The following is a 115343-nucleotide window of genomic DNA, read 5'->3' on the forward strand; positions in this document are numbered from 1 at the left end:
GCATCCCGGCGTATGGGAACAGATAAAGCTGTACTCGAGCTTGGGAATAGCAGGGTTCTAGACATCATAGCGGGGGAGCTGTCCAGCATGACATCAAAAGTCTATATTGCAACAGGGTCCGTAAGCAGAGAAGAAATGGGTTCTGAGTATATAGAGGTAAAAGATATCTATCCGGGGAGCGGCCCGCTAGCAGGGATTCAAGCAGGAATGCTTCGGGGAGAAGCCGATCTGTATGTGGTTGCTTCCTGTGATATTCCTTTGATTCGTGCAGAATTATTATCTGCGATGGTGGAGGTAATGGAGGTCGATCTTGATTCTGGAATTCAGGCTCTTGTACCGCAGATTAAGGGCCAGATTCATCCCCTGGCGGCAGTGTATCATCATAGCATGATAGATACGCTTGAGACCCAGCTTCGGGAAGATAATCGCAGGGTAAGGGATACACTCTCTAAGCTTTCCGTTCGTTATGTAACCGAATCTGAGCTGGAACTGGTCACGGGCATTCCTGCTTTGCAGATCGAAGAAATGTTTATCAATATGAATGAGAAAGAAGACTATGAGCGGGTGAAACAGATATATGAATCTAGAGATCAGAATCAGTAAGCAGATAAAAAACATGCCCTTAAAGACATGAAATTATTTCCTGGGTGAAAGAATAAATTCATCTTTAAGGGCATGCTCTGTAAACGATTTTATGCGTTGTGGCTGTATATTTAGAAGTTAAAGTTATCTGGGTCTGGGCCAGTACGCTCATCCTTGTTCAGACTGTTGATTGTATTCATGTCTTCTGCAGTCAATTCGAAGTCAAAAATCGCTACATTTTCTTCGATACGGCTTGGTGTAACAGATTTAGGAATAGTAATCGCATCATTCTGCAAATGCCAGCGAAGGATAACTTGAGCTGCTGTTTTGTTATATTTTTTTGCAATCTCCTGAATCAAAGCATTGTCTAATAGTTTCCCATTACCAAGTGGTGACCAGCCTTCGAAATGAATTCCTTTGGATTTGCAGAATTCACGAAGCGGTTCTTGTGTAAGATACGGGTGGAATTCAGACTGATTGACCGCAGGAACCGTTTTGGCTTCGCCCAGCAGATCTTCCAGATGATGAATATTAAAATTACATACCCCAATCGCCCGGACTTTACCGTCGCTGTATAGGCGTTCGAGTGCTTTCCATGTATCTTTATATTTATCTTTTACCGGCCAGTGGATCAAATATAGATCGAGATATTCAAGACCGAGCTTTTCTAAACTGGTTTCAAAAGCACGAATGGTAGCATCATAACCATGATCTGCGTTCCATACTTTGGTTGTAATGAAAAGCTCCTCGCGAGGTACACCGGAATCTTTTATCGCTTTTCCGACACTTTCTTCATTCTTGTACGCAGCAGCTGTATCAATTGCACGATATCCGTGTTGAATGGCATGTTTAACGGCAGTGTAAGTTTCTTCTCCGTCTTTCGCTTTCCATACCCCAAGACCGAGCTGAGGCATTTTCACACCGTTGTTAAGGGTTACTGTATCTTGCAAGTGAGTAATGGTCATAAATTATCCCTCCGTTAATAGATTCTTACTATTATTACACCTATATGGATTAAGCAACGCAGCGGTTTTTTAATCCTTTACTTTCATGCGCATACATATAGTTTCTTGTTTATTTTAGACTTCAGGTCAGGTGAAAGCAAGCTAGTCCACACTTCATACACAAACAAAAGGCCCCTGGAGGCCTTTTGTTTGTGTTAAAAAGTATAGGAATTTGAATACCATATTTTGAAGAACTACGGGTAGATCAAGGTTCTTAATCTAATCCCTCAGCGTTTTGTAAAGGCGGAATAGGGGATAACAAACTTTGGCATGCCATCTCCGAAGGAGGTGTACTCGTATTGCGTGAAGTAGATAACAATTCCATCACTGCTTAGGAAAAAATCACGATCTGGTTCAATTGTCTTAAACGGTGCAATTAGAGGCAGTTTGCGATCCGCGATTTGTTTCTTTATTTGCTGATTGATGATCGTAACATAATCCGACTCGCCGCCTGCGGCCTCTTTCAATGTGAGCAGGTCGCCTGTCGAGAGGTCGAAGGTATAGGCTTCGCGAGCAGTATCACTGTGTGCCCCTCCTAAGTAGACGGAGTAATCAGCGTAGAGACTTAGCAGTCCCTTTTCGTTATAAGTGACGGTAAATCGTCCATCGAAGCTCGGGCGCCGGATTGAAGCATTTGGATCTTTAGCCAACTGAGCGTTGTTTTCTTTAACGACAGGGTCCATTTGTTTTGATCCAGCTGAAACGAAACGGTCAGCTTCTTTTTTCAGAAACTTGTTGATCTTTTGCTGTACCTCGGCATCTTTATACCCAGACAAGACAGGGTAGAACACAAGCAGAGATTTGTCCTCACCGTCTGCTCCGATTGTTTCCGCAGTAATGGAGAGCGCATTTTCCGATATGGCTTTAAGTCCGATGGTCTTTGATTTATTCTCGTACGTTACCTCGTAACCGAAGCTCTCTGACAAGAAACGGAGCGGAAGATACGTCGTGCCGCCTTGCAGGATAACCTCGGGGCCTAAAACGGGCTGGCCGTTCAGAACGTAAGAACTATTTTGGAGACTAATTTCCATTGTACGTTCTCTCCCCGTCACTTGAACGAGCTGGGTAGAAGGAACGTACTTCGTCTTTAATCCTAACGAGGTGTTTAGACTCCGTAATGCAATGTACGTTGAACCATTCTTGTTGATCGTGCCAATGCGAGAACTTTCCCCTTTGATCTTAAAGGGTTGAGAGATAACCGGATATTTTTTAACGGCTGCTGAAGCGTCGTCTGTGGATATATTGGCTGCGATGGGAAACACCATAATGGCGGCAAGTGATAAAGTCAGCGCCTGAGAACGCCACCCCTTTTTTCGATTCATCAATGAAATCACTACCCTTTCGTGTATTGACGTCGTTACATTTTAATAAACGAGACCAAAGATAGAAAGGTTACGGAAACAGGAATATCCGTTCATTCCTGATGAACAGATATTTGCTGCTCCAGTTTGGTTACATCTTCTGTTGATAGGAAACCGGCCATAGGGTGAAGCGCTGCTGAAGTTCCGCATGCGGCACCTTGCCTTAGAATCTCCTCAATGTCACTCGGGTGTTTCAGAGCAGCTGCTACCATACCTGCTACCATCGCATCTCCGCTGCCGAGTGGGCTTACGACGGAGACGGCAGGAACCTTTACGCGGTATAAGCTATCTGCTGATGCAGCTATAGCACCATCCTCACCGAGAGAGATAACGGCAAGCTTTGCACCGGCTTTTACTAGCTGTGCAGCAGCCACCTTAGCAATATCCGGGGTGAGCTCGGTAACCCCGGCATAGCGGGCTGCCTCTTCTGCGTTAGGCTTCACGAGGTCCGGCCCACCTTGCAGCCCTAGTGCGAGCGCCTCGCCGCTTGCATCAAGCGCGGTGCGCGCACCTTGCGCCTTCGCCAGAGCAATCAGCTCGGCGTACAGTCCAGCAGGGCAGCCTTGCGGCAGGCTGCCCGAGAACAAGACCCAGGCGGAGCTTCGCGCCAGGGTCATTACTTTGCGGCGCAGCGCCGCAAGCTCATCGCGGGTGACTTCTGGCCCCGCCTCGATGAGCTCGGTCTGGGTGCTGGGCGATGACCCCAGCACCGTAATAGCCAGCCGCGTTTCACCATGCGCGGCTTCCACAAAGTCGGCTGCGATGCCTTCGCTGCGCAGCCCATCCAGCACTTGCCGGCCCGTATGTCCGGCAACAATGCCCGTGGCGCCTACAGGTGCTCCTAGTAGGCGCAGTACCCGGGCGGCGTTAATGCCTTTGCCGCCTGGGACCGTAATCGCATGTTCAGGGCGGTGCACCTGATCCAGCTTAAAATTTGGCAGGGTGTACACTTTGTCTAGTGCAGCATTTAAGGTAACAGTGGTAATCATCAGTGTAGGTAGCTCCTTAATGGATATGGATTCTTTCATCATACAGGAAGGCTTGAAGATTCCGCTATGCTTCTTCTTAAACATAAAAAAGAGCAATGAATACGCAAGGTATTCATTGCTCTTACACTTTACAAACGATTCACTTAACAAGGCTCCTTAAGGAAGAACGATTAATCTAATCTTCAATCCGTTTTTTCTTAAATTTCATTAAGAATTCATATACGATCGGTACAATAACAAGCGTGAGCAACGTAGAACTGATGAGCCCGCCAATTACCGTAACGCCAAGCCCTTTGGAAATAATACCAGCACTGTTCTCCCATCCAAATACAAGCGGGAGAAGAGCTCCAATGGTAGCTAGAGCCGTCATGAGAATCGGACGAAGACGAGTTGAACCTGCTTCAAGCAAGGCGTCTCGTGTAGACAGACCTTCGTTTTCCTTGTGAATAACGCGGTCAATGAGCACGATCGCATTCGTGACCACGATACCGATCAGCATCAGCGCACCCATCAAAGAGGAGACGTTTAGTGTTTCCCCTGTAACAAGCAAACCGAGTAATGCTCCAATCACCGTAAACGGCAAGGAGAACAGAATGGCAAATGGAGCAAGTCCGCCGCCAAACGTTACGACAAGTACGAAGTACACGATCGCGATCGCAGCCAGCATAGCAAGACCGAGCTGTGTAAAGGTCTCGTTAATTTGTTCGGTTACCCCGCCAAATTCAACATGAACCCCTTCAGGTAAATCCATAGCATCAACCGCTTTTTCAATGGAAGATGAAGCAGAACCAACATCGGAAGCGAGGATGCTCGCCGTTACTTGCACGACCATATCACCGTCAATACGCATGATGGAGTCAGGAGTTGTTCCTTTTTCCACGGTTGCTACTTCTCCAATAGGAACCTTAATACCAAGCGGCGAAGCGACGGTTTCTTTTTCAATCGCTTCAATGCTTCCATATTCTTTACTATCCGTTTTAATGTAGACTTTGTAGGACTTACCGTCCACTTCGACTTCGGTTAGTACCGGACGTTCTCTTTCTGGACTAAGAGTCATCGCGAGCTGCCCGGCAGTAAGTCCGAGAGAGCTGAGTTTTTCTTGATCAGCTACGAGGGTATATTGTTCATACCCTTCTGCTAGAGAAGATTCCGCATCCTCGAAGTTTACGGTATCGTCTTGTACCACTTTTAAAATATCATCAGCAACAGGTTTAATTTGATCAAGACTGTCACCGAAGACGCTGACCGTAAGTGTGCTGCCGCCCATAGCTCCAGCAGCCATATCAAGTGTAGCCCATTCTCCTTCAGGTACACGTTCTTGGAGTCCAGTCAGCAGCTTTTCGCTTTCCTCACTTACCTTGACACCATCTTTAAAGATGACATAGAACAGACCCGAGTTGGAAGAACCCATACTCATCGGATTACCGCCGCCAACAGAGTACTGCATACTTTCAACACCGCTTGCATCGAGAATGAACTTCTCAACGCTTTGAGTGCGTTCTTCTACAGTTTCTTGTGTTGCCCCTGGTTCAGGGCTGTAAGTTACCAGAGTATAATTGGTTCCTTGTTCTGGCAAGAAGCTGGTGCCGATAAAGCGAGTAAGGAACAAGCTGCCCACGAGCAGAACGACTGCTGCTCCTACCGTGATGAGCTTATGATTCAGTGTCCAATTCAAAATTCGAGTATAACCGCCTGCCAGTCGGCTTGGTTTATGCTCATGGTTCTTTTTGTTTTTCAGCCCGCCTCTAAAGAGGGAGTGAGCCATGGCAGGTACGATCGTGATCGCTACAACAAGGGAAGCGAGAAGTGCAAAGACCATCGTAAGTGCGAACGGCATAAAGAGTTCACCGACCATACCGCTAACTAATGCCAGCGGAAGGAATACCGCAATGGTAACAATGGTGGAGGACATAATCGGTACAAACATTTCGCGCGTAGCAGCACCGATCAATTCTCTGCCTTTCAGTTTCTCTCCTGGCAGAGAGAGACGCCGATAAATATTTTCAATAACAACAATAGAGTCATCGACTACCCGGCCAATCGCAACCGTCATTGCTCCGAGTGTCATTACGTTAAGCGTAATATCCATTAGATAGAGTACGGTTAAGGCAATCAGTAGAGAAAGGGGAATCGAAATCACGGAAATAATCGTCGATCTCCAGTCTCGCAGGAAGAGTAGAATGATAAGTACGGCAAAGATGGCCCCAAATAGGGCTTTGGATAACATCGTATGGACGGAGTCTTCAATAGGTTGACCCTGATCAAGAAGAATATCGAGATTAATATGATTGTATAGTTCTTCCAGTTCAGCGGAAGCCTCTTTTACTCCGTTTACAACGTCAACGGTGTTGGCATCATTTGCTTTTACGATAGAGAATCCGATCGATTCTGCACCGTTTGTACGAGAGATTGACTCTGCTTTACCGATGACTTCAATAGAAGCAATATCAGAAAGCTTAACGGTAGGTATCCCTGTCATTTGTGCTGCAGCACCCGTACTCGGAATGGCTTCAGCGCCTTCTTGCCCAGCTCCAGCCCCGGCTTCTGCTCCGCTGTTCGCATCGGCACTGCCCGCAGCACTGCCTTGACCTGAATTAGAAGGAACGACAGGAATCTTCAGATTCTTCAGGTCATCTACGTCGATTACATTACCGTCTACAACAACCGCATTCTCTGTGTTTTCCATGGTGAACAGACCTAAAGGAACACGTAAAGCAGAGGCTTGAACGATTTGTTGTACCGTATCTTCGGTTAATCCGAGATCATTCATTTTGTTTTGGTCGAAGGCAAGAGTAACTTCTCTCGTATATTGACCGGATACCTGAACAGATGCCACGCCATCTACATCTTCAAAGGCAGGTGCGATCTCATTCTCGGCAAGGCGAGTCAAATCTTCGAGGGACTCCCCATCTTTACCAGATAAACTTATGGAAGCTACCGGGAAAGAGTTTATACTGAACTTGGAGATGGTAGGCTTCTGAGCATCATCGGGAAGTGGAACATCGTTTAGCACTTCGCGTACTGCAGCCGTCGCATTGTCCAAATTTGTGCCATAATCAAATTCAATCATGACGGAAGAAACATTCTCCATTGATGTAGATGTAATACTCTTAATCCCATCTACATTACGAAGCGTTTCTTCGAGGGGCTTGGTTACATCCTCAACGACACCTTCCGGGGCTGCCCCTGGATATACCGCAGTGATGTTTAGGAACGGAATGTTGATATTTGGAATCGTTTCTTGCTTCATGGTCAAACCGCTGTACAGTCCGCCAAAGGTCAAGATAATGGTTAGAATCCAGATCGCCAGCTTGTTTCTCAGTGAGAAATTAATTATCCCTTTCATCCGTAGGTTTCTTCTCCTCTCTCATTCACAAAAAAATATTGATCTATTTATAATAGCGCTTATTTATTTGCGCCAAGATAAATACGTGTCAAGCAAATGCTCTAATTGTATGACTTGTTCTTCCAACCCAGTCACTGCACTTAAATTACTAAGCATACCCGTGAGGATCACGCGGCGGGGCTTCATTTCAGTAAGTTCATGTTCCAGTACAAGAATGGACTCGAGCGCTTCGGAGCGAACGAGCTCAGACAACTCTACATTTTTTTCAATGCACTGACGCATTTCCTTCAGTAATAGCAAAGGGTGTTTTTTAGCAGGGCTTTGTGGGATTCCCTCTTCAATCCAGGGGAGCAATAGTTCATGAGGAATAAACGGTTCTCCCCCATGACGCAGTTTCGCTTCTGCCAGATCATCAAGCGTTTCCACGAGATATTCCGCCATTCGCTTAATGGATATAGGCAGTATTTTTGAGAACATAATTTTTATGTAGGAACCCATCAAACTTTGTACTTGAAGCGCCATATCAAGAGTATAAGGATGAATCTGTGGCCCATACACATCAATCATTTTCTGATTGAATTTTTTTAAGACGAGTTTGAACATATCTTCAGGACAATTCTTCTGCGTTAGGCCGCTGTTACCTTGACTGATGGCATCTTGAAATTGAGCAAGAAAAAATTCTTTGAGTTCCAAAAAATTTTCAAGCAAAATTTCAATCTGCCTGCAGAATATTTCTTTCGGTGATAAGTACTGTTCACTCTCCACAAGCACTACTTTGTCATAAATAGACTGAATACAGTAGTGAATCACACTCTGCTGCAGTTCTTCTTTCGATTTGAAGTGAAGATACAGACTTCCTTTAGAGATCCCGCAGGTTTCTGCGATTTCTTGCATGGAGGTTGCCGCAGTTCCTTTGGTAGAAAATAATCCAAGTGCCGTGACTACAATATGTTTCTTTTTATCCGTGGTTGAGTTCATCGTCCAAGATCACCCCTCTCTAGAACTCCACGGTTCTCATTTTGACTAAGAAGTCATGGAAATTATATCTTAATTAAGAGGGCGATACAACTTTACGCTGTAGGTAAGGGTGGGGAGATAACGAGGATAACAGGAGGGAATATAAAGAAAAGCCAAGAATGAAAAGTCAGCAGAAGGCTTCCTTTTCACTTTGGCTTTTGTGCCTTACTATGATACGAAAGTTCAGCCAATAAGTTTCAGTCCAACAGCGGAACAGAGAATCATGGTAATGAATAGTAAACGTTTGGCTTCCTTGGGTTCACCAAATATGAACATACCGACAAGTGTACTTCCTACGGTACCAATCCCTGTCCATACGGCGTAAGCTGTACCCATGGAGAGGGTCTGCATCGCATAAGAAAGAAGAGAGAAACTGAGGAGGAAACTAAGCCCCATGAGCAGCAGATATTTTTTGCCTTTCCCTGTCGTAAGTCCCTTAATCCCAATGACTCCAATAATTTCACTCATTCCTGCGAGAACGACTGCTAACCATGCCATCTAGACAGCACCTCCTTGTGGAGACGAAGACTCTGCCTTGGAAGACTCGTCCGTAACCAGCTTGAGTCCGATCACTCCCACAAGCAAAAGCGCGATCAATAGAACTTTTGTGATACGGAAGGGTTCCCCAAATAGGAGCATTTCAGTTATAACGGTCCCTGCTGTACCGAGACCTGTAAATACGGCATATACGGTGCCGACTGGAAGTTTTCTGGACGCTTCAATGATAAGCCAGAAGCTAGCCGCAATGGATAATAAGGTTCCAATCCATTCCAGCGGGGTCGAGGCGTGCTTAAGACCAGATACCCATAGGACCTCAATAACCCCTCCAAGCACAACAAATAACCAGTAGCGATTCATGATGTAGACTCCTTTTTCTCGAATTGATGTATAATTCCTTTCCAAAATATAGGCCAAGCTGCCTGAAGCCTCTTTTGATAACGAGCCGAGTCCCCATAGAGTAGCTCTACGGATATCCCATCAATCAGTGTCATATAGGCAATGGCAAATTGCATGGCTTCTTCCTGAGAAAGCTCGCCGTCCCAAGCTTCTGATGCAATAAACTTGGCGAGTGTTCTCTCTAGCCCGTCTAAGAAGGGATATACAATATCCATGACTTCCCTATATAAAGCTTGAGGAGGGAAATAAGACATCCGGAGTAGGAATCTGCCTGCATCTTGAGATTCAAATTCTTCTTGAATCCAGTCAAGTAATCCTCGCAGCCTAAGCTCCAGTGGTGTTCCAAGATTTTTTTGCTCCTGAAAAAAGGTAAGGATTCTCCTGCGTTCCAGCCCGAATACATAGCGTACGACATGAAGGAATAAATCCTCCTTGTTTTTATAATGCGCATAGATAGAAGGCTTCTTAATCCCGACTTCCTCGGCGATTTTTCGTAGCGAAGCTCCTTCGTACCCTTCACGAGCGAACTGGGTTAGAGCCACTTGTTTAATAGAGGTTGAACTCATTTTCTATCACCTACCTAACGATCGTTAGTTTAATGTATTTTTTCACAACAGTATGTCGTTGTCAACCTTCTCTTAGCTCATATTGACCGGCATAGCATCTGGACAAACATAACAAAAACCCGCTTTCACAGCGGGTTCTAGACTGTAGACATATGAACAAGTGACATACATAGCGGGTTATCGCCTTATTTTAGTGAAAGATGAGTTAGAACGTAGTGAAACCAAGAGAGTACTGCAGTTTATATAACATATCTTTGAAAAATGGGATATCATCCTTATATTCGGCTAGATCAAGAGTGAATTCGGCATCCTCATTCGTCCACAGACGCTCAAAGTATTGATTCATTTGGGTAACGAGTTTACTGTCTCCGGGAGCTTCCATATAAAGATCATTCTCCAGATTATAATTATTTAGATTGCGCGGCGTAAAATTAGTTGATCCTCCCAAAATCAGCTGGGGTCCGCTGCTTCGCGATAGATACAGAAGTTTGGTATGGTACTGTTCTTTGGTGGTATTGTACCACCTGATTTCAATGTTCCCCTCTGAGTTATCTGTGAGTTCCTGGGCAACGGGGCGATTGGGAATTCCTATTTTTTTCTGACCGAACGCATTTTCATTTGGGTCTAGAATCAGTTTTACCGCTGCTCCCCGTGAAGCAGCCTCAAGCAGTGCTGATTTGATATCACGGTCCGCCAGATAGAACATGCCCATCCAGAGGGTGTCTCCTTTTTTCGCTTCATTGATGAGGTTAACTGCGTATTCAGCAACCTTCCCTTCGGTCAGGTAACGAACTCTGATGGGACCTTGCACGTCTTCATGAGAAGGAGTAAAGGCCGGGAGTTGTCCTCCGCCTGAAATATTGAGGACCGCCTGTTCGGATTTGAGCATATCTCCTATGATATTCCCGCTGACTTCAAAGGCAATATTAGAGTGATAGATACTAGGGTCATGTACATTAGCCGAGGCCACAATCGCGTTTTTCTCACTGGCTACCAGTTTTCGGTGATTGGCTTTTACATTCAAGAGTTTCAGATAAGACCGTAATGTAACATCAGGACCATCGCTTGCCATGAGATTGGGGAGCCATCCGTTACCGGACTGTCCAAACCACTGAAAATAGGTGCGCCATACCGCTGAATACAGCGGTGTAGAGTCGCGAAGTGAATCCACATCCGTAATAACAACCCGTATTCCATGTTGCTTCATTCGCTCGAGCAGTGCGTTTGGATGAGAATTGTAATTGGTATTTACTTCATCTGTAATGAAGACAATTTCCATTTCCGGGTTCTCTTTCTTTTTGTTTACAAGCAGGTTCGTGAATCGTTCACTCGCTTCGGGAAATTTCTGATCGGTATGCTGGTAATTGTTAAATAAAAATAGATCAATGACTAGGAACTGCTGCGCTTCGTCCACAATCTTCTCCATGCGTTTAATAATCTGCTGCTCATGTTCCATCTTTCCATTTGAGGAAGGGTAGGTAAGGTCTGTTATGAAGTCAACATCCTCTACTTGATGGACCTGACCTTCAAAAGCGACACCCTCAGGCAGAGGTTTATTCATTTGATAGACCACAACGGCAGCAAGCCAAACGATATTAACAAGTAAAAACCAAAAGATGAATTTCTTTACCGGCCTATTTTTTTTGGTCGCTGATTTTATAGGGTAAGAGGACGGGGAATAATTTTTAGAATGCTTGTTCATACGAAACATCCCTTCAAGTCGATTAGTTGATATGTACACAGGCATACATAAGTAGGTAAGTAGGTAGCCTGAACTCTATTAACACCAACATACACCTGTTGAAGCAGTGTCCTTTTCCTGTATACAAGAATAGAAAAGTGAGGGTTATCGACAGTAAATTTTGGTTTGTGTATAATGAATGTACTATTTTTGTAGAATGTTTAAGGAGACTTCTCCTTAAGGTACGGACCGGATGATAGAAGAGAGTGAGTGAATGCCTTTTGTATTCAATTAAACAGGTTACTGAAATGTTGGGTATTCCTGCCGTAACCCTGCGGGCGTGGGAGAACAGGTATCACGCGGTGGAACCCCTGCGAACAGATTCCGGATACCGAATCTATACGGAAGAAAATGTAGAAGATTTGCGCTGGCTCAAAGAACAGATCGATTCTAACCATATGAGTATTTCCCATGCAGTACGTTTGTTAAAGACACATAAGGAAGAACAAAGCAAAGCAGATGCAATACTTGCAGAGCCTATGCCACAGAGTGGAAATGAAGATGCGTTTCGGAAAATGGAAGATCAAATTTACCAGTCTTTGTTTCAATTTCAGGGGGAACGAGCAAACGCATTGATTGATTTTGGATTTACGATGTACGGATACGATGCGATGTTTTATCAAGTGCTGGTGCCTATACTGATTCGGGTAGGGGATGCGTGGGAGAAAGGACGAGCTTCGGTTGCTCAAGAACACTATATGACACAGCTGATCTCTCAGCGGTTTTATCAGTTCTTTCATTTATTCCCGATTTATCCTCACTTACCAAAGGTGCTGGCCATGTGTCCAGAAGGAGAACATCATCAGGTCGGTCTAATGCTCTTCAGTTTATTCTTAAGAAAGAATGGAGCAGAGGTACTTTATCTAGGTGCAAATACACCTATCGAGGGAGTGCTTCCCATTCTCAAGGATCAGAAGATTGATCTTGTATGTATATCGGTGACGAATGAAGAGATGGCCAAAACAGCGGACGATGTGATAACAACGATCCTGAAGCATGCTCCAGATATACAGTTTGCACTCGGTGGACAAGGATATAATAAAATAAAAAAACCGAAGTATCCGCAGTGGATCATGACAGGAAGTGCTCATGATTGGCAAGACTGGTTTACAGAAACGTATATGGCGAAATCTCATCCAGGAGATCTATTTTTGAAAAGATAGGAATAGCATACTTTTGAAACAGCAACGATAAATCATATATTAGCACGCTCTTTGTTTTGAAAAGAGGGTGCTTTTTTGCTTTTTAAAAGGTGTTTTTATGATCGAACGAAGAAGTTAGTGTAATAGGTTTGTATAATGTTTGTCTTACCTTTACTTTACTCGCGATGATTTGTATTATATTTGTATAACGTTATAGATGAATATATTGGGAAGATTGTGAATATTGTCTATCATATCCGCTAATCCTAACCGTAATTATAGAAAGGTGAGTCTGCAATGAACCATGATCAGAACAAGAGACAAGCTGTTGTCATTGGAGCTGGGCCTGGGGGGTTGGCGGCAGGGATGCTGCTTGCCGGCCAGGGATATAAAGTTGATATATATGAAAAACAAGCGGTGATTGGAGGACGATCTGCGAGACTAGAGCTTGGAGACTATCGTTTCGACCGCGGAGCTACCTTTTTGATGATGCCTCATCTGCTTGAAGAAATGTTCCAGAAGGTGGGCAGGTCATTATATGATTATGTGGACATGCAGCAACTCGACCCGCTGTATTCTCTCCATTTTGGGGATACCGTATTCAGACCCTCCAGTGATGAAGAGAAGACAGCGGCAGAGATTGCACGCGTGTTTCCCGGAGATGAACAGAACTACAGAAACTTTATGCGGGATGAATCTGTTAAATACCAAAAGGTAGAGCCGCTTCTACGCAGACCTTTTGGCAAGTTATCTGATTACATAAAACAAGATGCGATCAAGGCACTTCCTTATCTTCATCTACAAGATACGGTTTACGGCAGACTTTCTCGGTATTTCCAAGATGAACGGCTCCGGTGGGGATTCACTTTCCAGGCTAAATATTTAGGGATGTCAGCTTGGGATTGCCCAGGAACGTTTACGATTCTTTCCTACATAGAACATCATTTTGGATTACATCATCCAAAAGGCGGAGTCAATCGGATCTTCCAAGCGATGGCCGATGTCATTCGGGAGTATGGAGGAACCATCCACACAAGTACGGCTGTACAGAAGATTCAAGTGGAGCAAGGTAGAGCACAAGGTCTTTTACTTGAGAACGGGGAAGAAGTGAAGGCTGATCATGTTGTGCTAAATGGAGACTTTGCTGCATCGATGAACAAACTGTTTGAGCCTGGGGTACTGAAGAAATACACGCCTGAGAAAATCAAGGATATGAAGTATTCCTGCTCCGGTGCCATGCTTTATCTAGGCGTGAACAAGAAAATCGACCTTGCTCATCATTCCGTTCATTTTGCGGCTGATTATCGTAAAAATGTGGATGAGATGACGCTGCATAAAGTTTTATCAGAAGACCCTTCCATATATGTTCATAATCCGTCTGTGCTTGACCCGACTCTGGCGCCGGAAGGCAAGTCATCCCTGTATGTGCTGATGCCAACGCCGAATACGACAGCGGATATCGATTGGGATGGACAGCGAGCTGAAATACGGCAAAGAATGATGGATCGTCTGGAACAAATTCCGGAACTTGCGGGTTTATCCGAATACATCGAAGAAGAGATGTTTTTCACCCCGCTCCAGTGGGAAAAAGAGCTGGATATTTATAATGGAGCGCTCTTTAATCTCTCACATAAGCTTGGGCAGATGATGTATTTAAGACCGCATAACCGATTTGAGGAAGTGGAAGGTGTCTATCTCGTCGGCGGAGGAACCCATCCAGGCAGCGGCTTGCCTACCATTTTTGAATCCGCCAAAATCTCTGTAGGATTAATCCAAGAGGATGACGCAAAAAAACAAACCGCACGTCCCCTCTTTAAAAAAGGGAAGGAAGCAGGGCAATGGACATGAACAAGAAACAGATTGCCATTGTAGGCTCCGGAATTGGCGGGCTGACAGCCGCTCTGCTATTAACGAACCAAGGATATCAAGTGACGATCTATGAAAAATCCCATCGTACAGGCGGCCGGCTTGCCTACGAAGAAGAAGGGATCTACCGAATTGATCAGGGGCCGACAATTGTTTTATTGCCGGATATGCTCCTGCGTATTCTGGAAGAAGCCGGCGTGGACCGTTCCAAAGTGGAACTGATTCGCTGCGATCCGATGCATCGTTTTTATTTTGAAGATGGAAGAGTACTGAATAAGTGGTCAAGCCGGGAAGAACAGGTAGACGAAATTAACCGTGTATTCCCAGGGGAAGGCAAAGGGTTTGAGCAGTTTATGGCGGATATGGACCCGCTGTTTCCAAGAGGGGTAAGCGCTATTCTTGAGCGGCCTTTTCCGAAGCAAAGAGATTTCTATACTCGCGAGATGACAGGCCTTCTAAAACAGATGAGAGCTTATACGAGTCTGCGTTCTGCAATGGGCCGTTATTTCCATAGTGATCAACTGAAAGATGCTTATTCCTTGCAAAGTTTATACATCGGCGGGTCACCGCTGTCGACACCCGGTATCTATACTTTGTTGCCTTATGCAGAACATGAATATGGCGTATGGATTCTCAAAGGCGGATATGCTTCCCTAGCTTCCATACTGGAAGAGGAGTTAAAGAATCGCGGGGTAGTCTTCCACTTCGGTGAAGAGGTTACATCGCTGATAATAGAAGAAGGAAGCTGTAAAGGAATTGTGACTTCACAAGGAACAGCTCATTATGATGCTACCCTGTTTAATGGTGATTTCCCGCAGATTACAGATCTGATGGATCGGAAGCACATACGAAAAAGACGTGCCTACAAAGCATCTTCTGGGTGTTTGCTAGTATATCTGGGCGTAGAAAAAAGGTTTGAGGAAGCAACGACCCATCAGTTTTTCCTTCCAAGCGCTTTTGTCTCTAACATGAAAGAAGTATTTCAGAAGCATAGACTTCCTGATCATCCTTCCTTCTATGTATTTAATCCCGTTCATGCGGATGCATCTGCGGCACCAGAAGGTCATAGCGTTCTCTATTTTTTAATACCTGTACCGAACGCCGAAAGATTCTCTCATGGGGAGGAAACGGGTAAGCTGGTAGAGAAAGTGCTTGAAGAGGCAGAGAAAAAAGCTTTCCCTGCCCTCAGAGAAAATATTCGCTGGCAAAAAGTACGTACACCAAATGATGCCAAGCGGGATGGATTATATGGAGGAGGAAGCTTTGGCATTGCGCCGGTATTGTCCCAATCCGGAGTTTATCGACCTCAGCCGAAGCCTTATCCGAAGATCCAAGGTTTATATGCGGTAGGCGCTTCCATTCATCCAGGCGGGGGAGTTCCCATCGTGATGCAGGGCGCGAAGCTGGCAGTTAATCAATTAATAAAGGAGTTGAAATCATGAACGAAATGATATTCGAACGTTGTGAGGAAATGATCAAGAAAGGTTCGACTTCTTTTTATCATGCTTTTTATGGTTTACCGAGTCCCAGGCGTGAAGCCGTATTTGTGATATACGCATTCTGCCGGATCATCGATGACAGCGTAGATGAACCAGAGAAGGCTCCTTATTCAATTCATGAGCTGAGGGAACATTTACACGCGCTTGAAAAAGCCGAGGGTCACTTTATATGGCCGGCACTTCGCTGGTTGTTTGATACGTTTCCCATGTTGTCAAAAGCCCCATTTTTCAGACAAATGGATGGACAATTATCAGACTTAACCCTGACTCAGTATTCTACGGTAGATGAGCTTGAGCATTACTGTTATTTGGTTGCAGGGACGGTTGGTGAGATGCTGCTCCCCGTGCTTCGCGATGACAGCGGAATAAAGGTTATGGAATCAGGGATTGCACTAGGCAAAGCAATGCAGATTGTGAACATCATTCGGGATGTGGGGGAAGATCAAAGGAGAGGCCGCCGCTATCTTCCACTAGAGATGATGAAAGCTCATGGCTATACAGAAGAAGATTTTCATAACCAAATTATAAATGAACGGTTTATATCTTTGCTTACCGAATTAAGAAAGAGGGCACTAAACTTATTCGAAATCGGATTATCCGATATAGGAACGTATCCTCAAGTAAGCGGCTTTGCCATTGAACTCGCATCATCCTATTATGCCTCGATCTTACAAGCAGTGGAGAGTAATGAGTATGATGTGTTCACAAAGCGGGCCTACGTAGATGATGAAACGAAGATGCAACTGTTTTTAGAAGTAGCTTCTAGATATCCTGCTCTAATAGGAGAAGGACTGAAAGCAGCGGTATCCTAATGGTTCAGCTTATTTACTGGATTTGGTACAGTATTGGAGCGGTTTTGTTATTAACGATCGGCGTCCCCGATGCGCTCTCGTTCTCAAATGGGATATTTCTTATTTTATATGCACTATGTGCTGTTGATCTTATTTTTAGTAACGACGTGAAAAATCAACTGTCCGACCAGTCAGTCAGTTGGTGGAAGAAACCAAGATTCTGGATGATGGCAGTCGTTATCTGGACTGGGGGAATGGGGGTTGAATGGGTCGGGGTCCATACGGGTTGGCCGTTTGGATCCTATCATTATTCCTATTTATTTGGACCTCATTTGTTTGCCGTTCCTTTTACGCTCGGATTTGCTTGGATCGCTGTGGTTGGAAATTCAGCCCTTCTCAGCGGGGGAGGAGCCGGCTGGAAGAGCAAAGGAATAAGAGCCGTAAAGACAGGAGCATGGGCACTTATGATGGACTTGGTACTTGATCCAGTAGCTCATCACCGAGAATTTTGGAGCTGGGAAGCTGCTGGTGGATTTTACGGGGTTCCGTGGACCAATTTTGTAAGCTGGTTTGTCATGGGAGGCCTGTTGTCACTCTTTATTCCGCCCATCCCGAATGATCCTGTTGTTCAGCGAAAAGCAAAGGTTCTATACCAAACGTTTATATTGCTGTTTGGATTACTTGCCGTTCAAGCCGGACTCTATGGCAGTGCCATGATCGCTGCACTCGGTATATTGCTTGCTGAAGGGAGACATCAGTATGCTGCCCGCAAACAAGTCTCGGCTTTTTGATCAAATGTTTTTTCATTATCATCAAAAATACCTGCTCGAGCGGCGGTTTAGATATGTCGGTTTCACCGGTGATCTAGACCCTTCGCTCGTAGAGGGCAGACCTGTGCTATATATCATGAATCACAGTTCGTGGTGGGATGGTCTGCTGGCTTATCACGCTTTTCGTAAACTTACGACCTATGATCACTACGTCATGATGGAAGAGAAACAGCTCAAAAAGTTTACCTTTTTTCGCAAATTAGGAGCCTTTTCGATCAACAAAGAGTCTGCTTCTGATGTGAAGGCTTCCTTTGAATATACAATGCAGTTATTACGTGCTGGAAAACGGGTATGGATGTATCCACAGGGAAAAATCATGCATCAAGATCTGCGTCCACTTACATTTCAGCGTGGGATCGGAGTTTTGCTGAGACGGGTGCCGGATGCTGCTGTCATACCGGTAACTCTAGTACACGGGATGTATGGACAGGACAAGCCGGAAGCGCTGATGATGGCAGGTCCTCCGCTGCTGGACAATTGGGGAATGATGGACAGCAGATTAATTACGAACAGGCTTGAGACCGTAATGGTAGAACAACTAGACAGTCAAAAAGTAGAGGTAATGAAGGCTGAAGATAATCGTCCCATGCGATATCAACCTCTAACGAAATCAGGACGTTCCACAAGTGAACATTTTGATCATGTTTTTGTACGGAAGCGGGGATGAATCATGAATATTGTTCACACGCTGCTGCTGATCCTCTGCGGTATTCTTGCCGTTCAGCTGGTCTTTTCCCTCTGGAACCGGACCAAGCTTCCACTCCTTGGCGTACCGGATGATAACAAAGATTGTACTGCAGATCACATCGTAGAGCGCTCGAAAGACACTCGCCTATCTCACATCAATAGGGACGCAAAGACGACAAAGACGAAAATCTCTGTTCTAATTCCTGCGCGGAATGAACAGATTCATATTAAAGATTGTGTGGAAAGTGTGCTGGCTGCGGATACAGAGGGCATACAGCTGGAGGTCATTGTTCTCAATGACCGATCGGAAGATCAAACCGGTGAGATTCTAGAACAACTGGCGACAAAAGATCACCGTCTTCGTATTCTGGAAGGCAAGGAACTTCCCTCAGGATGGATGGGCAAATCCTATGCATGCCATGAGCTTGCTCAGCAGGCAACCGGAGAGTGGTGGCTGTATATGGATGCCGACGTCAGATTAGAAAAAACGGCACTAACCGCGGTGCTCACCACCGCGCAAGCTCAGCAAAAAGGACTTGTTACGGGCTTCCCCCGCCAAATAACAGTCACATGGCTGGAGAAACTGGTCGTACCTATGATGAAATTTACGATTATCAGTCATCTGCCTATTGTGCTAGTGAGAGGTTCGCAGAATCCTCGTTTTGTTGCGGCTACCGGTGCGTTTATGTTTATTCACCGAGATACCTATAAAGCAGCAGGAGGGCATGAAGCAATCAAGGCAGATTTGCTGGATGATATGCAGCTTGCCCGTGCGGTGAAAAAAGCAGGTCATCCGGTTACTCTGGCTGATGTTCATCGCCATACTCGCACAAGGATGTACCAGAATGCAGCTGAGGTATGGAACGGATATAAGAAAAATATGTACGAGGGCCTTGGGCGCAGTGGTTTTCTTTTAGCGGGGGTTCTTGTGATGTATGCTGCTCTCTATCTTCTCCCGCCAATCAGTTTTCTGATTGGAATGTTTACTGGTGACTTTAAAGCAATGGCTTTGGGAGCGGTGGGGACATTACTAGGAATGCTAGTGAAAAGAGTGGCTGATCTTACAGGAAGCCATCCGTTCTGGTTAAGTTTACTTCACCCAGTCAGCATTCTTTTTGTCATTGCCATTGGTATCTCATCCTGGCTTGGAGCCGTTACCGGTAAAGGTTATGTGTGGAAAGGGAGGCACTATCATTGAACAATCAAAAGGTAGTTATTATTGGAGCTGGATTCGGCGGGTTGTCTTCGGCTATACGTCTTGCCACCTTAGGTAGGGATGTGACGATCATTGAGCGGCAGCAACATGCGGGCGGAAAACTGCAGCGAATTCAGCTTGGCGATTATTATTTTGACCGAGGACCGAGCACCATTACGATGCCCCATGTTTTTCGGGAAGTGTTTGAACTGGCTGGTGTACAGATGGAAGACTATGTGAAAATGTATGATCTCGAGCCAAGGACAAGAAATGTATTTGCTGACGGGACAACGGTAGACCTGTCTAGCGATCGTGCCTTTATGAAAGAGCAGATTGCCGCATACAGCGCAAAAGACGCACAAAACTACGATGCCTTTATGGATGAGTCCAAAGCGCTTTATAGGGAAGCAAATCAGAAATTCCTTGGGCAGCTGATGATTCGTCCCCAGGATAAATATAATGTATCGATGTTAAAAAGCTTACTGCGTGTCAGACCCGTGACGAAGCTGAATACACTGCTTCAGCGTTATTTCACGCATCCAAATACACTCCAAATGTTCGGCAGATACGCAACTTACGTTGGATCTTCGCCTTATGAAGCACCTTCCATCTTCGCCATGCTCGCTCATGTGGAAGCAGAACTTGGGGTATATGGCGTAGAAGGAGGTACGTACTCCCTGGTGTCTGGAATGGAGAAGCTCGCGCGGGAGAAAGGGGTTATCTTTCGGACCGGAGAAGAAGTGAAGAGAATTAAGACACAACGCAACAAAATTACTGGAGTAGAGACGGACAGGGACGAATATACAGCAGACGTTGTTATCGCTAACGGGGATGTACTTAGTATTCATCAGCTGCTGATTCCTGAATCACAGCGCCCATCAATGAACAATCGAAAGATTGAGCAGTATGAGCCCTCCCTATCAGGGTTTGTCACACTTGCAGGCATACAGCAGCAGTATGACAAGCTTCTTCATCATACCGTCTTTTTTCCAGACCATTATCAAGCGGAATTCACGGATATTTTTAGTAAAAAGAGAGCTCCTAAAGATCCGACGCTATATCTTTGTTACTCTGGGTATTCAGAGCAGGGAATGGCACCAGAAGGGGGCAGCAACCTGTTTATTCTTGCCAATGCACCTTATGTATCAAAGGAATGGAATTGGGAGCTTGAGTCGTTTGCTTATCAGGGTAAACTGATCCGGCGGCTTGCAGAGCTTGGTGTGACAGGTTTGGAACGAGCTGACGTAATGAGTCATTACACTCCAGAAGATATTCAGCGTGATACCCTTGCTTACCGGGGCAGTATCTATGGAATCTCTTCCAACAATCCGAAACAAACATTCACAAGACCGTCCAATCGTTCCAAAGATATAGAAGGATTATGGTTTGTAGGAGGGACAACGCATCCAGGAGGAGGAACTCCTATTGTCACCCGCTCGGGAAGGCTCGTAGCGGAGGAGATTGCTCGTTAGAGCATATCTAGGTAAACACAAGGTAAACGTAAGGACAGGCGGAGCAAGCTGTGCTGTCAAACAAGGCGAGAACCTTATTTATAAGGTATAATGACTCTATCTAGCTTGAAATGGAATGGGTAAAGGAGACGGGATATGCGGGAAGTGGGACGAGATAATCAATTACATAAGGATCAAGATTTTCAGGGGGTTGGCGAGCATTTGCTGCCTGAAGTGCCGACCGGCGAACGGAAAATAGAACATGTCCGGCTCTGTCTTAACGAAGACGTGAATGCACAGGGAATAACCGCTGGATTTGAATCTTACCGGTTTCGGCATGCAGCACTGCCTGAGCTTGATTTTGCTGATGTTCAGCTGAATACGATGTTTCTTGGACAAGAGCTCCGCACACCGTTTCTTATCAGTTCTATGACAGGCGGAAGCGGGGCGACAGGTAAGATTAATGAACGCCTGGCAGCGGTTGCTGAAGCAAGAGGCTGGGCTTTTGGTGTGGGTTCCGTAAGGGCAGCGGTTGAAAAAGAAGAACTGGCCGCTTCGTTCTCTATGAGAAAGTTTGCGCCCACGATTCCCATTATTGCGAACCTCGGAGCCGTTCAGCTGAACTATGGGTTTGGCAAAGAAGCATGTCAGCGGGCGGTTGATATCGCGGGTGCATCCATGCTTGTACTTCATTTAAACGGTCTGCAGGAAATTTTTCAGCCGGAAGGAAACACGAATTTCAGCGGGCTTTTGAAGAAGATAGAAAAGCTCTGCGGGGAACTCTCTGTACCTGTTGGGGTCAAAGAAGTAGGCTGGGGAATTGATGGAGAGACAGCAGCCAGACTTTATGATGCGGGAGTTTCTTTCGTTGACGTTGCAGGGGCCGGCGGGACAAGCTGGGTTCAAGTAGAGAAGTTTAGAAATGAAGATATGATGAAAAAAGCAGCGGCAGAAGCCTTTGTAGATTGGGGAATCTCTACAGCTGAATGTATAAACGAAGTACGGCAGATGAACCCCGGGAAAGCAGTGATTGGAAGCGGCGGGCTCACCTCCGGTGTCGATGCAGCCAAAGCGATTGCACTCGGTGCTGATCTTGTTGGTTTTGGAAGATCACTCCTTGGAGCCGCTGTCGAATCAGAAGAAGCACTTCATCAGCGGCTTCACCAAGTAGAATTTGAACTGCGAACAGCGATGTTCGGGGTAGGCGCTCCACGTCCAACGGATTTGCAAGGTACGAAACGGTTGATCAGAACGATCAAGTAAGGGCGGTGTTCCGATGCAGCTTGAATTGATAGCAATGGATAAAGAACAATATGAAGACTTTATGGCGTTTACACTTGTGACCTATATGAAAGAGAAGATACAGGCAGGTACCTGGATTCCAGAACATGCAGAAAGTCGAGCGCTGGAGGATATGAGCAGGATTCTGCCGAAAGGGTACTCCACGGAAAATGCTTATTTCTACCGGGTTATTGATATGGCGCTCGCGACTCCTGCTGTCATCGGATTTATCTGGTTTAATCTCTATCGAAGAAATCATAAAAATGAATTATTCTTATACGACATTACCATCCTGGATGAATACCAGGACCAGGGATATGGTACTAAGACGATGTTCCTTCTAGAAGAAGAGGCTAGAAAACTCGAGGCAGATCTCATAGGACTGCATGTTTTTGGACACAATGAGCGGGCTTTGCATGTGTATCAGAAGATGGGATATGATGCTAGAAGTATTACGCTATATAAAGAGTTGTCATGATTCCTTATTAAGCAATAAGGAAAAAGATACATAACCAATTCACTACAGTGGGAATGGTGACTTAAGAAAAGTAGGAAGAGGGGAAAGCTGCCATAGGCAATATCCTTGAAGCCCTTCTAGTTCTCATATATAATTAGAAAGATTGTTTGATGGAAATCGTAATATACACCAAATACATTTGAGGAGTGTTTATATAAATGGCTTTGAAAGCAGGGATTGTAGGGTTACCGAACGTAGGGAAATCAACCCTTTTTAATGCAATTACACAAGCGGGCGCAGAAAGTGCCAACTACCCATTCTGTACCATTGATCCGAACGTGGGAATCGTTGAAGTTCCGGATGAGCGTCTTGATAAATTGACAGAACTTGTAGTACCGAAAAAAACAGTACCAACGGCTTTTGAATTTGTGGATATCGCAGGACTCGTGCGCGGTGCAAGTAAAGGGGAAGGGCTAGGCAACAAGTTCCTTGCTCATATTCGTGAAGTGGATGCCATTGTACATGTGGTTCGCTGCTTTGAAGATGAGAATGTTACCCATGTGGATGGCAAAGTAGATCCGATCTCCGACATTCAGACAATTAACCTGGAACTCATTCTTGCAGACATTGAAAGTGTTGAGAAACGAATTGAACGTGCGCGTAAGAATATGAAGGGCGGCAATAAACAGCATGCTCAAGAAGTAGAAGTTCTAGAAAAAGTAAAAGCGGTACTTTACGATGATAAACCAGCTCGCAGTATTGAGCTGACAGATGATGAGCAGTTGATTATTCGCGATCTACACTTGCTGACGATGAAGCCGGTTCTTTATGCAGCGAACGTTAGCGAAGATGAAGTTTCTTCTGCAGACACTAACCCTTATGTACTGAAAGTAAAAGAATTTGCAGCCGATGAGAATGCAGAGGTTGTTCCAATTAGTGCGAAGGTAGAGTCTGAGATTGCTGAGCTTGAAGGCGATGACAAAGCAATGTTCCTTGAAGAGCTCGGACTTGCAGAGTCAGGACTTAACCGTCTGATTAAAGCAGCTTACCGTTTACTTGGTCTGTACACTTATTTCACAGCAGGTGTACAAGAAGTTCGTGCATGGACTATTCGTAAAGGAACCAAAGCACCGGGTGCTGCGGGTGTGATTCATACGGACTTTGAACGTGGATTTATCCGTGCAGAAGTTGTGTCATACGATGACCTAGTGGCTGCAGGTTCAATGAACGGTGCCAAAGAACGCGGTCAGCTTCGTCTTGAAGGGAAAGAATATGTAGTACAAGACGGCGACGTAATGCACTTCCGTTTTAATGTATAGAAATAAGTATAGAAATAGCTTCTGATCATGAAGCCTCAGACTCCTCCTTGCGGGATGAGCCTGAGGCTTTCTTCATGAATTCAGCATGGAGTGATCTGTATGATTCTGGGCGCCAGTCCGTATCTTCTCAAGGGCTTTGCCGTATGATATAATAAAGAGTCGCCAGAGTAAACTGCGACGAGTGTTTATTCTATACTAAAAGGATGGATGACATTGTAGCGATACAAATCATCAATAATACGGCACAATACATTTGAATATCAACAGTTGGAAGCTTTCATCATATATAGACAAACATTGAATATGGAGAGGTGATTTTACTTATGCTGGATCGTTTACAAGCATTGGTTGACCGATATGAGAAACTGAGCGAACTTTTGTGTGACCCGGATGTAGTCAGTGATAATAAGAAGCTGAGAGACTACTCTAAAGAGCAGTCCGATCTGCAGCCCTCTTATGAAGCTTACATGGAATACAAGACTGTAATGGAAGAACTGGAAGCAGCTAAGCAGATGCAAGCAGAAAAACTGGACGATGAGATGCGTGAAATGGTCAAAATGGAAATTGATGAACTGAGCACGCGCCAGAAAGAGCTGGAAGATAAGATTCATATTCTTCTGCTGCCAAAAGACCCGAATGATGATAAGAACGTAATTGTCGAGATTCGCGGTGCTGCTGGCGGAGATGAAGCGGCTCTATTTGCAGCTGATTTGTACCGGATGTATACACGTTATGCGGAATCTCAGGGCTGGAAAGTGGAACTGATGGACGTAAATGAGAATGACCTCGGCGGGTTCAAAGAGGTAATCTTCATGATCAACGGACGCGGTGCCTACAGCAAAATGAAATATGAGAGTGGTGCCCACCGTGTTCAGCGGATTCCTGCAACAGAATCCGGCGGCCGGATTCATACCTCTACTTCTACAGTAGCGGTGATGCCGGAAGCAGAAGACCTTGACATCGTTATTCATGATAAAGATATTCGTGTAGATACGTTCTGCTCCAGCGGCGCTGGCGGACAGTCGGTTAATACGACCAAATCAGCGGTTCGTGTAACTCACGTTCCTACGGGAATCGTAGCAACTTGTCAGGACGGAAAATCCCAGAACTCGAATAAGGAAAAGGCATTGCAAGTTCTTCGTACACGTATTTTTGATATGATGCGTCAAGAGGAAGAAGCGAAAATTTCCGGCGAACGGAAGAGTAAAGTGGGAACAGGAGACCGCAGTGAGCGGATTCGTACGTATAATTTCCCGCAAAGCCGTGTAACAGATCACCGTATCGGTTTAACCGTGCATAGACTCGATCAGGTGATGAACGGTGATATTGAAGACATTCTGTCTGCTCTCACGGTTGCACAACAAGCAGAGCTAATGGAAAAAGGGGAATAATGCTTGATGCGGCAAGAATTTAACTTACCGCAGGGAAGCAGCAATCGGGAAGCCTTTGTGAAGGCTTCCTCTTTTTTAGAGGATTGCGGCGTGATGGAGCCGCAAAACAATGCACGGCTTTTGCTGATGCATGTGCTTGGCCTCGAAGGAGCTGCTTATTATATGGCACAGCCGGAACCCTTTCCGGCGGAGAAGATCACAGCTTTCACGGTTGCTGTGAATCGGAAAGGCCAAGGAGAACCTGTCCAATATATTATTGGAGAGCAGGAGTTTTACGGACTGCAGTTTGAAGTAACCCCAGCGGTGCTCATTCCAAGACCCGAGACCGAGCTATTGGTCGAAGCAATTATGAAGCACGGCGATGTGCTGTGGCCAAGCGGAACACCGCGGGCCATTGATATTGGTACGGGCAGCGGCGCTATTGCGGTGACGCTAAAGGCAATGCGCCCACATTGGGACGTTGCAGCCAGTGACATTAGCGCTGCTGCGCTGGAAGTTGCCGCGAAGAACGCAGCGGCAAACGGCGCAGCCGTATCCTTTCGCGAGGGCGACTTGCTTGCGCCCTTCGCGGGAGAGAGGTTCGACATCCTGGTGTCGAACCCGCCTTACATCCCGGCGGGAGATATCGCCGGATTACAGCGCGAAGTGCGCGAGCATGAGCCGCGCACCGCTCTTGACGGTGGGCCGGACGGGCTGGCTCCGTACCGGATCATGATGACGCAGCTGGATTTGCTTGCTGCGCCGCCTGTTTTGGTCGGATTTGAGCTTGGAGAGGGACAGGCGCAAGATGTGGCAGAGCTGTTAAGGCAGGCTGGTCACTGGGACCAAATTGAGATCGTGTCCGATCTAGCTGGAATTGAAAGACATGTCATTGGCATTCATACAAAGGTGACGAAATTGTAAGCTGTAGAACATTTTCTTTTTACGATTTCATCCATTACAATAGAGGATAGTGTCGTTTCATGTCGGTATAGATCATAGGAAACATAGGGGTTATAAACCTCCCTTATCGTGTTACAAGCTCATTATTATGTAAGGCTGGTTAGATTAATGCCCAGTCTCGCCTTTAGGGGGACGGTTCATGCTGCAAAAGTTTAAAAAGATGGATGTACCCACACTGATGATCATCTTCATGCTGATGATTATCAGTGTTATGTGTCTGTATAGCGCTACACATGGTGATCCAAAGCTCGAAGGACATCATATTAAAATGCTTGCCTTCTATGTACTTGGATTTGGCGCCGTGTTTGCTATAACACTGTTCGATTACAGATTGCTTGTGAAATATGCGCTTTATATTTATTTCTTCGGGCTGCTTATTCTGTTGGCGGCTAATTTCTTTGGAGGAAATATTAATAATGCATCGGGTTGGATTAAACTCGGTCCGATCTCCATTCAGCCAGCCGAGTTATTTAAGCTGATCCTGGTTATTTTCCTGGCTTCCGTACTTATCAAAAGAGGTAAGGCGAAATTGGAGTTTTGGAGGGATGTCGTTCCGATTGGACTCATGACCTTTGTTCCATTTGCCTTCGTTATGCTTCAGAATGACCTTGGTAATGCGATGGCTTATGTCGTAATTTTAATCGGACTGCTCTGGATCGGGAATATTAAAGCATCACATGCTTTAATTGGATTTGTTATCATTGCTGTACTCGTGGGCGGCGGAATTAAACTATATACGGTGTATCATGATAACATTTATGATTATTTGGATAAGCTCGGACGTACTCACTGGGTAGAACGACTTGATCCGTGGCTTGTGCCTGAGAAGGCAACTGCCAAAGCTTCCTGGCATACAGATAATGCGAAACTTGCGATTGGTTCAGGCGGGATAACAGGCAAAGGATTTATGCAGGGAACTTCCGTGCAATCCGGCCGTGTTCCCTACACCTACTCTGACTCCATTTTCGTACTAATTGCAGAAGAGTTTGGATTTGTAGGTTCTTCGGTCGTGTTACTGTTATATTTCATATTAATCCATAGGATGATCCTGATTGCACTGGAATCAAAGGAGCGATCAGGGCCGTATATCATTGTCGGGGTTGTCGCGATGTATTTGTACCAGGTATTTGAGAATATAGGTGCATTTATTGGAATTATGCCGCTGACCGGGATTACACTGCCGTTTATCAGTTACGGGGGTACCTCACTGCTCATTAATATGGCGAGTATCGGACTCATTATGAGCATCAAAGTACATGGACAAGAAGTCGATGATGATATTCTTGCTCCAGGAACAAACGGTCATAGCAAGAAACGCATCTTTGGTCGTAAACAAGCTAAGGCGTAGCGTGTATTCTTTTTAGATAAAATTCAATTTTAAAACCAATGTTACATTGATAAAATGAAGCATTATCACGGATATTCTCCTTTTATGAAAAGGATCGTGATGATGCTTCTTTTTTTACAGGCTAAGCCCATTCTATGAAACTATGAGTTCTTTTTAATAAAAATAAGTTTGCTAGGTTTAACTCTACCAACTCGCGGACATACTGATAGACATGAAGAGTTCGAGGGGGAGAAGAACATGCGGAAGAGTATAAAACAGTTTTTCATGATTGTGGTGTGTATGATGATTGTGATGATGAGCTGGGAAGGTCAGAAATCAGATGCAGCCATACATCAAGCTGTCATTCCGCATGATTCGATCCGGTTACGGATTCTAGCGAATTCAGATATGCCTCATGATCAGTTGGTCAAAAGAGAGATTCGGGATGCGGTTGTTGAACAGATGAATGAGTGGGTGCCGGCACTGGCTGACCCGCATAATCTAGAAGAAGCTAGAATCATGGTTCGCGGACATTTGCCTGAGCTGAATGAACTGGTTGGACAAGAACTTAAGAACCGCGGGCTGACTTACGACTATAATGTAGAACTTGCAACGGTACCTTTTCCGACAAAAATGTATGGCAAACTAATCTATCCTGCAGGAGACTATGAAGCTGTTCGAGTTACCCTTGGTAAAGGGGAAGGACAGAACTGGTGGTGCGTGTTATTTCCTCCTTTATGCTTCGTTGGCGGTAAAAATGGAGATGTAGCCGAGAAGAATATGACGGCAAGTAATGAACAAGCGGGGCAAGGATCAGAAAGTGAGGGCACTATCAAGCCTGAAGTCCGATTTTTCCTATGGGATATGTTGGTTAAAGCTTGGGATTTTGTAGGGAGTATCGTGGCATAGTATATTCGAATTTGCACTCCGCCCGAAGAATGCATGAATTGTGATATAATGTACGATAATTAATATATGAGACTGGATGATAACAACATGTGTAATGAGAAGAATTCGATAGAGAATATAGCGGACGTTACTACGGAGATTAGATCAGACATGGTGACTCACATCTGGGATGTGACAGGGGATACGAATAAAGAGCAGACAATGGAACACTTGAAGGAAGCAGCCGCCTTGCTTCAAGACGGTTCCATTGTTGCGTTTCCCACGGAAACGGTATATGGACTTGGTGCAGATGCCAGAAATACGGCAGCAGTACAGTCTGTTTTTGCTGCAAAAGGCAGACCTTCGGATAACCCGCTTATTGTTCATGTTGCAAGTAGAGCACAACTGGACGGATTTACGGAACCGGTTAATGAATTGTCCAGCAGGTTAATGGATACATTTTGGCCTGGACCGCTTACATTAATCCTTCCGCTAAAACAAAATAGCTTGTCAGAGAAAGTCTCAGCAGGGCTCAGTACCGTTGGTGTTCGTATGCCGGATCATCCGGTAGCGCTTGAACTGATTGCCGCTGCTGATTGCCCGGTTGCTGCACCAAGCGCAAATCGTTCAGGACGTCCAAGTCCGACGACCGCTTCTCATGTGAGAGAAGATCTTATGGGCCGAATTGCCGGAATTGTAGATGGCGGCCCTACAGGAGTAGGGGTGGAATCTACTGTAATTGAGGCTCATGATGACGGAACCGTGACGATTCTTAGACCCGGCGGAATTACAGCCGAGCAGCTTGCTGAAGTAGCTGCCGAGGTACGCCTTGATCCAGGCCTCTCCGTAGATTCGGTCAAGACAGATACTTCCTCTCCTGCCCCTCGCTCGCCAGGGATGAAGTACACGCACTACGCTCCTAAGGGAGAGCTTCGTGTAGTGCAAGGCGCACCGGGTGCGGTAGCCGCATATGTGAACGGTGCGCTTTCAGCGGCGGCTGCGCGCGGAGAACGAACTGCGGTGCTTGCCTTCAGCGAGCACCTGCATCTGTACCGCGCAGACGCTGTCTATTCTCTCGGCAGCCTGGAGCGGCTAGCCGAGGGAGCTCACCGTCTATACGCTGCACTGCGCAGCTGTGACGAGATTGGCGCCTCGGTACTTTACGCCGAGGCGTGCCCCCGGGATGGTCTCGGGGATGCGATCATGAACCGCCTGCTGAAAGCAGCCGGTCATCAGATCATCCATGTAGCTGAATAAACATACTCGTCATGTTTTCATTCTTGTCCGCATAAGGTGTACAAGAATGCTGTGTACATGGGGGTATGAACAATGCTGGAGGCTTCTGCGCAGTGGGGCCAGCTTATTACCATTCTGATAATGGCGGTAGCACTGGGTTTGGATGCATTTTCTCTAGGAATAGGGATTGGTATGAAGGGAATTCGATTATTGCATGTACTTCGTATGAGTATTTTAATTGCAATATTTCATGTCCTCATGCCGCTCGTCGGGTTTTATGCAGGTGAGTATTTTAGTTCCTTGCTTGGACAAGTTACCTCCTATGTAGCCGGGGGACTGTTACTTTTGCTGGGAGCTCATATGATTTTTAATGCATTTCGTTCAGGAGAGACCAGCTTCATGGATCACCGTACGTTTACGGGTACACTGATGTTTGCTTTTAGTGTGAGTATTGACTCCTTTTCCGTTGGGGTAACTCTTGGAATGTTCCGCACGGATTTATGGCTGACCTTATTTGCTTTTGGACTGTGCGGGTTTCTCATGTCGGTTGTGGGACTACTGATTGGCAGAAGGGTAAATCGCAACTTGGGTGAATATGGAGAGGCAGTAGGAGGGGCGATTTTACTTGCCTTTGGTCTCTTGTTTATTCTCTAGTATTAGGCAGTTTGCTGAGTGATTTTGCGTATTAGGCCAAAGCAATTTACAATAGAAATGATCTCCTGCGGATGGGGAAAGATTGATACTGGCTTTACAGGCCCTGATGGAGGTGAAGAATATGAAACATATTTTATTTGTTTGTACAGGCAATACATGCCGAAGTCCGATGGCAGAAGGTTTACTCCGTAAAGCTGCAGCAGAACGAGGTGTTGATCTAAAGGTTAGGTCCGCTGGTGTTGCTGCAACAGAGGGGAGTATGATTTCTCGTCATGCCAAAGCGGTGCTTCAGGATCACGGTATCCAAGACTCGATTACATCTTCCTCACTTACCTCGGAACACGTAGAGTGGGCAGATCTTATTCTGACATTAACCGGTTCTCATAAGCAACATGTGCTTCACTTCTTCCCGAATGCAGCAGACCGTATCTACACGCTGAAGGAATATACGGAGGATGATGTACAAATCCTTGAGGATCTTAAAGAGAGAGACCGTTTGTATGCAGAGCTGGAAATGAAACTGTCACTTGGTCAAGAGATTGAAGCAGCTGAACGTCAGCGAATGATTGAGATCCACCAGCGTATCCCAAGTTTTGATATATCTGATCCGTTTGGCGGCAGTAAGGAAGATTACGATGTCACCGCGGCCGAAATTCGGTTAGCAATAGAGCGACTTCTGGATAAGCTGTGATATACATTATTAAAAAGTTACAGTAAGCAATCATAAATGGTTGATTTTTGCCATCTGATGTTCTATGATGAGATGGAATGTAAAAATAGATTCCAGTGTAACTGGCGACAAGTGTGGATTAAACCACGATGGAGCACTGGAAATATCGGCCGGTCGCCTGGGCAAAAGAGCATTTCTGTACGTATCTATACGTGCAGACTGCTCTTTTTTCGTCTTTCGTCATTTTTTTCGTTATAATAAATGAAAAAGGGCGGCAAGGCGAACATATCATTGGTGTTTGTTCATTTGAGTTATGCCCTTGCCTTTTGATTATGCTCGTCATAGAAGGAAGGATGATAGCCAGTGGAACAACAGAAGTCTGCTTCAGAATGGCATGAGCTTGTCCAGCATACGGCAGAGATTCTAAGAGAACTTGCGGAAGCTGGAGATTTAGGGCCTGGAAAAGTCGTTGTTGTCGGAACGAGCACAAGCGAAGTAGCCGGCAAACATATTGGTACAGGCGGTGCTTTAGAGATTGCTGATTCCTTACTTAATGGGATCAACGAGGTAAAGGAAACCTTTGGTTTCGAAGTTGTATTTCAATGTTGTGAGCACCTCAACCGTGCACTCGTAATGGAAAGGCATTTACTCGAACGCTTAGGTCTGACCGAGGTTTCTGCCGTACCGATTCCCACCGCCGGCGGCTCTATGGCAGCAGCAGCTTATCGTTCTCTGACAGAGCCTTGCCTCGCGGAGACGATTGAAGCTCATGCAGGGATGGATATTGGAGAGACGCTCATAGGAATGCATCTTCGCCGAGTGGCCGTACCCTATCGTACCAAAAGACGGTATATTGGCGAGGCTCGTGTGACAACAGCGATAACAAGACCGAAACTTATCGGGGGTCAGCGCGCAGTGTATCAGATGGAGACATCAAGTAATACCTCAACATGTGATTAACTTTTTTTTATATTATTTTATTTCTTAGGAGGAATTATCATTATGGAACAATTGCGTAAAAGTGACCCTGCTGTACTGGAAGCTATGAATTTAGAACTGAAACGTCAGCAAAATAACATCGAGTTAATTGCATCCGAGAATATCGTATCTGAAGCGGTTATCGAAGCTATGGGTTCTGTTCTTACGAACAAGTATGCAGAAGGATACCCAGGCAAACGCTATTATGGCGGTTGTGAACATGTGGATATCGTAGAAGATATCGCTCGTGATCGTGCAAAAGAATTGTTCGGAGCAGAGCATGTGAATGTTCAGCCTCACTCTGGTGCACAAGCAAACATGGCGGTTTATCTTGCAGCGCTGAAACCAGGCGATACCGTTCTTGGTATGAACCTGGCACATGGCGGTCATTTAACGCACGGCAGCCCGGTAAATGCTTCCGGTCTTTTGTACAACTTTGTTTCTTACGGTGTACAAGAAGACACGTTCCGTATTGATTATGATGATCTCCGCAAAGCGGCATTTAAACATCGTCCTAAAATGATTGTAGCAGGTGCGAGTGCTTACCCGCGTACGATTGATTTTGAAACGATTGCTAAAATTGCACACGATGTGGGTGCGTTGTTCATGGTAGATATGGCTCACATCGCTGGTCTAGTAGCAGCTGGCCTTCATCCAAGCCCTGTTCCGCATGCACACTTTGTTACTACAACAACACACAAAACGCTTCGCGGACCACGCGGTGGTATGATTATGACAACGAAAGCATGGGCAGCAGCCATTGATAAAGCCGTATTCCCAGGTTCACAAGGTGGTCCTTTGATGCATGTGATCGCGGCAAAAGCAGTAGCTTTGGGCGAGGCATTACAGCCATCATTCAAAACGTATGCTCAGAACGTAGTGAAGAATGCTCAAGTATTGGCTGAAACTTTGATCGCTGAAGGTCTCAATATCGTATCTGGCGGAACAGACAATCACTTGATGCTGATCGATACACGCAGTGTAAACATTACGGGAAAAGAGGCAGAACATGTCCTTGATTCCATCGGTATTACAGTAAACAAAAATGCAATTCCATTTGATCCAACCAGTCCTTTTGTAACGAGCGGTATCCGGATTGGTACACCAGCGGCTACTTCCCGCGGTATGGATGAAGCGGCTATGGTCGAGATTGGCAAGATCATCGCGAAGACGCTGAAAAACACGGAAGATGCAGCTGTTCTTGAAGAAGCAAAACGTCAAGTTACGGCGCTTACCGATAAATTTCCGCTTTACCCTGATTTGAAGTACTAAAAATGAGTAATATTACCCATACTAATAAATAGCTTTCGTAAGCTGTTTATTTCAAGTAGACCGAAGCTGCTTTTTGTAGTTTCGGTCTTTTTTTGATTGATGTCCCGAAGCTGTCACGGTTTATAGTGTAATTTGAGGATAGGGAATGATATAATATACAGGATTTATCGACAGGTTTTGTTTCTGTGAGCAGGAACTGCCCGGAGTTGATAATGGAAGATGAAACTACCGGAGGGACAAACAATGGGAAAATTGGTGGTATGTGATCACCCGTTGATTCAACACAAATTGACAATTATTCGTGACATGCGCACGAACACAAAGGATTTTCGCGAACTTGTAGATGAAGTAGCAACTTTAATGGCTTACGAAATTACACGTGATATTCCACTCGAAACAATAACAGTACAAACTCCTGTTGCAGAGACAGAAGGAAAAGTGATTTCGGGCCGTATGCTCGGTCTTATTCCGATTCTTCGTGCAGGACTGGGTATGCTTGATGGCGTAGTGAAACTCATTCCGGCCGCAAAAGTAGGACACGTAGGATTATTCCGTGATCCTGAAACATTGCAGCCTGTTGAATACTATACGAAGCTTCCAACAGACGTAACAGAGCGCGAGCTGATCGTGATTGACCCGATGCTGGCAACGGGCGGATCTGCTATTGAAGCGATCAACGTACTCAAGAAACGCGGCTGTACTCAAATTAAGATGATGAACCTGATTGCAGCGCCAGAAGGCGTGAAAGCAGTTCAAGAGGCACATCCTGACGTAGACATTTATGTTGCGGCAATGGACGAGCGTTTGGATGAGCATGGTTACATCATTCCTGGTCTTGGAGACGCGGGAGACAGACTGTACGGCACCAAATAAAGAAAATTGGTATAAAAAAGGGGCTCTTGAGAAATGTCTAAAATTAAAGTAATGACGGTATTCGGAGTGCGCCCTGAAGCAATCAAGATGGCTCCACTCATTTTGGAGCTGGAACGTCACTCCGAAGATATCGAATCCATTGTATGTGTAACGGCCCAGCATCGTCAGATGCTGGACCAAGTACTTGAAGTTTTTAACATTACACCGGATTATGATCTGGATGTCATGAAAGAGCGCCAAACGCTGAATGAAGTTACCGTTCGCGTACTGGAAGGCCTTGAACCCGTCCTGCAGGAAGCGAAGCCTGACATCGTTCTGGTTCATGGAGATACCCTGACTACGTTCCTAGCAAGTTATGCTGCTTTTTTACAGCAAATTAAGGTAGGTCATGTAGAAGCTGGGCTTCGTACCTGGAATAAACTCTCTCCATATCCAGAAGAAATGAACAGACAACTAACTGGGGTTTTGGCAGATTTACACTTTGCTCCAACAGATATGTCCGGAAGCAATTTACTGCGTGAAAATAAATCGGAATCAAGTGTATTTGTCACAGGCAACACCGTTACAGATGTGTTTCAATATACAGTACGCGAAGATTACAACCACCCTGTGCTGGAGTTTGCTAAGGGAAAAAGATTGATTTTGATGACGGCGCATCGCAGAGAATCACAAGGTGAACCGCATCGGAATATATTCAAGGCAGTAAAACGCATTGCGGATGAATTCGAGGATATTGCTATTGTCTATCCTGTACATCCAAGCCCAGCTGTTAAAGAACCTGCTTATGAGCTGCTTGGAAACCATCCGCGCATTAAGCTGATTGATCCGCTAGATGTAGTGGATTTCCATAACATTTATCCACACACACATCTGATCCTAACGGATTCCGGTGGAATGCAGGAAGAGGCTCCTTCATTCGGAGTGCCTGTTCTTGTTCTTCGTGATACAACGGAAAGACCAGAGGGGATTGAGGCAGGAACACTAGAACTGGTTGGTACAGACGAGGAAAATGTATATGCAAGAACAAAAGCATTATTAACAGATTCAGAACTGTACGCTTCAATGAGCGAAGCAGCAAATCCTTACGGCGATGGACATGCATCCGAGCGTATTGTCAGTGCGATTTTGCACTATTTCGGTAAAAAAAGCGAACGTCCCGAAACTTTTCACAGAAAGTTCAAAAAATAATTTAACCTTTCAATGTCTAGTATAGGCAGTAGAGCGTACAGTATAACTGTACGGTTTATAAGGGTTTGAAAGATTTTCTGATTTTCTTTCAGGATTTTTCAATGTTTCTTACAGCCAGAACAGGTTGTTCTACCGATTGACAAACGCTTAAACCATTCAGTAAGATAATTGGGATTGGACAAACTTGACACATTTTTCATCTTTTTCTCTCGATCTCAGAGGAAAGAGAATATTAACTCATTTTCCATATACAGCGCTTTCTAGGGATGGGTTGTGTCTTATTATGAATCAGGATAAACCGTGGTTGATTGCTTTGAGTATCGGTGGTTCAGGCATCCTGCTGGCTGCTTACATAACGATCGGATACTTTATAGGAAAGTGGCTCATGAATGCTGTGAATGGACCAAGTTTTTGGATTGCTATTGGCTGTCTATCGGGTCTCATTTTAGGTGTTCTAAATATAGCCCTTTTTATTAAGAAGTTTTTGGGGGAACAAAATGAATGATTTGTCTTCCATTGTAAATGCTGTTACAAGAGCGACGTTCTTCCTCTTATCGGGATCACTTCTCGTATGGGTGATATTCCCTGAACAACGTCCTTTGTTTTTAGGCCTCATCATTGGTCTTGCAGCAGGGTTGTTTAACTTTAGATATCTGTATATCAAAATTCATCAGGTTTCAGAGAGTGTAGTAACTCCTGGAAGCAAATATGTGAGTTTTGGTTTCTTGTCACGGATGTGTATCTCTCTTCTGGCGATCATGCTGGCTGTGAGATTCGACCAGATATCAGTGGGTTTTACAGTGATGGGTCTTTTCACGGTACAGATTTTGGCAATTCCAATTAGTATTTTGGTGAACGCTAGATCAAGAAAATAACATTACTATGGGGAAAGGGGTGAATAAATCAATATGCATGACTCACCGATTATCGAACTCGGAGGATTGAACATTGACCTTTCCGCTGTTTTAATGCTTACAGTGACGGTGCTATTCGTGTTCATACTTGTTCGTTTGTGTGTTCGGAATCTATCTGTAGAGAATCCTTCTAAAGTACAGAATTTTATGGAATGGGTCGTTGAATTCGTCCAGAACATTGTGGCAAGTGCCATGCCTTTAAGTAAAGGTAAGCCTTACATAACTTTGGGGTTAACACTGATTCTGTTTATTTTCGTATCCAACATGCTTGGTTTGCCGTTCTCTATTATCTCGGAACATGATGAGCCAGCAAGTGTATTCGGACACGTAATTGAAGCGACCAGAAGTCTTGGTAATGGAGAACATTCAGAAATTCTATGGTGGAAATCTCCTACCGCAGATATTTCGATCACCGCAGGGCTTGCGATCATTATCTTCATTCTGATGAATTATCTTGGATTGAGATACAACCGTAAGCATTACCTGAAACACTACATCGAACCGTTTCCTGTGTTTCTGCCGCTGAACATTATTGAGAACTTGGCGAAGCCGATCGCCCTTGCGATTCGTTTGTTTGCCAATATTTTTGCGGGAGAGATTCTGATCTCTACCATTCTCAAGATGGGATGGTATGGTATTCCAGCCATGATGGCATGGCAAGGATTCAGTATTTTCGTAGGAGCATTGCAAGCCTTTATCTTCACAATCTTGTCGATGGTGTACATCGCTCAGACGACAATTCACGAAGAATATTAGATATCTTTTCCACAATAATAGTAACTCCACAACTGTTTGTAAGCAGAAGGAGATTATTATATTAAGTTAGGTTAACAAAAAAATGTATATATATTTCGAGGAGGAAATTTAAAAATGGAAATGTTAGCAGCAGCTATCGCAGTAGGTTTGGGTGCACTTGGTGCAGGTCTTGGTAACGGTATGATCGTAAGTAGAACAGTTGAGTCTATCGCTCGTCAACCAGAAGCTCGTGGGCCATTGCAAACAACTATGTTTATCGGTGTAGGTATCGTAGAGGTAGTACCTTTGGCAGCTACAGTTATCGCGTTCTTGATTATGTTTTCATAATATCAGAAGTAACGGTTTGGCGGGGAGGGCGATGCCATCCGCGCCTTCGTTTTTGTTACGATACAGGAATGAACGGAAAGGAGTGACGTGAGTGCACATTTTATGGGAAAACATTGCTATTACCATTGTTGCGTTCTTGATCCTTTATTGGCTTTTGTCCAAGTATGCATTTAACAAATTGTTCGCTATTATGGAGCAGCGTCGTGAGCTAGTTGCTTCCCAGCTTAATGAAGCAAAACAAACTCGTGAACAGGCTACCCAATATGTTGAAGAGCAAAAAGCAGCTTTGCAAGAAGCGCGTAATGAAGCTCAAAGTATTATTGAACAATCTCGCAAAACTAGTGTAAACCAAACAGAGCAAATGCTGAATGAAGCAAAACAAGAAGCAGAGCGTCTGAAACTGGAAGCTGTTCGTGCGATTGAGAGTGAGAAGAATAAAGCGGTTGAATCCCTCCGCAGTGAACTTGGAGCGGTATCTGTACAGATCGCATCCAAGATTTTGGATAAAGAAGTTAAGCAAGACAACGTTCAGGAAGAGCTTGTTGAAAAGTATCTGAATGAAGTAGGAGGCAGACCATGAGTAGGGATTCGGTAGTCGCCAAGAGATATGCAAAAGCGTTGTTTGAAGTGGCGATCAAAAATCAATCCGTACTGGAAGTCGAAGCCGAGCTTCACGCGGTTGCAACCTCTATTACAGGAGATCGCGACATCGTTAAATTTATCTCTTCTCCAAACGTCAGTGTTGCTTCGAAACTGAGCGTTGTAGACAGCAGTCTGCAAGGCAAAGTATCGGAGCCAGTCTTAAATACAATTAAACTGCTTATCGAACGTAACCGAATCCATGTACTGGAATCCGTCGTGGAAAGTTACATTAAATTCGAATCAGATTCACTTGGAATGGTTAATGCGCGTGTGTATTCGACATATGAGCTTAGCCAGGAAGAGAAAGATACAGTTGCTAAAGATTTTAGTGCTCGTATTGGTAAACAAGTTCGCATTGAAAATGTGATTGATAAAAGCTTGATTGGCGGACTTAAAGTTGCCATCGGCGATACAATTTATGACGGAAGTCTGGCAGGCCAGCTGAAACGTCTAGAACAGTCTTTTACAAGACGAGTAAAGTAGTGAGGGGTGAGGACGCTTGAGTATCAGACCTGAAGAAATTAGTACTATCATTAAAAATCAGATCGAACAATACAAAACGGACATCGAAGTCAGCGAAGTTGGTTCTGTAATCGAAGTCGGTGACGGGATTGCCCGTGTTTATGGACTCGAGAACGTAATGTCCGGTGAGCTCGTAGAGTTTTCTACAGGCGTTTTGGGCCTAGCGCTTAACGTTGAAGAAAGCAACGTAGGTATCGTTATCATGGGACCTTACACAGACATTCGTGAAGGAGACCAAGTAAAACGTACAGGACAAATCATGCAAGTTCCGGTAGGGGAAGCTTTGATCGGCCGTGTCGTTAATGCAATGGGACAACCCGTTGATGGCAAGGGTCCGCTTGCAACAGATGAATTCCGCCCGGTAGAGAACCAAGCACCTGGTGTTATGGCCCGTAAATCGGTTCATGAGCCAATGCAAACAGGAATCAAAGCGATTGACGCAATGGTACCAATCGGCCGCGGACAACGTGAGCTTATTATCGGTGACCGTCAAACAGGTAAAACAGCGATTGCAATTGATGCGATCCTTAACCAAAAAGGCAGCGGAATGAAATGTATCTACGTTGCTATTGGACAAAAACAATCCACGGTTGCACAAGTAGTTGAAACACTTCGCCGTAATGGTGCAATGGAGTATACAACGGTTGTAACTGCATCTGCTTCTGAGCCTTCACCACTTCTCTACATAGCTCCTTATGCTGGTTGTGCAATGGGTGAGTACTTTATGTACAAAGGTGAGCATGTGCTCGTAGTGTATGATGACTTGACTAAACAAGCATCTGCATACCGTGAACTTTCCTTGCTGCTTCGTCGTCCTCCGGGTCGGGAAGCTTACCCAGGTGACGTTTTCTATCTGCATTCCCGTTTGCTCGAGCGTGCAGCTAAACTGAATGACGAACTTGGTGGTGGTTCATTAACCGCACTGCCATTTATTGAAACGCAGGCATCTGACGTTTCTGCATACATCCCAACAAACGTAATCTCGATTACCGATGGTCAGATCTTCCTGGAAGCAGACTTGTTTAACTCAGGTCAACGTCCAGCGATCAACGTAGGTATCTCGGTATCCCGTGTTGGTGGTTCCGCTCAGATTAAAGCGATGAAAAAGGTAGCAGGTTCCCTGCGTCTGGATCTAGCCCAATATCGTGAGCTTCAAGCGTTCTCCCAATTCGGATCTGATCTTGATAAATCAACACAAGCTCGTCTGAACCGTGGTGCGCGGATGATGGAAATTCTGAAGCAAGATGTGCATAAACCACTTCCTGTTGAACAACAGGTTGTCAGCTTATATACAGCGACTAAAGGATATCTAGATGAAATCCCAGTAGGTGATGTAACTCGTTTTGAGAGAGAATATCTCTCATTCATGGAAAGCAACCACCCTGAGATTCTTGAATCCATCCGTACAACGAAAGAGCTTACTGCAGATAATGAGGCTGCTCTGAAAAACTCGATCGAGAAATTCAGAAACAGCTTCTCTAAATCATCGAACTAAGCCGTATCGTATTCCATATTAAAGAACCAAAGAAGGGCTGCGCGAACACAACGTACGCCGCAGTCCCTCTTTCTTATATGAAGTAAATGCTTTCGAAGTTAGTTTTGACTTCGTCAAAACTTTAAGGTGGTGAAAACATGGCAAAAGGTATGCGCGAAATCAAGCGTCAAATCAAAAGTGTTCAGAGCACGAAGCAAATTACTAAGGCAATGGAGATGGTTGCTGCCTCCAAGCTTAGAAAAGCGCAGGAGAAAGCAGAAGCTGCAAAACCATATTCCGAGAAGTTGAAGGAAGTGGTAACAAGCATTGCATCCTCTTCCACAGAGGTTACCCATCCCATGCTGGTGACTCGTCCTGTCAAAAAGACAGCTTATCTTGTAATTACTTCAGATCGTGGTCTTGCAGGTGGATACAATGCCAACGTTCTTCGTCAGGTATCCCTGACTCTAAAGGAACGCCACACCTCTAAAGACGAATATGTTCTGTTTGTAATTGGACGGAAGGGCCGTGATTTCTTCAGACGCCGTGAGCAGCCGATTGGTATGGATGTTACAGATCTGTCTGACTCCCCAACCTTTGCTGATATTAAATCCATTGCGAACGAAACCGTTTCTGGATTTGAAGCAGGAAAGTATGATGAGATCTACATCTGTTACAGCCAATTTGTAAATGCAATTACCCAAATTCCGACGGTTGAAAAACTTCTTCCGATGGAAAAACCGGAGAAGAAGCAGACCGAAGCTTCTGCTCAATATGAGTACGAACCTTCAGCAGAGGCAGTACTGGAAGCTCTTTTGCCTCGCTACGCCGAGACTTTGATCTATGGTGCACTTCTGAACGGTAAAGCAAGTGAACTTGGAGCGAAAATGACAGCGATGGGCAGTGCAACGAAAAATGCATCGAAGCTTATTGGCGAATTGTCGCTTACTTATAACAGAGCACGTCAAGCTGCGATTACACAGGAAATCACAGAAATTGTGGCTGGTGCAAACGCGCAATCTTAATCAAGTACGGATAAACAATGAAGCTTTCAGAATAATGCTCTTTCACATTTATGATGAATGAATGATGACAGGAGGTTATTACTGCAATAGCTTGTAGGAGGGAACTGAAGATGAACAAAGGACGCGTTGTCAGCATTACGGGTGCGGTTGTTGACGTTGAGTTCGACCGTGACGGACTTCCCGATATTAATAATGCAGTTACAATCAACACAAAGACAAGCGATGGTAAAGAAATCAACCTTACGCTTGAAGCAGCGAAACATCTAGGCGATAACCGTGTACGCTGTATTGCAATGTCTTCTACAGATGGACTCGTTCGCGGTGCAGAAGCAATCAATACAGGTGCACCTATTTCTGTACCCGTAGGGGAAGCTACTTTGGGCCGAGTATTTAACGTACTAGGTAATCCAATTGACAATGGCGGTGTAATTGAAACGGCTGTTCGTAATCCAATTCACCGTCAAGCGCCTACTTTTGATGAGTTGTCTACACAAGCAGAAATGCTGGAGACAGGAATTAAAGTTATCGACTTGCTAGCTCCATACGCAAAAGGCGGTAAAATTGGTCTTTTCGGCGGTGCGGGTGTAGGTAAAACGGTAACTATTCAAGAACTTATCAACAACATTGCTCAAGAACATGGCGGTATCTCTGTATTTGCCGGTGTTGGTGAGCGTACTCGTGAAGGTAATGACTTGTACCATGAGATGACGGACTCTGGCGTTATTCAAAAGACAGCAATGGTATTCGGCCAAATGAATGAGCCCCCAGGTGCACGTCTTCGCGTAGCCTTGACAGGTCTTACTATGGCTGAGTATTTCCGTGATCAAGAAGGTAAAGACGTTCTTCTCTTCATTGATAACATCTTCCGCTTTACTCAAGCAGGTTCTGAGGTTTCTGCCCTCATGGGACGTATGCCATCAGCGGTAGGTTACCAACCTACGCTTGCAACGGAAATGGGTCAACTTCAAGAACGTATTACTTCTACGAAAACAGGTTCAGTAACTTCCATTCAGGCAATCTATGTTCCTGCAGATGACTACACTGACCCTGCGCCGGCAACTACATTTGCTCACTTGGATGCAACAACGAACCTTGAGCGTAAAATCTCTGAGATGGGTATCTACCCTGCGGTAGATCCACTCGCATCAAGTTCACGTATCCTTACTCCAGAAGTAGTAGGGGAAGAGCATTATAACGTAGCTCAAGGAGTTAAACGTATTCTTGCTCGTTACAACGAACTTCAAGATATCATTGCGATCTTGGGTATGGATGAGCTGAGCGAAGAAGACAAAATGCTCGTAGCACGTGCTCGTAAAATCCAACGTTTCTTATCCCAACCGTTCCACGTAGCAGAAGCATTTAACGGATTCCCGGGTAAATATGTTCCTGTTAAAGATACAGTTCGCAGTTTCAGAGAAATTCTAGATGGTAAGTATGACCATCTTCCAGAAGCAGCATTCCTGTTCGTAGGAACAATTGAAGAAGCGGTAGAAAAAGCAAAATCAATGGAATAGTCCATTAGTCCTAAGGATTAATGACCCAAAGATGAGTTGAACTATCCTTCGGATAGAGTTCAGGAGGGATGACAATGAGTACCTTTTTATTGGAAATTGTAACTCCGGAGCGACTCATCTTCTCTGAACAGGTAAATAGCCTGGTTGTACGCGGAGTGGAAGGTGAACTGGGAATCCTTCCTGGTCACGTTCCCTTCGTAACTCCCTTGCAAATTGCACCTGTGTCCATTAAAACGGATGGAAAGGAACTGAAAATTGCTGTTGCAGGCGGTTTTGTAGAGGTTCGCAAAGAGAAGGTAGTCATTTTGGCTGAGAGTGCTGAACTCGCTTCTGAGATTGATGTAATTCGTGCAAAAGCTGCTCTTGAGCGTGCAGAAACTCGTTTAACATCTAGCGGAAGCAGAGATCAATACGATCACCGTCGTGCTGAAATTGCATTACAAAAAGCAATGAACCGACTTAAAGTATCCGGCAAAAACCTATAGAACAAAGAACCTGACCATTCGTCAGGTTCTTTTTGTTTTTGAGATTATTTCCGAGGAAATGACAGAAAGAATACGGATTAGACATGTTTTTTGTCAAAAGTATAACAATTCAGAGTTAAATTAAGGTTTATGGGTTCCAATGTTGTAAGATTGGTTGACAATAAACACTGATCCGAATATGATTTCACAGTATGTGAAATAAATCATTAACAAAGAAAGACGGAGGCTGGACATGGATCAACTGTTGAATGATCAAGTGAATCAGGCCATTAGCACAAATAGTCTTATAGCTATGATTATCTCACTTTCCTGTATTGCGATTGCTTGGTGGTCCTTACAGCACTTGAAACTCGACTTGATTGTTAAACACCCAAAGAGTGCTCAAGCTAGAATGCTGCAGCTGCTTTTAGCGATAGTGCTGGGACATTTTGTGTCTGATTTCGTGCTCGAATATCTCTCATGGACACAAATGCTTAAATATCTGTTTTAAAGCTTTCTAGGCTGGTTATATCACTCTTAGGCTAGAATACCTTAAGACAGCTTTTGTCGAATAACATTATGTTTTTATGTGAACAATGGAATTAAAGATATTCATTTGATACAATGCAATGTCGGTCGTTTTATACGTTGATCCGTATGGAATGGTAAAAAACAATGTAAAAAGAAAAATCGCTTGTCTCCCATGAACTTTTAATGTTATGATGTAAGTTAGGGGATTAGCGGAATGACTGCTATTTCTTTGTTTTTAATCACAGTTTCAAATGATTTCGAATAGAAATGGTCTTATATGATGGAAATCATGTTTTTAATCACTAACGAATTTAAAAAATGAAAAGTGCAAACTATTCTTTTCTGAAATACGACATCTTGACGAATGTTTAATAATGATGTCGAATTTTCCGACGGGATCGGACGACAAGTGAAAGAGGAAACTCCACTCGTAAGCAGAAAAAGAAAAATAACGCGCGGAGGGAAACAAGATGAGCAAATTTATCGTCCGCGGAGGCAAGAGATTGACCGGAAGTGTCAAAGTCAGCGGCGCTAAAAATTCAGTTCTTCCGATCATCGCCGCCTCTCTCTTAGGGGAAGAAGGAGTAAGCATTATTACAGATGCACCTCCTTTAGACGATGTGATGACAATTAACAAAGTACTGGAATCGCTAGGAGCGGAAGTTACATACCAAAATGAAGTAATCACCGTAGACGCAACGAATCTTACTTCGTGCGAAGCCCCTTACGAATGGGTTACAAAAATGCGGGCGTCTTTCTTGGTTATGGGTCCTCTGCTAACACGTATGGGTTATACAAAAATATCTCTTCCAGGCGGATGTGCGATTGGTACACGCCCGATTGATCAACACCTTAAAGGTTTTGAAGCAATGGGTGCAGAAATCAGCCTAGGACATGGTTATATAGAAGCAAGATCAAATGGAAAACTGCGCGGAGCCAAAATTTATTTGGATGTTGCGAGTGTTGGTGCAACGGAAAACATTATGATGGCTGCTGTACTTGCAGAAGGAACAACGATTCTTGAGAATGCAGCAAAAGAACCGGAAATTGTGGATCTGGCAAACTACCTGAATGGGATGGGTGCAAAAGTACGCGGTGCTGGCACAGGCGTGATTCGCATTGAAGGCGTAGAAAAACTTCACGGTGTAAAACATGCTGTCATTCCAGATCGAATCGAAGCAGGGACATATATGGCTGCTGCAGCGATTACAGGCGGAGACGTTTATGTTGAAGGTGCAATTTCTGATCATCTTGGCCCTGTTATCTCTAAGATGGAAGAAATGGGTGTGAAGATTGTCCCTGACGAAAACGGAGTGCGTGTCATTGCTGACGGTCCTCTAAAAGCTGTGGATATCAAGACGCTCCCTTACCCAGGATTCCCGACAGACATGCAATCACAAATGATGGCATTACTGCTCAAATCCCAAGGTACAAGTGTTGTAACGGAAACGGTATTCGAGAATCGATTTATGCATGTGGATGAGTTCAACCTGATGAATGCAGAGATCAAAGTAGAAGGTCGTTCTTCGATTATTACTGGAGGAGCTAAACTTACCGGAGCCAAAGTAACAGCTACGGACTTGCGTGCAGGTGCTGCTTTGATTCTTGCTGGTTTGATCGCTGACGGCACAACAGAAGTAGGCGGTGTTCATCATATTGACCGCGGTTATGTGCACCTTGCAGAGAAGCTGAACGGTCTTGGAGCAGACATCTATCGTGTATCGGTAGAGGAGCCTAAGCGTGAAGCGAAATCGACAGAATCCGCTGTAACGGAAACAGAAACAGCAAGATTTAAGGTTCAGCCTACTTTAGCGTAAGCTAACAGATAGAATGAAACCCGGTGCAACATTGTGTAAGAAAATTGAAACCAAGCCTTTATGGGCTTGGTAAAGACTGTAGACACACTAGCTTATAACTAGGATGTCTCCAGTCTTTTTTTATTTTATAGCACCTTTTTATAATGCATGGTCTTTGGTCTATTGAAAAGAAGATGGTAGAAGGCGTATCGCTATCTTTATATCTTATTCTTTATATGTTATGAATTTAGAAATAACACATCAATTATGAGATTACAGATCATTAGTAACTACTATAGTGTGGTCTTAATACTAGGCAACCTCTCATTTATATTCTCTTAATTTGGTTCTATCAGAAGCGAGATCTCCATATGTATGACATATAAGGTCTATCTGATCTACCGAGCTAGAGCAGCTATCAAATGAGATGTTGGGAGGAATATAGATGAAGGCAACACGAGGTTCTTCCATGCCTAAAGAAGAGCTTAAGAATAGAAGAGTCCGAATGAAAAGGAAGAAGGTTGTAGCCATTCCTTGGCAAGAGGTAACCGAAACTTCCTACGGCCCAGCGGAGATTTTAATAGAGCGGGATGAGCAGGGAATCTTAAAAGTTAGAAACGTAAAACAAACGTCTCTTACTATAGTAAATGGAGTAGGCAGCAAAGAGCAGCTGGGCGGTGTAAAAGAAAGACGAGAGCGGGGAGAGGCTTCGCTTTCCCCCGCTGCTGAACCCGCTGTGCCTCTTACCGGGCACAGCCAGCCCGTGCATGCACCGCAGCTGCATGCACCAAACCCGGCGGGCGGCACCTACAAAGCCGCCCGTTCCTGGCGCCGCGGCTCCGCACCGCAGCGCCCCCGGCGGCCCGGCCCTGCCGCCGCCCTCGCGGGACTAGCCATTGCGGCACTGCTGATTCCAGCAGTGCTTGCCTGGCCCCGCGAGGACACACCACCGCCGAGCCCTGCGCCGGCGGTGCAAGGGCAGACGGCCCCTGCTGCGCAGAATCCTGCCCTAGCAGAGCCGCCTGCCCTTGTCCCTGACACCACACCGGCACCAAAGCCGGCAGTGGTGTATCCCGAACCGGAGGTGCGCGTTTATCTAACGAAAACGGGCACCATTGATAAGGTGACGATGGAAGAGTACGTCACCGGGGTGGTGGCAGCCGAAATGCCTTCGGACTTCGACATTGAAGCACTCAAGGCGCAGGCCATTGCCGCGCGCACATTTGTAACCAAGCGGATGGCTGCGGGAGATCGCAGCGGCATACCGGCCGAGGGTGCGGACGTGAAGGATACGGTTGAGCATCAGGTCTACATTCCTTACAGCAAGCTCGAAGCTCATTTTAAAGAAGCGGGAAAAGAAAAAGATTGGGCCAAGCTGAAGCAAGCCGTAAGGGAGAGCAAGGATACCATTATGACTTATAAAGGGGAGCCGATCACCGCCGCCTTTTTCTCGACTAGCAATGGATATACCGAGAACTCGGAAGATGTATGGCAGCAAGCTGTACCTTATCTACGAAGTGTCGAAAGTCCATGGGATGCCAAGATTGCTCCAGGTTATGAGGGAAGTGTAACGATGTCCCGAATTGATTTTCTGAATAAACTGAATGTAACCTCCGATGCAATTCCCGTATCTGTTGGCGGCAAGAAGGCAAAGCCTTTTATTCAGGTCCTGTCTAAAACAGCAGGAAATCGGATTAAAGAGATTCAGGTCGGAAAGAAAGTATTTACGGGAATAGAGATAAGAGAGAAGCTCGGGCTGCGTTCTACTGAATTCACGTGGGAGACAAATGGGGATGAGATTACGATTACCACTCACGGATATGGACATGGAGTAGGGATGAGTCAGTATGGAGCTAACGGAATGGCGCAAGAAGGTTATACGGCAACTCAGATTCTAAAACACTACTATAACGGAGTCGCTTTTGGCCAAGCTTCCAAGTTATTATATAAAGGCAAATCATAGTCTTCTTAAAAATCTTGCAAATAAATTTAATAGTACGAGTATAAAAGAGTTGCGCTCGGTAACACTTGTTACTGAGGTGATAGAAAATGAATGAACAAAACAAAAATCAAAACCAAGAAAATGCTCCAAAAACAAGTAATGGAGCACCTGAATCACAATCTTCATCCTGGAAAAAGCTGTTGTCCAAACGGTGGGTATACCCGGCAGCTTACATCGCCGCAGCAGCTATTATACTAACTTTAGTGTGGGCCTACCAGGACGCTAGCATGCAGTCTGCTGTGAAAGAAACGACAAAGCAAGTGTCTGAGAATGGCGAAGCCGTTCCTACCACTGGAGTTTTGGAAGAAGAACCGGTTACAAGTGAAGTAGAAGGCGTGTCTGAGAATCTAGCATGGCCGGTGGCAGTAGCATCGGAAGTGAACGTAGTGAAACCTTTTTATGACGCTGCAGCAACGACAGATGAGAAAGCACTTGCTTTACTAGAGTACGATCAAACCTTTATCGCAAATGCGGGAATTGATTTAGCAAGAGCAGATGACCAAACTTTTGAAGTGAAAGCTGCACTGAGCGGTAAAGTAACTCGTGTAGAACAACATCCGCTGAATGGAATGGTTGTCGAGATCACTCACGACAATGATCTCAAAACGGTATATCAAAGTATTGCTGATGTAAAAGTAAAACAAAATGATGAAGTGAAACAAGGTGACACCATTGCCATCTCAGGCAAGAGTGAACTTGGTAAAGATCTCGGCAACCACGTACACTTTGAAGTGTACGAAGCAGGAAAACCCGTTAATCCAGAGCAATTCCTGAAAAAATAAAATATTTAGGTAAAAACAAAGAAGCAGTGGGACATGCCCGCTGTTTCTTTTGTTATATAGAAAGAATTCATTTTGGGACAAACCTGTGGATAATAAAATGAAAAATAATTGATTGCTGTAAAGCTTGTCACCCCATGAAACTGTGAATATCTAAGCATGCCTCTCATATAATGTACCAAACTATCCACAGTAGGGAGGCGGGAGCGTGCACGATTACATTAAAGAACGGACCATAAAAATCGGACGCTGTATCGTTGAGACGAGGAATACGGTCCGTACCATTGCCAAGGAATTTGGCGTTTCAAAGAGCACGGTGCATAAGGATTTGACCGAACGACTGCCGGAAATCAACCCTGATCTTGCCGATCAGGTAAAACACATTCTTGAGTACCATAAATCGATTCGCCATTTACGAGGAGGCGAGGCAACCAAGATTAAATATAAAAAAACGAACGGAAAAAATCGAGAGGTGCTCGCTTCTGGGAAGTCGTAGTGACCATAAAACTCACGTAGGTCAAAAAGCATACAAATACGTTGAAGACCTCCCCTGAAGTATGATATGTTAAAAGATGGTATAAGCTTAAGCACAAGACTTCTTATCTGCATGATTCGACACAAAATGTAGCTAATAGCGAGCAATGGTTGAAATACATAGGTAAGAAATAAGGAACTATTATACGATCAAAAATATCTCTTTGGGGGCTCTTTTATATGCTAAGCAAGGATATCGGTATTGATCTTGGTACGGCCAATGTGCTCATTCACGTAAAAGGCAGTGGCGTCGTTCTCGACGAACCTTCGGTAGTTGCAATTGAGAGTGGATCGAAGAAAGTGCTTGCTGTGGGAGAAGATGCACGCCGCATGGTCGGCAGAACACCAGGTAACATTATTGCAATTAGACCTTTGCGGGACGGCGTCATTGCTGACTTTGATATTACAGAAGTGATGCTCAAGTATTTTATTAACCGGGTTGGCGGCAAAAATTGGTACAGCCGTCCCCGTATTTTAATTTGTGCACCGACAAATATCACCTCCGTAGAACAGAAAGCCATTCGTGATGCAGCAGAGCGCAGTGGTGCCAAAGAGGTGTTTCTTGAAGAAGAGCCCAAAGCCGCAGCGATTGGAGCGGGCATGGACATTTATGAACCGAGTGGAAATATGGTCATCGATATTGGCGGAGGAACCACCGATGTGGCCGTATTATCTATGGGCGAGATCGTTACAGCTTCTTCTATTAAAATGGCAGGGGACAAGTTTGACAAAGCTATTTTGAAATATATAAAAAATAAGTACAAGCTATTGATCGGAGAGCGGACTTCGGAACATATTAAAGTATCCATTGGAACCGTAAAACTGGGAGGTCAGCAGGAAGAGCTTGATATTCGCGGACGTGATATGGTCAGCGGCTTACCTAAAACCGTGACGATCACTTCAAGTGAAGTGCAAGAGGCACTCGCTGATTCGGTAGCATCCATTGTAGCTTCGGCTAAGTTTGTCCTCGAACAGACGCCGCCGGAATTATCTGCTGATATTATTGATCGAGGTGTGATTTTAACAGGCGGGGGTGCTTTACTTAAAGGACTGGACGAGCTCTTAACGGATGAACTTCGGGTACCCGTACTGGTTGCTGATGATCCGATGCACTGCGTTGTCAAGGGAACGGGACTGATGCTTAATCATTTGGACCGTTCTCTTAAGAAAAAGTTCTAATGCACCGATATAGGTAGTAGTTGTAATAATAAGGAGGGACCTGGTGTGATTCGAGGTCTTTATACGGCAGCTGCAGGAATGGTTGCTCAACAGCGTAAACATGATACGGTAACACAGAATATTGCTAACCTTAATACGAACGGTTACAAACAAGTGGAGAGTCTGGTTCGTTCCTTTCCGGAAATGCAGCTTAGCAGAAGCGGTGACTCCTCTAGTCCCTTCAGTAAGGTGATTGGCAGTTTAAATACAGGCGTATTTGCAGAAGAAAGCATGTCTATGAATGTACAGGGGGATCTTATACCCTCTGATAAAATAACAGATTTTGCACTATATTCAGATCTACGTGTTACAAATCCGAATACAGGCGAAGCCATTCCTTTTGATGCGTCAGGTAAATATATCAGTGATAATGGGGATGTAATTTATAAACCGCAGGCTTATTTTACCGTGCAAGATGAGGAAGGAAACGTAAAATATACCCGGGACGGCAGTTTTCAGGTGGATGCGGAAGGCAGACTGCTAAGTTCAACAGGCTATGAGGTATTGTCAGATAATGGTGAACCTATTCGATTGACAGGCGCCATGAATCAATTTAAAGTGGACGAGCAAGGACAGCTAGTGAATCCTCTTACAGGAAGAGTCACAGGTGAGAGACTTGGTATTACCATCGTGGATGACCCATATCAGCTAGTCAGAGAAGGTAATGGGAATTATGTGCTAAGCTCGGGTCGTGCGGGATCAGCGCGACTGCTTGGAGCAGAAGACCGGGTTCAAGTAAAGCAGGGATTCTTGGAACGTTCAACAGTGGATTCAGCGCAGTCGATGGTTGATTTAACAGCAGCTCTTCGAGCCTATGAAGCCAATCAGAAAGTAATTCAATTTTACGATAAAAGCTTGGAAAAAGCCGTAAATGAAATCGGGCGTGTGTAGAGGTACTACATATTTTTGAAGTTTGGGGGATTATATGAATAATTCAATGATCAGTGCTCTCGTATCCATGACGAGCATGCAGCAGCGACTGGATTTGATCGCAAATAACGTTGCGAATGTAGACACGGCAGGTTACAAGAGCAAACAAGCTTCATTTGAAGATGTACTGACAGGTGTTCAGCAGCAGGCTTCCTCTTTGTCACGGGATGGCAGAGCAACGCCGCTCGGTTTTAATGTAGGCTATGGTGTGAAGATGACATCGATTACTCAAGATATGGCACAAGGGGAACTAAATGAGACAGGAAATCCCACAGATCTGGCTATTGAAGGAAATGCGCTGTTTGCTGTAGAAGTGAATGGTCAAAAAGCATGGACAAGAGCAGGTGATTTCCGTTTTGTACCGGATGAATCGGTTCAGGACCCAAATGCAGCACCGCGTATGAGACTCGTAACGAGTGATGGTTATGCTGTACTCGGCAGAGATAATCAGCCTATTACTGCACCGGCAAATGCTACGGTAGCATTTGATTCGAGCGGTAACTTATTAGTGCGGGAGAGCGGCTCCATGAGTGCAAGAATTGCAGGGCAACTTCAACTCGTTGAACCCATGCGTCCTGAAGGGCTCGTAGCTAGCTCAGACAACTTGTTCAGCTTAATTTCTGGAGCCAGCGAAAACATGGTTTTTGGAGAAAATGCGGCAACTACGGTGCCTGAAGCGACCATTAGGGCAGGTTATTTAGAGAATTCCAATGTAGATCTAACGAGTGAGATGACGCAAATGCTTGAAGTACAGCGCACTTACCAGCTGGCTGCCCGCGCACTGAGTTCAAGTGACACGATGATGAATCTTGCGAATACAATGAGGGCATAGGTGAAGGTTATGACTGAAGAAAAAAAAGTAGAGAAGAAGAAGGGATCTTCACGGAAGATCTTACGCCGGCTTCTGATTCCGCTGCTTTTGTTACTTGCTTTAATCGGAGGTATGTTAGTCGGTTATGTGGTCGTTGGCGGGAGAGATATTGGATCTGCCTTTGATTATCTAACATGGAAACATATATTTGATCTTGTTTTTGCACCTTAATTGGGTAGGCAGAACGTAGTATTGTGGATCGCTTTAGAAACGGAACTCCTGTGAAGCAGGAGTTTTCTTTTTGTTCCCGAAAAATGTATAATGATGGGGGACTTTGCGGTGTATACTGCAAACACAAAAAGGGCTGATTCCCTTAGACCGTCAGTATGAACTGTGCGGCACAAAGGAACAAGCCCCTTATCTTAACCTTCACTACTGCAGTTAATGAAGGATATAATTAGTATGGACGAAGAATAGGTTGTTTATGCATGTAAGGAAGGGGTTTATAAACATATGTTAGATATTAATCAAATTCAAGAAATTATTCCTCACAGACCTCCCTTTTTATTGGTCGATAAGATCGTGGAGATCGAGGAGGGTAAACGAGCAGTTGGAATTAAGAATGTAACCATCAATGAACCCTTCTTCACAGGTCATTTTCCAGGCTATCCGGTAATGCCGGGCGTACTTATTACAGAGGCTCTCGCTCAAGTAGGCGCAGTGGCTATTCTTAAAGTGGAAAGTAACCGAGGTAAGATTGGTTTCCTTGCTGGTCTTGATAATTTCCGATTCCGCGGACAAGTGGTACCAGGTGATACGCTGGAGCTTGAGGTTGAGATCACACGTCTGAAAGGCTCCATTGGAAAAGGGAAAGCAACCGCTCGTGTCGGTGATAAAGTGGTTGCAGAAGGCGAGATTATGTTTGCTCTATCTGATCCGCAATAGGCCGAATGTTACGGAATGAACTGCAATGAATTATCGATTAGCTTACAATCATGAAATAACCACATAGAGAACCATAGTTACATATGGGATAAAGGAGAATGGTGACGACATGTTAAGTGAAACTGCGAAGCAAACATGGGAACAATGGCTTAAGGATCCATCGATTGATGAGGAAACCAAACAGGAGCTAACCGATTTATCTGAAGATACGAATGAACTTGAGGATCGTTTTTACCGGGAGCTTGAATTCGGTACAGGAGGTCTGCGCGGTGTCATTGGAGCAGGCAGTAACCGAATCAACCGTTATACGGTAGGAAAAGCAACACAAGGTTTTGCACGCTACATTAATGAAGCTCATAACGGAGAAGGAAAACCTTCTGTTGTCATCGCTCATGATTCTCGTCATTTTTCACCGGAGTTTGCTCTTGAGGCTGCTTTAGTACTCGCTGCGAACGGTATTGTGGCTAAATTGTTTACATCACTGCGTCCGACACCACAGTTGTCTTATAGTGTACGTCATTTGCAGGCGACAGGTGGAATCGTGATCACAGCAAGTCATAACCCTCCAGAATATAATGGTTACAAAGTATATAATGCTTCAGGCGGACAACTTGTGCCGGATGAAGCAGAACAAGTGATTCAGTATATTCAGAATGTAGCTTCCCTCGCTGATGTGAAAAAGCTTACGCAGGCGGATGCAGAAGCACAAGGACTGCTTGTATGGCTTGGTGATGCGGAAGATGAAGCATTCATTGAAACCGTTGCTGCCGAAAGTTTGAACCGGGACCGGATCGCTGCTGAGTTTAGTAAAGATTTCAATATTGTCTATACACCGCTGCATGGTACAGGAAATATGCCTGTGACAAAAGTGCTGGAGCGTATTGGATTTACGAATGTGCATGTCGTTCCTGAACAAGCAGAGCCGGATGCAAATTTCACTACAGTGAAGTCACCTAATCCAGAAGAACGCGAAGCATTCACACTTGCCATGAAGCTAGGTGAAAAAGTGGATGCAGATATTATTATTGGTACCGATCCGGATGCGGACCGTATGGGTGCAGTTGTAAAAGATAAAGAAGGCAAATATTTTGTGCTCTCAGGTAACCAGTCCGGTGCCATTATGACGAATTATCTCCTCGAACAGCTGAAAGAGCGCGGACAGCTTCCTACGAACGGCGCAGTGGTAAAAACCATTGTAACTAGTGAAATGGGTGCTGTAATTGCGAAACATTACGGTGCGGAAGTGTTTAATACACTAACGGGCTTTAAATATATTGGTGAGAAGATGAATGCCTTTGAAGAGACAGGCAGTCATACTTATCTTTTCGGATACGAAGAAAGCTACGGCTATCTCGCAGGTAATTATGCAAGGGATAAAGATGCAGTACTCGCTGCGATGCTGATTTGTGAAGCGGCTGCTTATTATAAGAGCGTAGGCAAAACCTTGTATGATGTTCTTCAAGAACTGTATGAGCAGTTTGGTTATTTCTTAGAGAACTTGCAATCTCGTACCTTAAAAGGCAAAGATGGCGTAGCACAAATTCAGGCCATTATGACCGAGTGGCGTACTTCTGCTCCAGAAGAAGTTGCTGGAATTAAGGTTCAAGAGATATTGGATTATTCCACAGGTATTGATGATCTTCCTAAAGAGAATGTACTTAAATTCATTCTGGAAGATGGCTCATGGTTCTGCTTGCGCCCTTCAGGTACAGAACCGAAGATTAAAATATACTTTGCCGTTCAAGGCGACAATAATGAAGATGCTCATGCACGAATTCAGCGTCTTACGGATGAAGTTATGGGCCGTATTGATCGCTGATCTAAGAGCTTGTTTGATTTCTTTTTATAAGAAATGGTAAGTTAAATCAGGAGCCTTTCCGCACCGTTACGGGTTGTTTGGCGGAGAGGCTTTTGTGTTGGAAAGAAGACACAGGAATATACAGGAATCGTTTACATGCTGAGTTGCTAAATATTTGCGTGCTGGGCATGATATGGATTGTAAAAGGTATAAAATTTAGGAGGTACACATCGGTGCGTCAAAAATGGCAATATTGGAACACGGTCTCTCGTAAGTGGCTATGGATTATGGTAATTATTGGACTCATCGCTTCCATTCCTGTCATCTACGACCGTGTCACAACGGAATCCAGTTCCAAAAATGTAGAATTGGTATTCGATTATCGGGATCTTGTGGATGTAGCAGCCTATCAGGTTCACCCGCAGGACTTTATTGATGAAAAATTGACAGAACTCAAAAATGCAGGCGTATCAACGATGGCGATGTTTGAGAGTACGCTGGATGAATTCCGTAAATCTCGTCGCATCATGATCTACAGCAGTCTAGATGTAGCGAATATGTCAGGTGAAATTTTACCGGAGAATGAGAATTATACTTATATATTATTTACAAATGAAGAGAATAAAGAAGTCTTAACTCCTATTATTGCGGACACATTCCGCAGACTGGAGATTCCAGTTCGTACATGGACTCATGAGGGTAAAGAAGGTTTGGTGATTGAAACACCTGTAGAAAATGCCAACCTAAAGCCAATGACTCCGGATCCAATTACAATGAGTGATCTAGTGGATCGTGGTTTTAGTATTATGCCTCGGTTAGGTGATTCACTTCCTTACGATCAGCAGTCCGTAGCTCAATTAATGGATATGTTTGAGAGTTTCGGCGTCAAACGAATTCTGTTTGAAGGAGATAAGGTTAAGGGATATAACGATAATGGAGAGCTGAGAAGCTTGTCATCGTTTGCAGAGCTTCTAAATCAGCATGGTATCGGACTTGCTGCAATAGAGAATTTGAAAGTGCCGCAGCATGGTTTCAGTACCCTTGCTTATCTAACAGACTACAATGTCGTTCGTCTTATCTCCCTAAGTGAAAACGATGCGAATCTATCTCCGAAAGTAATTGCAGATCGATTTACACTGGCTACAAAAGATCGTAATATTCGGATGATTTACCTAAACGCAGCACCTTCACGTAGTGCACTGCAAGCAGCAGTGACAGATCCTTTGGATAACTTGCTGGATGCACTTGGGGAAGAAGGAAACGCAGTAGAACGAATGAAAGAGAATGGTTTCACCATAGGACAAGCCGAGCCATTCAAAGTACATGAAACACCAGGTCAAAAATATTTCAAAGCCGTTGTTGTAGTCGCAAGCATTGCAATGATCGCATTAATGGTATCCTACTTCATTCCATTCCTGACGTTGCCAGCCTTTGTGCTAGGAATACTCGGAAGCGGCGGATTATATGTACTTAGACCGTCTCTAATGGAACAAGGTGTCGCTCTACTCGTTGCGATCAGTGCTCCGACGATTGCGATGGTGCTTGCCGTACGCCGTATTAATGCAATGCAGCTGAGAAATTCGAATCTTTCAGTGAGGGATCGTGTGACACAAGCGCTTATCTTATTTGTTCGAACATCGCTGTTGTCCTTCCTTGCTGTTCCGTTCATGATTGCGCTGCTGAATAACATTACGTATGCACTTGTGATTGAACAATTTAGAGGCGTAAGTCTATTGCACTTAGCTCCGATTGCACTTACGGCATTCTATATTCTGTTCTACCGGAAAGCTTTAAGTATGGCTCTGATCCGTAAACTGCTGAATCAGCCGATCACTCTTTTGTGGATACTGGCAGCGGGTATCATAGGTATGGTAGGCTATTACTATCTGACCCGTACAGGGAACTCGGGCAGTGTAACTCCAATTGAAATGGTATTCCGGACATTCTTGGAAGATACCTTTGGCGTACGTCCTCGTAACAAGGAATTTTTACTGGGGCACCCTATGTTTATTTTAGGAGCGTTTATTGCTCTTAAATATCGTAATGGAATTTATTTAATGATTATTGCATCGATTGCTCAGTTGTCTATGGTGGATACGTTCGCTCATATTCATACACCAGCGCATCTTTCCCTTATTCGTGGGGTGTTAGGTCTCGGACTTGGTCTCATCGTTGGATTGATTGCAATTGTGGTGTGGCAAGTTTTGGAAGGATGTTGGAAAAAATGGTCACCACTACTAAGAAGATAGTTATCTCAGGATATTATGGTTTTCATAACAGCGGGGATGAAGCTGTTCTTAAATCGATACTGACTGCATTGGAGTCAGAAAGTCAGCGTACGAACGTGCAGGTAGAACCGATCGTTCTCTCAGGCGATCCAGAGTGGACGCAAAAGACGTATGGTGTTCGTGCTGTGCATCGCATGAAACTTGGCGAGGTCCGCCGGGCCATCAAAGAAAGTGATGGTCTGATTAGCGGAGGAGGGAGTTTGCTGCAAGATGCAACAGGCTGGAAATCCATCCCTTATTACCTTGGCGTTATTAAAATCGCACAGAACATGAAAAAACCAACGTTTATTTATTCCCAGGGGATTGGGCCTGTAAAACGCGGCATTTTCAAAACGATGATTCGCGGTATTTTTAAACACTGTGAATATATTTCGGTTCGTGATGAAGAATCAGCGAAGCTCATTCAGGACTTCGGAATAAGATGGAACGATGTGCACATCGTTCCTGACCCTGTTATGGGACTTCCGCTTCCTGAACTAACGAAGGTGCAACAAGCATCTTACGGGGGAGGAAGTGCAAGAAGAACAACACCGAAGTCAGAACAAGAAGAAGAGCTGCCGGTGATTGGAGTTTCGGTGCGTTTCTGGGAGAAAGATCGTAATGAACTGGACCAGATCGCAGAAGGGCTCAAACAGCTTGCTTCCAAACATAAAGTGCATATTCGTCTGCTTCCCTTCCATTTGCCTTCTGATGATGAAGCGTCTACGTATGTGAAGCAGCGCATAGGGCCTCTACATGGTACAGGCAGTGAAGTAAGCATTTGTTCAAACGTAACAGATCCGCAAATGATGTTGTTAGAAGTATCTCGCTGTGAACTTGTTCTCGGCATGAGGTTACACAGTCTGATCTATGCAGCTTCCCAGCGTGTACCGCTGATTGGTGTATCGTATGATCCGAAGATTGATGCTTTTCTTCATCGACTGGATTCTCAAGCGATCGGCACGACGTCTTCGCTGCAAGCAGGCAAGCTGGCTGAAGAACTTGAGAAGATTCTAACGAACCGTGCGGAATGGCTTGCGACGAGAGAAGATGCAATTGCTTCGCTTAAAGAGCAAGCACAGGAGCCTGCGGTCCATATTTTAAAATTTCTAAGCGGCAAAGGATGAATGAGTCATGAATGAGCATATGGAGCAAGTACAGACAAGGTCTGTACCGACCGTGCCCATCTTTGGAATTCGGTTTTCACGCATGGATATGAATGACACGGTAGCCTATCTTGAAGAAGTCATTCGTACAAGACAGATCCACCAAGTTATCACGGGTAATCCAATTATGGTGATGACGGCGCTGGAAGATCCAAAGTATATGGAGGTCATGAAATCGGCTGAGCTGGTTGTACCGGATGGTACAGGGGTGGTATGGGCAGCGAATTACTGCGGTATCCCTGTTGCGGAACGAGTGGCCGGTTTTGATCTCCTACATGAATTAATGCGGGTTGGAGAAACTTATAGATGGAAAGTGTTCCTTCTGGGTTCTACACCTGAGGTGATTCAAGAGACAGCAAGCAGGTTACAAAAACAGTATCCTGGTGTCGTGATCTGTGGATATCGCGATGGCTTTTTTGATTCGGATCAAGACGATGAAGTAATTGCTGAGATAAGGGAAGCTGCTCCAGACCTACTGTTTGTAGCACGTGCGGTTAATAACCAAGAGCCGTGGATCGGTGAACATAAACATAAATTAGGAGTACCTCTTGTTATGGGCGTCGGCGGCAGTTTTGATGTCATTTCAGGAAAATCAAAGAGAGCACCCGTTCTGTTTCAAAAAATGCGAGCGGAATGGCTCTATCGTTTACTGCGTGAACCGACCCGGGCAAAGAGAATGCTGGCTCTACCACAGTTTGTTGCGAAAGTCGTGCGTGAAAAAGAAAACGTGACAAAATCGGTGTAAATGGAGGAAGAATTGCTAAAATCTTTGATTTTTGCTAGAAAACAGGGATAGTAATTCAAGAATCTAGGGAGTATAATGCATGGAGTTAGTTTTGATAAATTGGGGGTCGAATGAGCACATGTTAATGTTCTATATCTTGGGATTTATCGTAGCTCTTGGACTAGCGGTTCTACTTACTCCGCTTGTAAAGAAGTTCGCGATAAAGGTGGGAGCTGTTGACGTGCCAGATGCACGTAAGGTCCACACCAAGATTATGCCAAGACTTGGCGGTCTCGGGATATTTCTTGCTTTTATGGTCACATTGCTGGCATTACTTCCGTTTGTTTCGGAGTACTTTACTGCTCGAGATAACCGCTTCATCTATGCTTTCATCATTGGAGGAACCATGATTGCCCTCATTGGTGCGATGGATGATAAATTTCAGTTATCGGCCAAAGTTAAATTTTTAGCTCAGATTATTACGGCGTGTGTAGTGGTATTTGCCTTTGATATTCGAATAGATTTTGTTAATATTCCATTTGTTGATGCGTATTCTTCACTGGAACTCTGGATTTCCATTCCGGTAACGATCTTCTGGATTGTGGGCGTAACCAATGCAATCAACCTGATTGATGGACTGGATGGTCTTGCAGCAGGCGTATCTGCGATTGCGATCGGTACCATTGCGGTGATGTCCTTTATCATGGGGAATATCGTAACGGCTATGGTCTGCATGGTTCTGCTTGGCAGCATCATTGGATTCTTGTTCTTTAACTTTCACCCTGCGAAAATCTTTATGGGAGATACAGGGTCGCTGTTCCTCGGATTCAGCCTTGCTATGTTATCTCTGCTTGGATTTAAACAGATTGCAGTCGTAACCTTGATTACACCGCTGATTATTATCGCGGTTCCGCTCTCGGATACACTGTTTGCGATCATTCGTCGTTTCCTTAATAAGAAACCGATCTTTGCACCGGATAAAGGTCACTTGCATCATCGCTTGCGTGATCTTGGGTTCAGTCATCGTCAAACCGTACTCATTATTTACGGAATTGCTGCATTTTTCGGAGTGCTGGCTGTCATCCAGTCTGCTGCTGCGATCCATGAGGCCAACTGGGTAACCTTTGTGGTGATCTGTGTGATGATGTTCTTCCTGCAGATTGGGGCAGAAGTTATTGGTCTGATCGATAAGACAAAACGTCCGGTTCTAAACTTCTTCCACAAGCTTCGAATGAAAGCGGCAGAGGCCAAAACAAAGTCATAATAGATACTCATGTTATACTATGAAACTGCTATTATCTTATTTTCATTATTTCATAAACCTTATTCTCTTTAACGGGAATAAGGTTTTTTTTATGTTTTTGGGTTCATATTTCTACATAGCTGTCCGATATAGAAGGTAATTAAAAATAAAGGAGCGATTTTATGCAGCGCATCAAACGGCCGATGGTATGGCTGCTGTTAGTCTCATTAGTTATCTCATTATTTCCACCAGGTTTGGTAAGTAGGGCGGAGGCAGCTGATAACGTAGCTACCAGTTTCTTTACACCGGATATTGTTTCACTTAAGAATACAGTTAAACTGAAGCTTGAGAGTGGTACAAATCAGATTACTAGAGAGAACGTACATCAGGTGACAGATTCAAACCTCCTTGTTACCGGTACTTATACTAAAGTAACTGGATCTACATTAAGTGCAAAAGTCCAACAACTAACATGGGATCCGACTAATAAAAAGTGGATTCGTGAATCTTCAAAAGTGTCACCAGGTGTGATTCAGTTGGATTTAGATAAACCAGACAATCGCTATTCCTCAACTTTAACTTTGTATCCTGGGATGAATGAAATCACCTTTTCAGGAAATCAAGGAAGTTTAACTCGTTCAGAAACCTTCTATGTTCTTTTTGATCAGGTTCCTTATGTAGAGAGCCTAAAAGTACTTGGACTATCAGAACCCATCATTTTAAATGAAGGGACTCAAGTTGTGGTACCTAAAAAAGAGATCACATTAGAAGGAAAGATTCAGAATGCAACCAAAGCTACCGTTGCCCTGAATGGCGGTACGGCATTATCAACAACTTTATTGTCTGATGGGACATTCTATTCGCCACAACTACAGCTGAATGCTGGAGTAAATAAGATTACATTAGTAATAACAAACGGTTCGGATAAAGTTACGGTTGAGCATTCCCTCTACTACTATGATGAAAATAATCCAATTGTGGCTATGTATTTAGCGAATGGTACCGAAAGCGCACAGAATATGCTCTCCGGTAAACCAACATGGACTGGGACTGAAGGTACAGCAACTATATATGTTCAAGCACTTGTTCCTGATAAAGGTGATTCCGCAGTTAAGAATGTGTTTTTTGACAATGAATTAGTAACTTCAGCAGTATTCTACTCATCTATGTTGCTTGAAGATACTGGGAATTTAAAATTAACTGGGAGTAAAGATATCATTATTCCAGGTAATTCTGAGTCTGAAACATCTTATCGATTAATTACTTTTGCCATTCCTAAGTTCGCTTTTAAGAAACAGGATGAAACAGTCCTTAGAGATCAATCTCATTCTGTTCGTTTAGAATTAGGAAGTGAAACTAATGGAACTTATATAGCTAGTAAGGCAGCTAACTTTACTTATGCAGAGAATCAGACAGTTATAAATCAACTCTATTATCTTAAAGGATATGAGACAAGCAGTACTTCTTATTCTAAAGAGAACTTGAATGAAGTTAAAGTAGATTCAAGTGAGTTCTACATTTCTGTTAAAACGAATTCTAAAGTGAAGAATCCGAAAACATTGGTTGCCAAATATCTTCCGATTGGGGATACCGTTAAATTAACCTATGTTAAATCAATTAGTACTACAGAATATATTTATAAAATAACTGGCTTTCAAAACGGGAACCAAACATTACGTTTTCAATATTCTGATTCCTCCCAATACAAGGATGCTCTAATATCTTTTATTTCAAAAACGTATATTTATGTAGCTAATTTAACTGACGGACAAACGGTCACCATTGACTCGAATTCAGCTGCTAGCCTTTTAATTGAGGGTGAGTATATTGGTTTTGATTTAGCGAATAGTATAAATCAGATTTTTGTCAATGGGGAGAAACAAGCGGGTCTTCCTAGTTTTTATGATAAAGGAAAATTCGAATTTACTCTTGATGTTTCAGCAAAAAATGGACCATTGGTATACGGTGAGAACCGAATTGTTTTTACAGGAACGGTTAATAGTAACAACAATCAAATTCGAGAAATAAGTAAAGAAATACGAATCTATATATTGGATAAGAATGTATCTAATATATCTTCATTCCAGCCTGCTGTAACAAAGGATCGTGTCCGTTTCCCTGATACTTTTGAAGAGTCAGCAGATAAACAGTGGTCTCAAATCTTCAATTTGACACCCGAGTTTATTTATAATAATGAAAAATACACGACAAGTCTGGATACACATGATCTTATAATTCGAGGTAATGGTGCGACAGATATTGACCTGAAGCTTGGTTCCGCTAGTATTTTTAAATTAAACATTCCAGTTAATGTAGAGTCGAGAAACCATAAAAATGAGGATGGATATGATTATTATTATGATTTTTATGGAGATCAAACGGACTTCGCCATCCGAATTAAAGACATACCTCTTACTCAAGCGGGAACATATGTTTACAATCTAGAGCTTACGAATAGCACAGGGGCAAAGACAAGTCAGCAGATCGAGCTAGTGCGTGAAGTAAAGCCATATCGTCTTCTGGCACCTCAAGCAACGGTAGATGGTGCTTATGTAGTAAACAAAAACTTTGTTCGTTTTGATATTGAGGCTAAGGGGGCAAAACAGGTTCTTATCAATAAAGTACCTGCTATCCTTCGCTCTGATCTTGGAGAAGATCGTTTCCTGTTAGACTATGTAGGCTTAAAACAAGATAAAGCCAATACAATCAAGATTGATATTATTACAGGGAGCACAACAATCTCCGATACGATATCTGTATACTATACCGGGACTGTTGGAGTAGATTCTCAGTACATGGCACCTAAAGTGTCTAATAAATACAGTGTATTTAACAAAAGTGTAGAACTTGAATTCCCGAAAGGGACCATTATGCAATCCACAACAGCAAAAGGCATTACAAAATTTTATCCCAATACTCAGTTACTCTTCGGTATAGCGGACTCGAAGGATGGGGTAGTAGAACGTAAAAATGATTACGGCAATATTATTGGATTTCCGAGCACTGGATTGACCGAAGAAGAAACAGGAATACCCAACTGGAGTATCCCTGATGTTTACTTGCAACGATTCAGCAGCGATTTATTGACTCGTAACTTTACGCCTGTATCTAATGTATATTGGATAAATGGAGGTATAGGAGAGCAGGGTGATTTGGGTACTTCGTCATATCTGCCGCCAACGAACGGTTTAGCTCCGTATTCAATTGAAGGACTGTTCGGAGATCCTACAACTTCTTCGGAACGTAAAATCATACCTTCGCAACGAGGAGAGTTAACTATAACTTACAACAATAGCGTTGTTGATGAAGTCGGCTCCACTATTACCGTATATAAATATAACTCTAATCGTGAATGGATTAATGTAGGCGGAGTAGTAGATACAAAAAAACATACGGTTACTGTTCCATTTGATGAGTTTGGCTATTATGTTGTAATGAAGCAAAGCCGCAGCTTTACTGATATTACGAATCATAACTGGGCTAGAAACATCTTGAATGCCATGTATTCTAAAGGTCTTATGAACAACTTGCGAAATGATTTATTCGGGACAGATGATCGAACATCTCGCGGAGAATTTGCCACGCTTCTAGTTAAAGGATTAAATATACCTCTTAACTATAATAATAAGCAGACATTTACAGATGTTAATCCTGGATCAAAAGATCTTACCTGGGATTATGCTCATATTGAAACAGCAACAAGAGCAGGGATCGTTACAGGTCTTACAGAAGGGGTCTTTGGACCAAGCCAGCCCCTTACTAGAGAACAGGCCGCAGTTATGATTGCTCGAGCAATGAAGCTGAAACTTCCTGTTAACGATAGTAAGCTTACTGATAATCTTGCGAAAATGTATGTAGATGCAGGAAGCATTAATACTTATGCTCGTCCCGCAGTATACGCTGTGAATAAAGCTAAAATTATGCAAGGTAATCCAATTACACTGCCTGGACAAACAAAACCCCAGTACAATTTTAGTGCGAATGGTTTCCTAACAAGAGCAGAAGCAGCAAAGATCGCCGTTGAATTATTCAAAAAGACAACAAAATTATTCCCAGCGAACTTAAGCTAATAACGGATGTAATTCGAGAGGTTGACCTTATAATTAGAGGTAACCTCTCGAATTTTTTTGAAGAATTAGTAAGAATATAGTGTGATTAGTTAAATGATAGGTGAATTTTGGGATTGAATTTTTAATGTTTTCTTATTTTGCCCAATATTAAATTAATATATAGTTTTTGTAATTTAATAGATTATGAGATACAATAACGGAAAATACACATTTTTCTAAAGGGTGAAATTATCTAATGAAACCGATTTATTCAAAGGCACAACTTGGTTATATGAAAACGAAGACACAATTCGAGAAACAAGCTGCTATTTTGGAAATGGAAATTGAGAAAACGAAGAAAACTAGAGAAATTACGCAAGAGGTTATGGAAGACCTTGTTATGAAGACAGGTTTCCACGATGCATATAATAATTTGGTTGCTTCCGAGAATGAACTTATCGATTGGTCCCATGTAACGATTAAACACGAGAAAACATACAAAGAGAATAAGGAGCCCATCGAACAAATGTATGCGAACCTGAATACAGATCCTCAGATGAGAGCTCGTATTATTGATCTGGCAATGAAGATTAAGTAATAAGGAAACGAAGAAGATACCCATTGGTGTCTTCTTTTTTTGTTCTGTTTTCTCAGAAAGAAAGAATATTATAGAAAAAAATGATTTTGCATGATATAAAATAGAAAATTATGGTTATGTATTGTTTAGTTCAATACACGCACTAAATCCTTGTTATATGCTGATTCTATTCAAATATAAAGTTTGGTTTCCACTATTTTTAAATTAATGAAATTTTTTTTGCAGAACTCGCAACTTTTTTGAAACTACTGCGTTTAAGATGTATAGCCGAAAACAATGAGGAAGAAAAATGAATTTAATGGAGAAAATTGTCTATTAATTAGAAAAATTTTCTTTACGGCTTGATTACCACATTGTATAATACGAAAGGTAGTATTAGGTAACTACTCTATTTTTCTTTATACTTGGTTTAATTTACAAGTTTCTGTGAAATTTCACAGACATCATTTTATATTGAATACTTGCTCTAACTCTGGGAAGGGGGTGTAACAAATATGAGTACCACGAGCAACCCAATAACTAGCAACAGCAATTATAAAAATAAAAAAACTAATCATGTGATGATTTCAGGAGGAGAAAAAAAGTTTATGAAGAAAATTTTATCCGTGGCTTTGTCTACAGCAATGGCATTCTCAATGTTTGCATCTGTAGCATTCGGTCAAGCAGGTCTTACTGATGTAAATGCACAATACAGTTATTTGAAAGATAAAGGTATTTTCTCTGGATTCCCAGACGGTCAAGCTCACCTTGATAGACAAATGACTCGCGCTGAGTTCGCGAAAGTAATCACAAAAACACTGGGTCTGAAAGAGATCAATGGCGTTTACTCTTTCAAAGACAAAAACTACGGTCCTAAACACTGGGCAGCTCCTTTCGTAGAAGCTGTATCCGCTGCAGGTATTATGGAAGGTAAAAACACAACTAAGAAAATCTTTGACCTTTCTGGTCCTGTATCTGTTCAAGAAATGGCAACTGTACTTGTACGTGCGCTTGATCTTGAAATCCCAACTGAACTTAACAACTCTGCATCTACATGGGCTAAAGGTTATGTTCAAGCAGCAATCAACGCTGGTTTGGTAGATGCGAAAGCTAACTTCCAATCTAATGCTGATCGTGCTCTTCTCGTAGGCGCTGCTTACGCTGTTGATCAAGAAGTAACTCTTCAAGTTAAAGATTCTAAAGTTATTGACTCCACAACAGTTGAAGTAACGATGACAGATGGAACAGTTCTCAAACTACCTGTTAAAGAACTCGTACCTAACACTGAAACTGTAGTTGAATTCAAATATCTAGACAGAGACTTCTCAACAAAAGTAACTTATGTAGTAACTTCAGCTACTAAAGTTGATAAGGTATCTGCTACTAACCTTAAAGAAATTTTAGTAACATTTGATGGCACCGTGAAAGAAGAAGAAGCTGAAAAGATCACTAACTACAAACTAGATGATACTATTTTGAATGCAGCATCTTCTGCTAAGATTCAAGAAGATGGTAAATCTGTATTGATTAGCTTGAATACAGACGGTCCATTCACATTGACTAATCAAAAAGTTCACAAGTTGACTGTAAGTAACTTTACTGGTATTGCTTCTGCATCATTCGATTTCTCAGCATTAGATGTTACTGTTCCTGAAGTTAGTGGTGTTGAAGTCCTTGGTAACAAGGTAATCAATGTGAAATTTAGCGAACCTGTAACAAAAGCATCTGCTGAAAATCGCATCAACTACAAAATTGATGGATATGTAGCAAACGGTGAAATTGCTCTATCTAAAGACGGTAGAACAGCTACTATTACTCTTTACAGTCGTCTTTCTTCTGGGTCACATAAGATTTCCGTGGCTGGAGTTCAGGACTATGCTAAGATGACAATTATCAATTACTTAGACAAAGAATTGACAGTGCTTGAAGATGTAAAAGCGCCTGAATCTTTCACTATCGTGTCCGCAACATTGGATGCAGTAACTGTTAAATTCAATGAAGCCGTAGATCAAGATACTGTGAAGAATACTAACATCTACTGGTCTGATAATGCTGGAACTACTAAATATGGTTCAGCTTCCGTTAGTCCTGATGATTCAACATTCACAACTTACACAATCGAATTTAACACTAAACTACCAGCAAGAGAAACTACTCTCTACGTTGAGTCTGTAAGTGACTTGTTCGGTAACTCTGCTTCGAAATTGAGTTCTGTTGTTAATGCTACAGTAGATACAGTTCGTCCTGAAATCCTATCTTTAGGTGCTTATACAGATGCGAATGGTAACTATGATACTAACTCATCAAGTAAGTTTGATATTAAATTCAACAAAGCAATTGATGCTGCTCAATTCTCACCAGCAAACAGTAACAATCTAGTAGTTAAGAACTCAGATGGTGACATCGTTGCAGTTGCTAATGGTGCTGTTAAAAAAGCGAATGCAACTAACACATTGACTGTTTCACTATCTAACGTTCTTACTGAAGGAAAAACTTATTCAGTAGCAGTTGCAAACGTGGTTGATACTACAGCATTGAGTAATAAAATCATTCCACAGACGTTTACTGTTAAGGTTCCTGAAGTAACTGCTCCAACAGTTACTAATGTGGCTGTAACTGATGTTGCTGAAGGTACTAAGATTCAAGTTGTGTATTCTAACGCTATGACTTTGGATGGTGAATACTCAATTCTTAAATCAGATCGTTACATGATCAAAGTGGGCAGTGGCGCGAGCGCTGCATGGCAGTTGCTTCCTACAGGAACAACATTCCAACCTACTTATGATAGCAAAGCAGTAATCATTACTATACCAAATGATGCTAAGATTAATGGCGCTGTAGTAACGGCTGCTAGTATTACTGGAGTTAAAGCTACTTTAGTGGCTGATCGTACTGGCAATAAACTATCTGGTTTGACTGATGAAATTCTTACAGGTAGTAGTAAGTGGGGAGCTGTAACAGCTAACATTATCGATGCTGATGTAAAAGCAACAGCTACGAATAAAGTTAAAGTTGTGTTTGATCGTCCGCTACAAGTAGTTTATGCTTCAGACTTCCTAGTTAACGGTACTGCAGCTACAGCAGCTTCTTATGAAACTGTTAATGGCAAAGGTGTAGTGACTCTTACAGTAGCTACGTTAAATCCTGCTGTAGTAGCAACTCTAACTACTAAAGCTCAAGCAGATATCAGATCATTAGATGTACTTGGTAACAAGATTGAAACAAGAAGTTCAGCAATTACTATTCAAGATGGAATTGCTCCGTCTCTAGTAGCTACTACACCTGTTATCGCAACAGCTGGAGATACTATTGAAGTTCGTTTCGACGAGAATCTTTCTACATCACTTACACCTGCTCAAGTTGCAGGAAACTTTATTATCAAAACAGGTTTGAATCAAACAACGGTTCTAACACCTGGAGTAGATTATAGTGCAGTTGTTAGTGGTTCAAAAGTTGTAATCACGTTGTTGACTCCTCAATCCAATCTTCAAAAAGTAACTGTAGCAACGAATGATAATGCAGTCTATATCTTTGATGAAAAAGCATATGTTCTTGGTGGTAATTCATATACTAATGCTAACAAAATCAAATTTGCTGCTACTTCAGTTACAAATGTTAATTTGATTGATACTGAAGCAGCTGCTGGAGCAAACGCTGCAGCTAAAGTAACTGCAGCAACAAACGCTGTAGATACAGCTGTAGCTACTCCAACACAAGGTAACGTGGATGCAGCTCAAGCATTAATTAATGCTTTACCAGAAGGTGAAACAAAAGAAGATTTGCAAACACGTCTGAATGTTGTTAAAGGGGCAGTTCAAGCAGCTAAAGCTTTAGCTGATGCAAAGGACGCAGCTAATGTCAAGATTTCTGAGGCTAGTGAATTAGCTGATGAAGCTGTTGTTGGTACTGACCCTGGTGAGTATGACGCAGCTGACATCTTGACTTTCACAAAAGCAATTGCTACAGCTAAAACTGCTGTAACAGATGCTACTACAGTACTTGCAGTTACTAATGCTGTAGGCGCACTTGAAACTGCTACAAGTACTTTCGTAGAATCAGCAGTACCATCAGCTCTATAATAATTACCTCTTTATAAAAATGATCAACCGTTCTCGGTTGATCATTTTTTTTTATAACTAAGAATAACTGATAAACTCAGTTTATCTAAACATAGAGATTATCTGTTTCTTTAAATATTGCCACGGTACTAGCTTTTATGAAAGAGGGAATCGTTGATTTAGGAAAGTTATAGTCATGAATTCGAGTATCATTTCTTATGATTCAGCAACTATAAAATTATTATTAATTAATGTTTATCCATATTATTGTCAGTTGTAGCATTTTTTATACGTGTAATTATGACAACAATGCAAATAATACTCTTGCAAGTACATCATGCAGGAGGCATACATTATACTGAATATAAGATAAATTTAATTAAAGCCATTAATAATCTCTTCATAACCTGTTTTCTATAGCGCTAAAAAACCGAAGGTAGCGTCAAGAATTTTGTGTAAATGAAAATATCCTCTTCTTGTAGAAAGTAGTACTAGTCTTTTGTGGAGAACATCGCCAGTAGTTCAGATCGGGCTTGATCAAAGCCAATATGACAGCGAGTAGCAAATCGCTGGTTGTAGCCTTCAAACTGCGACACCAAGAACTTTTCTAATGCTTCTTCATGTGGAAATTACTCTTTTCGCTTTGTGTATTTTTTAATCTGTTTGTTAAATGATTCAATGAGATTTGTAGAATAGATGCTCCTCCAAATCGGCTTAGGAAAGCTGTAGAACGTAAAAATATAAGGGTTTTCTCGTAGAGATTTCACCACTCTTGGGTATGCTGATTTCCATTTGTCACAGAAGGTTTCGAGTGCAGCTCTTCCCGATTGTTCATCTTCTGCTCGGTACACTGCTTTGAAATCATTACAGATGCTTGCACGATCAGAAACACGTACTTTATGCGCAATATTACGAGCGACATGAACACAGCAAGATTGGTACTTGGCATGAGGATATACTTGCTGAATTGCATCTACAATGCCTTGTAAACCATCTGAAATAAAGAGCAGAACTTCTTATGTTCCCCGAGCTTTTATATCTTGCAACAATTCATTCCAAAGGTAAGCTGATTCCGTAGGAGCGATGGTATAGGCTAAGACTTCTTTTGAACCGTCTTCTCGGATACCAACTGCTAGATGTACCGCTTCCTTAGAGACCGTCTCACGTTTAACAGCAATGTATGTAGCATCGATATAGACGCAAACATAGCGATCCAGGGGCCTTTTCGTGAATGCTTCTACTTGCTGGGACATGATTTGAGTCATATTTGATACGGTTTGTGATGAGTAATGATGACCGTACATTTTTTCAATGAGATCCGCAATTTCCGTCATTGTTATTCCCTTTTGAAACATGTGAATGACAAAGGATTCGAGCGTGTCATTTGAACGCTTATATGGAGCTACGGTCTGCTGTTTAAACTCCCCATTGCGATCTCGAGGAATGGTAAGCAGGAGGTCACCAAACTCCGTGTGTACTGTACGTGTGTAAGAACCGTTACGAGAATTCCCCGAATTCACTCCGATACGGTCATACTTTTCGTAGTCAAGAAATGCGGTTAATTCGGTTTCTAACAAGTGATTCATTGCCATCTCTAAATGCTTACGAAAAATTTCTGTTACATCCTGTTTCGTAACTAGTGCTTGGACTAAATCTGTTGTTGTAAAATGATTCATAGGGAAGACCTCTCTTTGAATTGGTGTGTGGTAACTCAATTCTACAAGAAAAGGTCTTCCTTTTTCTATTTACACAAAGTATTTTACGCTCTCTTTTGTTTTTTATAAGTAACAATTGTTTGCAAATTAGTAAATTTTAAATTATACATTAGCTCAAATACTGTCATGGAGTATGGGCTATTTCTATTTCAAGGTGGAAATCAAAGATATAAATTGCTACAAAGAAGTAGCATCTAACCATTCAAACCACTACAATGAGAAGTAGAATTGAAACATCTGCCTTTGCCATATTGGCAGCCTAAACGCGAGCATCGCCCACCTAAGGAAGCCAAGAAATCGGCACACACTCCTCCTCTAAGAAGAGATTACATACTGAATGGCTGGCGGAAAGCCGGTAAGATGTTGTTTTTCAATATTCAATTTATCGAAATAATCTTTTTTAAAACGGAAAACAAATAAAGTCTGTCGCTATAGGATTATACTTGTAACTTTCTTGCTATTACTCGCGTCTATATAGTAACTTCATAAAATGTGAACTTTGGAGGTACTACGTGAATCATAAATATAATCAAAAAGCTTTATTAATGATCGCTGCTGCAGCTCTCATTCTTGGACAAGGCACCTCAGTAGGTGCTGAACCCGAAGAAACAAGATCAATACAAACCCTCCAAGATCTACAATCGAACAGTAAGCAGGCACTTACTTCTATCTTGCAAAATGCTTCCATATCTACTCCATCGGAAGTACTATACAATGGACAGGGAGCTCGAACACAAATATTCGGCGCAGGTTCGAATATAGAATCTAATCTTCAAGTCGGCGCTGCTTCAACAGGTAACACTACTTCCAAGACAACTACTAACAAGAAAACCTCAACTACTCAGAGCACCCAATCCACTACGACAAAAACAAACAAAACCCTACATACTCTGTCTAGCCTAAAATCAGTCAAATTAACCTCAAAAAGCGTAGTGAAATTAACCGACCTCAATGTACTTACACAAGAAGACGGCAAGACCATCTCATATACCCTCACCTATCAGAACAATGACAGCAAGAATCTCATGCTCATCGACTACTGGACAAAGGTAAAAACAAAAGGCGGGACGCTGTATTCCCCTAACCTGATTACACGTGATAAGGAGAAGAAAAGTGTTGCTGCAGGTTCTACTCTTGATGTGACATATATCGTAAAAGTAGGAAAGAACGTGAACGTTAGCGATCTTTTATTTCAAATCGTGAAGTGGGATTTCAGTAAGCCAAATTATGAAAGCAACCTGGGACACTTCAATGTGCCGGCATCCTATACCCTATCTACACCTATCAATAAGTCAAAATCTATTCGACTAGGAGACACCCCTGTTAAAGTCAAGGTAACCAAACTAGCAGTACATCCCGTGAATGAATATAACTATGCAGAAGTGACGGTGAATCTGCATAATGTCGGTTACAAAATGCTAGAGAATCCAACAGCGAAATGGGTGCTGAGAACAGCAGGTGGAAGTAATTATCCGCTTATAGCGGAAACGGTAAGTACCGAAGCGGCACCTTTTAACATTCAGCCACAGGAGAACAAGACGATAAAACTGAACGCAACCATTCCTATTGCTGTAAAACTGACAGGAGCAGAGTTAGTACTCGTGGAGGAAGAAGGCGAGGCGAAGACGGTACTGCCTCTAGCCACATTAGAACTGCCTAAAGCAAGTACAACGAAGATCGTTGCGACGGCTCCTTTTAAGGCAAGGGAAGTCGATGTGGACGGTCAAAAACTGCAAACCACGCTTGAAGGAGCAACAGTGAACCAAAGTTATGACAAGAACGATCTATCCATTCGTTTTCATTTGCAAAATACAGGGAAGCAGACGATCACTGTACCTAAGTATGAGTTCGTACTGCTGAGTGGAACGGGCAAATCTTATCCCATTACGACAAAGGCACTTGAGAATGTGACCCTGAAACCGGATGAAGAGAAGACAATTAAGCTGGATATCTCGGTATCCTATGCCGTTGCCCAAGGTGCACTTAAACTGCAAATGAATGTACCTAAAGATCCGGAGAAAAAAGAACCATCTTTTAGCTACCCAGCAGGGGTCTACATCTTACCTACACCATCATCGTTACAGAATACATTAGGATCAGAAACAATCGTGAAAAGTGATAATGGCACGTATGGAGTGACCTGGTCATCTATTCAACGCTTGCCTTGGACAGACGGAGATCTTTTGTCTGCGAAGCTGACCTTGAAGAATACTTCGGTCAAAACGCTGCGCCTTCCTGAACTGCAGGGAGCTTTTACAGTGGATTCCGCAAAAGACACGACAAGTACCAAGCTGATTAAAAGCCAGGCCGCATCCTTGCTCGGTCCAGGTCAGTCAATAGATCTATATCTATTAACGAAAGTACCGACATCTTTAGATATTGCGCAGCTACAAGTATCTTTAGAAGAGAAGGTAGGAGAAGAATCTTTTGAATGGCTGAAGCTGACGAATATTGGGGCCATTCCTGACGTTCCGAAGATTGAAAAAAATAAAGAATTTACTCTCACTACGCTCGGTAAAAAAGTAGAAGTAAAAACCAGAAAAACGGTAGTGTACCCCGGTACGAGTACGGACCTTGTGTATACCGAGCTTGAAGTGACGAATCTCGAAAACCGCCAGACGGAGTTATCTCAGCTTAGCGGGTATTATCAGTCTTCAAGCGGGCTTTATTTTAAAACAAACGTGAAACAAATTGAATATCCAGCAGGTCCCGAAGATAAGAGTATTGTGACCATGTGGGCGAAAATCCCGAAACGTGTCACTGTCTCAGATATGAGACTGATTGTCGGAGAGGGTGTAACGGAAGATAAACTGACTTCCATCAAGGAAGAGCCTACGGGTTATGTTAATGCGGCATCACTCGAAATTGCACCAGAACAGCTCACTGCGCTCACGAAGATTGATCAAGTGGAGCTGTACCCTTATCAGATCAAAACACACACATTTGATGCTTATTTATCTGGCGGAAGCAGCGTAGCGGTTGAATGGTATTATACGTTAACTGTAGATGATGCATACGATCTGCCGGAAAGTGAACATAAGCTCATTGTGGAAATTACAGATGCGACTGGGCGTGTATTCGCGAAGGAACTGGTACCTGCAACAGATCTTAAGATTGGTACGAATCAGCTGCTTTCTTGGGCTATTGATGATCGGGTATTCGAAGATCGCAGAGGAGGAACCTATCAAATCTCAATCTATGATCTATTCCAAGGTGAAAAGTATAAAATAGCAGGTCAATCGATGTACTATAATCCAAACCGAATTCCGGTGGAACTGCCAACAGGTGAGTAGTTTACAAACAACAAACTTTAACTGAAGATAAAGATCGATACAAATGATTATATTAATTTGGTAACTTTTTCTTGTGAACTAGCTTGATACCCTCTATCATTAGAGTTACAGAAACAAAGGTGAAAGATTTGAAGGAGGAAGAACATCATGAAACGCATGTGGAAAGTAGGAATGGCAACCATTGCCGTAGGCGGAGGTATATGGATTGGTTCGATTATGAATATCTCAGCTGAAGGTGCATCTGTTCTATCCCAGCCAGGTACAGCCGATGACCCTGTCGTTACGAAGAGTTATGTAGATCAAGCGATTAAAAATGCAGGACAAGGCAGCGGAGGAAGCACAAATACGGCTCCTTCAGTCCCTTCTACACCAAATACAAGCACACCAAGTACAAGTGCTGGAGATGAACTCAAGATCGTGGTCGTGAAACCAGGACAGCGTCTGATTGCCGGTGCAGGTACTGAGTTTATTGTCCGCAGCGGTAAAGCAGTGATCTACTCTGCAGACAGCAACGGTGTGGCAGATCTAACTCAAGGTGCAGACCTTGGTAATGGAACAGCGATTACAAATAACCACTTATTATCCTTCCCTCGTGAAGGTCGCGGAATTGAAGTCGTGCAAGGGAATAAGTATAACCTAACCGTAATGGTTCGCGGATCTTATAAGCTTCAGTAGTAATCAAGCAGCACTTATAAAAAGGATGTTCTCCCTAATCATCATTAGTATGCGATGTTTCGCTTCATTTTATATATGGAGCGGAACATTTTTTTATTTTCATAAATTGTTCCTCATTATTAGAAAAATCATTCCTTATTTCACCTTATATATAGGAAGAGATTTTTTTGCATTATATGTATCCCCCTGTAGATTTATACTTCAAAGTCCGATTCACTTCATTTTCCCAAAAGTAACAATACTTCACCAGTCTATATTCATCCCAATTGCAGACACTATACCTGCAAGAGGATAAGCAGGAGGTGCAATCATAACATGCCAAGAAATAATCAAAAGCTTGTCCCGGAGAGCCGCCAGATGCTGGATCAGATGAAATATGAGATCGCCGCAGAGTTCGGCATCCAAGTAGGTGGATATACCGGTAAAGATCTGAATGCAGAGTTTGGCGATGAACTGGGATCAATGAGTGGCAGTAGCCGCTCTTACTCCGGATGGGGACATCTGACTTCCCGTGAGAATGGCTCGATTGGTGGAGAAATGACAAAACGATTGGTTCGTTCTGCAGAGCTACTTGCAGCCGGATACAAACTGTGAGGTGAATAAATGATGAGCAGACTCAATAAAATCACCAAAAAAGTTCAGAAATTTTTTAAAAAATTATGGAAATAATCACGTTTGTCATTGATTGACACCGATTGACAAATACGTTAATATGTCGTATGAGGATGTATTGCAACCTTTTCCGTTTCGGGAAAGGTTCATTTTTTGTATAGGATAAAACTGTTAGCATATACCATACAAATCCATATACGTGGGAGGTTGAAACTACTATGTCTGTTAAAGGGCGCCACTTATTCACTTCTGAGTCCGTAACTGAAGGACATCCAGATAAAATTTGTGACCAAATTTCCGACGCCGTTCTTGATGCGTTTCTTGAAGCTGATCCCAATGCGCGTGTTGCATGTGAAGTATCTGTAGCAACGGGACTCGTACTTGTCATCGGAGAAATCAGCTCCTCTGCTGATTATATCGATATTCCGGCAATCGTGCGTAATACGGTAAAAGAAATCGGCTATACTCGTGCAAAATATGGTTTCGACTATCAAACGTCTGCAGTATTAACATCGCTGAACGAGCAATCGAAAGATATCGCGCAAGGCGTTAACGCAGCACTTGAGAATCGTGATCCAGATCAAATGGATAAAGAGACTGAAAATATTGGTGCAGGGGATCAAGGGCTCATGTTCGGTTTTGCAACCAATGAGACTGAAGAACTGATGCCGCTTCCGATTGCTTTGTCTCACCGAATTGCTCGTCGTTTGGCTGAAGTACGTAAGAATGGTACGCTTGAATACCTTCGTCCCGATGGTAAAACACAAGTTACGATAGAATATGATGGGGACAAGCCTGTTCGTGTAGATACGATCGTTGTATCCACACAGCATGCGGAAGAAATCACACTTGAGCAAATTCAAGCTGACATTAAAGAGAAGGTTATCCTTCCTGTAGTACCAGCTAATCTGCTTGATGATGAAACCAAGTACTTCATCAACCCAACAGGTCGTTTCGTTATCGGTGGACCTCAAGGTGATGCAGGTCTTACAGGACGTAAAATTATTGTAGATACGTATGGCGGTTATGCTCGTCATGGCGGCGGTGCTTTCTCCGGTAAGGATCCTACAAAAGTGGACCGTTCTGCAGCGTATGCAGCACGTTATGTGGCTAAAAACCTTGTAGCTGCTGGACTTGCAGACAAAGTAGAAATTCAGCTTGCTTACGCAATTGGGGTAGCAAACCCAGTATCGATCAATGTCGATACATACGGCACTGGTAAAGTTAGTGATGAAAAGCTTGTAGAACTTATTCGCAATAACTTTGATCTTCGCCCAGCGGGTATCATTCGCATGTTAGACCTGCGTCGTCCGATTTACAAACAAACGGCTGCTTACGGACATTTTGGCCGTACCGATTTGGATGTACCTTGGGAACGCGTTGACAAAGTGGAAGCTTTGCAATCTGGGGCAGGCATTTAATAGATCAGAACTTCATTCTATGAAGTTTTTACACATCAAACCTTCGATGATAGTTATCATCGAAGGTTTTTTGATGTTCCGCTTTATTTTTCTCGAGGGAAGATGCCGTATATCCTTCTCCTGGAGAACGAGGATCATAACAAGGGATAAACAAACTCATGAATCTTCAAAAAGGGCGTAACTTTTTCCATTTTTTGCAGTCTATTAAGTAGAGGATAAAAATGTCTTCAGCTCCGTACTCTCCTTACGAGTATCGGGGCTGAATCTATTAGATAACGCAAAACAAGATGGGAGAGTCGCTTTTCTATGGGAACTAACCGAATGCAAAAGGGGAAACAACAAAAGGATAGCAGAAAGAAGAAATGGTTTATTATTACGATCGCAGGCGTTTTGTGGGTCACTCCGGTTCTTGGATCGAGTGGAACCTGGAACATAGGACTTCCTATAACGAGTGTAGCTCAAGCAGCAGTGAGTACAACAAAGCTGTCGGAAGAGATGATTACGTCCGGTGCCAAAATGATAAATTACCAGTTCACCACCACACGCTCTAATGTCAAAACCAATATACTTGCGAACGTCATTGAGGTGGATCTGAATAATCCATATGTCAAACTTGATGTGATGACAGGCAAGGGAGGTACATTTAATAGTAAACAAAGTACAGGCAGCATGGTAAAGGAAACAGGAGCCGTTGCAGGTGTGAATGGAGATTATTTTAACGTAAGCGGTGAACTTGCACCGATCGGTGGACAGATTGCTAGTGGCACACTCATGTCTACTCCGTCCGAGCTAACCGGGATGTATGCGATGACGATAAGCAAGGACGGTAAGCCGATGATTGACGAATATAGCTTTGAAGGTTCTGTCCAGGCATCAAGTGGAGCTACTTATCCTCTCCGTGGTATGAATAAGGAAGATTATTATTTGGAGTCAGGAAGTGTGAAATACAGCCACGCCAATTCGATATACATCTATACCTCGGCATGGACCTCTCCTCAACGCCCGAACGACCCTTCTACAACACCGACTGAAGTGCTTGTACAAAATGGTGTTGTCAAAGAAATATCAGACAAAAGTGCACTAAGTACGTCAATTCCAGCAGATGGGTACATTCTCCGTGCTCATGGGAAAGCAGCCGATTGGTTGGTTGCAAACCTCACAGTAGGACAAGCAGTAAATACGGATTACAAGTTAGTAGCGAAGACAACGGGTCAAAAGGTGAATCCAGATACGCTGCAAATGATGATTGGCGGACACACGATTTTAGTTAACAGCGGGAAAGCAACTTCTTTCTCTCGTGATACATCAAGCATCGGCGGTTATCGCGCTCGGACGGCGGTAGGTTATTCGAAGGATAATCGGTATGCTTATCTGATCGCTATACAGGATAATAGTGCGAGCAGCGGGATGTCCTTAAAAGAAATGCAATCTTTTATGACGAGTATCGGGGTCTGGAAAGGGATGAACCTGGACGGCGGGGGTTCCACTACCATGATTACGAGACCGCTTGGGATGACGGCTACCGGTCTTGCTTTTCCAACAGAATATGGGACTGAACAGCGTGCGGTTGTCAATGGTCTTGGTGTGTTTTCTCTCGCTCCCGCAGGGAAATTGAAGGGACTTACGATTAGCGGATCTTCCTCTCTTCTTGTAGGCCAGGAGGCAGATTACAGCCTTAAAGGTTACGACACGTACTACAACCCTTACGATGTGGGAACAACCTTAGTTACCTGGAGATCAAGCAACAGCAAGGTAATCAGCACAAGCGGCGGTAAGATCAAAGCAGTGGGCGGCGGCACCGCTACACTTACTGCGGTAAGTGGATCAGCAAGCAGCAAGATCAATGTGACGGTAGTAGGCGGAAGCAATCTGACTGCACTCAAAGCCGGTTCAGGTACGGGCTCTCTACAAGCAGGGGCCAGCATCGATATTCCGGTGACGGCTACAACCAAAGATGGACAAACTGTTTCGCTCAGCGCGGATGCACTGAAATGGGAGTTTATTGGCTTTAAAGGCAGTGTGAAGGGAGATAAATTAACGGTTTCTTCTATTAATACAGGGGCAACTGTCGGTTACGCGATTGGTCGTTATGATGGATTCAGTACGGTAGTAGTCCTGTCTGCTGCAGGAGAAAGTATGTGGGAAGATTTCGAGAATGTAAGTTATGGAGTCCAGTTTACAACAAACGCAGCAGGGGTAACAGGAACAGCAGAAGTAGTGAATGGAACTGAGGAAAAAGCTGGATCCAAAGTGCTTCAGCTCAGCTATGATATGACGGGCGGAAGTGGTAAAATGTATGCTTACGCTCAGCTGAATGGAACATCCGGCAAAATGATTGATGCTGCAGCCACGGCTCTATCAGTAGATGTTCTTGGAGATCACAGCCTGAACTGGCTACGGGCAGAACTTACCGATGCGAAGGGAAAAACCGTGTATGTGGATCTGGCAAGAACTATAGACTGGTCGGGATGGAAGAAGCTAAATGTGGACTTAAGTAGTTCGGATATCTCATATCCAGCCAAATTAAAACGGGTTTATGTCGTGAATTTGGACGAAGGACAGGACGAGCGAGCCATGACAGGAACCGTAGCATTTGATAATATAGCATTTACAATGCCATCTCTATCAAGTGAGACCGGTCTGCCTGAGGGAGTCGCCAAGCTTGTATTAGGACAAAAATCGATGTTATTTAACGGTCAAAAGAGAACCATTGATGCAGCGCCCGTACTGAAAAATAATGCTACCTACATTCCTATTAAGCATGTGCTTGATGTGTTTGGGGGACAGGCAACCTGGGATAGTAAAAACCAGCGAGTGACCATACTGCGCGGTGGTAAGTTAATAGATCTGACGGTTGGTCAGAAAGAATTTGTACTGAATGGACAACGTCAAAACGCGAGTGTGGCACCTTATATATCAGGTGGTAGGACTTTAGTCCCTCTAAGGCTTGTTTCTGAACAGCTTGGACTGACTGTAAAATGGGAACAGAAAACGAAGACCGTCACCATCGACTCGTGATATGGTATGATATATCCTGGAAACGTTAGGAATGGAGTCGAAAATACGTGGACTTTCAAGCAGATGCTCTCGATCGCGTTATAAAAAACGCCATGCAGGTCATGGAAAGTAGTAAATATCAAATTTTTGAAATCATGGATTCGTCTCGTACCGAGCTGAAAGCACTGAATCAGGAGGTTCAATCCATCCTGAAAGAGACGGCCGAAACGATTGAAAAGGTAGACCAACTGGAACTCAATTTCCGCAGGTCTCGAATCCGGCTGACTGAAGTCAGCCGCGATTTTGTCCATTTTTCTGAACATGATATCAAGCAAGCCTATGAAAAGGCTACGCAGTTGCAGCTGGATTTGATGATCTACAGAGAAAAAGAAATGTACCTCAAAGCTCGCCGTGATGATTTGCAGAAACGTGCGCGCAGCATCGAGGCATCTGTGGAAAGAGCCGAGACAATTGGTTCACAGATGAATGTTGTTATGGAATATCTGTCTGGTGAATTGGGTCAGGTCACACGGATTATTGAGTCTGCTAAAAACAGGCAAATGATTGGTCTCAAGATCATCTTGGCCCAGGAGGAAGAGCGGAAAAGAATCGCTCGTGAAATTCACGATGGACCCGCACAAATGCTTGCCAACTTAGTGCTTAGGACGGAAATTGTAGAAAGAATGCTGGCTAAGCAGGATTTTAAGATGGTACAAGCCGAAATAGTAGATTTGAAAAAGCAAGTTCGTTCCAGCCTTGGGGAAATGCGAAAAGTTATTTTCAATTTGCGTCCGATGGCCCTGGATGACCTGGGCTTAATTCCCACACTTCGTAAATACGTGCAGGATTTTGAAGAAAAAACCAAAATTCGTTCACTGTTTGAAACTAGAGGGAAAGAACACCGCTTGTCTTCCGCGATGGAGGCAGCGATTTATCGATTAGTGCAAGAAGGTTTGTCGAATGCAGCCAAGCATGCTTATCCAACTTATGTGGTGGTCGAGATTACTTTCCAGGCTCAGCTGGTCAAGATTGTCGTGCAGGATAACGGTCTTGGGTTTAAACCGGAGAAATTAGAGGAGAAAAGTAAGGATCACTCTCATTTTGGACTCATAGGTATGCGGGAAAGGGTAGAACTGCTCGAAGGCCGAATGGAGATTGAATCAGGAGAGAATCAAGGCACTAAGATCGTGATTCATATCCCGACAAACGTGGAGAAGGGAAAGGAGTAACAGGATGGAAAACCAGAACATGAATGAGGCAGATATTAAAGTACTACTAGCTGATGACCATCAGCTGTTTCGTGAAGGATTGAAACGCATACTGAACATGGAGGACGATATTGAGGTTATCGGCGAATGCGGCGATGGAATCCAGGTACTTGAATTCTGTAATCAGATTAAGCCAGATATCGTTCTTATGGACATCAACATGCCGATTGAAAACGGGGTGGAAGCGACAGAAAAGCTGAGAGAGATGTTCCCAGATGTGAAAGTTATTATTTTATCTATTCATGATGATGAAAGTTATGTATTCGAAACGCTTCGTAAAGGAGCAAGCGGATATTTGCTGAAGGACATGGAGGCAGAGTCTCTGATCAATGCAATCCGTTCCGTACACGAAGGGTACGCATTTATTCATCCAAAAGTAACAGGAAAACTAATTATGCAGCTCCGCCGAATGACTTATCTGAATGAAACAGGTACCATGAGTGAAGGCGGCGTCAAAGAAGCAGGCGTGAAGTTTGTGGCTGGAGATAATAATCCACTTACTCGCCGTGAAGCAGAAGTTCTTCGTTTAATGGCAGAAGGTAAGAGCAACAAAATGATTGGTGAGTTCTTGTTCATCAGTGAAAAAACAGTGAAGAACCATGTCAGCAGTATATTGCAGAAGATGGAAGTGGATGACCGGACACAAGCCGTAATTAATTCCATTAAATATGGTTGGGTCACTCTATAACGTAGGATAAACTTTAGCATGAGAAGGAAATTAGGGGTGTACTTTTCGGGGGAAATGCTGAAGTTAGAACGTACAAGCTATCGTAAGCAGCCTTTTGCCGCCCCATAGGCATACATATGGCGCAAGTCGGTTTCTTTGTAATGCAGTTTAAAATGTGACTAAGAGTTTGAGTTATTCGGAGTTATTTGATGCGAATCAGCAGCTAAATAAATAAAACTTTTATAAACGTTCATTGTGTCAACGTCCATATTTACGGCATATATTGTCGTAAAGGGAGGTGCAGTCGCCATGATCGAACATTTGTTATGGATTGCGCTGGTTTATGGCCTATCTGCTGCAACCGTACGTTTTGTTTATCGAACGCTGCAATCAAATCAGAAACAAGCCGAGCAAACACGTTATGTTTTGATTACAAGTAACCATGGATTTATACTGGAGTGGATTATCCGAGCACTGTCTTTAGATGCATCTTTACGAGGAAAAACCCATCATGTTACTGTAGTGGATTATGGCTCAAGCGATGAAACCCTGCTTTTGCTAAATCGGCTGTTTGATATAACTGGAATCGAACTAGATATTATGGCTGGCGACGAATCCTTGTCTTATATGAACGTAAGCGGTATACAGGAACGGGAAGATACAAAATATATTGATCTTCGTCAAGAAGGCGCGCTTCAAGGAATTCCATTCGTAAGCAAACTGTAGATATATTATAAAACGAATGAGCTTTAAAAAAGTTGCGGTATTGTCATTAATATTGTATATATAGAACTTATATGTTATTTTTTTCTATATTATCATTGAGTATGAAGCACATACTTCGGTAGATTTACCGAGGTGTGTGCTTTTTTGCGTGAATCAGGAGGGAAGGCTGTGAAAGTAGCTGTATATTTGGCAAGGGAAGAAGAAGGAGATCCTACCAAATCAGATGAGCTGAATTTATATATATCGATCTGCCCAGAAGCCGATCAGTTATGGTGGGAAGCTAGTAGACAGAAGACGAAGGAGCCTGGGCCTGTCATTTGGATTTCTTCCCAAATGCCTTTTTCTTGGGCATGCCATCTGAGAGAAAGTTTCCGTAAGCAGAGTGCAATGCTTAGAGAGAAGACATCAGTTCAGAGCTGGAGAAGATGGACGGAGTCTATTTTACAAGAGAAGGTATCTCAGGAGCCGGGTAAGGATGGCATGAAGTTACTTCGTGAATGTTTAGATATTAAAATCGTGCCGCTCAGGGGAACTAGTCATGCAGAGGAGTTGATTCATTCCCTTTATGATGATGCAGTAGAGGCCGCGGAGCAGCTGGCAGGCAGACAGCTATTGCTCCCAGAAGCAGAAGCACTGCTAGCCGAGAACGTTCCGAGTATGCAAACCGAATATAAAGCAGCCATCCAGCTTGGATATTTGGCGGGACGGATCACTTATGAAGCAGCTGTAGCTGAACAGCCGACTCATAAGCAGCGGCACCGTTTCGGGCAGTGGCTGGTTCAGGGCCGGCGGGTACCGCTGTACTGCCGGCGCTGCGGTAGTATCGCGGCCGAGCAAACTCCCTGCGCGGCATGCGGCAGTTCGGCATGCGCCTACTGCGAGGCTTGCCTCGCGCTCGGGCGGAGCCGGGCTTGCGCGCTGCTGCTGCAAGGTGCAGCGCCCCGGGCCGTAAAGGGAGCGGCCGGGCGATTTCCCACCGCGGCAGACAGCCGGTGGGGGCTTAGCCCAGCGCAAAGCGTAGCCACAGGCGCGGCGCTTGCGTACTTGGCGGAGCAGCGCCATGCCAGCTCCGCTGCCGCCAAAGGCCGGTTCTTGCTATGGGCCGTAACCGGCGCCGGCAAGACCGAGATGACCTTCCCGCTGCTGGATGCCATTCTCAGCGGCGGGGGGAGCGTGCTCGTAGCCACACCGCGGCGCGATGTGGTATTGGAGCTCGCTCCCCGGGTGGCCCGCGCGTTTCCTGAGGTGACCCGCGCCACCCTCTATGGCGGAAGCAGCGATCGCTGGCGGCGAGGAGAGCTTACCCTCGCCACAACGCACCAGCTGCTTCGCTTCCGCCACGCTTTTGACCTGGTCATCATCGATGAGCTCGATGCCTTCCCATACCACAACGATCCCATGCTCGCTTATGCAGCGGAAGCATGTTGCAAACAGGGCGGCAGCTTTATCTATTTATCTGCCACCCCGCCTAGGGAACTGCAGAAGCAAGCAGCCAGCGGCAAGCTTGCCCATGCGAGAGTGCCGGTTCGTTTTCATCGGCATCCTCTGCCCGTACCGCTGCTGCTGAAAGTCCCTTCTGTTCAGCAGTTATTGAAGCAACACAAACTACCTGCAGAATTACTTAGAAGACTTGCGATTTCCATAGAGCGAGGTGCACAAATTTTTATGTTTGTCACTCGGATCGCTCAGATTGATGCTTTATTACATTTGCTTAGACGTACGCTTCCTGATCTAAGAATCGAAGGAACCTCATCCGTAGACCCGCTGCGTGCAGAGAAGGTCATGGCTTTTCGGGACCGGACGATTCGTTTACTCGTCACCACCACGATTCTCGAACGCGGAGTCACCGTCCCTAAGAGTGATGTGTATATTCTTGATGCCAACAATCGGCTGTTCGATGCAGCTTCTCTTGTGCAGATGGCAGGACGAGCAGGGAGATCGAAAGATGATCCTGCCGGAAACGTCGTTTTTGCCGCACCCGAGCGCAGTCTCGGTCAGAAAGAAGCCGTTAAGCAAATCAAAAGAATGAATACGATCGCAAGGCGGCAGGGTTATCTTTTGGGAGAGGAGACGTAAAGTAGATGATTAGGTGGGAATCTATACATACATTTTTGCATGGGCTCGCTGCACCGCCCGGACAGATCTGTGTCGCATGTGGTAATAGGGGCGCTCTATCTACTGCGCTTCCGGGGCTTTGCCCACGCTGTGTTTCTAGTATTCCGTGGATTCGAAGCATACGCTGTCATCGCTGCGGCAGAGCAATCGGCTGCCCAGACTGTGCAAGAGCGGAGAACCTCCGCCGTTCTTTTGAGATGAACCGAAGTGCAGTAAGATATGACCCTCTCATGCGAGAGTGGCTGGCGGTATACAAATACCGGGGCAAAGAGCGGATGGCTCCACTTCTCGGGACCATGCTGGGTACAGCTTATCGTGCTTTACAGCGTGAAATGTCGCTTTCTCCTCACATGTTATGGCAGGCTCAGGCGGTCACATTTGTTCCGGTGAGTAGAGAGCGATATATAGAGCGGGGGTTTAATCAAGCTGAGAGACTTGCTGAAGTACTCAGTCATGAGGTGCGTCTTCCGGTCCTTCCCATGCTGATGCGTACACAGCATACCGAGAAACAAAGTTATAAGTCTCGTAGAGAGCGGGTAGAATCCATGCGAAACATTTTTGCTGTTCACGAGGATGCTTCGATTTATATGAAGAAGATACTGATGAATCTGCCAAAAAACGAAAAGCACCAACCAATTCACCTCATTCTAGTAGATGATGTTTATACAACGGGTAGTACACTCGAAGCTTGCAGCCAGGAGGTGAAGCAGTGGGGAGAAGAGCGCGGTATCCATTTTAAAATTTATACGCTCACTTGGGCTAGATCCTAGTAAGATTTCGGCAGCGTTTCTCCGATATAGAAATAAACGAGTCAATTCATCGTGTGAGAATAAGCGGATTCGTGCTCTATTTTTCACAGTTATGCAAGCACTGGCTTTCTACTATTTCTTATAACTACCAGAGATGACAAGGCTAAATATCGTAGGTATAATGAGGAAAAGCATTCGGAAATGATCCCTGAAGGAGGCTGAAGAGGATGAATGTAGGTAACTGTCCTCACTGCGGCAAGCTTTACGCGCTAAACGTAATGGGCTGTTGTCCAACTTGTCTCAGAGAAATCGAACAGCAATATGTTGACTGTGCCGAATATTTACGCAAACATCGGGGCGCGAACATCCAAGAACTGTCCGATGAGACAGGTGTTTCAATTAAGCAGATTACTCGTTTTATTAAGGAAGGCCGGATCTCTGTAGTGGATGCGCCGAATCTTATGTTGCCTTGTGAAGTATGCGGTACTTTTATTCGTGAAGGACATATGTGCGAAAGCTGTCGTTCGCGTTTGACCAAGGATTTAAGCAATGCAGCCCGGGAGGTTAGTCAGGGGGAAGGACGTTCTCTAGGAGCAGGAGCCTATCGTGCAATCGACAAATCTGGACGTTCCTAGGAGACAGGTCTTAATTCGCTGTAACACTATAAACAATGTTTCAACCTCTACCGATAACTTTAGTAAAGATTATCGGTTTTTTTATTTTAGATGACTTGATGATACAATAGATCATTCCGATATAAGGGAAAGGGCAGGTGCTTCGTATATGAAAATTAATGAATCCGGTCGCATTGGAGCAATTCATTCTTATTCCAAAAACATAGAGTCTGCTCAGCAGACCGAAGGAAAGAAAACAAACCGCAAGGATGAGCTTACGATCTCTCCAGAGGCGATGGAAATGCTTCAAAAACAAGAACAAGTCCATAACAGTGAACGCACACAGCGTATTCAGGAACTGAAACAACAAGTTGCTTCAGGTACCTATAGAGTCGATACAGATCAGCTTGCCGAGAAGATGATGCCGTATTTTAAATCAAGTTCCGAGAAGTAGGAGAGAGTTATGTCCCTAAATCAATTAATTGATGCCATGTATGAACTTGAGACAACGCATCGTGAGATGCTTCGTACAGCAGAAGTGAAAAAAGAATCCATTATTAAGAACGATACGGATACATTAATCCGTTTGTTAAACCAAGAGTCAGTCCTATTGAAGCGCATTCAAAGCCAGGAAGTCATGAAAAATGAAGCGATTGTCTCCTTCTTACTCGAGCGTGGAATTAAGTCCAAATTAAATCTGACCATTACGGAAATCTCTCGTCTCGTATTTGATGTAGAGGATAAGGAAAGATTACAACAAGCTCAAATGGCGCTAAGCACAACCTTATTACAGCTCAAAGAAGTGAATGAAATTAATCAAAAATTGCTAGAACAGTCACTTGCATTTATTGATTATTCATTGGATGTGCTGATCGATAAGCCCACACAGGAGCCGGTGTATAAACATCCAGATCAACGCCAGGGAGCGGTAGGTCAATTCGGATATTTCGACTCACGAGCTTAAGTTAGGAGGAGTAACACAATGGTTTCCACTTTTCATTCGATAGAGACTGCAAAACGCAGTTTGTTTACACAAACGGCAGCACTGAATACAACAGGTCACAACATATCCAATGCCAATACAGAGGGTTACACGAGACAAACGGTAAAAATGACCGCTTCTTCTCCCATGGATCCGCTTGCTTATTTAAGATCTACCAACCCGGGCCAACTTGGTTCAGGGGTGGAGTTCTCAGCCATAGAACGAATCCGTCAAGGGTTTCTCGACAGTCAGTTCCGCAGCGAGAATTCAAGTCTCGGGAATTGGGAGATTCAATATGATGCACTGGATAAAATTCAGGGAATCATGACGGAACCTTCCGATACCGGTCTTCAGACCGTATTAGATAAGTTCTGGTCTTCCTGGTCTGATCTAAGTAAAGATCCCGAGAACCTCACAGCCCGTAATATTGTTAAAGAATCCGCACTTGCTCTGACCGATGCGATGAACCTTATGAGCAAGCAGCTAGATGGATTAAATCAAGACCTTACCGCAAACATCGGTGTTAAGGCACAAGAAATGCAAACGTATCTTACGTCTATTGCCGATTTGAATAATACGATTTCAAGAATTGAAGCTTTGGGCGATAACGCAAATGATCTTCGTGATCAGCGTGATCTCCTGACCGATAAGTTATCCAGAATTGCGAACGTAACCGTGACGGAGAATGAACAAGGATACAACATTTCCATTGGTGGAACGAATCTAGTGAATGGTACGGCAGTTACAGAAGTGACGAGCGCTCTCCTTACGGACGCTTATGCATCTGGGGATCTTAAGGGCGGCGAAGTGTATGGAATGGTCGTTTCGAGAGACAGCTTTGTTACGAGCTATCAGAATGATCTGAATCAACTGGCAAATACCATTGCGAATGGCGATGTTACGATTACTTTACCTGCCGGTTCCTCTGTGCGGGAAGGTACGGTAGCAGATCAAGATACCGTGATTACAGTGAATGGAGCAGAGTCTACCGTTTTGGCAGGACAAGCATTTCCCGCGGGAGCGGTTCTCAAGAATGAGACACCTTTAACGGTGAAGGGCCTCAACGGACTTCATGAGCTTGGATTTTCATTAGATGGCTCTGCAAGTGCCGGCATTCCTTTTTTCACAGGCGCAGATGGCGGACCGATTACGGCAGGCAACATTACGCTTAATAAAGAAATTCAGCTCAACCCAAATAAAATCGCTTCCTCCTTACGCCTTGATTCTTCAGGTAATGCAGTGAAAGGGAATAATACTCTAGCCTCTCTCATGGGAAGTCTGAAAGGCACTTCCTTTACTACACCAGGTGGAACAGATAAGACGACACTTAATGATTTATATAAATCGATGGTTGGAGAACTTGGGGTTCAGACCCAGGAAGCTTATCGTAAAATGACGAACTCTGCTTCTTTGGTGACTCAGGTGGAGAACTCTCGGCAATCGGTGAGCGGAGTATCGCTGGATGAAGAGATGAGCAACATGATTAAGTTCCAGCATGCCTATAGTGCAGCTGCTAGATTTATGACGACGTTTGATGAGCTGTTAGAGAAATTAATTAACGGAACCGGGACGGTAGGAAGATAGTAGGAAGATAAGGCAGGCAGGAGGGTAATACGATGATCCGAGTAACCTCAAATATGATGAGCAACCAGCTCATGATGAACATTAACCGTAACGCGAAGCAGCTCAATGATACGCAGCTTCAAATGTCCACGGGAATGAAGATTAACAAGCCATCAGATGACCCAGTAGGTATTACATATGCATTACGATACCGTACAGAATTAAATTCAAATGCGGAATATCAGAGCAATGTGGATTCGGCCATTTCCTGGCTGGATTACTCAGATACCGTTGTATCACAGACCAATGAAGTTTTGCAGAGAATGCGGGAACTAACGGTTACGGCATCAAGCGGAACCAACCCACAAAGTGCCCTGGAAAGTATTCGTCTTGAAGTGAATCAGCTGAAAGAGCAGTTTGTCGATATTGGTAATAGCCAGCTTAACGGGAAATATATCTTTAACGGTGAAGGCTATAATCAGAAGCCATATGATTTTGCAAAAAATGCTGAGAACGTATCAGATACTTCTGGATTTACAAAAGACATGATTGATAGCGGAAATGTGACTTATGCTGTCGGCAGTGGGATACAACTCGCTATTAATGTGAGCGGTAATGATGTAATGGGATCTGCAGATGAGACAGACAATGTATTTGCAATAGCAGATCGTTTGAGTAAAGCGCTGGAAGCGGGAGACTTTGATGCGATCTCTGCTGAACTAGCTCAGATGGATACTCGCGTAGAGAAATTAACGGCTACACATGCGGGTATTGGCGCAAAGATGAATAGAATTGAACTAATGCAAAATAGACTCGGTGATATGGAATATAACTTAACGAGTCTGCAAGCGAAAACAGAAGATGCGGATTACGCTGAGCTGGCTATTCGTTCGCAGATTCAAGAAAATATCTATAATGCAACGTTATCTGTTGGTGCAAAAATTATCTCCTCTTCCTTAGTGGACTTTCTTAGATAAGTAAGACGAGAGGAGGCTTCAATTATCATGAGCGCAATTCCTATGCTTCAGATTAGGCAACAGAATGGACGTATTGGCATTGATGCAGATCTAGGACAGTATTCCATAAGACAACCGAAGGCAGATCTTCAGATCAAGAGCAACCCAGCAACCCTTCAAATCGATCAGCATCAGCCTGAGCTTGTTGTCGATTCGTCGCGTGCGAATGCAGCAATTACCGGGGGAACGCATTTAGAAATGACCCAGCGGTTATATTCAAATGTTAAGCAAATTTTCCTTGAGGGGATTGCCAAACGAGTTGAGCAGGGTAACCGGATGACGGATTTTCATAAGCCGGGGAATACAATTGCTGAGGTATATGGAAAAGAGCAAGCTCTCCCGACTATAGGGGAACATAGAGGCGAAGCCTCCATAGATAATGTGGATATACACTTTAATGTTCGAAAGACAGACATCGAGATTGAAAGAGGTTCCGTAGATATCGATGTAAAAGTAAACAAACCGGAGATAGACTACCAGCGGGGCAAGCTGCAGATCTATATGATGCAGTATCCGTCTATCCAATTTATTCCCCCTGAAGTAGATCAGACGGTGTAACATAGAAGCTATAGAGAGGCGACCGCCCAATCTGTAGCTTTTTTTATATAAATTGGTAATAATAGTAGACTCACAAGGATAAAGGAGAGATTACATTGATCATTGAATCCGCCTCTTGGGGCAGTATCGAAGTAGAGGACGATCAAATATTTCATTTTAATAGAGGAATTCCTGGATTTGAAGAAGAGAAAGAGTTTGCCATCCTACCTTATGAAGATAGTCCCTTTAGTATGATGCAATCCCTAAGTGAGCCAAGTCTATCCTTTCTCTTAGCGGACCCATTTCTATTCGAGCCGGGTTATGAATTTGAATTACCGGATCACGATACCATGGAACTGGGGATTAAAGAGAAGGTGCTCGTACGCTGTATTGTAACCCTTCAAGCATCGATTGAGGAATCAAGCATCAATTTGTTAGCCCCCATTGTCATGAATCCAGAGACTGCTGAGGCGAAACAGATCGTGCTGCAACAATCCGGTTACCAGACACGGCATGCCATCAAGGAACTATCTGCAGCCAGAACCCTTTTTGCAAAGGATGGTGAATAAAGATGCTAGTACTATCCAGGAAAAAGGGAGAGTCCATCGTGATCGATGATCATATTGAAATTACGGTACTAGGAGTAGAAGGAGATACCGTTCGGATCGGTATTGCTGCTCCTGCGGAAGTCGACATTTTTCGTAAAGAGGTTCATCTCGCGATACAGGAAGCGAATAAACAATCTGCTGCTTCAACGAAGGATCATATTGAGGCTTTAATGGCACAATTTCAGCAGTCAGTGAAAAATGAAAAATAATAGAAAAACTTTTTGCTTTTGCTATAAATAATGAAGTGATTGTAGTCGATATATGTTGTAGGCGCTGAGGGCAAGGGCGGCCGACCTTTCGCCCGAGGCGTTCCACAAGGACGTGGATATCAACTTATTTCAGGGAGGAAATTATAACATGATTATCAATCACAATATCGCGGCATTGAACACTCACCGTCAGTTGTCTACCAACACTGCTAACACAAGCAAGAACATCGAGAAATTGTCTTCCGGTCTTCGTATCAACCGTGCAGGTGACGATGCAGCTGGTCTAGCAATCTCTGAAAAAATGCGCGGTCAGATTCGCGGATTAGATATGGCTTCTAAAAACGGACAAGATGGTATTTCAATGATTCAAACCGCTGAAGGCGCTTTGAGCGAAACTCATAGCATTCTGCAACGTATGCGTGAATTGGCTGTTCAATCAGGTAATGATACAAATACTGCTGGTGACCGTAATGAAATACAAAAAGAAGTTGACCAACTTTCTCAAGAAATTACTCGTATTTCAAACAATACCGAGTTCAATACTCAAAACCTTCTAAATGGTGGAATCACTAGTGGTGGTACTGGAGAAGTGAAGTTCCAAATCGGTGCAAATGCTAGCCAAAACCTAGGAATTAACATCAAAGCAATGGATGCTTCAACACTTGGCGTTGCAAGAAGTGTTACTACACCGACAATTGCATCAAGTACAGATGTTACAAAAGCAGAACTAGGACCGGTAGTTGGGACAGGTGCTGTAGCAGGTGCAACGTTAACTCTATCAGCCGCTGTAGGAGCAGCTAACACCTCGTGGGGTGTTAACTCAGGTGGAGCCACTGGTTTAACTTTAACCTCTACTGCTCAATCATCTGAATACAATGATTACAAACTTGTTACAACTGCTTCTGCCACAGCTGGGACTGTAACATCTTCAATAGACGCAACCAATAAAACGATAACGATAAACTTTGGAACTGATATTGATACGGTCGATGCTACTGCAGCTCAAGTACAGTCTGCACTTGATGCAAGTGGAATTAAATTAACTGCTGCAGGTGCTACAACTGCCTTAACTCCTAGTGCAGGTGCAGCAGCTACCACTGCTGGTTTAGCAGCTGATGAAGTTAGACTAACACTAGCTGATGGTGCAGGTGCAGGTAATGTACCTGATGAAAGTATTATCGTTAAGAGCAACGCTACTACTGCTTCATTCACTGATGCTACAAAGTTTAAAGGTGTTAATTTAACATTGGATGGTAGTTTGACTGGAGCTACAGCAGCAGTTATCAATCTGACACAAACAAATTCAACTGCCGCAACATTCACAAATGGTGTTAAGACTGCAGATGCAACAGTAGCCGGTGGAATCGATGTTTCTTCACAAGCTAAAGCTAATACAGCAATCACAGCAATTAACACTGCCATTGAAACTGTATCAGCAGAACGATCTAAACTGGGTGCTGTTCAAAACCGTCTTGAGCACACAATCAACAACTTGAATACTTCTTCCGAGAACCTAACTGCTGCTGAATCTCGTGTACGTGACGTAGATATGGCAAAAGAAATGATGGAACAAACGAAGAACAACATCCTTGCTCAAGCTGCACAAGCTATGCTTGCACAAGCTAATCAACAACCACAAGGTGTACTTCAATTGCTTCGTTAATATTAATGCATTACAAGGGGATCCTAGACTATCTAGGGTCTCTTTTTTTAATCTCTCTAAAGAACGAGTTTTGTTTGTCCGATATAAATAGTAAATCAAAGTGGAGGTTATTCAGTAATGAATGTACAATTCTTAGTATCTGCAGGCTCCACAACAAGTACACAACAGAATGTAATAGATATAAAATTAACTTATATTTCGAAGGATCAAGTGGGTAGTAATGAACTTCAGCCAATAGACGTCAAAGGTACTGAAGAGCATTTTATTCGAAATATTGAGCGAGCAATGAAAGTACTGGAAGGACCTCAGACGACATTGGATATTAGCATTCATGAAAAAACACATGACATTATGGTCAAGGTGCTTAATAAGGAAACGGGGGAACTGATAAGAGAGATTCCACCAGAGAAGATTCTTGATTTAGTAGCAGAGATGATGGATACTGCAGGTTTACTGATAGATAAGAAAATATAAGGAGGTAAATTAAGTGAGGATTAATGGCTTCTCAGGCATGGATATTGATTCAATGGTCACATCCTTGATGACGGCGAGTAAGGCTCCTTTGGATAAATTAACTCAGCAAAAGCAAGTTTTAAATTGGCAACGTGATAGTTACAGAGAATTAAACAGTAAATTGTTCGATTTCAAGAATAAATTGTCAACCTACAATAAATCTACTGAATTAAATACCCAAAAGGCTGTTGCAACAGGGAATAACAATGCAGTTAAAGCAGAGGCCTCTGCCAATGCCCAGAATATACCGATGAAAGTAAGTGTAGTGAGTTTAGCAAAGCAAGCCTCGGTAGAAACAGGTGGGGTGGCTCCTGACAAGGATATTAAAACAACTTCTTCACTTAAGGAAATAAGTGGTGATACAGAATTCAAAAAATATTCGATTATTATAGATAGGGGATCGATTGATACTCCACTTCCTAAAAAATTTGAGTTTGATCCTAATACTACAATTTCTACCGTTATTTCTACAATTAATTCAGATCCAGAAGCTAATGCAATAGCAAGTTTTGATGAGATAACAGGAAAATTGAAGATTTCTTCTAAAACTTTTGGAGAAGCAGCCAATATAAAAGTTGAAGATGCTAGTTCGGGAAATTCTTTATTGAAACTTTTCGGAACCAATAATTCTCTCGAAGATAAAGGGGAGAACGCTGAAGTAGTTATTAATGGCAGAAAGTACAATCCGACTACTAATTCATTAGTAGTTAATGGGATTAGTTTAACTTTCTTAAATGTTACAAAACTTCAATCTTCCTATACAGAAACTGATGGACTTATTGATCAAAAAGGTGATATAGATGCTGTTGAAATCTCTCTTCAAACTGATACTGAGAAAGCTCTATCTACCATTAAAAGTTTTATTGAACAATATAATACTTTAATGAGCTATATGAACACCATGGCAAGTGAGGAAAGATACAGAGATTACGTTCCCCTAACAGATGAACAAAAAAAAGAACTGACAGATAAAGATATTGAACTCTGGGAAGCAAAAGCAAAGAGTGGTCTCTTAAAGAATGATGAAATTTTAAAGTCAACAGCATCTTCTATGCGTGAGAATATTACTGGAAAATTGTCTGCACTTAGCTCTCTTGGGATCACAACCGGGCAATATTACGAAAATGGGAAATTATACTTGGATGAAAATAAGTTTCAACAAGCAATGCAATCTAATCCACAACAACTAATCGATGTTTTTCAGGGAGTTGGCAGCTCTGCAGGAATATTCAGTAAAATGTCTGAAACCATCAATGGGTCCCTTGATAAACTTGTTAACAAGGCTGGAACGAGTAAATTTTCAGGTGATTTGAACAGTATCTTTAAAGAGGAAAGTATTATGGGGCGCCAGCTTAAAGATTACAATAAGCGCATCGATGTGCTCCAATTAAAACTTACAAATCTCGAAACGAGATACTATAAGCAATTTTCAGCAATGGAAACAGCAATGAATAAATATAATTCCCAGTCCTCAAGTCTATCAAGTTATTTCTCATAATATATCTAAGAAGGTGGAAATATAATGTTAGCAAATCCATATGAAAAGTATCGTCAGTCTTCTGTCCAAACCTCGAATCCTGCACAATTAGTAATCATGCTCTATGATGGGGCAATACGCTTTATCCGTGCTTCGGTGGAAGGGTTAGAGGATACGGACTTTGAAAAAGCTAATCTTAATTTAGGCAAGGCTCAGACAATTATAAGTGAGCTGATGGTAACTTTAGATCGGAAATATGAGGTTTCTAACGGGCTTTATTCCTTGTATGAATATATGAATTATCTTCTCATTCAAGCTAATATAAAAAAGTCCCAGGAACCGGCACAGGAAGCGATGAACATGTTAATTGATCTTCGGGACACATGGCTTAGTGCGAGTAAACTAGCGGTAACAAAGGCGACACATGAAGCAGCTAATTGACGAACTGGAGTTAAAGACCTCCGAATTACTAGATATCCTAGATCATGCAGATTATGAGGAAATAGAACAATTTGTTGAGGACCGGCAGGTACTTGTAGATTCTATCTTAGTTGAAGTGATTCAACACAAGATGGATCAAGAGGATGAGCAGCGGCTAAAAGTACTTCTAAGTCATGACCAAGTTATCGTTGGGAAAATAGTCAGCTTAAAAGCGGAAGCTCAAGAATGGCTTCAGCAGCGCAAAAGAATCAAAGCACAGCGCAGTGCTTACGAAAATCCCTATAGTGCGGATAGCTTGTTGATGGATCGTAGAAAATAAAAGATGCGGAAAGATAACGAATTGTTATTCAATAATACTTAAGTCATAATGGTTAGCTCGTTATCCATTGAATTAAAAACTGAATTTCTCAAAATGCTTATATTCATTCTTTACACAAGTGAAAGAAGAACTAATTCCCTCCAAAATTATTAACATTGATATGTTATATTTTTGCAGGTAATCATTTTCTTTTCCAATTGACAATGGATAAGTTTGGATGTTATAGTCTGAATTGTGAGCTACGCTCACTTCATTTGAAGACGAAGGGAATGTTCGTGCATGCAAGGTAAAGTTAAATGGTTTAACGCAGAAAAAGGTTATGGTTTTATCGAAACTGAGGATGGCGGCGATGTATTCGTTCACTTTTCCGCAATTCAATCCGAAGGATTCAAAACTTTGGAAGAAGGTCAATCCGTAGAATTCGAGATCGTTGAAGGCGCGCGTGGACCACAAGCAGCTAACGTAATTAAATTATAATCATCCGGCATAGTCCGACCTACATATACGGTTAGATGGTTAACAATTGTATAGTAGTTAGCTTCAAACCTTGAGACTTCGGTCTCGAGGTTTTTTATGTTTTATTAGGAAGAATTAACTCTAGTTATAACCGATTGCAACCCTTTTCAAACGAACTTAATAAAATTGTCACATCTCTTTTCGTATGAACAAAGAAACCGCTTTAATTTTTTACTTTACCATATCATTCATGCTATAATCGAGATGTAAAGGAAAAGGAGGACTGCCCTATGAATTTGAGTATTCGAGGACAACAAATCGAGGTTACTGATGCTTTGAAAGATTACGTAGATAAGAAGCTGAATAAACTGGAAAAGTATTTCGACGAACCTCTTACCTCTGATGGCAATGTTACGCTAAGTGTTAATCGGGGCCTGCACACCGTAGAGGTAACCATTCCTATGAAAGGTCTTGTACTTCGCGCAGAAGATGAAAGCAATGATATGTATGGTTCCATCGATGCTGTAGTAGACAAGCTTGAACGTCAGATTCGCAAGCACAAAACAAAGATCAATCGTAAATTCCGCCAAGAAGGCAATCTGAAGACTCTCTTTGTTGATAATGTGCCTGCTAGTGCATCTCCTACAACCGATGATGAACTGGATATGGATATTGATGATTTTGAAGTGGTGCGTACGAAACGTTTCTTACTCAAACCGATGGATGTGGAAGAAGCGATTCTGCAGATGAACATGATCGGCCATAATTTCTTCGTATTCTCCAACATTGAGAATAATGAAGTGAACGTCGTTTACAAACGTAAGGACGGTAAATATGGTTTAATTGAGAAAGAATAGGACCCTTCCACTCGGAAGTGAAGGATATCTGATATTTTCTTTATGAATTATTTAAGTTTTGAATGAGAATATTATAATATGATGATAGTGAAGGGCCTCCAATTCTGCGGAAAGGGGGTCCTTTTTGATTTCCAGTAATTGCATACAGATGAAGCGAAACTTATTAGGCAGGACCTGCGTCTAATATATACACGGGGTGAGAGTCCGCTTTTTGCCATAAAACTCGTAAGATCGATGGTAAATCAAGTAAAATAAAGGGTTCTCCGTGTTGCGACAGTCTTTACAAACTGTTACAATTTAGGCAAAACCATTTTTCAATTGAAGCCCGAGTTTGGGTTTAATTTATAATGGATATGTTTCTATATATATGATTTTAATAACATCAGCTTGTGCATGTAAGAACTGTTAATGTATTTCACATTGGAGTTTTCTAACACTACCCTTAGTATGCCGAGCTTGATTATATTATTCGTTTGCACGAAAGGGGTTAACCATGCTAGGACTAGTGAAGAAGATCTTCGGCGACACCAATGAGCGTGATGTCAAACGTCTGATGAAGACGGTCGATGTAATTAATAAAATGGAACCGGAATTTACCGCGCTTTCCGACGCTCAGCTGCAAGGTAAAACGGAGGAATTCCGTTCTCGTATTGAAAAGGGAGCTACGCTCGACGAACTATTGCCTGAAGCTTTTGCTACGGTGCGTGAAGCATCTAAACGGGTCCTGAACAAGCGTCATTATGATGTACAGCTGATCGGTGGTATTGCCCTTCATGAAGGCCGTATTGCAGAGATGAAGACAGGGGAAGGTAAGACCCTCGTAGGTACTCTTCCTGTGTATCTGAATGCATTGTTAGGTAAAGGGGTCCATGTTGTTACTGTCAACGATTATCTTGCTCAGCGGGATAGCCAAGAGATGGGACAGATCTATGAATTCCTAGGCATGAGTGTTGGGATTAACCTCAACGGTATGGATCACGCGGCAAAACAGGCAGCTTATGCTTGCGATATTACGTACGGTACGAACAATGAATTCGGATTTGATTATCTCCGCGATAATATGGTCCTTTATAAAGAGCAAATGGTACAGCGCCCGCTTTACTACTGTATTATTGACGAAGTCGATTCCATCTTGGTCGATGAAGCTCGTACACCGCTAATCATTTCAGGACAAGCTCAAAAATCGACTGAACTTTATTTTGCAGCAGATCGTTTTGTGAAACGTCTCGTTGCAGAAGAAGATTATACGGTAGATATTAAAGTGAAATCCGTGGCCCTTACCGAAGCAGGGGTTGCAAAAGCAGAACGTGCTTTTGGCATTGAGAACTTGTATGACCAAGCAAACGTAACACTGAATCACCACATCGTGCAGGCTCTCAAAGCGAATGTAATCATGCGCCGTGATGTGGATTATGTAGTAACCGATGATGAAGTTGTCATCGTTGATGAATTTACCGGACGCCTGATGGCCGGACGTCGTTATAGTGATGGTCTTCACCAAGCGATTGAAGCAAAAGAGGCAATTCAGGTTCAGAACGAGAGCATGACACTTGCAACGATTACATTCCAGAACTATTTCCGGATGTACAAGAAGCTGGCAGGTATGACGGGTACGGCGAAGACAGAGGAAGAAGAGTTCAAGAAAATTTATGGTCTTGAAGTACTCCAAGTACCAACTAACCGTCCGAATCAGCGTGATGATATGGCGGATATTGTGTACAAGAGTGTGGAAGGCAAGTTTAAAGCAGTCGTGAATGAGATCGTAGAACGTCATGCGAAGAACCAGCCGGTACTCGTAGGTACGATTTCCATCGAGAACTCTGAACTTCTCTCCGAAATGCTCAAACGCAAAGGTGTGAAGCATCAGGTACTGAATGCGAAGTACCATGCAGAAGAAGCACAGATTATCTCCGGCGCTGGCCAAGCGGGTGCAGTTACGATTGCAACGAACATGGCTGGACGGGGTACAGATATTATTTTGGGTGATGGCGTAGCTGAGCTAGGCGGCCTTCATATCATTGGTACGGAACGTCACGAATCTCGCCGGATCGATAACCAGCTGCGCGGTCGTGCAGGACGTCAAGGTGATCCAGGTTCAACACAGTTCTATCTCTCTCTTGGAGATGAGCTGATGAAGCGTTTTGGTGCAGATAATGTACTGAACATGATGGAGCGCCTTGGATTTGAAGAAGATCAACCTATTGAGAGTAAAATGATTACACGTGCTGTAGAATCTGCTCAGAAACGGGTAGAGGGCAATAACTTTGATATGCGTAAAGTCGTACTCCAGTACGATGATGTTATGAATCAGCAGCGTGAAGTTATCTATAAACAGCGCCGTGAAGTGCTCGAGTCCGAGAACATCAAAACCATTGTCATGGAGATGATTCGCGGAACCATTCAGCGTAATGTGGAAGCACACTGTGTAGACGACATTCCCGAGAACTGGGAACTGCAAGAAGTGGCAGACTATATCAACAGCAAAATGCTTGAAGAAGGCGCCATTACACGTGACGATCTATGGGGCAAAGAAGTCGGTGAGATTGTCGAATTTATCTTCGATAAAGTTCAGAAGAAATATGACGAGCGAGAAGAACGAATCGGAGAAGATATGGTTCGTGAATTCGAGAAAGTTATCGTGCTTCGTTCTGTAGATAGTAAATGGATGGATCACATCGATGCGATGGATCAACTCCGTCAAGGGATTCACCTTAGAGCATACGGCGGTACCGATCCGCTTCGCGAATACCAGTTCGAAGGTTTTGCAATGTTCCATGAGATGATTGCCACCATCCAGGAAGAAGTTGCGACCTATGTCATGAGAGCTCAAATCGAGAGCAACCAGGAACGTCAAGCAGTAGTTGATGAGAACAAAATTTCTACCAGCGGCGAACCTGCGGAGAAACGTCCTGTGAAAGTGGATGACCAGATCGGACGTAACGATCCTTGTCCATGCGGCAGTGGTAAGAAGTACAAACAATGCCATGGACAAAATTAATCATCAGGCCATACAATAACATAAACATGTAACAACCTATATGGCTCCTTGGAGCTTGCCAGTATAACCTGGCAGGCTCTGATGGGGCTTTATCTACAGTAAAGAGAGGAATTTGCAGTATGATCGATCCGTCCGTAAAACAAGATTTGCGCGAAATCAGCAAGAAATTAACCAACCTTAGGGGGTCTCTTTGACTTAGACCTGAAGAATGAAATGATTGCTAACTTTGAAGAGAAAATGTCTGCTCCTGATTTCTGGGACGATAGTGATAAAGCACAGGCCCTTATTGCCGAGATGAACGCGGTAAAAGGTTCCGTGGACGATTATTTGAAGTTACAACAAGAATATGACGATGCCACGATGATGATTGAACTTGCCGATGAAGAGGGCGATGAAGATGTCGCTGCTGAAGTAGGAGAGGCCATCAAATCGCTTGTGAATAAGCTGGATGAGTTCGAACTACAGTTACTTCTCGATCAGCCTTATGACAAAATGAATGCAATTCTTGAACTTCACCCAGGGGCAGGCGGAACGGAATCCCAGGATTGGGGCGAGATGCTGCTTCGGATGTATACACGTTGGGCCGAGAAACATGGCTTCAAAGTGGAAGTGCTCGACTATCTAGCGGGAGATGAGGCAGGCATAAAAAGTGTGACCCTCTCCATCAAAGGATATAATGCCTACGGTTATCTAAAAGCGGAAAAAGGAGTACACCGACTGGTTCGGATCTCACCTTTTGATTCTTCTGGCCGTAGACACACTTCTTTTGTATCTTGCGATGTGGTACCGGAAATTACGGAAGATGTGGAAGTTGATATCCGAACGGAAGATCTGAAGATTGATACGTACCGGGCAAGTGGCGCCGGTGGTCAGCATATCAATACGACGGATTCCGCTGTTCGGATTACCCATCTACCGTCAGGTGTAGTCGTAACGTGTCAGAATGAACGTTCTCAGATCAAGAACCGTGAGCGTGCGATGACGATGCTTCGTTCCAAACTCTATGAACGTAAAATAGAAGAACAAAGAAAACATCTGGATGAAATCCGAGGAGAACAGTCGGAAATTGCATGGGGTAGCCAGATTCGCTCCTACGTGTTCCATCCCTATAGTATGGTAAAGGATCACCGTACAAGTGTGGAGTCAGGGAACGTAGGCGCTGTAATGGATGGCGAACTTGATCCGTTTATTGATGGATACCTCCGCAAGCAAATTAAGGTGGAGTCTGAATAATTTATAGGGAATTCCTACATGGTAAAGGGGAAGTATAACCATGTAGGAATTTTTTTGCTGGTTGAAATAGGGGATACACCGTTCATACTTACACATTTTCATCCTTGTAGTATGAATTAAGAAATAAATATAACGTGATTATTATTGTAAGGGGAGAATAGAACGTAATGCAGCAAGCACAACAACCCAAAAACAAAAGATGGAACTCCATCATTCCGATTGATGGACCGCTAAGAATGACATTTGATACATTTCTGATTATTTTTGGATCGTTTGTCATGGCAATTGCCTTTAATTTATTCCTTGTTCCCAATCAGATTGCATCAGGCGGTGTATCGGGAATATCCATTCTCGTGCAGGAAGCATTAGGCGTTGAACCTGCGTATACCCAGTGGGCGCTAAATATCCCTCTGTTTATTGCCGGCTATCTCATTCTAGGCAGACAATATGGAGTTCGTTCCTTGCTCGGAAGTTTTATGCTTCCCTTCTTTGTCTATCTGACGGATACATGGGCAGTTCCGACAAGCAATCCGCTTTTGGCATCCATTTTCGGCGGGATCGGAGTCGGTCTGGGGATTGGGATTGTATACCGGGGCCGCGGTTCAACGGGTGGTCTTACGATTCTCGCACAGATCATTCAGAAATTTAGCGGTTTACGTCTTTCTTTATGTGTCATGCTGCTTGACGGAACCGTCATTATTCTGGCGGGATGGGTATTGTCACTGGAGAACTCTTTGTTCGCTTTAATCAGCTTGTATGTCACAGGTAAAGTAATTGATTCCGTTGAAATGGGCTTTGGCACCTCTAAAGTGGCTTATATTATTTCGGAACAAACAGAGTCCATTTCAAAAGCAATTCTCGATGATCTGGACCGCGGTCTAACGAAACTCTCTGCACAAGGCGGGTATACAGATGATGATCGGACGGTGCTGATGGTCGTCGTTGCACAAAATGAAATTACTCGTTTAAAAGCCCTTGTACGTTCGGTTGACCCGAATGCCTTTGTGACGATTACGAATGCACATGAAGTATTAGGTGAAGGATTTACGAGAGCTTAAACAGCTGAATATATTGTATAAACAACTTGGAAATACGGTAGGAAACGGCTAGTTGCTTAGATGAACTGAAAAAATGGACAGACCTTCATCGGTCTGTCCATTTTTGTATTTATACTTTTAGTATCATCTTACAAGATAGGTGATAGCAATCTGGAGATGGATTCCTTAAAGCGAATCCAGAGGGAGCGCTGCTTGTAATGTTCCTCTGTCAGCTCGGCTGAGAGCTGTAAGTCTTTTTCGAAAGCATCGGTCAGTTGCTGTGCAATATCAGCATCATAGATAAAAGCATTGATTTCAAAGTTCAGACGAGAGCTGCGCACATCGAAATTAGCCGAACCAATCGTTGCTATTTTATTATCGACGACAATCATTTTGGTATGGAGGAATCCATTGTCATAAACAAAGATTTTCGCGCCCACTTTAATCAGTTCACCAACATAGGAAGTGGTTGCCCAGTATACAAACATATGGTCCGGTTTATTCGGAATCATGATGCGCACATCAATCCCTGATAAACAAGCGATACGGACTGCATCGAGCATACTAGCATCCGGGATAAAATACGGGGTCTGAATCAGGATTGATTTTTTGGCACCCGAGATCATTTTTATGTACCCGTTCTTGATATGTTCGATTTCAGCATCAGGTCCGCTGGTAACGATCTGCATCCCTACATGGCCTGTTTTCTCTGGTTCAGGAAAGTGTGCAGGTACAAACGTAATGTCATGATACCGAGAAGCTTCGTTCCAGTCCATGATAAAGCGAGCTTGAAGTGTCGCAACCGCTGTTCCTTGAATTCGCAGATGCGTGTCACGCCAGTATCCAAATTTTTTGTCGAGACCAAGATACTCATCCCCCACATTAAATCCACCTGTATATCCAATCTGTCCATCAATAATGACGAGTTTTCGGTGATTTCGGTAGTTCAGCCTAAGGTTAATGGGACTTAGTTTGGATGGGAAAAACACTTCTACTTTTCCTCCAGCTTCAGTCAGTTCCTTAAAGAAACGTTTTCTCAGTGTTCTAGAACCAAGCGCATCATAAAGAACTCGTACATAAATACCTTCCTTAGCCTTCTTAATCAGTGCATCCCGAATTTGTTTCCCAAGTCCATCAGAACGATAGATGTAGTACTGAATGTGAATATGGTCTTTCGCGTTATGAATATCTTTCAGCAGTTTATCAAACTTCTGATGACCGTCTACAAAGATATCGACCTTGTTATCTTCGGTGAATAGAGCTCCATTTTGTATAAGATGCATATAGATGAAGTCTTTGTACTCTAAAGTGTCTGGTTTGCGAAACGGGAAATCTTTTTCCTGCAAAAGATGAATTTGATCAATGACCATCTGGTCGATATTAAGTTTAGCGCGTTCCTTCCATTGAAAGAGGCGATAGCGAGTGAGGTTCTGACCAAGCAGCAGGTAGAGAATAAATCCGAGAATCGGAATAAAGGTGAGCACAAGCAGCCAAGCCCACGTTGAGGTAGCGTCCTTTCGTTCCAAGAAAACAACAGCTGCCGCCAGCAGCATATTGATCACCAGAATGATAATAGAGCTGATGTGATTAATATCCAAAGCGATAGCTCCTTTAAATATGATATAGAGATTTATTTAAACCCTATTATGCATCATAACACTCTGTTGGAAACATCGGGAATAGATATTTCCTTTTTCACCGAATCTCTGGGTGCTAAATAATAATGAATGATTTCATTTGTATAGAATAATGTATAAAGTATTGTATTTATATAAACATCAATGTATAATAATGCACATCGATGAATAAAAAAAGTATATTTTAGCGTTATCAACCTATAAAATGGATTACATACATAGAAAATAGACTATTCATGAGATGGAGGCAACCCCAATGACTCAGAAATTGAAAGTTGCAATCGTAGGTTCTACTGGATATGGCGGTGTGGAACTTATACGATTTTTATATCAGCATCCCCATGTAGAGATTACTTCTGTCATTTCGTCTTCGACAAGCGGTGTGTCGATCGCTGAAGGGTTTCCTCATCTGACAGGGATTGTAGACCAGAAGCTGGATGGTTTTGATATCGTGAAGATGGCAGAAGAGGTAGATCTCGTATTCACAGCAACTCCGTCGGGAGTAAGTACGAAGCTGGTTCCTCGGCTAATTGATGCAGGTTTAAAAGTGATTGATCTTTCGGGTGATTTTAGACTGACAGATGGTGCGGAATACGAAGCATGGTATAAACATAGTCCGGCAGAAGATATTTATTTGGATCAGGCGGTATATGGTCTAAGCGAAATCTATGGAGAGAACGCGGCAGGTGCTTCCTTTATATCTAATCCAGGATGTTATCCAACGGCGACGCTGCTCGGACTGATTCCCGCAATCAAGGCAGGGCTGATCGACCACCGCGGTATTATCATTGATGCGAAGTCGGGTGTATCCGGTGCTGGGAGAGGAACGAGTTTATCTTCCCATTACGCAGAGATGAATGAGAATTTTAAAGCCTACAAAGTGAATAAGCATCAGCATATTCCTGAGATTGAACAGGTCCTTAGCGACCAAGCAGGAGAGCCGGTTACCGTTACGTTTACGACACATCTGGTTCCGATGACAAGAGGAATTATGAGTACAATGTACGCTCCGCTGAAAGGCGAATATACTGATCAAGATTTTATAGATGTTTATAAGCAGTATTATGAGAACCGGTCTTTTGTACGAATTCGTGAAAAGGGGATTTGGCCGGCTACAAAGGAAGTATTCGCATCCAATTATTGTGACATTGGTTTTGCAGTAGATGAACGAACAGGCCGGGTTACGATTATATCCGTCATTGACAACATCGTAAAAGGCGCTGCAGGCCAAGCGATACAGAATTTGAACTTGATGATGGGCTGGGATGAACAGACCGGACTGAATTTTTTACCAGTATACCCGTAATTTGAATGAGATAGCCGTATTGCAGTCGATTTTATTTACCTGGATGGAAGTGGGGAGAGGTTATGGCACAGGTTGCATATCAAGCGTTTCAAGTTATACCGGAAGGATCGATCGTATCACCGCAAGGTTTCGCGGCAGGGGGACTGCATTGTGGACTCAAAAAGACAGAGCGTAATGACCTCGGTGTCATTACCTGTGAAGTTCTAGCAGATGCAGCGGCAGTGTATACGACGAATGTATTTCAAGCTGCACCGCTTCAAGTTACCAGAGAGAGTATGCAGAACGGTAAACTGCAGGCAATTGTTGTAAACAGCGGAAATGCGAATGCCGTAACAGGTCAGCAAGGTGAAAAAGATGCTTATGCCATGCGGCTCGCAACGGCAAGAGAGCTGGGTATTGCAGTAGAGAATGTAGCCGTGGCATCGACAGGCGTGATCGGTGAGCTGCTTAACATGGAAAAAGTGCATGCCGGGATTAAAGGATTACCTGCAAGAGTAGGTTCAGGAAAACAAGAAGCAAGTGATTTTTCCCAAGCCATACTGACAACGGATCTGGTGAAGAAGGAAATCTGCGTTCGTACTTATATAGATGGAAAAGAAGTGATGATAGCGGGAGCTGCGAAAGGTTCCGGGATGATTCATCCGAATATGGCAACCATGCTGGCCTTTGTTACATGCGATGCACAAGTGGATCAGGCTGCGCTTCAAGGTCTGCTCGGAAAATCAACCGATGCTACATTTAACATGATTACCGTAGATGGTGACACAAGTACAAATGACATGCTTATTGCGATGGCAAGCGGGCTTGCAGGTAATGAAACTTTGCATCCGGGACATAAAGATTGGGAGAACTTCGCAGCAGCATTCAATTATGTGTGTGAAGTGCTTGCTAAGGCGATTGCAAGAGACGGAGAAGGAGCGACCAAACTCGTTGAAGTTAATATCGCGGGTGCGGTATCCGATGATTCAGCAAGAGCGATTGCGAAGACAGTCATTGGTTCGAGTCTCGTGAAATCGGCGATGTTTGGAGCGGATGCGAATTGGGGACGAATCATTGCTGCTGTAGGTCGTGCAGGAGAACCCGTTCAGCCCGATCAGGTGGATGTGAAGCTTGGATCTATTTTAGTGTTATCGGGGTCACGTCCGGTTGCTTTTGATGAAGAAGAAGCTCTGCGTTATCTGCAAGGAGATTCGGTTCAGATCCATGTGGATTTGCATGGGGGAAACGGGAACGCAACCGCGTGGGGCTGTGACCTGACTTATGATTATGTTCGAATTAATGCGGCCTACCGGACGTAAGAGAGGGCTGTCCGCTACTTTTGCTACGAGGAAGGGGATAGAGGCATGACGATAACACAAGACACTTTGAAAAAGAAGGACGAGGCTCATAAAGATCTCAGCACCTTTGTAATGAAATGCGGAGGCAGTACACTTGCTGCGCTTCCGGATGCTTTTTTTAAAGACCTGCAGAAGCTCCAAGCAGAAGGGCTGCAACCTGTCATTGTTCATGGCGGCGGACCTGCAATATCGGAGAACCTGGCCAAGCTCGGCATTGAGGCTGAATTTGTGAATGGACTTCGTAAAACGACAGAGCCCGTACTTGATGTTGTAGAGATGGTCCTTGCTGGCAGCATTAATAAGCAGATCGTACGGCGAATCGAGTCTTCTGGTGGTAAAGCACTGGGCCTCTCGGGGGTAGATGGTGGACTCATTCAGGCGAAACCCGTCAGTAATCATGCAGAAGTAGGTCATGTAGGAGATGTGACCCGAATAGAAGCTTCTATTATTCAAGGGATACTGGAGATGGGATATATGCCGATCCTTGCTCCGATTGGAATAGATGGGGCGGGACAGCGCTATAACATCAACGCAGACACAGCGGCAGGGGCAGTTGCTTCACACCTCGGGGCTAGCCGATTAATTGTCGTTACTGATGTGCCGGGAATTATGAAGAATGTGAACGGTGTGAAAAAAGTGCTGGGTACCGTAGCGGTGCAAGAGATACAAGATATGATCCAGACCGGCGAAATTTATGGTGGTATGATACCCAAAGTAAAAGCAGCTATTGAATGTATTCAGGGGAAAGTGAAGGAAGTTATTATCGTCGATGGAAGTGAGCCAAGCGTGCTCAGCAGAGTACTTCAAGGTGAAGTGATCGGCACTCGAATTGTACGGATGTAAGATGTAATTCATAAGACTTCTAAAAAAGTAAGTAGACGCAGTATACGCGTATTCATGGATAGGAGAGTGAAATTAATTGACGATTACCAATTCATCTCAGCAATCTGTACAGGAATCACAAACGAAGCAGCAGACGATAGCAACAGTGACTCCAGAGGGTTCCCTTTTTCCAACTTATGCTCGTTATCCGGTAAGCCTTGTCAAAGGAAAAGGAAGTTATTTATGGGATGACAAGGGAAATCGATATCTTGATTTCATGAGCGGACTCGCCGTTACGAACCTGGGTCATGCACCAGACAGAGTTATTGCCAAAGTAAAAGATCAGCTGGACGAATTATGGCATGTATCGAATCTGTTTCATATCCCTGCTCAAGAGAAAGCGGCTGCGCTGCTGACGGCGAATACTTGTGCAGATGCTGTATTTTTCTGCAACAGTGGTGCTGAGGCGAACGAAGCAGCTATTAAACTGGCGAGAAGATATCAGCAAAAAGTGCTGGGTAACGATCGTTATGAAATTATCACTTTCAAGCAATCTTTTCACGGACGCACATTAGCTACACTGACAGCAACGGGTCAAGACAAGGTAAAAGAAGGATTTCTTCCTCTTCCTGAGGGATTTGTTCACGTACCTCTACACGATATTCCGGCGCTGAAAGAAGCGATTGGGCCGCATACAGCAGCCATTATGCTTGAGATGATTCAGGCAGAGGGCGGCATTCACATCGTAGAACCTGCTTTCTTGGCAGAAGTGAAAGCACTGTGTGAAGAACATGGACTGCTGCTCATTATGGATGAAGTTCAGACAGGAATGGGCCGGACTGGGAAATTGTTCGGGCACGAACATTACGGCATTGAACCGGATATTTTCACTGTAGCCAAAGGGATCGCGAGCGGCTTCCCTGTAGGAGCGATGCTTGGTAAAGGGTACCTGCGTGAAGCGTTCACAGCGGGTAGTCATGCTACGACTTTTGGAGGAACTCCACTTGCTATGTCTGCCGTTCTCGCTACAGTGGAGACCATTCTTGAAGATAATCTTCCCGCTCGCGCTGCGGAGATGGGTGCTTATCTAATGGAGTCTCTGCGTACAAAGCTGATCGATCAAGATTTTGTTACTGAAATTCGGGGACAAGGATTGATTGTCGGTATTGAGTGTAAAGAAGCCGTGGGTGAGATTGTCCTCGCAGGACAGAAAAAAGGATTCTTGTTTGTTACAGCAGGACCAAACGTCATCCGTTTCCTTCCGAATCTATATGTTACCAAAGAAGAGATCGATACCGCGGTATCGCTGATTGCAATATTGATTGAAGAGCATGTCGCTGCCAAAGCACCCTTAGGAGGAGAATAGTATGGCAATTACCAAGCTTAATTTACACGGACGGGACTTTATTGAATTTACAGATTACACAAAGGAAGAGATTGAGTATCTTCTGGATCTGGCCATTGATATCAAGAAGAAACAGAAAAACGGTGAGGTTTATCAGCCGCTGAAGGGTAAAACGATTGGTCTTATTTTTGAGAAGTCTTCCACACGTACTCGTGTATCCTTTGAAGTAGGGATGTTTCAGCTCGGAGGGCATGCGTTGTTTCTTAGTAAAAATGATATCCAGCTTGGTCGCGGCGAGACGATCAGTGATACAGCCCAGGTGCTGTCCCGCTACCTCGATGGAATTATGATTCGGACATTTGCACACAGCAATATAACGGAGCTGGCGAAGTATGCAGATATCCCTGTTATTAATGGACTGAGCGATGATGCACATCCATGTCAGGTATTGGCTGACTTCCAGACGGTACTAGAGCATAAGGGCAAACTGAAAGGTCTCAAGATGGCATATGTCGGTGACGGCAACAACATGGCGCATTCCTTAATGCTCGGAGCGACCAAGCTGGGTGTTCATGTATCCGTGGCAAGTCCGAAAGGATATGAGCCGTCTGCAGCTATTGTGGATCAGGCAAAGAGCATTGCTACAGAGACAGGTGCTGAGGTAGTTGTTACGCATAGCGCTCAGGAAGCCGTACAAAATGCAGATATTATTTACACCGATGTGTGGGCAAGTATGGGATTTGAAGAGGAGCAAAAAGAGCGTGAAGCGGCTTTTGCTGACTATCAGGTAAACGAAGAACTTGTAAAAGGAGCAAAACCAGATTATATCTTCCTGCACTGTCTGCCAGCGCACCGTGGCGAAGAAGTGAGCGAGGGAGTTATTGACGGTCCGAACTCCGCTATTTTTGATCAAGCAGAGAATCGCCTGCATGCACAAAAAGCATTAATGGCCGCATTAATGGGTTAGAGCCTTTCGAGCAGGCGATGTTCTACTAATGAATATAGTAACTTACTTTTTTCTTATAAAATGACAAAATAAATCGCGTTTGATGTTAGAATATGGAATAGACATGGTAGAGTAGCTGATAGAGAGGTCAATCAGTGTACATGGCCCTTTGCAATGAGTAATATGTTTTAGCTCTTATTTTGTTCTTTAGCTTTTTGCTTTACCTTTTTACTCTTTAATCTTTATAGTTTTTGTGTTCCAGGGTCTTAACACAGTGAGCGAGTGATAACAAAGCAGCCTGTGCTCAGGGGTTCATTTTTTTAAATGTCGGAGATTATGCACTACTGCTCAGGGTGAAGTTATTGAATGATGAACGACTTTTGGCTTTGCGAAGCAAAACAACCGGAGAGAATCAGTCAATAACGAGCTCTCCGCATCAGTCAATAACGATCCCGTCCAATAACGATCCCGCTGCATCAGTCATAACGATCCCGTTCATAACGATCGCCCAGCCACCGCATAACGAGGAGGAAACAACATGGCAAAAGAGAAAATCGTATTAGCCTATTCCGGCGGACTAGATACATCCGTCATTCTAAAATGGTTGAAAGAAACATATGACGCAGAAATTATTGCTTTTACCGCAGATATCGGACAAAAAGACGAACTTGATGGCTTAGAGGAAAAAGCACTCGCTACGGGAGCTTCCAAAGTATACATTGACGATCTTCGCGAAGAGTTTGCAAAAGACTTCATCTACCCGATGTTCCAAGCAGGAGCGATGTACGAAGGACAATATCTACTCGGTACCAGTATCGCTCGTCCCCTGATTGCAAAACGTATGGTGGATATCGCTATTGCTGAAGGAGCAACTGCTATTGCTCACGGAGCAACGGGAAAAGGTAACGACCAAGTTCGCTTTGAACTGAATGCGGCAGCACTTACACCGGATATTGCAGTTATTGCTCCATGGCGTCTAGAAGAGTTCCGGAATCAGTTCCCTGGACGTGCAGAGATGATTGCCTATGCTGAAAAACATGGAATCCCTGTAACCGCATCTGCAGCAAAACCATACTCTACCGACCGTAACTTACTACATATCAGTTATGAAAGTGGTGTTCTTGAAGATCCTTGGTTTGATGCAACGACTCCTGAGAACAAAGAAATGTACTTACTGAGTAATGATCCTGAAGATGCACCGAATGAAGCAGAATATCTGGAGCTTGAATTTTATAAAGGTGACTGTGTTGCTTTGAATGGTGAGAAGCTTAGTCCACTGGAAGTAATGGAGAAACTGAATGAACTGGGCGGCAAACATGGTATTGGCCGTGTGGATATGGTGGAGAACCGCTTTGTCGGCATGAAGAGCCGCGGCGTGTATGAAACACCAGGAGGAACCATTCTATTCACAGCACATCGCAAAATGGAGTCCATCACAATGGACCGTGAAGTGATGAACCTGCGCGACAGTCTGATTACTCGCTACAGCACGCTTGTATATAACGGATTCTGGTTTGCTCCAGAGCGTCTTGCTCTTCAAGCACTCGTCACAGAGAGTCAGAAGAACGTAACCGGAACGGTTCGTGTGAAGTTATACAAAGGAAATGTGATTGGCGCGGGAGTGAAAAGCCCAGTTAGCTTATATAATCCTGACATTGCTACGATGGAAGCAGATCCAACACAAGCGTACGATCAAGGAGATGCTACCGGTTTTATCCGTCTGAATGCACTCAGACTAAAAGTGGGTTCTGGAGTAGCTAAGAATCAATAATAGAAGCTATAAAGTGTAAGGAGACGAAAGACCGTTCCTTGATAAGTAATAGGAGCGGTCTTTGTCCATGAGAGGTGAAAGGGAGGCAGCGACATGAGTAAACTATGGGGCGGGCGTTTCACGAAACAAACGAATCATCTGGTAGAAGAATATACCGCATCGATTAACTTTGACAAAGCACTAGCAGAAGAGGACATTCAGGGCAGTCTGGCTCATGTGAGTATGCTAGGGAAGTGCGGCATTTTACCTCAGGAAGATGTGGAGACAATTAAAGAAGGACTGCAGACGGTACTCGGTAAAATTCGTGCAGGCGAGATTGAATTTTCCGTATCGGATGAAGATATTCACATGAATATTGAGAAGAACTTAATTGAGCAGATTGGCCCAGTAGGCGGCAAATTACATACAGGTCGTAGTCGGAACGATCAGGTAGCAACGGATATGCATCTATACTTGCGTGCCCGGGTTATTGAAATTGTAGGAATGATCCATACGCTGCAGGAAGCACTTATTTCGCAAGCGAGAGATAACGTGGATACCATTGTGCCAGGATATACTCATTTGCAAAGAGCGCAGCCGATCCTGTTTGCTCATCATCTAATGGCCTATGTGTCGATGTTCCAGCGGGATGCAGAGAGACTGATGGACAGTTATAAACGAATCAATGTTCTTCCGCTTGGTGCAGGAGCGCTTGCAGGTACAACGTTTCCTATTGATCGTCATTTTGTAGCAGAGCAGCTGCAATTTGACCGTGTATACGAGAATAGTCTTGATGCAGTAAGCGATCGTGATTTTATCGTTGAGTTCCTGGCAGATGCCTCCCTGATCATGATGCACTTGTCCCGTCTTAGTGAAGAACTCGTGCTGTGGAGCAGTACAGAGTTTAGTTTCGTAGAACTGGATGATGCCTTCTGTACGGGAAGCAGCATTATGCCGCAGAAGAAAAACCCAGATGTACCGGAACTTGTTCGCGGTAAAACAGGCCGTGTTTATGGAAATCTCATAGGTCTGCTTACGGTTCTTAAATCCTTGCCGCTTGCTTATAACAAAGATATGCAGGAGGATAAGGAAGGCATGTTCGATACGGTAGCGACACTCGAAGGGGCCTTGCAGTTGTTTGCTCCAATGATTGCTACGATGAAGGTAAACAAAGATCGTATGCGTGAAGCAGTGAATAAAGATTTCTCTAATGCGACAGATATCGCAGATTTCCTTGTTAACAAAGGGCTCCCGTTCCGTCAGGCACACGAAGTTATTGGCAAAACGGTTCTTTATTGTATTCAGAACGGCAAATATTTGCTGGATCTGTCTCTAGATGAATTTACCCAATTCTCAGAGCTGTTTGATGAGGAGATTTATGCCGTACTTCAGCCGGAAGCAGTCGTGAATGCACGGAATGTTTACGGAGGGACTGCCTCTGAACAAGTATGCGATGCGATCAAACGGAGTGAAGCAATCATACGGCTCACAGATCAGTGGCTTGTTGAGCATGCAGAAGCGTAAGTATAACTGATGTAAACCTAACTCTCTCGAAAAATAGTTCTGACTCACTGACTATTTCATTAGAGTGAGCTATAGGCAAATATCAAAGTTAAAGAGCAGCCCGGTGGCTGCTCTTTTTTATACATCACTATGGATAGCTAAAAATATAAGCTATCAGAAAGCTACTAAGAGATAACTAAACTACAACTAAAAGACAGTTAGTTTGTCCCTAAATAATAAGGCAGACTTAGAGAGGAAGCCACTTCAGCACATCCTGAATTCTAGCATCCCAATAACCCCATTCATGCTCGCCAGGGCCTTCTATATAAGTGAAATCCAGCCCTGTTTGTTCCGCGGCGGAGCGGAAACGAAGATTATCCTCATATAAAAAGTCTTCTGTTCCGCAACATTGGAACAGCTTCGGTTTAGGGCCATCCTTTTGTTCACATTGTTTTAATAGCCACATCAAATCGTTCTCGGAATCGGTCACATGGTCACCGAAAATTCGTGTGAATTCGTTATTTGCTTGGGCAATATCATTTTTCCGTTCTAGATGACTTGCCATATCGAGTGCTCCTGACAGGCTTGCTGCAGCAGCATAGGACTCAGGCTTGCTCAAGGCAATCTTCATTGCACCATATCCGCCCATAGATAGTCCGGCTACAAAGTTATCTTCACGTGCTGCAGATAGAGGGAAGAAAGAACGAGCTAAAGTGGGAACTTCTTCTGATATGTACTTAAAATAAGCGCTTCCTTCTGCCATATCGGTATAGAAGCTGCGATGTGCGTTAGGCATAACGACAGCAATTCCGTAAGCTGATGCATAACGTTCAATGGCAGTACGGCGAAGCCAAATCGAATCATCGTCAGATAGACCATGAAGAAGATAAAGTGTTTGATGAAGCCCATTGCTTTGTTTGGTATCGACACCAATCTGTGTAGCGGTTTGCTGAGGTAAAATAACGTGCATCGTCGTATTCAACCCGAGTACTTCTGAATAGAAATGACATTGCATAAGAGCCATAATCCCGAATCCCTCCCTGTGTAAGATAAAGCATCTTTGATACTCCTCTAGTATAACGAAAGTCGGTGGATCATCGCCACTAAATAAAGTATCGAAAAGACTCCATCCACAGGTGTGAACGGCAGAATGGAGAAGTAAAAAGAAAGTCATTCACAATGTTATACCCAATTTGTGCATAACATTGTGTTATTCACAGACCCATCTCAAAATGATATTAGTAATTTCATGTTTATGCACAATTCTATGCACATTACCCACAGTCAATCCTATTTTTTCACGAATTCAATACCAATTTGTGAATAGAAAACAAAAAAACAATGGATTTCCAAAAAGTTATCAACAGGTTGGTAACTAAATAATAAATCTATTTCTCTACATGAATTTCTTTAAATAAAGGGAAAACAAGCGTCCTATCAATAAAAACAGAGAAACGAACGAAACATCCATTTACAGCGTAACAATGTTATGTTACATTGTCTTCAGGGGGTTAGGATTACATGACTGAAGACTTAATATCTAAGAAAGAACTTTTGGAACAGACGGGAATATCATACGGTCAACTCTATCGATGGAAGCGGAAAAACCTAATACCAGAGGATTGGTTTATACGTAAATCTTCTTTTACAGGACAGGAGACTTTTTTTCCTAGGGAAAGCATCTTAACACGAATTGACCGAATAAAAAACATGAAAGATGAACTTTCTTTGGATGAATTGGCCGATGTGTTCTCCCCTTCCGTGAGTAACAAGGTGCTTACTCGGGTAGAAATGGAGCAAAAACATCTAGTAACACCGATTTCAATACATCTTTTTTTAGAAAGTGGGAGTGAGAAGGAGAAACAAACTTTTTCTTTTGAGGAAATGTTGTGTATCTATGTTTTGGATCAGGCTCTTGCCAGTGGGCAGATGAATCGGGAAGAAGGAATTTTGCTTGTACAGACGTTCCAAACCTATTACAGCAAGTTTCAGGATAAAGGTTGTGACATCATTTTGACTCGAAAAATGGGAATCCCCCTTTTTACAATGATAACTACGGGAAGCGAAGTTTATTTTGACACAGGTGTTAAGGAAGTTCTGCGTTTATCTCTAGGTACTTATTTAGAGCAGTTGAAAGTTAAATTGAGTGATTAGAAAATAGAGAAACCCGGACGTATGCAACATAACAGCCCGGGTTATTATTGTGCGTGCAATGATGCAGCGCTCTTTTTCTATTGAAATCTTAGCCAGCGTCTTCCGTACGAACTCCATCTTCCACGGGAGGAGTGTCCGAAGAGGGCGGCGATGGAGGCGGTTCTTTCTCCTGTGCAGCACGGTTTACAGCAAGAACTCGGTCTTGCGGCCGGTAAGTGTCTTTAGATATCAATTTACGAGAGACGACTTCTCCGTTTACTTTCTTGATCTGATAAGAGGCAACAACATATCCGGTTGACCCGGCCTGACGCACCATCTCGCTTCCTGGAGAAAGAGAATGATCTGATACATAGGTGAGCGGAGCTGGAAGGGTTTTGAGAAGTTCGGTATCGAGTTCGTAACTTACATTCTCCGGAAAAGTCCCGAAGAAGGAAACATTCAGTTCGCGGTCTTTTACCTCTGCTTTAATAAGAAGGTACTTATCTGTCGTGTTTTTAAAACGGAAATTAATGTACCCTGATGCAAAGGTTGCATCAAGACCCTTAGGAAGGTAACTAACAGGAAGTGAATGATTTCTTCTCTCGACAATCTCTAGCCCCGTTCGCAGGGCTGCATTATATAGTGTGCTGGATACTTGGCATATACCTCCCCCGACACCGGGTACTAACTGACCTTTTACAATGACGGGCGCTTCCTGAAATCCACTCTCCTTTTCTGCCTTCTCGACAATACTGCCATAATCAAAAATATCCCCTGGTTTTAAAATAAGCCCGTTTAACGCGCTGGCTGCAGCGCTGACATTATGTGTTCTTCCTTCTCCGCTTGATCTAAGAGACGTCACCACTTCAATGATCTTCCTTTCAATCCCTTCTTCTTTTAGAGAAGCAATGGTAACGGGGGGCTTCAACTCTTGGAGGGGAAGGTCGATAACTATACTAGGCGGTTCTTTATCTTTCTTATTAAGTATTGAAAAATGGTCAGGTACGATTTGAGATATAATCGTATTCATTTGATCCCACTTAATCCGCTGTACATTTCGTTCGGGTGTATAAACGACTTCGTCGTTTGGTGTGATTTTCCGAACTGCATTTACGGGATTTCCGAATTGCTTTTCTTCCCAAGCTGGAGTGAGTTTTTGTTTAAGGTGATCAGGAACTATGTCCACTTCTAGCTCCCATTCCTTAGTGAAATGCCAGCGCTGAACCACTCTTTGGACAAGACCGCCTTCCGAAAGCGTACGCAAAGCTTGTTTGAATTGATCGGCTTTGTACGTCAC

General features: G+C 43.6%; 100 protein-coding genes, 1 pseudogene and 1 riboswitch (2 of these 102 only partly in view). Of the genes and pseudogenes, 88 read left to right on the top strand and 13 right to left on the bottom strand.

The window, feature by feature from the left end; translation table 11 throughout:
- Positions 1-603: the 3' portion of a molybdenum cofactor guanylyltransferase gene (gene mobA / locus GQY27_RS06220; RefSeq protein WP_160032683.1), read on the top strand. 33 nt of this gene lie to the left of the window's left edge; only the last 603 of its 636 coding nucleotides appear in the window; the start codon falls outside the window, past its left edge; the stop codon is at positions 601-603.
- A gap of 110 nt (positions 604-713) precedes the next feature.
- Here the strand turns inward: mobA and GQY27_RS06225 are convergent, their stop codons facing one another.
- From GQY27_RS06225 to GQY27_RS06265, 9 genes are all read right to left on the bottom strand, one after another.
- Positions 714-1541: an aldo/keto reductase gene (locus GQY27_RS06225; protein ID WP_328802966.1), complete on the bottom strand. Its 828-nt coding sequence runs from the start codon at positions 1539-1541 to the stop codon at positions 714-716.
- Between the two features lie 272 nt (positions 1542-1813).
- Positions 1814-2908: a stalk domain-containing protein gene (locus GQY27_RS06230; protein ID WP_160032685.1), complete on the bottom strand. Its 1095-nt coding sequence runs from the start codon at positions 2906-2908 to the stop codon at positions 1814-1816.
- Between the two features lie 92 nt (positions 2909-3000).
- Entirely contained in the window at positions 3001-4020 is a 1020-nt protein-coding gene (locus GQY27_RS06235; protein ID WP_328802967.1) for a 1-phosphofructokinase family hexose kinase, read from the bottom strand.
- Between the two features lie 91 nt (positions 4021-4111).
- Positions 4112-7282: an efflux RND transporter permease subunit gene (locus tag GQY27_RS06240; protein ID WP_160032686.1), complete on the bottom strand. Its 3171-nt coding sequence runs from the start codon at positions 7280-7282 to the stop codon at positions 4112-4114.
- A gap of 63 nt (positions 7283-7345) precedes the next feature.
- Positions 7346-8260, bottom strand: coding sequence for a TetR/AcrR family transcriptional regulator (locus GQY27_RS06245; RefSeq protein WP_160032687.1), 915 nt, complete (start codon positions 8258-8260; stop codon positions 7346-7348).
- A 222-nt stretch (positions 8261-8482) separates the two neighbouring features.
- Entirely contained in the window at positions 8483-8797 is a 315-nt protein-coding gene (locus GQY27_RS06250) for a DMT family transporter (protein WP_160032688.1), read from the bottom strand.
- Positions 8798-9157 carry a DMT family transporter gene (locus GQY27_RS06255; protein WP_160032689.1) on the bottom strand — a complete coding sequence of 120 codons (360 nt, stop codon included), beginning with the start codon at positions 9155-9157 and terminating at the stop codon, positions 8798-8800.
- Complete coding sequence (locus tag GQY27_RS06260) at positions 9154-9762, bottom strand: TetR/AcrR family transcriptional regulator (RefSeq protein WP_160032690.1); 609 nt, start codon at positions 9760-9762, stop codon at positions 9154-9156. The genes GQY27_RS06255 and GQY27_RS06260 overlap by 4 nt, the downstream gene beginning before the upstream one ends.
- Before the next feature lie 205 nt (positions 9763-9967).
- Positions 9968-11464 (bottom strand): phospholipase D family protein, encoded by a 1497-nt coding sequence (locus tag GQY27_RS06265; protein ID WP_160032691.1) that lies wholly within the window; start codon positions 11462-11464, stop codon positions 9968-9970.
- A gap of 260 nt (positions 11465-11724) precedes the next feature.
- Here GQY27_RS06265 and GQY27_RS06270 point away from each other — a divergent pair, with 260 nt between their 5' ends.
- The 50 genes from GQY27_RS06270 to GQY27_RS06515 all read left to right on the top strand — a co-directional run bounded on the left by GQY27_RS06270 (position 11725) and on the right by GQY27_RS06515 (position 68527).
- A complete protein-coding gene (locus GQY27_RS06270) occupies positions 11725-12666 on the top strand; it encodes a MerR family transcriptional regulator (RefSeq protein WP_160032692.1) in 942 nt (313 codons plus the stop codon).
- Positions 12667-12942: 276 nt separating this feature from the next.
- Positions 12943-14493, top strand: a complete 1551-nt coding sequence (locus GQY27_RS06275) for a phytoene desaturase family protein (protein ID WP_160032693.1) — start codon at positions 12943-12945, stop codon at positions 14491-14493.
- A complete protein-coding gene (locus GQY27_RS06280; RefSeq protein ID WP_328802961.1) occupies positions 14484-15953 on the top strand; it encodes a phytoene desaturase family protein in 1470 nt (489 codons plus the stop codon). Before GQY27_RS06275 ends, GQY27_RS06280 begins: the two co-directional genes overlap by 10 nt.
- Positions 15950-16822, top strand: coding sequence for a phytoene/squalene synthase family protein (locus tag GQY27_RS06285; RefSeq protein WP_160032694.1), 873 nt, complete (start codon positions 15950-15952; stop codon positions 16820-16822). The genes GQY27_RS06280 and GQY27_RS06285 overlap by 4 nt, the downstream gene beginning before the upstream one ends.
- Positions 16822-17592, top strand: coding sequence for a carotenoid biosynthesis protein (locus tag GQY27_RS06290; RefSeq protein ID WP_160032695.1), 771 nt, complete (start codon positions 16822-16824; stop codon positions 17590-17592). Before GQY27_RS06285 ends, GQY27_RS06290 begins: the two co-directional genes overlap by 1 nt.
- Positions 17561-18298, top strand: coding sequence for a lysophospholipid acyltransferase family protein (locus GQY27_RS06295; protein WP_160032696.1), 738 nt, complete (start codon positions 17561-17563; stop codon positions 18296-18298). Before GQY27_RS06290 ends, GQY27_RS06295 begins: the two co-directional genes overlap by 32 nt.
- Before the next feature lie 3 nt (positions 18299-18301).
- Positions 18302-19516: a glycosyltransferase family 2 protein gene (locus GQY27_RS06300; RefSeq protein ID WP_160032697.1), complete on the top strand. Its 1215-nt coding sequence runs from the start codon at positions 18302-18304 to the stop codon at positions 19514-19516.
- On the top strand, positions 19513-20985 hold the full coding sequence (locus GQY27_RS06305) for a phytoene desaturase family protein (protein WP_236570508.1): 1473 nt from the start codon (positions 19513-19515) through the stop codon (positions 20983-20985). The genes GQY27_RS06300 and GQY27_RS06305 overlap by 4 nt, the downstream gene beginning before the upstream one ends.
- A 135-nt stretch (positions 20986-21120) precedes the next feature.
- On the top strand, positions 21121-22227 hold the full coding sequence (gene fni, locus GQY27_RS06310) for a type 2 isopentenyl-diphosphate Delta-isomerase (protein ID WP_160032699.1): 1107 nt from the start codon (positions 21121-21123) through the stop codon (positions 22225-22227).
- A 13-nt stretch (positions 22228-22240) separates the two neighbouring features.
- Positions 22241-22723 (top strand): GNAT family N-acetyltransferase, encoded by a 483-nt coding sequence (locus GQY27_RS06315; protein ID WP_160032700.1) that lies wholly within the window; start codon positions 22241-22243, stop codon positions 22721-22723.
- Between the two features lie 197 nt (positions 22724-22920).
- Entirely contained in the window at positions 22921-24021 is a 1101-nt protein-coding gene (gene ychF / locus GQY27_RS06320) for a redox-regulated ATPase YchF (RefSeq protein WP_160032701.1), read from the top strand.
- Between the two features lie 323 nt (positions 24022-24344).
- Entirely contained in the window at positions 24345-25412 is a 1068-nt protein-coding gene (prfA, locus tag GQY27_RS06325; protein ID WP_160032702.1) for a peptide chain release factor 1, read from the top strand.
- Between the two features lie 6 nt (positions 25413-25418).
- Positions 25419-26315, top strand: a complete 897-nt coding sequence (gene prmC, locus GQY27_RS06330; protein WP_160032801.1) for a peptide chain release factor N(5)-glutamine methyltransferase — start codon at positions 25419-25421, stop codon at positions 26313-26315.
- A gap of 178 nt (positions 26316-26493) precedes the next feature.
- A complete protein-coding gene (locus GQY27_RS06335; protein ID WP_160032703.1) occupies positions 26494-27702 on the top strand; it encodes an FtsW/RodA/SpoVE family cell cycle protein in 1209 nt (402 codons plus the stop codon).
- A 237-nt stretch (positions 27703-27939) separates the two neighbouring features.
- The gene (gene spoIIR, locus GQY27_RS06340; protein ID WP_160032704.1) at positions 27940-28590 is read left to right on the top strand and encodes a stage II sporulation protein R; all 651 of its coding nucleotides are present in this window, start codon (positions 27940-27942) and stop codon (positions 28588-28590) included.
- A gap of 87 nt (positions 28591-28677) precedes the next feature.
- The gene (locus GQY27_RS06345; protein WP_201450691.1) at positions 28678-29826 is read left to right on the top strand and encodes an L-threonylcarbamoyladenylate synthase; all 1149 of its coding nucleotides are present in this window, start codon (positions 28678-28680) and stop codon (positions 29824-29826) included.
- Between the two features lie 72 nt (positions 29827-29898).
- Positions 29899-30459, top strand: coding sequence for a manganese efflux pump MntP (locus tag GQY27_RS06350; RefSeq protein WP_160032706.1), 561 nt, complete (start codon positions 29899-29901; stop codon positions 30457-30459).
- Positions 30460-30580: 121 nt separating this feature from the next.
- Entirely contained in the window at positions 30581-31150 is a 570-nt protein-coding gene (locus GQY27_RS06355) for a low molecular weight protein arginine phosphatase (protein WP_160032707.1), read from the top strand.
- A gap of 87 nt (positions 31151-31237) precedes the next feature.
- Positions 31238-31320: riboswitch (ZMP/ZTP riboswitch) on the top strand.
- A gap of 172 nt (positions 31321-31492) precedes the next feature.
- Positions 31493-32089, top strand: a complete 597-nt coding sequence (locus GQY27_RS06360; protein ID WP_160032708.1) for a TIGR01440 family protein — start codon at positions 31493-31495, stop codon at positions 32087-32089.
- Between the two features lie 39 nt (positions 32090-32128).
- Positions 32129-33379, top strand: a complete 1251-nt coding sequence (gene glyA, locus GQY27_RS06365; RefSeq protein ID WP_160032802.1) for a serine hydroxymethyltransferase — start codon at positions 32129-32131, stop codon at positions 33377-33379.
- Between the two features lie 243 nt (positions 33380-33622).
- A complete protein-coding gene (upp, locus tag GQY27_RS06370) occupies positions 33623-34252 on the top strand; it encodes a uracil phosphoribosyltransferase (protein ID WP_160032709.1) in 630 nt (209 codons plus the stop codon).
- A gap of 33 nt (positions 34253-34285) precedes the next feature.
- Entirely contained in the window at positions 34286-35440 is a 1155-nt protein-coding gene (wecB, locus tag GQY27_RS06375) for a non-hydrolyzing UDP-N-acetylglucosamine 2-epimerase (protein ID WP_160032710.1), read from the top strand.
- 283 nt (positions 35441-35723) lie between these two features.
- A complete protein-coding gene (locus GQY27_RS06380; RefSeq protein WP_160032711.1) occupies positions 35724-35945 on the top strand; it encodes an ATPase F0F1 in 222 nt (73 codons plus the stop codon).
- Positions 35938-36315 (top strand): ATP synthase subunit I, encoded by a 378-nt coding sequence (locus GQY27_RS06385; protein WP_160032712.1) that lies wholly within the window; start codon positions 35938-35940, stop codon positions 36313-36315. The genes GQY27_RS06380 and GQY27_RS06385 overlap by 8 nt, the downstream gene beginning before the upstream one ends.
- A 33-nt stretch (positions 36316-36348) precedes the next feature.
- Positions 36349-37110, top strand: coding sequence for a F0F1 ATP synthase subunit A (atpB, locus tag GQY27_RS06390; protein ID WP_160032713.1), 762 nt, complete (start codon positions 36349-36351; stop codon positions 37108-37110).
- Between the two features lie 114 nt (positions 37111-37224).
- Positions 37225-37437, top strand: a complete 213-nt coding sequence (gene atpE / locus GQY27_RS06395) for a F0F1 ATP synthase subunit C (protein ID WP_091160819.1) — start codon at positions 37225-37227, stop codon at positions 37435-37437.
- Between the two features lie 91 nt (positions 37438-37528).
- Positions 37529-38017, top strand: coding sequence for a F0F1 ATP synthase subunit B (gene atpF / locus GQY27_RS06400; protein WP_160032714.1), 489 nt, complete (start codon positions 37529-37531; stop codon positions 38015-38017).
- Positions 38014-38562 (top strand): F0F1 ATP synthase subunit delta, encoded by a 549-nt coding sequence (locus tag GQY27_RS06405; RefSeq protein WP_160032715.1) that lies wholly within the window; start codon positions 38014-38016, stop codon positions 38560-38562. The genes atpF and GQY27_RS06405 overlap by 4 nt, the downstream gene beginning before the upstream one ends.
- 16 nt (positions 38563-38578) lie before the next feature.
- Complete coding sequence (atpA, locus tag GQY27_RS06410; RefSeq protein ID WP_160032716.1) at positions 38579-40096, top strand: F0F1 ATP synthase subunit alpha; 1518 nt, start codon at positions 38579-38581, stop codon at positions 40094-40096.
- A gap of 137 nt (positions 40097-40233) precedes the next feature.
- Entirely contained in the window at positions 40234-41100 is an 867-nt protein-coding gene (gene atpG / locus GQY27_RS06415; protein WP_160032717.1) for an ATP synthase F1 subunit gamma, read from the top strand.
- A 110-nt stretch (positions 41101-41210) separates the two neighbouring features.
- Complete coding sequence (gene atpD / locus GQY27_RS06420) at positions 41211-42614, top strand: F0F1 ATP synthase subunit beta (protein ID WP_160032718.1); 1404 nt, start codon at positions 41211-41213, stop codon at positions 42612-42614.
- Between the two features lie 74 nt (positions 42615-42688).
- A complete protein-coding gene (locus tag GQY27_RS06425) occupies positions 42689-43099 on the top strand; it encodes a F0F1 ATP synthase subunit epsilon (protein WP_160032719.1) in 411 nt (136 codons plus the stop codon).
- Positions 43100-43331: 232 nt separating this feature from the next.
- On the top strand, positions 43332-43589 hold the full coding sequence (locus GQY27_RS06430; protein WP_442950883.1) for a DUF1146 family protein: 258 nt from the start codon (positions 43332-43334) through the stop codon (positions 43587-43589).
- 490 nt (positions 43590-44079) lie between these two features.
- Positions 44080-45426 carry a UDP-N-acetylglucosamine 1-carboxyvinyltransferase gene (gene murA, locus GQY27_RS06435; protein WP_160032720.1) on the top strand — a complete coding sequence of 449 codons (1347 nt, stop codon included), beginning with the start codon at positions 44080-44082 and terminating at the stop codon, positions 45424-45426.
- Positions 45427-45850: 424 nt separating this feature from the next.
- Positions 45851-47368, top strand: coding sequence for a stage II sporulation protein D (gene spoIID / locus GQY27_RS06440; RefSeq protein ID WP_236570509.1), 1518 nt, complete (start codon positions 45851-45853; stop codon positions 47366-47368).
- An 86-nt stretch (positions 47369-47454) separates the two neighbouring features.
- Positions 47455-48189, top strand: coding sequence for a M23 family metallopeptidase (locus GQY27_RS06445; protein WP_160032721.1), 735 nt, complete (start codon positions 47455-47457; stop codon positions 48187-48189).
- 205 nt (positions 48190-48394) lie between these two features.
- Positions 48395-48682 (top strand): sporulation transcriptional regulator SpoIIID, encoded by a 288-nt coding sequence (spoIIID, locus tag GQY27_RS06450; RefSeq protein WP_160032722.1) that lies wholly within the window; start codon positions 48395-48397, stop codon positions 48680-48682.
- A 218-nt stretch (positions 48683-48900) separates the two neighbouring features.
- The gene (gene mbl, locus GQY27_RS06455) at positions 48901-49899 is read left to right on the top strand and encodes a cell shape-determining protein Mbl (protein WP_160032723.1); all 999 of its coding nucleotides are present in this window, start codon (positions 48901-48903) and stop codon (positions 49897-49899) included.
- A 45-nt stretch (positions 49900-49944) separates the two neighbouring features.
- Complete coding sequence (locus GQY27_RS06460; RefSeq protein WP_160032724.1) at positions 49945-50829, top strand: flagellar hook-basal body protein; 885 nt, start codon at positions 49945-49947, stop codon at positions 50827-50829.
- A 34-nt stretch (positions 50830-50863) separates the two neighbouring features.
- Positions 50864-51700: a flagellar hook-basal body protein gene (locus GQY27_RS06465; protein ID WP_160032725.1), complete on the top strand. Its 837-nt coding sequence runs from the start codon at positions 50864-50866 to the stop codon at positions 51698-51700.
- A gap of 9 nt (positions 51701-51709) precedes the next feature.
- On the top strand, positions 51710-51910 hold the full coding sequence (locus GQY27_RS06470; protein WP_160032805.1) for a DNA-directed RNA polymerase subunit beta: 201 nt from the start codon (positions 51710-51712) through the stop codon (positions 51908-51910).
- 282 nt (positions 51911-52192) lie between these two features.
- Positions 52193-52624, top strand: coding sequence for a 3-hydroxyacyl-ACP dehydratase FabZ (gene fabZ, locus GQY27_RS06475; protein ID WP_160032726.1), 432 nt, complete (start codon positions 52193-52195; stop codon positions 52622-52624).
- Positions 52625-52733: 109 nt separating this feature from the next.
- On the top strand, positions 52734-54443 hold the full coding sequence (locus GQY27_RS06480; protein WP_160032727.1) for a phospho-sugar mutase: 1710 nt from the start codon (positions 52734-52736) through the stop codon (positions 54441-54443).
- Positions 54444-54655: 212 nt separating this feature from the next.
- On the top strand, positions 54656-56671 hold the full coding sequence (locus GQY27_RS06485) for a DUF5693 family protein (protein WP_160032728.1): 2016 nt from the start codon (positions 54656-54658) through the stop codon (positions 56669-56671).
- On the top strand, positions 56647-57816 hold the full coding sequence (gene csaB, locus GQY27_RS06490; RefSeq protein WP_160032729.1) for a polysaccharide pyruvyl transferase CsaB: 1170 nt from the start codon (positions 56647-56649) through the stop codon (positions 57814-57816). The genes GQY27_RS06485 and csaB overlap by 25 nt, the downstream gene beginning before the upstream one ends.
- A 7-nt stretch (positions 57817-57823) precedes the next feature.
- Entirely contained in the window at positions 57824-58600 is a 777-nt protein-coding gene (locus GQY27_RS06495; RefSeq protein ID WP_442950884.1) for a WecB/TagA/CpsF family glycosyltransferase, read from the top strand.
- 118 nt (positions 58601-58718) lie between these two features.
- Positions 58719-59843, top strand: coding sequence for a glycosyltransferase family 4 protein (locus GQY27_RS06500; protein WP_160032807.1), 1125 nt, complete (start codon positions 58719-58721; stop codon positions 59841-59843).
- A gap of 161 nt (positions 59844-60004) precedes the next feature.
- Positions 60005-63892 carry an S-layer homology domain-containing protein gene (locus GQY27_RS06505; protein ID WP_160032730.1) on the top strand — a complete coding sequence of 1296 codons (3888 nt, stop codon included), beginning with the start codon at positions 60005-60007 and terminating at the stop codon, positions 63890-63892.
- Positions 63893-64127: 235 nt separating this feature from the next.
- A complete protein-coding gene (locus GQY27_RS06510; protein WP_160032731.1) occupies positions 64128-64469 on the top strand; it encodes a hypothetical protein in 342 nt (113 codons plus the stop codon).
- 494 nt (positions 64470-64963) lie between these two features.
- Positions 64964-68527, top strand: coding sequence for an S-layer homology domain-containing protein (locus GQY27_RS06515; protein ID WP_160032732.1), 3564 nt, complete (start codon positions 64964-64966; stop codon positions 68525-68527).
- A gap of 470 nt (positions 68528-68997) precedes the next feature.
- Here GQY27_RS06515 and GQY27_RS06520 read toward each other — a convergent pair.
- A pseudogene (locus GQY27_RS06520) lies at positions 68998-70182 on the bottom strand (IS256 family transposase).
- A gap of 551 nt (positions 70183-70733) precedes the next feature.
- On the opposite strand from GQY27_RS06520, the gene GQY27_RS06525 reads away from it, so the two are divergent.
- The 28 genes from GQY27_RS06525 to GQY27_RS06660 all read left to right on the top strand — a co-directional run bounded on the left by GQY27_RS06525 (position 70734) and on the right by GQY27_RS06660 (position 101288).
- Positions 70734-73514, top strand: a complete 2781-nt coding sequence (locus tag GQY27_RS06525) for a hypothetical protein (protein WP_160032733.1) — start codon at positions 70734-70736, stop codon at positions 73512-73514.
- Positions 73515-73661: 147 nt separating this feature from the next.
- Complete coding sequence (locus GQY27_RS06530) at positions 73662-74189, top strand: hypothetical protein (RefSeq protein WP_160032734.1); 528 nt, start codon at positions 73662-73664, stop codon at positions 74187-74189.
- Between the two features lie 315 nt (positions 74190-74504).
- Positions 74505-74783, top strand: coding sequence for an alpha/beta-type small acid-soluble spore protein (locus GQY27_RS06535; protein WP_160032735.1), 279 nt, complete (start codon positions 74505-74507; stop codon positions 74781-74783).
- A 236-nt stretch (positions 74784-75019) separates the two neighbouring features.
- The gene (gene metK / locus GQY27_RS06540; RefSeq protein WP_160032736.1) at positions 75020-76222 is read left to right on the top strand and encodes a methionine adenosyltransferase; all 1203 of its coding nucleotides are present in this window, start codon (positions 75020-75022) and stop codon (positions 76220-76222) included.
- Positions 76223-76528: 306 nt separating this feature from the next.
- Positions 76529-79240: a stalk domain-containing protein gene (locus tag GQY27_RS06545; RefSeq protein ID WP_160032737.1), complete on the top strand. Its 2712-nt coding sequence runs from the start codon at positions 76529-76531 to the stop codon at positions 79238-79240.
- Between the two features lie 47 nt (positions 79241-79287).
- Positions 79288-80448: a sensor histidine kinase gene (locus GQY27_RS06550; protein WP_160032738.1), complete on the top strand. Its 1161-nt coding sequence runs from the start codon at positions 79288-79290 to the stop codon at positions 80446-80448.
- A 4-nt stretch (positions 80449-80452) separates the two neighbouring features.
- On the top strand, positions 80453-81175 hold the full coding sequence (locus tag GQY27_RS06555) for a response regulator transcription factor (RefSeq protein WP_160032739.1): 723 nt from the start codon (positions 80453-80455) through the stop codon (positions 81173-81175).
- Positions 81176-81463: 288 nt separating this feature from the next.
- A complete protein-coding gene (locus GQY27_RS06560) occupies positions 81464-81880 on the top strand; it encodes a hypothetical protein (protein ID WP_160032740.1) in 417 nt (138 codons plus the stop codon).
- A 168-nt stretch (positions 81881-82048) separates the two neighbouring features.
- Positions 82049-83956, top strand: a complete 1908-nt coding sequence (locus tag GQY27_RS06565; protein WP_236570510.1) for an ATP-dependent helicase ComFA — start codon at positions 82049-82051, stop codon at positions 83954-83956.
- 5 nt (positions 83957-83961) lie between these two features.
- Entirely contained in the window at positions 83962-84765 is an 804-nt protein-coding gene (locus tag GQY27_RS06570) for a ComFC family protein (protein WP_160032741.1), read from the top strand.
- 206 nt (positions 84766-84971) lie between these two features.
- Positions 84972-85379, top strand: coding sequence for a flagellar protein (locus GQY27_RS06575; RefSeq protein ID WP_160032742.1), 408 nt, complete (start codon positions 84972-84974; stop codon positions 85377-85379).
- A 148-nt stretch (positions 85380-85527) separates the two neighbouring features.
- The gene (flgM, locus tag GQY27_RS06580; protein ID WP_160032743.1) at positions 85528-85812 is read left to right on the top strand and encodes a flagellar biosynthesis anti-sigma factor FlgM; all 285 of its coding nucleotides are present in this window, start codon (positions 85528-85530) and stop codon (positions 85810-85812) included.
- 9 nt (positions 85813-85821) lie between these two features.
- Positions 85822-86322 carry a flagellar protein FlgN gene (flgN, locus tag GQY27_RS06585; protein WP_160032744.1) on the top strand — a complete coding sequence of 167 codons (501 nt, stop codon included), beginning with the start codon at positions 85822-85824 and terminating at the stop codon, positions 86320-86322.
- 18 nt (positions 86323-86340) lie between these two features.
- Complete coding sequence (flgK, locus tag GQY27_RS06590) at positions 86341-87924, top strand: flagellar hook-associated protein FlgK (RefSeq protein ID WP_160032745.1); 1584 nt, start codon at positions 86341-86343, stop codon at positions 87922-87924.
- A gap of 32 nt (positions 87925-87956) precedes the next feature.
- Positions 87957-88880 carry a flagellar hook-associated protein FlgL gene (flgL, locus tag GQY27_RS06595; protein WP_201450693.1) on the top strand — a complete coding sequence of 308 codons (924 nt, stop codon included), beginning with the start codon at positions 87957-87959 and terminating at the stop codon, positions 88878-88880.
- Positions 88881-88907: 27 nt separating this feature from the next.
- Positions 88908-89477 carry a DUF6470 family protein gene (locus GQY27_RS06600; protein WP_160032746.1) on the top strand — a complete coding sequence of 190 codons (570 nt, stop codon included), beginning with the start codon at positions 88908-88910 and terminating at the stop codon, positions 89475-89477.
- Between the two features lie 95 nt (positions 89478-89572).
- Positions 89573-90025 carry a flagellar assembly protein FliW gene (gene fliW / locus GQY27_RS06605; RefSeq protein WP_160032747.1) on the top strand — a complete coding sequence of 151 codons (453 nt, stop codon included), beginning with the start codon at positions 89573-89575 and terminating at the stop codon, positions 90023-90025.
- A 2-nt stretch (positions 90026-90027) separates the two neighbouring features.
- Positions 90028-90273, top strand: coding sequence for a carbon storage regulator CsrA (csrA, locus tag GQY27_RS06610; protein WP_160032748.1), 246 nt, complete (start codon positions 90028-90030; stop codon positions 90271-90273).
- A gap of 148 nt (positions 90274-90421) precedes the next feature.
- Entirely contained in the window at positions 90422-91936 is a 1515-nt protein-coding gene (locus GQY27_RS06615) for a flagellin N-terminal helical domain-containing protein (protein WP_160032749.1), read from the top strand.
- A gap of 117 nt (positions 91937-92053) precedes the next feature.
- Positions 92054-92410 (top strand): flagellar protein FlaG, encoded by a 357-nt coding sequence (locus GQY27_RS06620; RefSeq protein WP_160032750.1) that lies wholly within the window; start codon positions 92054-92056, stop codon positions 92408-92410.
- A 13-nt stretch (positions 92411-92423) separates the two neighbouring features.
- Entirely contained in the window at positions 92424-93947 is a 1524-nt protein-coding gene (fliD, locus tag GQY27_RS06625) for a flagellar filament capping protein FliD (protein WP_160032751.1), read from the top strand.
- A gap of 24 nt (positions 93948-93971) precedes the next feature.
- A complete protein-coding gene (gene fliS, locus GQY27_RS06630) occupies positions 93972-94367 on the top strand; it encodes a flagellar export chaperone FliS (RefSeq protein ID WP_160032752.1) in 396 nt (131 codons plus the stop codon).
- Positions 94351-94686 carry a hypothetical protein gene (locus GQY27_RS06635; protein WP_160032753.1) on the top strand — a complete coding sequence of 112 codons (336 nt, stop codon included), beginning with the start codon at positions 94351-94353 and terminating at the stop codon, positions 94684-94686. The genes fliS and GQY27_RS06635 overlap by 17 nt, the downstream gene beginning before the upstream one ends.
- Before the next feature lie 279 nt (positions 94687-94965).
- Positions 94966-95163, top strand: coding sequence for a cold shock domain-containing protein (locus tag GQY27_RS06640; RefSeq protein WP_009594275.1), 198 nt, complete (start codon positions 94966-94968; stop codon positions 95161-95163).
- 269 nt (positions 95164-95432) lie between these two features.
- Positions 95433-95999, top strand: a complete 567-nt coding sequence (gene hpf / locus GQY27_RS06645) for a ribosome hibernation-promoting factor, HPF/YfiA family (protein WP_160032754.1) — start codon at positions 95433-95435, stop codon at positions 95997-95999.
- A 493-nt stretch (positions 96000-96492) separates the two neighbouring features.
- The gene (gene secA / locus GQY27_RS06650; RefSeq protein WP_160032755.1) at positions 96493-98997 is read left to right on the top strand and encodes a preprotein translocase subunit SecA; all 2505 of its coding nucleotides are present in this window, start codon (positions 96493-96495) and stop codon (positions 98995-98997) included.
- Positions 98998-99116: 119 nt separating this feature from the next.
- Positions 99117-100230, top strand: a protein-coding gene (prfB, locus tag GQY27_RS06655) for a peptide chain release factor 2 (RefSeq protein WP_160032756.1) whose coding sequence is annotated in 2 segments (ribosomal slippage) — positions 99117-99188 and positions 99190-100230 — 1113 coding nt in all. Because the reading frame shifts where the segments join, the coding sequence is not laid out codon by codon here.
- A gap of 167 nt (positions 100231-100397) precedes the next feature.
- Positions 100398-101288: a YitT family protein gene (locus GQY27_RS06660; RefSeq protein ID WP_160032757.1), complete on the top strand. Its 891-nt coding sequence runs from the start codon at positions 100398-100400 to the stop codon at positions 101286-101288.
- A 128-nt stretch (positions 101289-101416) separates the two neighbouring features.
- On the opposite strand, the gene cls is transcribed toward GQY27_RS06660, so the two are convergent.
- Entirely contained in the window at positions 101417-102865 is a 1449-nt protein-coding gene (cls, locus tag GQY27_RS06665) for a cardiolipin synthase (protein ID WP_160032758.1), read from the bottom strand.
- Positions 102866-103160: 295 nt separating this feature from the next.
- On the opposite strand from cls, the gene argC reads away from it, so the two are divergent.
- The 8 genes from argC (at position 103161) to argH (ending at position 111934) form a co-directional block, all read left to right on the top strand.
- Positions 103161-104210 carry an N-acetyl-gamma-glutamyl-phosphate reductase gene (gene argC, locus GQY27_RS06670; protein WP_160032759.1) on the top strand — a complete coding sequence of 350 codons (1050 nt, stop codon included), beginning with the start codon at positions 103161-103163 and terminating at the stop codon, positions 104208-104210.
- Between the two features lie 62 nt (positions 104211-104272).
- Positions 104273-105508 carry a bifunctional glutamate N-acetyltransferase/amino-acid acetyltransferase ArgJ gene (gene argJ / locus GQY27_RS06675; protein ID WP_160032760.1) on the top strand — a complete coding sequence of 412 codons (1236 nt, stop codon included), beginning with the start codon at positions 104273-104275 and terminating at the stop codon, positions 105506-105508.
- Between the two features lie 45 nt (positions 105509-105553).
- Positions 105554-106390 carry an acetylglutamate kinase gene (argB, locus tag GQY27_RS06680; protein ID WP_160032761.1) on the top strand — a complete coding sequence of 279 codons (837 nt, stop codon included), beginning with the start codon at positions 105554-105556 and terminating at the stop codon, positions 106388-106390.
- A 136-nt stretch (positions 106391-106526) separates the two neighbouring features.
- On the top strand, positions 106527-107735 hold the full coding sequence (gene argD, locus GQY27_RS06685; protein ID WP_160032810.1) for an acetylornithine transaminase: 1209 nt from the start codon (positions 106527-106529) through the stop codon (positions 107733-107735).
- 1 nt (position 107736) lies between these two features.
- Positions 107737-108681, top strand: a complete 945-nt coding sequence (argF, locus tag GQY27_RS06690) for an ornithine carbamoyltransferase (RefSeq protein ID WP_160032762.1) — start codon at positions 107737-107739, stop codon at positions 108679-108681.
- A 341-nt stretch (positions 108682-109022) separates the two neighbouring features.
- Positions 109023-109223: a hypothetical protein gene (locus GQY27_RS06695; protein ID WP_160032763.1), complete on the top strand. Its 201-nt coding sequence runs from the start codon at positions 109023-109025 to the stop codon at positions 109221-109223.
- On the top strand, positions 109199-110431 hold the full coding sequence (locus GQY27_RS06700; protein WP_160032764.1) for an argininosuccinate synthase: 1233 nt from the start codon (positions 109199-109201) through the stop codon (positions 110429-110431). The genes GQY27_RS06695 and GQY27_RS06700 overlap by 25 nt, the downstream gene beginning before the upstream one ends.
- Before the next feature lie 93 nt (positions 110432-110524).
- Positions 110525-111934, top strand: coding sequence for an argininosuccinate lyase (gene argH, locus GQY27_RS06705; protein WP_160032765.1), 1410 nt, complete (start codon positions 110525-110527; stop codon positions 111932-111934).
- Positions 111935-112160: 226 nt separating this feature from the next.
- Here the strand turns inward: argH and GQY27_RS06710 are convergent, their stop codons facing one another.
- Complete coding sequence (locus tag GQY27_RS06710) at positions 112161-112937, bottom strand: alpha/beta hydrolase (protein WP_160032766.1); 777 nt, start codon at positions 112935-112937, stop codon at positions 112161-112163.
- A 497-nt stretch (positions 112938-113434) separates the two neighbouring features.
- Between GQY27_RS06710 and GQY27_RS06715 the strand changes: the two genes are divergently transcribed.
- Complete coding sequence (locus GQY27_RS06715) at positions 113435-114067, top strand: YhbD family protein (protein ID WP_160032767.1); 633 nt, start codon at positions 113435-113437, stop codon at positions 114065-114067.
- Between the two features lie 88 nt (positions 114068-114155).
- On the opposite strand, the gene GQY27_RS06720 is transcribed toward GQY27_RS06715, so the two are convergent.
- Positions 114156-115343, bottom strand: the 3' portion of a protein-coding gene (locus GQY27_RS06720) for a VanW family protein (protein WP_160032768.1). Its footprint extends 267 nt past the window's final position; 1188 of the gene's 1455 nt are visible here — the last part of the coding sequence; the start codon falls outside the window, past its right edge; it ends in the stop codon at positions 114156-114158.

The organism is Paenibacillus sp. An7 (assembly GCF_009870785.1).
Classification (GTDB): domain Bacteria; phylum Bacillota; class Bacilli; order Paenibacillales; family Paenibacillaceae; genus Paenibacillus.

Bases quoted from the DNA above. Each gene is read 5' to 3' on its own strand.
- GQY27_RS06245 (WP_160032687.1), bottom strand. From the start codon at position 8,260: ATGAACTCAACCACGGATAAAAAGAAACATATTGTAGTCACGGCACTT.
- GQY27_RS06470 (WP_160032805.1), top strand. From the start codon at position 51,710: ATGACTGAAGAAAAAAAAGTAGAGAAGAAGAAGGGATCTTCACGGAAG.
- GQY27_RS06495 (WP_442950884.1), top strand. From the start codon at position 57,824: ATGAATGAGCATATGGAGCAAGTACAGACAAGGTCTGTACCGACCGTG.
- GQY27_RS06555 (WP_160032739.1), top strand. From the start codon at position 80,453: ATGGAAAACCAGAACATGAATGAGGCAGATATTAAAGTACTACTAGCT.
- argJ (WP_160032760.1), top strand. From the start codon at position 104,273: ATGGCACAGGTTGCATATCAAGCGTTTCAAGTTATACCGGAAGGATCG.
- atpD (WP_160032718.1), top strand. From the start codon at position 41,211: ATGAACAAAGGACGCGTTGTCAGCATTACGGGTGCGGTTGTTGACGTT.
- spoIID (WP_236570509.1), top strand. From the start codon at position 45,851: ATGAAGGCAACACGAGGTTCTTCCATGCCTAAAGAAGAGCTTAAGAAT.
- GQY27_RS06570 (WP_160032741.1), top strand. From the start codon at position 83,962: ATGATTAGGTGGGAATCTATACATACATTTTTGCATGGGCTCGCTGCA.
- GQY27_RS06425 (WP_160032719.1), top strand. From the start codon at position 42,689: ATGAGTACCTTTTTATTGGAAATTGTAACTCCGGAGCGACTCATCTTC.
- GQY27_RS06355 (WP_160032707.1), top strand. From the start codon at position 30,581: ATGAAACATATTTTATTTGTTTGTACAGGCAATACATGCCGAAGTCCG.
- GQY27_RS06255 (WP_160032689.1), bottom strand. From the start codon at position 9,157: ATGAATCGCTACTGGTTATTTGTTGTGCTTGGAGGGGTTATTGAGGTC.
- csrA (WP_160032748.1), top strand. From the start codon at position 90,028: ATGCTAGTACTATCCAGGAAAAAGGGAGAGTCCATCGTGATCGATGAT.
- GQY27_RS06230 (WP_160032685.1), bottom strand. From the start codon at position 2,908: ATGAATCGAAAAAAGGGGTGGCGTTCTCAGGCGCTGACTTTATCACTT.
- GQY27_RS06480 (WP_160032727.1), top strand. From the start codon at position 52,734: ATGTTAAGTGAAACTGCGAAGCAAACATGGGAACAATGGCTTAAGGAT.
- GQY27_RS06660 (WP_160032757.1), top strand. From the start codon at position 100,398: ATGCAGCAAGCACAACAACCCAAAAACAAAAGATGGAACTCCATCATT.
- GQY27_RS06345 (WP_201450691.1), top strand. From the start codon at position 28,678: ATGTGTAATGAGAAGAATTCGATAGAGAATATAGCGGACGTTACTACG.
- GQY27_RS06350 (WP_160032706.1), top strand. From the start codon at position 29,899: ATGCTGGAGGCTTCTGCGCAGTGGGGCCAGCTTATTACCATTCTGATA.
- csaB (WP_160032729.1), top strand. From the start codon at position 56,647: ATGGTCACCACTACTAAGAAGATAGTTATCTCAGGATATTATGGTTTT.
- GQY27_RS06700 (WP_160032764.1), top strand. From the start codon at position 109,199: ATGGCAAAAGAGAAAATCGTATTAGCCTATTCCGGCGGACTAGATACA.
- argH (WP_160032765.1), top strand. From the start codon at position 110,525: ATGAGTAAACTATGGGGCGGGCGTTTCACGAAACAAACGAATCATCTG.
- GQY27_RS06560 (WP_160032740.1), top strand. From the start codon at position 81,464: ATGATCGAACATTTGTTATGGATTGCGCTGGTTTATGGCCTATCTGCT.
- upp (WP_160032709.1), top strand. From the start codon at position 33,623: ATGGGAAAATTGGTGGTATGTGATCACCCGTTGATTCAACACAAATTG.
- metK (WP_160032736.1), top strand. From the start codon at position 75,020: ATGTCTGTTAAAGGGCGCCACTTATTCACTTCTGAGTCCGTAACTGAA.
- GQY27_RS06535 (WP_160032735.1), top strand. From the start codon at position 74,505: ATGCCAAGAAATAATCAAAAGCTTGTCCCGGAGAGCCGCCAGATGCTG.
- GQY27_RS06530 (WP_160032734.1), top strand. From the start codon at position 73,662: ATGAAACGCATGTGGAAAGTAGGAATGGCAACCATTGCCGTAGGCGGA.
- GQY27_RS06250 (WP_160032688.1), bottom strand. From the start codon at position 8,797: ATGGCATGGTTAGCAGTCGTTCTCGCAGGAATGAGTGAAATTATTGGA.
- flgN (WP_160032744.1), top strand. From the start codon at position 85,822: ATGTCCCTAAATCAATTAATTGATGCCATGTATGAACTTGAGACAACG.
- prmC (WP_160032801.1), top strand. From the start codon at position 25,419: ATGCGGCAAGAATTTAACTTACCGCAGGGAAGCAGCAATCGGGAAGCC.
- hpf (WP_160032754.1), top strand. From the start codon at position 95,433: ATGAATTTGAGTATTCGAGGACAACAAATCGAGGTTACTGATGCTTTG.
- GQY27_RS06635 (WP_160032753.1), top strand. From the start codon at position 94,351: ATGAAGCAGCTAATTGACGAACTGGAGTTAAAGACCTCCGAATTACTA.
- atpE (WP_091160819.1), top strand. From the start codon at position 37,225: ATGGAAATGTTAGCAGCAGCTATCGCAGTAGGTTTGGGTGCACTTGGT.
- argF (WP_160032762.1), top strand. From the start codon at position 107,737: ATGGCAATTACCAAGCTTAATTTACACGGACGGGACTTTATTGAATTT.
- flgL (WP_201450693.1), top strand. From the start codon at position 87,957: ATGATCCGAGTAACCTCAAATATGATGAGCAACCAGCTCATGATGAAC.
- GQY27_RS06265 (WP_160032691.1), bottom strand. From the start codon at position 11,464: ATGAACAAGCATTCTAAAAATTATTCCCCGTCCTCTTACCCTATAAAA.
- GQY27_RS06235 (WP_328802967.1), bottom strand. From the start codon at position 4,020: ATGTTTAAGAAGAAGCATAGCGGAATCTTCAAGCCTTCCTGTATGATG.
- GQY27_RS06545 (WP_160032737.1), top strand. From the start codon at position 76,529: ATGGGAACTAACCGAATGCAAAAGGGGAAACAACAAAAGGATAGCAGA.
- GQY27_RS06275 (WP_160032693.1), top strand. From the start codon at position 12,943: ATGAACCATGATCAGAACAAGAGACAAGCTGTTGTCATTGGAGCTGGG.
- GQY27_RS06380 (WP_160032711.1), top strand. From the start codon at position 35,724: ATGAATCAGGATAAACCGTGGTTGATTGCTTTGAGTATCGGTGGTTCA.
- GQY27_RS06295 (WP_160032696.1), top strand. From the start codon at position 17,561: ATGCTGCCCGCAAACAAGTCTCGGCTTTTTGATCAAATGTTTTTTCAT.
- atpG (WP_160032717.1), top strand. From the start codon at position 40,234: ATGGCAAAAGGTATGCGCGAAATCAAGCGTCAAATCAAAAGTGTTCAG.
- GQY27_RS06445 (WP_160032721.1), top strand. From the start codon at position 47,455: ATGAATGAACAAAACAAAAATCAAAACCAAGAAAATGCTCCAAAAACA.
- wecB (WP_160032710.1), top strand. From the start codon at position 34,286: ATGTCTAAAATTAAAGTAATGACGGTATTCGGAGTGCGCCCTGAAGCA.
- GQY27_RS06430 (WP_442950883.1), top strand. From the start codon at position 43,332: ATGGATCAACTGTTGAATGATCAAGTGAATCAGGCCATTAGCACAAAT.
- prfA (WP_160032702.1), top strand. From the start codon at position 24,345: ATGCTGGATCGTTTACAAGCATTGGTTGACCGATATGAGAAACTGAGC.
- GQY27_RS06335 (WP_160032703.1), top strand. From the start codon at position 26,494: ATGCTGCAAAAGTTTAAAAAGATGGATGTACCCACACTGATGATCATC.
- GQY27_RS06505 (WP_160032730.1), top strand. From the start codon at position 60,005: ATGCAGCGCATCAAACGGCCGATGGTATGGCTGCTGTTAGTCTCATTA.
- fni (WP_160032699.1), top strand. From the start codon at position 21,121: ATGCGGGAAGTGGGACGAGATAATCAATTACATAAGGATCAAGATTTT.
- GQY27_RS06385 (WP_160032712.1), top strand. From the start codon at position 35,938: ATGAATGATTTGTCTTCCATTGTAAATGCTGTTACAAGAGCGACGTTC.
- spoIIR (WP_160032704.1), top strand. From the start codon at position 27,940: ATGCGGAAGAGTATAAAACAGTTTTTCATGATTGTGGTGTGTATGATG.
- GQY27_RS06285 (WP_160032694.1), top strand. From the start codon at position 15,950: ATGAACGAAATGATATTCGAACGTTGTGAGGAAATGATCAAGAAAGGT.
- GQY27_RS06620 (WP_160032750.1), top strand. From the start codon at position 92,054: ATGAATGTACAATTCTTAGTATCTGCAGGCTCCACAACAAGTACACAA.
- atpB (WP_160032713.1), top strand. From the start codon at position 36,349: ATGCATGACTCACCGATTATCGAACTCGGAGGATTGAACATTGACCTT.
- secA (WP_160032755.1), top strand. From the start codon at position 96,493: ATGCTAGGACTAGTGAAGAAGATCTTCGGCGACACCAATGAGCGTGAT.
- fliS (WP_160032752.1), top strand. From the start codon at position 93,972: ATGTTAGCAAATCCATATGAAAAGTATCGTCAGTCTTCTGTCCAAACC.
- mbl (WP_160032723.1), top strand. From the start codon at position 48,901: ATGCTAAGCAAGGATATCGGTATTGATCTTGGTACGGCCAATGTGCTC.
- GQY27_RS06515 (WP_160032732.1), top strand. From the start codon at position 64,964: ATGAGTACCACGAGCAACCCAATAACTAGCAACAGCAATTATAAAAAT.
- GQY27_RS06300 (WP_160032697.1), top strand. From the start codon at position 18,302: ATGAATATTGTTCACACGCTGCTGCTGATCCTCTGCGGTATTCTTGCC.
- GQY27_RS06240 (WP_160032686.1), bottom strand. From the start codon at position 7,282: ATGAAAGGGATAATTAATTTCTCACTGAGAAACAAGCTGGCGATCTGG.
- argC (WP_160032759.1), top strand. From the start codon at position 103,161: ATGACTCAGAAATTGAAAGTTGCAATCGTAGGTTCTACTGGATATGGC.
- GQY27_RS06290 (WP_160032695.1), top strand. From the start codon at position 16,822: ATGGTTCAGCTTATTTACTGGATTTGGTACAGTATTGGAGCGGTTTTG.
- GQY27_RS06315 (WP_160032700.1), top strand. From the start codon at position 22,241: ATGCAGCTTGAATTGATAGCAATGGATAAAGAACAATATGAAGACTTT.
- GQY27_RS06575 (WP_160032742.1), top strand. From the start codon at position 84,972: ATGAATGTAGGTAACTGTCCTCACTGCGGCAAGCTTTACGCGCTAAAC.
- fabZ (WP_160032726.1), top strand. From the start codon at position 52,193: ATGTTAGATATTAATCAAATTCAAGAAATTATTCCTCACAGACCTCCC.
- argB (WP_160032761.1), top strand. From the start codon at position 105,554: ATGACGATAACACAAGACACTTTGAAAAAGAAGGACGAGGCTCATAAA.
- ychF (WP_160032701.1), top strand. From the start codon at position 22,921: ATGGCTTTGAAAGCAGGGATTGTAGGGTTACCGAACGTAGGGAAATCA.
- GQY27_RS06640 (WP_009594275.1), top strand. From the start codon at position 94,966: ATGCAAGGTAAAGTTAAATGGTTTAACGCAGAAAAAGGTTATGGTTTT.
- GQY27_RS06260 (WP_160032690.1), bottom strand. From the start codon at position 9,762: ATGAGTTCAACCTCTATTAAACAAGTGGCTCTAACCCAGTTCGCTCGT.
- GQY27_RS06500 (WP_160032807.1), top strand. From the start codon at position 58,719: ATGTTAATGTTCTATATCTTGGGATTTATCGTAGCTCTTGGACTAGCG.
- GQY27_RS06600 (WP_160032746.1), top strand. From the start codon at position 88,908: ATGAGCGCAATTCCTATGCTTCAGATTAGGCAACAGAATGGACGTATT.
- GQY27_RS06510 (WP_160032731.1), top strand. From the start codon at position 64,128: ATGAAACCGATTTATTCAAAGGCACAACTTGGTTATATGAAAACGAAG.
- GQY27_RS06465 (WP_160032725.1), top strand. From the start codon at position 50,864: ATGAATAATTCAATGATCAGTGCTCTCGTATCCATGACGAGCATGCAG.
- GQY27_RS06405 (WP_160032715.1), top strand. From the start codon at position 38,014: ATGAGTAGGGATTCGGTAGTCGCCAAGAGATATGCAAAAGCGTTGTTT.
- flgK (WP_160032745.1), top strand. From the start codon at position 86,341: ATGGTTTCCACTTTTCATTCGATAGAGACTGCAAAACGCAGTTTGTTT.
- GQY27_RS06280 (WP_328802961.1), top strand. From the start codon at position 14,484: ATGGACATGAACAAGAAACAGATTGCCATTGTAGGCTCCGGAATTGGC.
- murA (WP_160032720.1), top strand. From the start codon at position 44,080: ATGAGCAAATTTATCGTCCGCGGAGGCAAGAGATTGACCGGAAGTGTC.
- flgM (WP_160032743.1), top strand. From the start codon at position 85,528: ATGAAAATTAATGAATCCGGTCGCATTGGAGCAATTCATTCTTATTCC.
- GQY27_RS06710 (WP_160032766.1), bottom strand. From the start codon at position 112,937: ATGGCTCTTATGCAATGTCATTTCTATTCAGAAGTACTCGGGTTGAAT.
- GQY27_RS06615 (WP_160032749.1), top strand. From the start codon at position 90,422: ATGATTATCAATCACAATATCGCGGCATTGAACACTCACCGTCAGTTG.
- GQY27_RS06715 (WP_160032767.1), top strand. From the start codon at position 113,435: ATGACTGAAGACTTAATATCTAAGAAAGAACTTTTGGAACAGACGGGA.